At 52.1% G+C, this 103,579-nt stretch carries 99 protein-coding genes and 1 tRNA gene (1 of these 100 only partly in view); 67 read left to right on the forward strand and 33 right to left on the reverse strand.

Going from position 1 to position 103,579, the window contains the following annotated elements:
• Window positions 1-2,310, reverse strand: the 5' portion of a protein-coding gene (locus Hfont_RS14205; protein WP_241523149.1) for a UvrD-helicase domain-containing protein. It extends 1,017 nt beyond the left edge of the window; 2,310 of the gene's 3,327 nt are visible here — the first part of the coding sequence; the start codon lies at window positions 2,308-2,310; its stop codon lies beyond the left edge, outside the window.
• Window positions 2,311-2,315: 5 nt separating this feature from the next.
• Window positions 2,316-5,030 (reverse strand): PD-(D/E)XK nuclease family protein, encoded by a 2,715-nt coding sequence (locus Hfont_RS14210; RefSeq protein WP_112993075.1) that lies wholly within the window; start codon window positions 5,028-5,030, stop codon window positions 2,316-2,318.
• A gap of 293 nt (window positions 5,031-5,323) precedes the next feature.
• Between Hfont_RS14210 and trxA the strand changes: the two genes are divergently transcribed.
• Complete coding sequence (trxA, locus tag Hfont_RS14215) at window positions 5,324-5,650, forward strand: thioredoxin TrxA (RefSeq protein WP_112993076.1); 327 nt, start codon at window positions 5,324-5,326, stop codon at window positions 5,648-5,650.
• Window positions 5,651-5,778: 128 nt separating this feature from the next.
• The gene (gene rho / locus Hfont_RS14220; protein ID WP_112993077.1) at window positions 5,779-7,044 is read left to right on the forward strand and encodes a transcription termination factor Rho; all 1,266 of its coding nucleotides are present in this window, start codon (window positions 5,779-5,781) and stop codon (window positions 7,042-7,044) included.
• A gap of 126 nt (window positions 7,045-7,170) precedes the next feature.
• Here rho and Hfont_RS14225 read toward each other — a convergent pair whose 3' ends face one another.
• On the reverse strand, window positions 7,171-7,779 hold the full coding sequence (locus Hfont_RS14225) for a trimeric intracellular cation channel family protein (RefSeq protein WP_112993176.1): 609 nt from the start codon (window positions 7,777-7,779) through the stop codon (window positions 7,171-7,173).
• A 218-nt stretch (window positions 7,780-7,997) separates the two neighbouring features.
• Between Hfont_RS14225 and Hfont_RS14230 the strand changes: the two genes are divergently transcribed.
• The 3 genes from Hfont_RS14230 (at window position 7,998) to Hfont_RS14240 (ending at window position 10,344) form a co-directional block, all read left to right on the forward strand.
• Window positions 7,998-8,264: a type B 50S ribosomal protein L31 gene (locus Hfont_RS14230; RefSeq protein WP_112993078.1), complete on the forward strand. Its 267-nt coding sequence runs from the start codon at window positions 7,998-8,000 to the stop codon at window positions 8,262-8,264.
• Window positions 8,265-8,379: 115 nt separating this feature from the next.
• Window positions 8,380-10,116: an ArnT family glycosyltransferase gene (locus Hfont_RS14235; RefSeq protein ID WP_112993079.1), complete on the forward strand. Its 1,737-nt coding sequence runs from the start codon at window positions 8,380-8,382 to the stop codon at window positions 10,114-10,116.
• A gap of 143 nt (window positions 10,117-10,259) precedes the next feature.
• A tRNA-Leu gene (locus Hfont_RS14240) sits at window positions 10,260-10,344 on the forward strand.
• Window positions 10,345-10,469: 125 nt separating this feature from the next.
• On the opposite strand, the gene Hfont_RS14245 is transcribed toward Hfont_RS14240, so the two are convergent.
• The 4 genes from Hfont_RS14245 to Hfont_RS14260 all read right to left on the reverse strand — a co-directional run bounded on the left by Hfont_RS14245 (window position 10,470) and on the right by Hfont_RS14260 (window position 14,450).
• Complete coding sequence (locus Hfont_RS14245) at window positions 10,470-12,035, reverse strand: EAL domain-containing protein (protein WP_133467278.1); 1,566 nt, start codon at window positions 12,033-12,035, stop codon at window positions 10,470-10,472.
• A gap of 155 nt (window positions 12,036-12,190) precedes the next feature.
• Window positions 12,191-13,093: an alpha/beta hydrolase gene (locus tag Hfont_RS14250; RefSeq protein WP_112993081.1), complete on the reverse strand. Its 903-nt coding sequence runs from the start codon at window positions 13,091-13,093 to the stop codon at window positions 12,191-12,193.
• Window positions 13,094-13,167: 74 nt separating this feature from the next.
• Window positions 13,168-13,881, reverse strand: coding sequence for an anti-sigma factor (locus tag Hfont_RS14255; protein ID WP_112993082.1), 714 nt, complete (start codon window positions 13,879-13,881; stop codon window positions 13,168-13,170).
• Window positions 13,878-14,450: a sigma-70 family RNA polymerase sigma factor gene (locus Hfont_RS14260; protein ID WP_241523137.1), complete on the reverse strand. Its 573-nt coding sequence runs from the start codon at window positions 14,448-14,450 to the stop codon at window positions 13,878-13,880. Before Hfont_RS14260 ends, Hfont_RS14255 begins: the two co-directional genes overlap by 4 nt.
• Before the next feature lie 492 nt (window positions 14,451-14,942).
• Between Hfont_RS14260 and Hfont_RS14265 the strand changes: the two genes are divergently transcribed.
• The 14 genes from Hfont_RS14265 (at window position 14,943) to Hfont_RS14330 (ending at window position 30,870) form a co-directional block, all read left to right on the forward strand.
• Window positions 14,943-16,301 (forward strand): NAD(P)/FAD-dependent oxidoreductase, encoded by a 1,359-nt coding sequence (locus Hfont_RS14265; RefSeq protein ID WP_112993178.1) that lies wholly within the window; start codon window positions 14,943-14,945, stop codon window positions 16,299-16,301.
• A 20-nt stretch (window positions 16,302-16,321) separates the two neighbouring features.
• Complete coding sequence (locus Hfont_RS14270) at window positions 16,322-17,134, forward strand: DUF1365 domain-containing protein (RefSeq protein WP_112993083.1); 813 nt, start codon at window positions 16,322-16,324, stop codon at window positions 17,132-17,134.
• 50 nt (window positions 17,135-17,184) lie between these two features.
• Entirely contained in the window at window positions 17,185-18,393 is a 1,209-nt protein-coding gene (locus tag Hfont_RS14275) for a class I SAM-dependent methyltransferase (RefSeq protein ID WP_421801002.1), read from the forward strand.
• A 62-nt stretch (window positions 18,394-18,455) separates the two neighbouring features.
• Window positions 18,456-18,947 carry a DUF3833 domain-containing protein gene (locus tag Hfont_RS14280; RefSeq protein ID WP_241523139.1) on the forward strand — a complete coding sequence of 164 codons (492 nt, stop codon included), beginning with the start codon at window positions 18,456-18,458 and terminating at the stop codon, window positions 18,945-18,947.
• 46 nt (window positions 18,948-18,993) lie between these two features.
• Window positions 18,994-19,761 (forward strand): SDR family NAD(P)-dependent oxidoreductase, encoded by a 768-nt coding sequence (locus Hfont_RS14285; RefSeq protein ID WP_181666464.1) that lies wholly within the window; start codon window positions 18,994-18,996, stop codon window positions 19,759-19,761.
• Window positions 19,758-20,216 (forward strand): nuclear transport factor 2 family protein, encoded by a 459-nt coding sequence (locus tag Hfont_RS14290; protein WP_112993087.1) that lies wholly within the window; start codon window positions 19,758-19,760, stop codon window positions 20,214-20,216. Before Hfont_RS14285 ends, Hfont_RS14290 begins: the two co-directional genes overlap by 4 nt.
• Before the next feature lie 217 nt (window positions 20,217-20,433).
• Window positions 20,434-22,674 carry a TonB-dependent receptor gene (locus Hfont_RS14295; protein ID WP_206604482.1) on the forward strand — a complete coding sequence of 747 codons (2,241 nt, stop codon included), beginning with the start codon at window positions 20,434-20,436 and terminating at the stop codon, window positions 22,672-22,674.
• A complete protein-coding gene (locus tag Hfont_RS14300; protein WP_112993089.1) occupies window positions 22,674-23,807 on the forward strand; it encodes a PepSY-associated TM helix domain-containing protein in 1,134 nt (377 codons plus the stop codon). The genes Hfont_RS14295 and Hfont_RS14300 overlap by 1 nt, the downstream gene beginning before the upstream one ends.
• A gap of 16 nt (window positions 23,808-23,823) precedes the next feature.
• Window positions 23,824-24,333 (forward strand): sigma-70 family RNA polymerase sigma factor, encoded by a 510-nt coding sequence (locus Hfont_RS14305; protein ID WP_112993090.1) that lies wholly within the window; start codon window positions 23,824-23,826, stop codon window positions 24,331-24,333.
• A gap of 14 nt (window positions 24,334-24,347) precedes the next feature.
• Window positions 24,348-25,373, forward strand: a complete 1,026-nt coding sequence (locus tag Hfont_RS14310; protein WP_112993091.1) for a FecR domain-containing protein — start codon at window positions 24,348-24,350, stop codon at window positions 25,371-25,373.
• Window positions 25,374-25,509: 136 nt separating this feature from the next.
• The gene (locus Hfont_RS14315) at window positions 25,510-27,960 is read left to right on the forward strand and encodes a TonB-dependent receptor (RefSeq protein WP_241523141.1); all 2,451 of its coding nucleotides are present in this window, start codon (window positions 25,510-25,512) and stop codon (window positions 27,958-27,960) included.
• A gap of 171 nt (window positions 27,961-28,131) precedes the next feature.
• A complete protein-coding gene (locus Hfont_RS15230; protein WP_112993092.1) occupies window positions 28,132-28,326 on the forward strand; it encodes a hypothetical protein in 195 nt (64 codons plus the stop codon).
• Between the two features lie 320 nt (window positions 28,327-28,646).
• Complete coding sequence (locus Hfont_RS14325) at window positions 28,647-29,135, forward strand: chemotaxis protein CheW (protein WP_112993093.1); 489 nt, start codon at window positions 28,647-28,649, stop codon at window positions 29,133-29,135.
• Window positions 29,136-29,172: 37 nt separating this feature from the next.
• The gene (locus Hfont_RS14330) at window positions 29,173-30,870 is read left to right on the forward strand and encodes a methyl-accepting chemotaxis protein (RefSeq protein ID WP_112993094.1); all 1,698 of its coding nucleotides are present in this window, start codon (window positions 29,173-29,175) and stop codon (window positions 30,868-30,870) included.
• A 105-nt stretch (window positions 30,871-30,975) separates the two neighbouring features.
• On the opposite strand, the gene hmpA is transcribed toward Hfont_RS14330, so the two are convergent.
• Both hmpA and Hfont_RS14340 read right to left on the reverse strand, forming a co-directional pair.
• Window positions 30,976-32,175 carry an NO-inducible flavohemoprotein gene (hmpA, locus tag Hfont_RS14335; RefSeq protein WP_112993095.1) on the reverse strand — a complete coding sequence of 400 codons (1,200 nt, stop codon included), beginning with the start codon at window positions 32,173-32,175 and terminating at the stop codon, window positions 30,976-30,978.
• A gap of 81 nt (window positions 32,176-32,256) precedes the next feature.
• Complete coding sequence (locus tag Hfont_RS14340) at window positions 32,257-32,712, reverse strand: RrF2 family transcriptional regulator (RefSeq protein WP_112993096.1); 456 nt, start codon at window positions 32,710-32,712, stop codon at window positions 32,257-32,259.
• A gap of 220 nt (window positions 32,713-32,932) precedes the next feature.
• Here Hfont_RS14340 and Hfont_RS14345 point away from each other — a divergent pair, with 220 nt between their 5' ends.
• Window positions 32,933-33,190: a hypothetical protein gene (locus Hfont_RS14345; RefSeq protein ID WP_112993097.1), complete on the forward strand. Its 258-nt coding sequence runs from the start codon at window positions 32,933-32,935 to the stop codon at window positions 33,188-33,190.
• Window positions 33,191-33,266: 76 nt separating this feature from the next.
• Here the strand turns inward: Hfont_RS14345 and Hfont_RS14350 are convergent, their stop codons facing one another.
• On the reverse strand, window positions 33,267-33,647 hold the full coding sequence (locus Hfont_RS14350) for a YkvA family protein (RefSeq protein ID WP_112993098.1): 381 nt from the start codon (window positions 33,645-33,647) through the stop codon (window positions 33,267-33,269).
• 149 nt (window positions 33,648-33,796) lie between these two features.
• Between Hfont_RS14350 and Hfont_RS14355 the strand changes: the two genes are divergently transcribed.
• Window positions 33,797-34,729, forward strand: a complete 933-nt coding sequence (locus Hfont_RS14355; RefSeq protein ID WP_112993099.1) for a 5'-nucleotidase — start codon at window positions 33,797-33,799, stop codon at window positions 34,727-34,729.
• Between the two features lie 77 nt (window positions 34,730-34,806).
• On the opposite strand, the gene Hfont_RS14360 is transcribed toward Hfont_RS14355, so the two are convergent.
• The gene (locus tag Hfont_RS14360) at window positions 34,807-37,119 is read right to left on the reverse strand and encodes an NADP-dependent malic enzyme (protein WP_112993100.1); all 2,313 of its coding nucleotides are present in this window, start codon (window positions 37,117-37,119) and stop codon (window positions 34,807-34,809) included.
• Between the two features lies 1 nt (window position 37,120).
• Entirely contained in the window at window positions 37,121-37,582 is a 462-nt protein-coding gene (locus tag Hfont_RS15005) for a hypothetical protein (protein ID WP_133467277.1), read from the reverse strand.
• Between Hfont_RS15005 and Hfont_RS14370 the strand changes: the two genes are divergently transcribed.
• The 4 genes from Hfont_RS14370 to Hfont_RS14385 all read left to right on the forward strand — a co-directional run bounded on the left by Hfont_RS14370 (window position 37,563) and on the right by Hfont_RS14385 (window position 40,902).
• Window positions 37,563-38,753: an NAD(P)/FAD-dependent oxidoreductase gene (locus Hfont_RS14370; protein ID WP_112993102.1), complete on the forward strand. Its 1,191-nt coding sequence runs from the start codon at window positions 37,563-37,565 to the stop codon at window positions 38,751-38,753. The two genes, Hfont_RS15005 and Hfont_RS14370, sit on opposite strands and share 20 nt — an antisense overlap.
• Before the next feature lie 160 nt (window positions 38,754-38,913).
• Window positions 38,914-39,873 (forward strand): thiamine-phosphate kinase, encoded by a 960-nt coding sequence (gene thiL / locus Hfont_RS14375; protein WP_112993103.1) that lies wholly within the window; start codon window positions 38,914-38,916, stop codon window positions 39,871-39,873.
• Between the two features lies 1 nt (window position 39,874).
• On the forward strand, window positions 39,875-40,399 hold the full coding sequence (locus tag Hfont_RS14380; protein ID WP_112993104.1) for a phosphatidylglycerophosphatase A family protein: 525 nt from the start codon (window positions 39,875-39,877) through the stop codon (window positions 40,397-40,399).
• Window positions 40,400-40,401: 2 nt separating this feature from the next.
• Window positions 40,402-40,902, forward strand: a complete 501-nt coding sequence (locus Hfont_RS14385; protein ID WP_112993105.1) for a CinA family protein — start codon at window positions 40,402-40,404, stop codon at window positions 40,900-40,902.
• Between the two features lie 247 nt (window positions 40,903-41,149).
• Here the strand turns inward: Hfont_RS14385 and pyrF are convergent, their stop codons facing one another.
• Window positions 41,150-41,965 carry an orotidine-5'-phosphate decarboxylase gene (gene pyrF / locus Hfont_RS14390; protein ID WP_112993180.1) on the reverse strand — a complete coding sequence of 272 codons (816 nt, stop codon included), beginning with the start codon at window positions 41,963-41,965 and terminating at the stop codon, window positions 41,150-41,152.
• A gap of 118 nt (window positions 41,966-42,083) precedes the next feature.
• Between pyrF and Hfont_RS14395 the strand changes: the two genes are divergently transcribed.
• The 4 genes from Hfont_RS14395 (at window position 42,084) to Hfont_RS14410 (ending at window position 45,001) form a co-directional block, all read left to right on the forward strand.
• On the forward strand, window positions 42,084-42,974 hold the full coding sequence (locus Hfont_RS14395; RefSeq protein ID WP_112993106.1) for a DMT family transporter: 891 nt from the start codon (window positions 42,084-42,086) through the stop codon (window positions 42,972-42,974).
• A gap of 88 nt (window positions 42,975-43,062) precedes the next feature.
• Complete coding sequence (locus Hfont_RS14400) at window positions 43,063-43,656, forward strand: LemA family protein (protein ID WP_112993107.1); 594 nt, start codon at window positions 43,063-43,065, stop codon at window positions 43,654-43,656.
• A gap of 14 nt (window positions 43,657-43,670) precedes the next feature.
• A complete protein-coding gene (locus Hfont_RS14405; RefSeq protein ID WP_112993108.1) occupies window positions 43,671-44,489 on the forward strand; it encodes a TPM domain-containing protein in 819 nt (272 codons plus the stop codon).
• Window positions 44,489-45,001 (forward strand): TPM domain-containing protein, encoded by a 513-nt coding sequence (locus tag Hfont_RS14410; RefSeq protein ID WP_112993109.1) that lies wholly within the window; start codon window positions 44,489-44,491, stop codon window positions 44,999-45,001. The genes Hfont_RS14405 and Hfont_RS14410 overlap by 1 nt, the downstream gene beginning before the upstream one ends.
• A gap of 67 nt (window positions 45,002-45,068) precedes the next feature.
• On the opposite strand, the gene dacB is transcribed toward Hfont_RS14410, so the two are convergent.
• The gene (dacB, locus tag Hfont_RS14415) at window positions 45,069-46,505 is read right to left on the reverse strand and encodes a D-alanyl-D-alanine carboxypeptidase/D-alanyl-D-alanine endopeptidase (RefSeq protein WP_112993110.1); all 1,437 of its coding nucleotides are present in this window, start codon (window positions 46,503-46,505) and stop codon (window positions 45,069-45,071) included.
• 395 nt (window positions 46,506-46,900) lie between these two features.
• On the opposite strand from dacB, the gene Hfont_RS14425 reads away from it, so the two are divergent.
• Window positions 46,901-47,953, forward strand: a complete 1,053-nt coding sequence (locus tag Hfont_RS14425) for a HEAT repeat domain-containing protein (protein WP_241523143.1) — start codon at window positions 46,901-46,903, stop codon at window positions 47,951-47,953.
• Window positions 47,950-49,344: a glycosyltransferase family 2 protein gene (locus tag Hfont_RS14430; protein ID WP_112993112.1), complete on the forward strand. Its 1,395-nt coding sequence runs from the start codon at window positions 47,950-47,952 to the stop codon at window positions 49,342-49,344. The genes Hfont_RS14425 and Hfont_RS14430 overlap by 4 nt, the downstream gene beginning before the upstream one ends.
• 58 nt (window positions 49,345-49,402) lie before the next feature.
• On the opposite strand, the gene Hfont_RS14435 is transcribed toward Hfont_RS14430, so the two are convergent.
• From Hfont_RS14435 to rpsP, 7 genes are all read right to left on the reverse strand, one after another.
• Window positions 49,403-52,267 carry a bifunctional diguanylate cyclase/phosphodiesterase gene (locus Hfont_RS14435; RefSeq protein WP_112993113.1) on the reverse strand — a complete coding sequence of 955 codons (2,865 nt, stop codon included), beginning with the start codon at window positions 52,265-52,267 and terminating at the stop codon, window positions 49,403-49,405.
• Between the two features lie 285 nt (window positions 52,268-52,552).
• Window positions 52,553-53,509: a CobD/CbiB family protein gene (locus tag Hfont_RS14440; protein WP_112993114.1), complete on the reverse strand. Its 957-nt coding sequence runs from the start codon at window positions 53,507-53,509 to the stop codon at window positions 52,553-52,555.
• Window positions 53,510-53,611: 102 nt separating this feature from the next.
• The gene (locus Hfont_RS14445; protein WP_112993115.1) at window positions 53,612-54,277 is read right to left on the reverse strand and encodes a CoA pyrophosphatase; all 666 of its coding nucleotides are present in this window, start codon (window positions 54,275-54,277) and stop codon (window positions 53,612-53,614) included.
• A gap of 298 nt (window positions 54,278-54,575) precedes the next feature.
• Entirely contained in the window at window positions 54,576-54,962 is a 387-nt protein-coding gene (gene rplS / locus Hfont_RS14450; RefSeq protein WP_112993116.1) for a 50S ribosomal protein L19, read from the reverse strand.
• A gap of 133 nt (window positions 54,963-55,095) precedes the next feature.
• Window positions 55,096-55,842, reverse strand: a complete 747-nt coding sequence (gene trmD, locus Hfont_RS14455; protein WP_112993117.1) for a tRNA (guanosine(37)-N1)-methyltransferase TrmD — start codon at window positions 55,840-55,842, stop codon at window positions 55,096-55,098.
• A gap of 26 nt (window positions 55,843-55,868) precedes the next feature.
• A complete protein-coding gene (rimM, locus tag Hfont_RS14460; protein ID WP_181666466.1) occupies window positions 55,869-56,402 on the reverse strand; it encodes a ribosome maturation factor RimM in 534 nt (177 codons plus the stop codon).
• Between the two features lie 27 nt (window positions 56,403-56,429).
• Window positions 56,430-56,681, reverse strand: coding sequence for a 30S ribosomal protein S16 (gene rpsP / locus Hfont_RS14465; protein WP_112993119.1), 252 nt, complete (start codon window positions 56,679-56,681; stop codon window positions 56,430-56,432).
• 244 nt (window positions 56,682-56,925) lie between these two features.
• Between rpsP and Hfont_RS14470 the strand changes: the two genes are divergently transcribed.
• From Hfont_RS14470 to Hfont_RS14480, 3 genes are all read left to right on the forward strand, one after another.
• On the forward strand, window positions 56,926-57,345 hold the full coding sequence (locus Hfont_RS14470) for an NINE protein (RefSeq protein ID WP_112993120.1): 420 nt from the start codon (window positions 56,926-56,928) through the stop codon (window positions 57,343-57,345).
• Between the two features lie 227 nt (window positions 57,346-57,572).
• Entirely contained in the window at window positions 57,573-59,048 is a 1,476-nt protein-coding gene (locus tag Hfont_RS14475; protein WP_112993121.1) for an ammonium transporter, read from the forward strand.
• Window positions 59,045-59,422, forward strand: coding sequence for a hypothetical protein (locus tag Hfont_RS14480; RefSeq protein WP_112993122.1), 378 nt, complete (start codon window positions 59,045-59,047; stop codon window positions 59,420-59,422). The genes Hfont_RS14475 and Hfont_RS14480 overlap by 4 nt, the downstream gene beginning before the upstream one ends.
• Window positions 59,423-59,480: 58 nt before the next feature.
• On the opposite strand, the gene Hfont_RS14485 is transcribed toward Hfont_RS14480, so the two are convergent.
• The 6 genes from Hfont_RS14485 to ugpQ form a co-directional block, all read right to left on the reverse strand.
• Window positions 59,481-61,271 carry an acyl-CoA dehydrogenase gene (locus tag Hfont_RS14485; RefSeq protein WP_112993123.1) on the reverse strand — a complete coding sequence of 597 codons (1,791 nt, stop codon included), beginning with the start codon at window positions 61,269-61,271 and terminating at the stop codon, window positions 59,481-59,483.
• A 140-nt stretch (window positions 61,272-61,411) separates the two neighbouring features.
• Window positions 61,412-62,341 carry an electron transfer flavoprotein subunit alpha/FixB family protein gene (locus Hfont_RS14490; protein ID WP_112993124.1) on the reverse strand — a complete coding sequence of 310 codons (930 nt, stop codon included), beginning with the start codon at window positions 62,339-62,341 and terminating at the stop codon, window positions 61,412-61,414.
• 62 nt (window positions 62,342-62,403) lie between these two features.
• Window positions 62,404-63,153: an electron transfer flavoprotein subunit beta/FixA family protein gene (locus tag Hfont_RS14495; protein WP_112993125.1), complete on the reverse strand. Its 750-nt coding sequence runs from the start codon at window positions 63,151-63,153 to the stop codon at window positions 62,404-62,406.
• Window positions 63,154-63,402: 249 nt separating this feature from the next.
• On the reverse strand, window positions 63,403-63,630 hold the full coding sequence (locus Hfont_RS14500) for a sulfurtransferase TusA family protein (RefSeq protein ID WP_112993126.1): 228 nt from the start codon (window positions 63,628-63,630) through the stop codon (window positions 63,403-63,405).
• Window positions 63,631-63,814: 184 nt separating this feature from the next.
• On the reverse strand, window positions 63,815-66,478 hold the full coding sequence (alaS, locus tag Hfont_RS14505) for an alanine--tRNA ligase (protein ID WP_112993127.1): 2,664 nt from the start codon (window positions 66,476-66,478) through the stop codon (window positions 63,815-63,817).
• A gap of 194 nt (window positions 66,479-66,672) precedes the next feature.
• Complete coding sequence (gene ugpQ / locus Hfont_RS14510) at window positions 66,673-67,443, reverse strand: glycerophosphodiester phosphodiesterase (RefSeq protein ID WP_112993128.1); 771 nt, start codon at window positions 67,441-67,443, stop codon at window positions 66,673-66,675.
• Window positions 67,444-67,834: 391 nt separating this feature from the next.
• Between ugpQ and Hfont_RS14515 the strand changes: the two genes are divergently transcribed.
• The 6 genes from Hfont_RS14515 to Hfont_RS14540 all read left to right on the forward strand — a co-directional run bounded on the left by Hfont_RS14515 (window position 67,835) and on the right by Hfont_RS14540 (window position 74,843).
• Window positions 67,835-69,433 (forward strand): gamma-glutamyltransferase family protein, encoded by a 1,599-nt coding sequence (locus Hfont_RS14515; RefSeq protein ID WP_112993129.1) that lies wholly within the window; start codon window positions 67,835-67,837, stop codon window positions 69,431-69,433.
• Window positions 69,434-69,562: 129 nt separating this feature from the next.
• Window positions 69,563-70,099 carry a DUF2569 domain-containing protein gene (locus Hfont_RS14520; RefSeq protein ID WP_112993130.1) on the forward strand — a complete coding sequence of 179 codons (537 nt, stop codon included), beginning with the start codon at window positions 69,563-69,565 and terminating at the stop codon, window positions 70,097-70,099.
• 362 nt (window positions 70,100-70,461) lie between these two features.
• The gene (locus tag Hfont_RS14525; protein ID WP_112993131.1) at window positions 70,462-71,196 is read left to right on the forward strand and encodes a YoaK family protein; all 735 of its coding nucleotides are present in this window, start codon (window positions 70,462-70,464) and stop codon (window positions 71,194-71,196) included.
• A gap of 266 nt (window positions 71,197-71,462) precedes the next feature.
• Window positions 71,463-73,211, forward strand: coding sequence for a glutamine--tRNA ligase/YqeY domain fusion protein (locus Hfont_RS14530; RefSeq protein ID WP_112993132.1), 1,749 nt, complete (start codon window positions 71,463-71,465; stop codon window positions 73,209-73,211).
• 60 nt (window positions 73,212-73,271) lie between these two features.
• Window positions 73,272-74,216 (forward strand): hypothetical protein, encoded by a 945-nt coding sequence (locus Hfont_RS14535; RefSeq protein ID WP_112993133.1) that lies wholly within the window; start codon window positions 73,272-73,274, stop codon window positions 74,214-74,216.
• A 171-nt stretch (window positions 74,217-74,387) separates the two neighbouring features.
• Window positions 74,388-74,843 carry a DUF2214 family protein gene (locus Hfont_RS14540; protein WP_112993134.1) on the forward strand — a complete coding sequence of 152 codons (456 nt, stop codon included), beginning with the start codon at window positions 74,388-74,390 and terminating at the stop codon, window positions 74,841-74,843.
• Here the strand turns inward: Hfont_RS14540 and Hfont_RS14545 are convergent.
• Window positions 74,840-75,487, reverse strand: coding sequence for a phosphoribosyltransferase (locus tag Hfont_RS14545; protein ID WP_112993135.1), 648 nt, complete (start codon window positions 75,485-75,487; stop codon window positions 74,840-74,842). The genes Hfont_RS14540 and Hfont_RS14545 overlap by 4 nt on opposite strands.
• A 226-nt stretch (window positions 75,488-75,713) precedes the next feature.
• Between Hfont_RS14545 and Hfont_RS14550 the strand changes: the two genes are divergently transcribed.
• The 7 genes from Hfont_RS14550 (at window position 75,714) to Hfont_RS14580 (ending at window position 81,001) form a co-directional block, all read left to right on the forward strand.
• Window positions 75,714-76,094 (forward strand): VOC family protein, encoded by a 381-nt coding sequence (locus tag Hfont_RS14550; protein ID WP_112993136.1) that lies wholly within the window; start codon window positions 75,714-75,716, stop codon window positions 76,092-76,094.
• Window positions 76,095-76,261: 167 nt separating this feature from the next.
• The gene (gene msrA, locus Hfont_RS14555) at window positions 76,262-76,774 is read left to right on the forward strand and encodes a peptide-methionine (S)-S-oxide reductase MsrA (RefSeq protein ID WP_112993137.1); all 513 of its coding nucleotides are present in this window, start codon (window positions 76,262-76,264) and stop codon (window positions 76,772-76,774) included.
• Between the two features lie 230 nt (window positions 76,775-77,004).
• Window positions 77,005-77,520 (forward strand): GAF domain-containing protein, encoded by a 516-nt coding sequence (locus tag Hfont_RS14560; RefSeq protein ID WP_112993182.1) that lies wholly within the window; start codon window positions 77,005-77,007, stop codon window positions 77,518-77,520.
• The gene (locus tag Hfont_RS14565) at window positions 77,510-77,902 is read left to right on the forward strand and encodes a DNA-binding transcriptional response regulator (RefSeq protein ID WP_162845882.1); all 393 of its coding nucleotides are present in this window, start codon (window positions 77,510-77,512) and stop codon (window positions 77,900-77,902) included. The genes Hfont_RS14560 and Hfont_RS14565 overlap by 11 nt, the downstream gene beginning before the upstream one ends.
• A gap of 164 nt (window positions 77,903-78,066) precedes the next feature.
• The gene (locus Hfont_RS14570; RefSeq protein ID WP_112993139.1) at window positions 78,067-78,861 is read left to right on the forward strand and encodes a ParB N-terminal domain-containing protein; all 795 of its coding nucleotides are present in this window, start codon (window positions 78,067-78,069) and stop codon (window positions 78,859-78,861) included.
• 117 nt (window positions 78,862-78,978) lie between these two features.
• Window positions 78,979-79,401, forward strand: coding sequence for a DUF2784 domain-containing protein (locus tag Hfont_RS14575; protein WP_112993140.1), 423 nt, complete (start codon window positions 78,979-78,981; stop codon window positions 79,399-79,401).
• A 229-nt stretch (window positions 79,402-79,630) separates the two neighbouring features.
• Window positions 79,631-81,001, forward strand: a complete 1,371-nt coding sequence (locus Hfont_RS14580; protein WP_241523146.1) for a putative bifunctional diguanylate cyclase/phosphodiesterase — start codon at window positions 79,631-79,633, stop codon at window positions 80,999-81,001.
• 9 nt (window positions 81,002-81,010) lie between these two features.
• Here the strand turns inward: Hfont_RS14580 and Hfont_RS14585 are convergent, their stop codons facing one another.
• A complete protein-coding gene (locus tag Hfont_RS14585) occupies window positions 81,011-81,979 on the reverse strand; it encodes a LysR family transcriptional regulator (RefSeq protein WP_112993141.1) in 969 nt (322 codons plus the stop codon).
• A gap of 95 nt (window positions 81,980-82,074) precedes the next feature.
• Between Hfont_RS14585 and Hfont_RS14590 the strand changes: the two genes are divergently transcribed.
• The 10 genes from Hfont_RS14590 (at window position 82,075) to Hfont_RS14635 (ending at window position 90,353) form a co-directional block, all read left to right on the forward strand.
• Window positions 82,075-83,286, forward strand: a complete 1,212-nt coding sequence (locus tag Hfont_RS14590) for an MFS transporter (protein ID WP_112993142.1) — start codon at window positions 82,075-82,077, stop codon at window positions 83,284-83,286.
• A 169-nt stretch (window positions 83,287-83,455) separates the two neighbouring features.
• Window positions 83,456-83,845: a cupin domain-containing protein gene (locus tag Hfont_RS14595; RefSeq protein ID WP_112993143.1), complete on the forward strand. Its 390-nt coding sequence runs from the start codon at window positions 83,456-83,458 to the stop codon at window positions 83,843-83,845.
• A 43-nt stretch (window positions 83,846-83,888) separates the two neighbouring features.
• Window positions 83,889-84,788: a class A beta-lactamase gene (gene bla / locus Hfont_RS14600; RefSeq protein WP_112993144.1), complete on the forward strand. Its 900-nt coding sequence runs from the start codon at window positions 83,889-83,891 to the stop codon at window positions 84,786-84,788.
• Window positions 84,789-85,010: 222 nt separating this feature from the next.
• Entirely contained in the window at window positions 85,011-85,388 is a 378-nt protein-coding gene (locus Hfont_RS14605) for a Gfo/Idh/MocA family oxidoreductase (protein WP_112993145.1), read from the forward strand.
• 343 nt (window positions 85,389-85,731) lie between these two features.
• On the forward strand, window positions 85,732-87,279 hold the full coding sequence (locus Hfont_RS14610; RefSeq protein ID WP_112993146.1) for an HDOD domain-containing protein: 1,548 nt from the start codon (window positions 85,732-85,734) through the stop codon (window positions 87,277-87,279).
• 93 nt (window positions 87,280-87,372) lie between these two features.
• Window positions 87,373-88,134, forward strand: a complete 762-nt coding sequence (locus Hfont_RS14615; RefSeq protein ID WP_112993147.1) for a transporter — start codon at window positions 87,373-87,375, stop codon at window positions 88,132-88,134.
• Window positions 88,135-88,214: 80 nt separating this feature from the next.
• Window positions 88,215-88,460 carry a hypothetical protein gene (locus tag Hfont_RS14620; RefSeq protein ID WP_112993148.1) on the forward strand — a complete coding sequence of 82 codons (246 nt, stop codon included), beginning with the start codon at window positions 88,215-88,217 and terminating at the stop codon, window positions 88,458-88,460.
• Window positions 88,461-88,556: 96 nt separating this feature from the next.
• Window positions 88,557-89,201, forward strand: a complete 645-nt coding sequence (locus Hfont_RS14625; RefSeq protein WP_112993149.1) for a LysE family transporter — start codon at window positions 88,557-88,559, stop codon at window positions 89,199-89,201.
• A gap of 211 nt (window positions 89,202-89,412) precedes the next feature.
• Window positions 89,413-89,814: a DUF2721 domain-containing protein gene (locus Hfont_RS14630; RefSeq protein WP_112993150.1), complete on the forward strand. Its 402-nt coding sequence runs from the start codon at window positions 89,413-89,415 to the stop codon at window positions 89,812-89,814.
• 143 nt (window positions 89,815-89,957) lie between these two features.
• Window positions 89,958-90,353 (forward strand): DUF2237 family protein, encoded by a 396-nt coding sequence (locus tag Hfont_RS14635; protein WP_112993151.1) that lies wholly within the window; start codon window positions 89,958-89,960, stop codon window positions 90,351-90,353.
• Window positions 90,354-90,454: 101 nt separating this feature from the next.
• Here the strand turns inward: Hfont_RS14635 and Hfont_RS14640 are convergent, their stop codons facing one another.
• On the reverse strand, window positions 90,455-90,991 hold the full coding sequence (locus tag Hfont_RS14640; protein WP_112993152.1) for a DUF3617 domain-containing protein: 537 nt from the start codon (window positions 90,989-90,991) through the stop codon (window positions 90,455-90,457).
• Between the two features lie 212 nt (window positions 90,992-91,203).
• Between Hfont_RS14640 and Hfont_RS14645 the strand changes: the two genes are divergently transcribed.
• The 8 genes from Hfont_RS14645 to Hfont_RS14680 all read left to right on the forward strand — a co-directional run bounded on the left by Hfont_RS14645 (window position 91,204) and on the right by Hfont_RS14680 (window position 97,329).
• Window positions 91,204-92,346 (forward strand): GGDEF domain-containing protein, encoded by a 1,143-nt coding sequence (locus Hfont_RS14645; RefSeq protein ID WP_241523147.1) that lies wholly within the window; start codon window positions 91,204-91,206, stop codon window positions 92,344-92,346.
• A gap of 207 nt (window positions 92,347-92,553) precedes the next feature.
• Window positions 92,554-92,874 carry a hypothetical protein gene (locus tag Hfont_RS14650; RefSeq protein WP_112993153.1) on the forward strand — a complete coding sequence of 107 codons (321 nt, stop codon included), beginning with the start codon at window positions 92,554-92,556 and terminating at the stop codon, window positions 92,872-92,874.
• Window positions 92,871-93,743 (forward strand): HDOD domain-containing protein, encoded by an 873-nt coding sequence (locus Hfont_RS14655; protein WP_112993154.1) that lies wholly within the window; start codon window positions 92,871-92,873, stop codon window positions 93,741-93,743. The genes Hfont_RS14650 and Hfont_RS14655 overlap by 4 nt, the downstream gene beginning before the upstream one ends.
• Window positions 93,744-93,756: 13 nt before the next feature.
• Window positions 93,757-94,725: a GGDEF domain-containing protein gene (locus Hfont_RS14660; protein ID WP_112993155.1), complete on the forward strand. Its 969-nt coding sequence runs from the start codon at window positions 93,757-93,759 to the stop codon at window positions 94,723-94,725.
• A 76-nt stretch (window positions 94,726-94,801) separates the two neighbouring features.
• A complete protein-coding gene (sbcB, locus tag Hfont_RS14665; RefSeq protein WP_112993185.1) occupies window positions 94,802-96,235 on the forward strand; it encodes an exodeoxyribonuclease I in 1,434 nt (477 codons plus the stop codon).
• Window positions 96,236-96,325: 90 nt separating this feature from the next.
• A complete protein-coding gene (locus Hfont_RS14670; protein WP_112993156.1) occupies window positions 96,326-96,715 on the forward strand; it encodes an MAPEG family protein in 390 nt (129 codons plus the stop codon).
• A gap of 44 nt (window positions 96,716-96,759) precedes the next feature.
• The gene (locus Hfont_RS14675) at window positions 96,760-97,029 is read left to right on the forward strand and encodes a hypothetical protein (RefSeq protein ID WP_112993157.1); all 270 of its coding nucleotides are present in this window, start codon (window positions 96,760-96,762) and stop codon (window positions 97,027-97,029) included.
• A 78-nt stretch (window positions 97,030-97,107) separates the two neighbouring features.
• Window positions 97,108-97,329, forward strand: coding sequence for an RNA-binding S4 domain-containing protein (locus Hfont_RS14680; protein ID WP_112993158.1), 222 nt, complete (start codon window positions 97,108-97,110; stop codon window positions 97,327-97,329).
• A gap of 109 nt (window positions 97,330-97,438) precedes the next feature.
• On the opposite strand, the gene Hfont_RS15270 is transcribed toward Hfont_RS14680, so the two are convergent.
• Window positions 97,439-99,538, reverse strand: a complete 2,100-nt coding sequence (locus Hfont_RS15270; RefSeq protein WP_277740807.1) for a methyl-accepting chemotaxis protein — start codon at window positions 99,536-99,538, stop codon at window positions 97,439-97,441.
• A gap of 195 nt (window positions 99,539-99,733) precedes the next feature.
• Between Hfont_RS15270 and Hfont_RS14690 the strand changes: the two genes are divergently transcribed.
• Together Hfont_RS14690 and Hfont_RS14695 are read left to right on the forward strand one after the other, a co-directional pair.
• Window positions 99,734-100,321, forward strand: coding sequence for a 3'-5' exonuclease (locus Hfont_RS14690; protein ID WP_112993187.1), 588 nt, complete (start codon window positions 99,734-99,736; stop codon window positions 100,319-100,321).
• A gap of 106 nt (window positions 100,322-100,427) precedes the next feature.
• Window positions 100,428-101,072: a DsbA family protein gene (locus Hfont_RS14695; RefSeq protein ID WP_112993159.1), complete on the forward strand. Its 645-nt coding sequence runs from the start codon at window positions 100,428-100,430 to the stop codon at window positions 101,070-101,072.
• Between the two features lie 43 nt (window positions 101,073-101,115).
• On the opposite strand, the gene phbB is transcribed toward Hfont_RS14695, so the two are convergent.
• Complete coding sequence (phbB, locus tag Hfont_RS14700; protein WP_112993160.1) at window positions 101,116-101,856, reverse strand: acetoacetyl-CoA reductase; 741 nt, start codon at window positions 101,854-101,856, stop codon at window positions 101,116-101,118.
• Between the two features lie 73 nt (window positions 101,857-101,929).
• Window positions 101,930-103,105 carry an acetyl-CoA C-acetyltransferase gene (locus tag Hfont_RS14705; protein WP_112993161.1) on the reverse strand — a complete coding sequence of 392 codons (1,176 nt, stop codon included), beginning with the start codon at window positions 103,103-103,105 and terminating at the stop codon, window positions 101,930-101,932.
• Window positions 103,106-103,579: the final 474 nt, after the last annotated feature.

Consider the following 103,579-nt stretch of genomic DNA (forward strand, 5'->3'; position numbering starts at 1 on the left):
TGGCAAACTCGGATAACGCCCTGCATCCAGATTCAAAGCCAGTTCGGTGAATGCTTCTATATTGCCCAAGACCTGGCCACGCACTAGTGGCGATGCGGTTTGCGCATAACGTGCGATCACATCGCCGTCGTGCAAAATCCGATCGAGCAAATCATGCACTGGCAAACTTGGCGCCAACTGCAACCATTTATCCAGCAAGCGGACTGCGCGCTGCAATGCCGGCGAAATGTCAGTTGAAGTATCTGCCTGTGAGCTTTGATGCAGGCGCGACCACCACGTTCTTTCCGGCCGCAAAGCCAGCGCAATCAAATCTTCATCGCTGGCACCCATGATCGACGATTTGAGTACATGCGCCAGCGCCAGATTGTCATGCGGTGTGATCAGGAAAGTCAGCAAGGCAATCAGGTCGGCAACTTCCAGCGACTCCAGCAAACCGCCGCGCTTGTCCGATGCAAATGGAATACCGGCTTCCCGCAGCGCTGATTCGTAAGCGCGCAAATGCGTACGCTTCTTGACCAGCAACATCACATCCGACCAGCGCTCGCTTTTCAATTCAGTGCGTGCTTGCAGGATTGCCTGCGCCACTGCATGACCTTCTTCCAGTCTACGCGCGTCTTCTTCTTCCTCGCGTGGCGTAGTCAAGGGATCGCGCAATTGCGCGGGCGTCCACACGACTTTTTCAGTTTTCTCTTGCTGCACCAAGGGCAATTGCCAGACCGCGCCGCGTTCGTTTTCCAGCGTCGTTTGCGCCTGATAAATCGGGTTCGCTACAAAACTCGCGTTCATCACTTCAACGATTGCCAGCGCATTACGCCGCGTCTGATTGGTACGCAGGAAATCTGCACCTTGCACCATCAAGCTTTCTTTTGCGGCAGAAAATACGCGCGGTTCAGCGCGACGGAAGCGATAGATCGATTGCTTGGGATCGCCGACCACGAACATGCTCGGCTTGTCGGCATCGTCGCCATACGCGTTCAGCCACGCCTGCACGATGCTCCATTGCAGCGGATTGGTATCCTGAAATTCATCCAGCAAGACATGGCGGTAACGCGCATCGAGACGACTCTGCAAATACGCCGCATGCTCTTCATTTGTCAACAAGCGATACGCCTGCCACTCAAGATCGGCGAAATCGAATACGCGCTGCTCGGCCTTCACGCCCTGATAGCTTTCCAGATACGCCGCACCAACTGTAAACAAGGCGCGATTCAACGCAATGACTTGCGGTTCCATGCTGCGTCGCAAAACTGTTTTCAGCGCATCGCCTACGCTTTCAAACTCGACTTCGAATGCATATACGCCATCTTCGCCTAAATTTTCCAGCAAGGCCTTGGTCAAATCCTTGGTTGCGCGATTCTTGCGGAACTTGCCGCTGCCGTCGAAGAATTCATTTGTTAGTGCTGCGAAATTCTCCAGCGAAGCACCGTCGCTCAGCGCTTTCTCTATCGCAGTCGCACGCTCCTGATTGACGGCGGTTCCTTTACCTAGCAGCCACGCAATTTGCCCTATGCGAGCGACAAATTTCTTGTCGTTCCACAAAGACAGTCGCGCATCAAATTCGCCGTCTTCGCCACACAATTTTGTCAACCAATCGATAGGTTCGCCACCTTGCACTGACGCCCACCATTCGGCACGTTTCGCGATGAATGCATTCAACAGATTGCGCGTATTCCAGTCGCCAACTTGCGCATATAAGGTGATCAGCGCTTGTTTCACTTCGTGATTGTCGGCCTCATTCACCGCTTGCATGAAGCGACTGTAAGCATCGGACAGCAATTCGCCGGTCGCTTCGGTCAATGTATAACCATGTGGCACGCCGGAAGCCAGCGGTGCAATTTGAATCAGGCGCGCGAACCAGCTGTGAAAGGTATCGATGGATAAGGATTGAGGACTGCGCAAGACACGTTCGTACAGAGCACGTGCAACTGGCAGCATCGCAGCCAATTCATGTTCCGCCACGCCGCGTTCGCGCAATAGCTGCAGCACTTCCGCATCCGGTTTCAAGCTCAACTCATGCAGCAACTCCATCAAACGCTCGCGCATTTCCTGCGCAGCCTTGCGGGTAAATGTGATCGCCAAAATTGCTGCAGGCTCGGTGCCTGACAAGAGCAAACGTAATACGCGCGCTACCAGCAACCAGGTCTTGCCGCTACCGGCGCAGGCTTCGACAACAACAGAACGCGATGGATCGCAGGCAATGGCAACGAAACGTGCGGCATCAGCGTGCGCGCCATTGATTTCATAGGCACGCGGCGCCATTGTCGGGTTGGTTTCTGCGCTGTTGTTCATACTTGGTGTAGTTTCATCCATAGTCATTACCACGCGCCCTTGCGGCACAAACCACGTACGTCGCAATACTGGCAAACCGGTTCCGGCCCGGTCGCAGGCAAAGGCGCACCTTCTGCAATTGCCTGCATGTTATGCACGATTTGTTCAGCCAAGGTTTGCTGCCATGTTTCAAATTGTGGCGCTTCGACTTCCTTGATTTTGTCCTTGCTGGCTTCCAGTGGAATATACAAAGCAGCGCTCAAAGGTGTGTCGGATAACAAACCGTAAAACGGCAACTGATGATCTTCGCCATGTTTGAGCTTGTCGCGCAGCGCAAGTTGGTTCGTACTTTTGTAATCAAGGACTACGCGTTCGCCATTTTCGTTTTCATCCATGCGATCGACGCGACCATGCAGGATGACTTCACCATCAACCCAACATAAAACTTTTTCGAATTTTTCTTCACCGAGGACAAAGTGCCAGCCTTGACTCTCACGTTCGCTTATCCATTCCAGATAAGCCGGCATGGCTTTTTGCCAGCGCGCGTAATAGCCAAGTGCTGCAGCACTTTTATCGAGTTCATGCGCAAAGACTTGATCCGAAATTTTCTGCAACAACGCGGCTCGTTCGCTGGATGGTACTGAACCAGCCTGATGAAACTGCGCAAGGATTTGATGCAACCAATCGCCATAATCGCGCTTCTCCGGCATATCAGACAATTCATCGATGCCTGACAAACCGAGCATGCGCGTTGCGAAAAATTGATAGGGACAAGCAACCAGACTGTTGTAGCCGCTGGCCGATAATTTCTTCGGCAAGAGTTGAGCTGCGCTTGGAGCTGGCATGACTGCAGCTGAAGCTTGCAATGTCCGCGGCGCAATTTGCACATCGTGTCTGGCGATGGGTGCGGCACCCGCGCGTGCCAAACATAATTCCAAACGTTCTATCCACGGACTGACAGGATTCGGCTCACCATTTTTATGTGCCTGCCAGGACATCACCACGCAATCGTTGGACGACAATAATTCGGTGACATCACGCAATTGCTGCCGTTGTCGGCTTTCACGCGTAGCGAGCCCAAGCTCGCGGCGCACGACGTTGGCGAAGAACAGCGTTTCTGTTGGTTGCGATGGCAAATGCTCGGCATCCGCACCGACCATCAACACTGCATCGAAGGCGCGCAAACGTGCGCCATTCAAAGGCAGCATGACGACGCGTTTATCGAGATTGAGTTGCACGAAGGCTTTTGCTTCCAGTTGCAGATTCAGGAAAGCGCGCCATTCGGAAAACGAAAAGGTATGCCCGACCTGTACACAATCCTGCGAAATATCCTGCAATAGCTGTATCAGTTGTGAGCCGGCAGCATCGACCTGCAAAGCCGCACGCATGCCGATTGCATCCAGTGTTTGATTGGTCGCAGTGATCCAATTGCATAAAGTTTTGCGGCCGGCAAAACCACTGGCCTGTTGCGCCAGCAAATTGATCATTCTTTGCGCCTGCGGAATCGCGGTCAATGCGTTGGCAGCCGCGTCCCAGCCGCTCAATACATTGGCGCGGCGCAAGGCCACTTCGCTTTGCATCACCAGGTCAGCTTTGTCTTCCAGTGCGGCGAAGACAAATGGCGATTTCAAAAAATCCAGCAAGCCGACAGTTTCGGCACGCGCCGCAACCAGCTCCAGCCAGGCAGCGATGGCAGACGCCGCGCGCGTGGTGGATAACTTCCAGCCGGTTTCATCTGCCACCACAATTTGCGCACGCTCCAGCAATGCGCGTATGCGGCGTGCAACGACGCGATCCTGCGCGACGATGGCGAGATTGGTTTTGCCTTCTTGCAGCCAATCGATAATGGTTTGTGCACCAGCCTTGGCTTCGGCTTCCAGGTTTTGTGCTGCATATAGTTTCAATGCTGCTGGCGTCGCAACATTCAAGCTATCTGGCAAATCATCAAAAAACGGTTCTGGAATATCGTCAGCGATCAACATTTCCGGCCAGGCGGCGGCGTATGTACTATTAATAGTATCTGTGCGCCAATCCAGCTTGATGACAGCCAGCGATTGCCGTGCGCCGTAGGCATCCAGAAAAGCCTGCTCCATCGCATCCGGTTCCACCGGGCTGATCCAGAACAAGGGTAAATGCGCCTGCTGCGCGATGCGCATCATTTGTGCGTAACGCGTGACGATCGCATCGTTGGCATCGAGCTGACTCTTCCAGATCGTCCACACTAGTTGCGTTTCATCCGAAAGCAGATTGCGTGCGACTGGCGACAATTGCTCCAGCGCGGCCTGCCAGCGCGCATCGGCGGCAGCCGGCGACGCTTTCAACGATGGCAGCATCGCTTGCGTCAATTCATCGGACAGCGCGAGCAAAATTTCCGCCAGCGGCAGTAAATCGGTATTGCGCCGCGCACTGAATAATTTTTTCAGCCACGCATGCTGTCGCAAATCTGCATACAAGGACATCAAACGTTCACTTGCAGCAGTTGCGGAGACGCCCTCGACTGGTGGCAGCAGACGTATATATTCAGACAAACTCGTAATCGTCGGCGGGATGAAAGCACCGTCTATCTGGCGTGCCAGGGCCGACTTTAATAACTGTATGTGCGCAAAGGTCGATACCACTACACGCACGACCGACAGATCATTCGCGGCCAGATTACCGGCTTCTGCCATCTGCGCGCGCAGCTCGCTTTGCAACAATGCGCGCGCGGCATCATCCCAAAAGGTTGCGGAAGGCGGAATCAGGACGGTGGCGCTAGACGGCATCAGGGTGGTGGTGTGAGGTAACAAGACAGGGAAAACCTGTGTGCAGGGCTATCAGTTTTGCATTTTATGCGAGCCAGCGTGAAATTTTATGAGCAATGCCACACTTTTTATAAAATAGGTTATGATTTGGCCAGACCCCGCCTGATTACCTCTTGCCGCACCTTCAAAACTTGAATTAAATCGCAACGTCTCCATCTTCGTTTCAGTACCCGGAGGCGCTGCAGGAAAATACCGACAAGAACGGTTGTCACCAAGGCGCTGATTTATTCTATTCTCCTCAAACTGAGGCATACATGAGCGAAAACATCAAACATATTACCGACGCGTCTTTTGATACAGACGTATTGAAATCCGACACACCTGTTCTGGTCGACTTCTGGGCAGAGTGGTGCGGTCCGTGCAAAATGATTGCACCGATCCTGGAAGACGTCGCCAAGGAATACGCTGGCAAGATTCAGATCGCTAAAATGGACGTGGATGCGAATCAGGCTGTTCCAGCCAAATTCGGCATTCGTGGCATTCCTACGTTGATTCTGTTCAAGAACGGCGCACCTGCAGCGCAAAAAGTCGGCGCATTGGCAAAAGGTCAGTTGACCGCCTTCATCGACAGCAACATCTGATATAGAAAATTGCAGCGATGCGCCCGCATCGCTGCATTATGATTACAGCACCCACTTATTACAGCACGTACTCACCACGTAGTTCACTCCCCCACCTTTTATATCCCATCCCGGGACACTCAAATACTATGCATTTATCCGAATTAAAGGCGTTACACGTCTCAGCACTGCTAGAAATGGCAATCAGCCTGGACATCGACAACGCCGCGCGCTTGCGCAAACAAGAACTGATGTTCGCGATTCTGAAGAAACGCGCGAAATCAGGAGAACAAATTTTTGGCGATGGCGCCCTCGAAGTATTGCCTGACGGCTTTGGCTTCCTGCGCTCGCCCGATGCCAGCTACATGGCGTCCACCGACGACATCTATATTTCGCCTTCTCAAATTCGCCGCTTCAATCTGCACACCGGCGATTCGATCGAGGGCGAAGTTCGCACACCAAAAGATGGCGAACGCTACTTTGCACTGGTCAAGGTCGACAAGGTCAACGGCGAACCACCTGAAGCATCGAAACACCGCATTCTGTTTGAAAATCTGACGCCTCTGCATCCGAACAAGCCCTTGCTGCTTGAACGTGAAATGCGCGGCGAAGAAAACATCACCGGCCGTATCATCGATTTGATCGCACCTATCGGCAAAGGCCAACGTGGCCTGCTGGTCGCGTCGCCAAAATCCGGCAAGTCCGTCATTCTGCAACACATCGCACATGCGATCACCACCAATCATCCGGATGTCGTGATGATCGTGTTGCTGATCGACGAACGTCCTGAAGAAGTGACCGAGATGCAGCGTTCGGTACGTGGTGAAGTCGTCGCATCGACCTTCGATGAACCAGCTACACGTCACGTCCAAGTCGCTGAAATGGTGTTGGAAAAAGCCAAGCGTCTGGTCGAAATGAAAAAAGACGTCGTGATTCTGCTCGACTCGATCACGCGTCTGGCACGCGCCTACAACACCGTGATCCCGGCTTCCGGCAAAGTGTTGACCGGTGGTGTCGATGCCAACGCATTGCAACGTCCTAAACGCTTCTTCGGCGCAGCACGTAATATCGAAGAAGGCGGTTCACTGACCATCATCGCAACCGCACTGATCGAAACCGGCAGCCGTATGGATGACGTGATCTTTGAAGAATTCAAAGGTACCGGCAATATGGAAGTTCATCTCGAACGTCGTCTGGCCGAGAAACGCGTCTACCCTGCGATCAACCTGAACAAATCCGGCACACGTCGTGAAGAGTTGCTGATCAAGCCGGATCAACTTCAGAAGATCTGGGTCTTGCGCAAACTCTTGTACGGTATGGATGAGATCGAAGCGATGGAATTCATCCTCGACAAGATGAAGGCGACCAAAAACAACGCCGAATTCTTCGACATGATGCGTCGCGGTAACTCTTAATTTGCGTCCTTCTGTTTGAAGATTTTCAGCCGACCAGGCTGAAAGCAAAAAGCCCGTTTTCCTTGCATGCTCTGCAAATGAAAACGGGCTTTTTTTATTGCCATGTTCTTTTCAAGCCTGCATCGTTCAACCTGGCAGTTTCAAATCCAGTCGAACCGCTACCAAACGTATCGTCGATGTGACGATAATGCTGGCGATCAAAGCGACCGCTGACGATACCTCCAGCAATTCCAGCAACAGATAAACCCAGCAGCCGACGAAGGAGCAAGTTGCATAAAGCTGGCCGCGCCGGAATACCATGGGGATTTCATTACACAACACATCGCGCAACACACCACCGAAAATACCAGTCGTCACACCCATCATCGCGCAAATGAAAATCGGCATCTGCGCATCCAGTGCCAGCGATGCACCAACCGCACTGAACAATCCCAGACCGAGTGCATCAGCAACCACAATTGTCTTTTCGGCCACAGCCGACCGCAGATGCGAGAAAAACGGCCACGCCGCCAGCGCCAGAACAAATACCAGAATCGCATATTCCTGATGCTCGACCCAAAACAGGGGACGTCTATCCAGCAGCATGTCGCGCAAGGTGCCACCACCGAATGCGGTAATAAATGCCACGATGAACACACCAACCAGATCCATTTCCTTGCGCCGTGCTTCGATAAAGCCGGAACAGGCAAAGGCGATAATGCCGCAAACTTCCACCGCCTGCAGCAAGGTACTCATGCCATCCTGCAAACCAATTGCCACAGTGACTCCTTATGATGCCTCGATTGCAACAGTGGCAACGATATCAGCAAACTTGCCGCAAACCCATGATTTTATTGAATTTTCAATGTATAATCCTCGGCTCGTTCCAACCTCGGAAAGTGATAGGCAATCGGGTCAAGAAGCAGTGCGACCGACGAAGTGCCCATTGGCTACCAAACTATTTAAGGCAAATCATGAAAGCTGGCATTCACCCGGATTACCGCGAAGTCGTATTCCACGACGTTTCAATCGATTTCAAATTCATCACCCGTTCGACCGTTCAAACGCGTGAAAAAATTGAATTTGAAGGCGCAGAATACCCACTGGTAAAGATCGAGGTTTCTTCGGAATCCCACCCGTTCTACACCGGTAAACACAAAATCGTCGATACCGCAGGTCGCGTGGACAAGTTCCGCAAGAAGTTCGGTACCGTTGGTTCAAAAACATCCGTGGCCGAATAATTTCGTCTCCGCGTTTCAAAAAGGCAGCTGCGGCTGCCTTTTTTGTTTCCATCCCCACTAGTACAGATTTTTTCCGGCACAATAGCGCCGAACCGAATAAAAACAACTCTCCTTCATGAAGCCAGTCCGCCTTCCCGCCTCCGCAACGCACGCTCTCCCGCGCTGGGCGTTGTTCGCACTCTGCCTGTTATATATCCTGCCCGGCCTGATCGGTCGCGATCCGTGGAAACCGGATGATGCTGCAGGGTTCGGCATCATGTGGACTATGGCCAACGGCTCATTGGTCGATTGGTTGTCACCGCACATCGTCGGCTTGGCTATGCCGGATGAAGGACCGCTGGCATTCTGGCTGGGTGCCATCTGCATCAAATTATTCGGCTGGCTGCTCGGCGATCCACTCGCTGCCCGCATCGCTCCTATCTGCTTTTTCCTGCTCGGCTCGATGTCGGTCTGGTACACCACCTACCTGCTCGGCCGCAGGCCGGAAGCACAACCGCTGAAGTTGGCTTTCGGCGGCCAACCTGAACCACGCGACTTTGGACGCACACTGGCTGACGGCGCGCTGCTGATTTATCTAGGTTGCCTGGGCTTGCTGGTACACAGCCACGGCACCACGTCCGAAGCTTTGCAGGTTTCGCTGGTCGCATTCTCTCTCTACACCGCCACACGACTGTTTGAATCGCACTCCACCAGAAGTGCCATCGCGTTCGGCCTGGTACTGGGCTTGTTAGTACTGTCGCGCGGCTGGATCGTACCGCTTGCAATCTGGCTGGGCGTCGTTGCACTGGCTACTGCGCACGAACGTGCCGTATTACTGCGCTTGGTGCTGATCGTATTACCGCTGGCAGCATTGCCGGCAGGCTTGTGGGTATTCGTGAACCATCAGCTTCAACCGTTCGGCACTACGCCGACCGAAGCATGGATGGCATGGAATTATCGTCAGATCGGTGTGCCGACCTTGTCGACACTGCAGTATTTTTTCAAAAACGCGATCTGGTTTGCATGGCCCGCATGGCCGTTTGCAATCTGGGCCGTCTACGCATGGCGTCGTCAACATGAAGCGCTACACATTACCTTGCCGCTCACGTTTTTCGGCACACTGGTTCTGCTCGCATTCCTGAATCCGCGTGGTGAAGAAGCGATTTTGCTGCCACTGCTGCCTATGCTGGCCATTCTCGCTGCATTCGGCTTGCCAACGATGAAGCGTGGTGCCATCAATGCAGTCGACTGGTTCTCGGTCATGATGCTGAGCACCTGCGCGACCTTCATATGGCTAGGCTGGATCGCCAAGCAAACTGGCTGGCCGGCACAGATTGCAAAAAACGCATTCAAGATCGCACCTGGCTTCAAACCCGAATTCAGCCTGATCACTTTTTTGATTGCCGCCGCCGCATCGGCCGGATGGATCTGGATTGTGTACTGGCGCATCTCGCGCCGCCCATCTGTATTGTGGCGCGCAGTAGTTTTGTCATCCGGCGGCATCATCCTGTGCTGGTTGTTACTGATGACACTGTGGCTGCCATGGGGTAATTACATCAAGAGCTATGCAAGTGTTGCAAAACAAGTTGACGTCGTACTGCCGACAGTCAAACGTTGTGTCGCAACCAATTTAGGCCCATCGCAACGCGCGTCGTTTGCTTACTTCGGACAAATCCAGTTTTCGCAATTTGGCGACAAGAACTGCGATTACCTGTTATTGCAAGATAACCATCGCGGCAACGACAGCACACCTAACCTGACGCGCTACAACCAGCAATGGAAACTGATCTGGCAAGGCCGACGCCCTGCTGACAGGGAAGAACGCTTCCGCCTTTATCGACGCGTCTATTCAACGCAAACAGAGCAGGAATGACCTACTGCCATTAGTGATGGCAAGTCATGGCTGAAGTAGAAATAAGGCGGATGGTCTGACAATAATGCAGGCCCATTTCATCAACCAAGCAAGATGGGCCTTGCTCAAATCAGCAAAATCACGCATAATGCTCAGCTTGCGTTGCCGAGATGGCGGAACAGGTAGACGCACGGGACTCAAAATCCCGCGCCGCAAGGCGTGCCGGTTCGATTCCGGCTCTCGGCACCAGTCAGACATGCAGTAAGCTTCAAAACAGAAACCCGTATTTAGCCTAGCGCTGATACGGGTTTTTTGTTGTTTCAGACAAATTGAAACGTCTGAATTTCTTACCTTAAAACAGCGCTGTCGCTACTTCACGCTTTTTCTTGTATGAGAAACTGAGCCAACTCATTAATCGGCATAGCCTTGGCGAAGAGCCAGCCTTGTGCGTACTGAACGCCTCTTTCGCGCAAGAACTCTGCCTGCATTTCAGTTTCAACGCCTTCTGCAATCATTTTAATATCCAGCGATTTTGCCATTTCTATGATGTGCAATACGACGGTGCTGGTCGCTGCATCGGTGCCTATCGTGTCGACAAATGATTTATCGATCTTCAGATAATCAACCTCAAACGTCGTCAGATAAGAGAGGCTGGAGTAGCCCGTACCGAAATCATCGATAGCAACACAGATACCCATATCGCGGAAGTCGCGCGCCACATCATGTGCAAGTTCGGTATTGATAAAACCACGTTCAGTTGCCTCCACCATCAAATTCTTGGGCTTGATCCATGTGCGCTCCATCAGTTCTCGCAGACTGGAAACGATATTCACAGACTGCAGATCGGCCGCGGAAAGATTGATTGCCAGGTGAAAATCGGGATGGTCCTGTATCAGCGCAGGCATATCACGTTCTATCAATTGAAGGACACGGGCCGTAATACGCAAGATTAAATTACTTTCTTCGGCAATCGGAATGAAGAGGTCGGGCGCGACCAGTTTTCCGTTAGAACGCCGCCAGCGCATCAATGCTTCCGCACCTACGCAGCGGCCAGTCTGAAGATCGATTACCGGTTGATATTCAAGGAAAAATTCTTTTCGTTTGAGCGCCGTCCGCAAGATGGAAGGCCAGGAAGTCTGTTGCTTCGCCAAAAAATAAAATGCGATCGCCAATAAAATTCCCGCCACTATTCCGACAGGTACAAGAACCATGGATAATTTTTTTGACCTGATGTCTACATATTTGACGGGTACTGCAGCCACTGAGGTCCAGTCAAATTCCTTGGAACGTCGTATGGCGACGACGTAGTCACCGTCGAAAAAACTGGCGAACCCTTCTTTGGGAAGAGGTCGCAACCATTCTTTTTTAAACACTCCGCGCGTTAATAACAATCGTCCGGTACTCGTATTCACCGAGGCTAAAGATACATCACGCTGATCTTCGAAAACATCAAGAGGAAGTTCGCGGTGGATAATAGCGGCATAGCCATATTTCTCGATCATGATGAAGCGCATTCCCGGCGCAATCGAGAGCATTACCTGCATGCGGACTGAAGCACCTGTAGTGCTTATATAGTCAACGGGGCCTAGTTCTATTCCGCTCCCGTGATGTCCAAGCGAAGAACACATCCAACGCCCGTTCGCAACATGACCAACTGCCTGCAGATAACTTGCGCTGATGTCGATCTCTCGCATCAGCTGGATATTTTTTTCTGAACAAGGATCTGCCGGCTTGTCTTTTCTTAGCTCGACAAACGCCGCCTTGATTTGTGAATTGGTTTTATCAGTCCGACGTTGTAATTCATCAGCGAGTGACAAGGCACTGGCCGTTTCGATATCCAGACTTTGTTGATGTGAAATGTAAAGCGACGCCGCAATAGGTGCAGCAATGGCAAGTGTGCCGACAAACACAACCAAACCGATGGATACAATACGATTCACGTATACCCTCAAGAAGCACTCATTTAATGACGGCGAGAGAATCCATACTTACGTAGATTTCAATACCGGAACTAAGCTTCGAGAATAATATATGCATTTTAGCAACGTGAACATATGTGAATTCCACGTCGCTTATTTCATTGTTACGCACACCTTTACTTGACATTATCTGTGGTTGTGCGACCACCATCTGATTTGATGAATTGATCGACTTCATCAAGCACAGGTGCCAGATGCTGGAAGGGCCAGACCAGACTCGCGATCAAGGTTGCATGAGATGGCTTGGAAAAATAGAGTTCTTTTACCGAGACACCGGCAGCTTTTAACTTTGTCGCCATGCCGCCTGTATTGCGTTGCGGGTTGACGAGTTTGTCTTCACTGGCAGCAATCAGCAAGGCCGGTGGTGAACCGGCAAGCGCATATTTAATGGGCTGCGACTCTGGCGGGGAATAAGGAAAATGAAATACCGGTTTGACGTCGGGATTCTCGATAGGCAAAAAGTCATACGGGCCGGCCAATCCTATCCAGCCTCGCACGATGGTCGGTGACAAACCCGATTGCGCAAGCCAGCGTTTATCCAATGCGACCATAGCTGCGTTGTACGCACCCGAGCTGTGCCCCATCACAAAGATATGCTGCGCATCGCCACCGTAGCGGACAATCTGCTTATTGGTCCATGCGACTGCAGCAGCACTGTCCTCAATAAAACTCGGATAACGCACTTGCGGATACAGGCGATAGTCAGCGACAACGGTGACGATACCGCGCGATGCCAAAGCTGAACCGACGAATGCGTAATCAGCACGCTCACCCTTGTTCCATGAGCCACCATAAAAGAATACGACCACGGGTGCCGGGCTGCTGGCGGAGACAGGCGTGTAGACATCCAAACGTTGACGTGGATCGTCGCCGTAAGCGATATCAGCTGACTTTTTATAACTGCTCGCCGGTGTCACTGCATTCAATATGGTAAGCGGTGAGCAGGCACTGAGTCCCAGCACGATTGCAATGCCAGTCGAAACAATGACCCCCCTTTTCAATCGAGTCGACAGCGGCATGCAGAGTTCTCCAGTATGGTTGAACGGGCAGTCGGCACTTTCAATTGGCCGACCGACCGTTTAACAAGCTATTGCTAGATTTTTACCCATGCGCCTTTGTACAGTATCGGCCCGGTCGCTTTGTTCGGATCACCCGAACCGCCTTTTGGCTCCAGCGTAACGGCCAGGATAGGCGCCGCGTCTGGCGAGGTTGCATCACCCAGCACCACGGTATGGCTACCCTGCTCGTCAATCAAGCCGACCGAACGCACTTTGCCGTCTTTGGTAATCGCCCACAGCTCAAGACTCTTGTCTGCGGCGAGTGCCTGCGGTTGCACCACCTTGATGGTCATGCGGTTCTTGCTGGCGTCGCCGGTAGCCACAGCGATCAGTTGTGCGTTGTCATCGTTCAGCATCGCGACAAAGGAAGTGACCGGCACATCTGTCGTTGGGCGCATCATCAGCACCGACAGGAAGATCAACGCAGCGGTGGTCGATACCATGCCGAGGCCACGCCAGAAGCTGATGTCATCGCGCAGGTTCAGCCAGTAAGCCAACTTCCGTTTCGCAGGACTTTGCAGATCAAGTCGTTTGGAGATCGAAGCCCAAACAGAAGGCGATGGCTGCACGGCTGTTGAAAACTCCAGCATAGGCAGCAGATGATCTTGCCATTCGGCGACCGCGCGACGTAATGCTGCATCGGCCTTCATCCATGTTTCCAGACGGCGGCGCGCGCCACCAATCAAGGTACCGAGCACATACTCGGATGCCAGTTTGTCGCGCAGGGATTCGTTATGTTGGATATTCATGCTTGCTCCGCCGGGTTCAGGCAAATTTTCAGACGGGCAAGACCACGTCGCACCCAGGTTTTGATCGTGCCTATCGGCAGCTTCATTTGCTCGGCTACCTCGCTGTGCGACAGGTCATGGAAAAATGCCAGCGCAATCGCTTGTCTGTGCAAACTTTCCAGCCGCGCAAAGCAGCGTGCCAATGCCTTTGATTGATCCGATAACTGCAAGGCTTCTATCGGAGTGGGATCGCTACTTTCCAGCGCCGCCATCACGGCAGGGTCAAAACTGTCGTCATCGATCTCTACGATTTGATCGGTTTTACGCAAGGCATCGAAGGCCTTGTTACGCACGATGGTGCTCATCCACGTCATCGGAGCCGCCAAACTGGCTTGATACGTCCCCGCGTTATTCCAGATGCTGACAAAACTCTCTTGCAATACTTCTTCAGCCAGTTCGCGCTTGTGCAGTATGCGCAGCGCAAAACCGAAGAGCTTGGGTGAACTTGCGTCATACAGTGCGCGAAACGCTTCGGCATCTTTGCGCGCGACTTTAACGAGCCATGTTTTAAGTTGTTCCGGTTCAAGCATTGATAGGTCCCGATCAAAATATTGACGAAGTGGCATACGGCGTATGGTACGTGATTCACGCTGCATGGCCGGAAATAATCGTCGTCTAGTCTCTTGATCAGGTACTGCATAAATTACAGATCCTTTGATATTGCAGGTGGAATCAAATGCGCAGCATGGGAAGCGTGAATCCTGACGCGCCAAGGAATGTGCGCATGCTTCATTCTTGCCGGCTTGCATGACGATATACGGTGCTCGCTTGACTATGGATTCAAAAAATTCAAAAACTTCTGCCCCCTGCTCATTCCCGTCCAAAAAATTATTTTCAATTATTTGAAAATAATTGCATCCAATTGCCGCTCTGCTGCGTAGTACACATATACGGCGGCAATAACAGATCCAGTTCTTGTCCGTTTTGCCGCCACTCCTTTAGTTGGATGACTGCTTGTTGGCTATAGCCGCTCTCGTTAGCGCAGCCCTTGCAGCGCAAAGATGGAGCAATTAAAAATGGAAATGAAAATCGCTGTCGCAGGGTCAGGAATCGCTGGCTTGTCGTGCGCCTACCGGCTGGCAGAAGCCGGTTACGACGTGACCTTGTTTGAAGCCAACAATTATTTTGGCGGCCACACACACACCGTCGATGTCACGCTGGATGGCTATACGCATGGTGTCGATACCGGTTTTCTGGTTTTTAACAGAAAGACCTATCCGAACCTGATCGCGCTTTTTTCTGAACTGAAGGTGGAAACGGCCGCGACCGATATGTCCTTCTCGGTCAAGCTGCCGCTCGCCAATCGCACACTGGAATGGGCAGGTGGCAATCTGGATGCAGTATTTGCACAACGCCGCAATCTGGTCAGTCCACGCTTTCATCAAATGCTGCGTGACATTCTGCGCTTTAACCAGAACGCGACGAGGCTGGCGGTGAATGCTGATGCCAAATCCAGTCTGGAGCTGCAGGCAGAGGTAGATCAAGATATGACGCTAGGCAGATATCTGACCCAACACAACTACAGCAAGGAATTCCGCGATTGGTATTTGCTGCCGATGGCGGGCTGCATCTGGTCCTGCCCTACCGAGCAGATGCTTGCGTTCCCATTGACTTCCTTCCTGCACTTTTGCCACAACCACGGACTGCTGCAAATCAACGACAGACCGCAATGGCAAACCGTTAGAGGTGGCGCACGACGTTATGTCGACAAGATGCTGGCCACGATTCCGCACAAACATTTGAATACGACTATCGAATCGGTGACACGCGCAAGCACCAACAACGTCATCAAAATTACCGTGCAGACACGTCACGACGAACAAATCTGTGAACACGTTTTCGATCACATCGTACTTGCCAGCCATAGCGATCAGTCTTTGCGCATATTGCAAGATGCCAGCGCTGCTGAAAAATCACTTCTGTCTGCGATCACCTATCAAGCAAACAAGGCTGTGCTGCACACTGACACAAGGTGTCTGCCGAAGGAAAAGAAAACCTGGTCGGCGTGGAATTATCAAAGTGTGCAAGATGGCCGTGAGCCCCGGGTCTGCGTGCACTACCTGATAAACCAGTTGCAACCGCTGCCGTTCAAACAGTCAGTCATCGTTTCGCTGAATCCCATCGATGCACCTCACCCGGACAGCGTGCTCGGCAGCTACGACTATGCGCACCCGATATTCGATGCCAAGGCGATCGCCGCACAACGCAAGCTGTCATCTATTCAAGGCAAGCAAAATACCTGGTTCGCAGGAGCATGGACCGGCTATGGCTTTCATGAGGACGGGTTGAAGTCGGGCATCGCCGTGGCACAAGCCATCATGGCACTACCGGCTAAATCTGCCGACGCCACGCCACGAAAACTAGCTGTCGCTTACTGCTAGCAAGCTGACGAGACAGAATCATGAGCGCCATCAACCGACCACAACTATGTTTTGGTAGCGTCAGCCACCGTCGTTTGCGGCCTGTCGCGCATGCATTTAACTACGGCGTGTATTTCATGCGATTGCCCTTGCGTTCGATGGCCAATACCCATTTCGACATGAACCGTCTGTCTCGCTTGTTCTCGCATAACCGTTTCAATCTTTTGTCGTTCCACGATAAAGATCACGGTGACGATATGCAAACACCACTGGAATGGATAGACGGCTTGCTGGAGCGCGAAGGTATCAAGGATGCCGATGGCGAGATCTGGCTGCAGGCATTCCCGCGTGTCTTGGGTTATGTCTTCAATCCGGTGTCCTTCTGGTTCTGTCATCGCAGTGATGGTCAGCTGCGTGCCGTGTTATGCGAAGTGCGGAATACCTTTGGCGAGCGCCATCGTTATCTGCTCGATACCGGTGAGGCGATGCCGTATGGCATAGAGCTGACAGCACGCAAGATATTTCATGTCTCGCCTTTTTGCGAAATCAAAGGTGACTATCGTTTTCGCTTCATGCGCACAACACAAACATACGTGGACGATAGAGACGGCTTAGCTGAACACACTGTCGCGCGCATCAACTACGACGACGATGCGGGGCCGTTATTGTTGACCAGTCTGTCCGGCATATCACGCCCCTTGAGCAATGGCGTCGTTGCCCAAGCATTCTTTCGTTATCCATTGATGACCTTCGGCGTCGTTGTAAAAATCCATTGGCAGGCATTACGACTGTGGATCAAGCACGTGCCATTCTTCAGAAAACCGCAGCCACCTTCCCATGAGATGAGCCGATGACTACCAACTCACTAGAACAGCAATCGTTTGTTTACGATGCAACAACAGACATGCAAATCAGTTTGCACGTCGATTCGCTATCCACTTCCGACCTGCCGTCGCAAGTCAAATTCATTTTGCAACTTCTGGAACGAATGGAACACGGCGCCTTGCGTATGGAATTTCCGGATGGACACCTTGCACATTTCGGCAATGGAAATTCGCCAGTAACGCTAACTTTGGAAAACTGGGAAATCTGCAATGCCTCCTTAAAGTCTGGTGATATCGGTTTTGCCGAAACCTTTATCGATGGCAATTGGAGCACCGATAATCTGCCCGGCCTGATAGAAATTTTCATACGTAATCGCCGGCAAATCGAAGCTGTCATTTACGGCACCTGGTGGGGTCGTCTGCTGTATCGCGTACGACATCTGTTCAATCGCAACTCGCGCAATGGCAGCCGCAAGAACATACATGCGCATTACGATATTGGTAACGCCTTCTATCAGTTGTGGCTGGATCCATCGATGACCTACTCCAGCGCCATATTTGCAAATGCGGACGCGGACAATTTGCAGCAGGCGCAAGATGCAAAATATCAACGCATACTGGAACAATTGAACTTGTCGCAAGAAGCACGTGTGCTGGAAATCGGCTGCGGCTGGGGTGGTTTCGCAGAATTGGCAACAACCTCAGGCGCGCATGTCACTGGTCTGACGCTATCGACAGAACAACTTGAATTTGCAAATCAGCGCTTGGCTAAAGCCGGCTTGAACGATAGAGCCGAATTGTTATTGCAGGATTATCGTGATGCTGATGGTCAGTTCGATGCGATCGCATCCATCGAAATGTTTGAAGCAGTCGGTGAAGCATATTGGCCCAGCTACTTCGCCTGCATCGCGCGCAACCTCAAACCGCAAGGCCGTGCCTGCATTCAAACCATCGTGATTGATGATGCACTATTCGAGCGTTATCGCAAAGGTACGGATTTTATTCAGCAATACATTTTTCCGGGTGGCATGCTGCCCTCGCCTTCGGCATTCAAACGCCAAGCTGAACAACATGGGCTGCGCGTAGTGGATGAATTCAAGTTCGGCATCGATTATGCACGCACGCTTGAGCATTGGCGCGCTGCGTTCAAGGCCCGTTTGTCGCAAGTGCGTGAACAAGGTTTTGATGATCGCTTCTTGCGTACCTGGGAATTCTATCTGGCGTATTGCGAAGCAGGATTTCGCGCGGGCAGTATTGATGTCATGCAGTTCACCTTAGAGAAGAACTAAATCACACGAAGAGGAAGGTCATGCCCTATCTAAGATTAATACTGACCGCAATCGCGGCAACCATGCTCGTATCCTGCGCACCAATAGAACCATCACATTACGCTGCCGAAAAACCCGTGCTCGATATCAAGCAATACTTCAACGGTACGCTGGATGCATGGGGCATGTTTCAGGATAGATCAGGCAAAGTGGTGAAGCGCTTCACCGTCGTCATGCGCTGCAAATGGGATGGCGATGTCGGCACACTGGATGAAGACTTTACCTATTCAGATGGCACCAAGCAAAAACGTGTCTGGACCATCAAACAGGTCGCACCCGGCAGCTACATCGGTACTGCATCGGATGTCGTCGGCGAAGCTATCGGTACAGCATCAGGCAATGCCTTGAACTGGAAATATGTGCTGGCCTTACCTGTGGATGGCAAGGTTTACAACATGCACATGGATGACTGGATGATACTGATGGATGATCGCGTGATGTTGAACCGTACCGCGATGAGCAAGTTTGGTGTCAATCTCGGAGAAGTCACATTGTCGTTCACCAAACGCCCTTAACCATTAATCCAGTCACTGATAACCTCTCATTCACATAGAGCAAACAATGAATCCTCGCATTACAGATTGGCACAATAAACGCGTCTGGATTATTGGTGCGTCAACGGGCATAGGTGCAGAAACCGCAAGATTGCTGTTGGCCAAAGGCGCGCGCGTTGCGCTCTCTGCGCGACGCGCCGAGATTTTGACAGAGGTCGCGAATGGCAATCCGAATGCATTGGTAGCAGCGCTGGATGTCACCGATCACGCAGCCGTATTGGCCGCGCGCGACGTCATCTTGCAGCAATGGAATGGCTTCGATCTGGTATTGATGGTGGCAGGCAGTTATCAGGAAATGCGCGCAGACAGTTTTGATCTTGCGGCCGCAAATCAGATGATCGATCTCAACTTGCGCGGCGTCTTGCATAGTCTCGATGCCGTACTACCCACTTTGCTTGCACAAGGCAAAGGCGGAATCGGCATCGTTTCCTCTGTCGTCGGATTCAGCGGTTTGCCAAAAGCACTGATTTACGGCCCGACCAAAGCCGCATTAATCAATCTGTGCGAATCACTTTATTTTGATCTTCATCCGCGTGGCATCGGTGTGCATATGATTACTCCAGGCTTTGTCGACACACCGTTGACGCAACAGAATGACTTCCCCATGCCGGCCTTGATGTCAGGCCCGGATGCGGCGCAAGCATTGGTGCACGGACTGGAACGCGGACAATTTCATATACATTTTCCACGCCGTTTTTCAAATTTCCTGCGCCTGATGCGATTACTGCCCTACCGCATGTACTTCTGGTTGGTCCACAAAGGGACCGGGCTATGAGCAATTCTACAAACCAAACACCAGATCACCAGGCGGCACTCGAACGCGTCGTACAGTTTTTTGAAACGCTGACCGTGCAATCTGCGCAAACACAACTACCACTCATCTACGCAGCAGATGCCAGCTTTAAAGATCCATTCAATGAAGTACGTGGCTTGACTGCCATCACACCATTATTCACGCACATGTTCGTGCAGGTAGAGAATCCACGCTTCCTCATCACCACACACGTCTTGCAAGGCAATCAGGCTTTTATCACCTGGGATTTCTTATTCCATATGAAACGCTACGCGCGCGCAGAGCAATGCATATGCGGCGCAACACAACTGCGCTTCAACGATGCAGGCCTGGTCGAGATGCATAGGGATTTTTGGGATGCAGCAGAAGAACTCTACGAAAAATTGCCAGTATTAGGTAGTTTGATGCGCATCCTGAAAAGGATCGCGCGCAAATAAATTAGCGTTCTGCACTACCCTACATTTTCATTGCAATTCTCGCAATGAAAGCCACATCCATACCAACTACATTCCCGAATTTGCAACGCGCAATCCAGTCTTGTGTTGCGGGAGCCCTGTCGCACAATATATAATGAGAATAATTCGTATTTATATTTACTATTTGCGACTATTCCAAAATACGACATCCCCGCTTAGCAGCACACAAGGAAATTCCATGTCTTCCCGCACCTCATCCCCAATTTTTAAACAAACATTACTCGCATGCGCACTACAAGCTGCGCTGCCTATGCTGACCGGAACCGCTTTTGCACAAACTGCAGATCCAAGCAAAACCACTGAGCTGGCAGAAATTGTAGTGACTTCAAGTGCGGACGCTTCGGCGGAAGGTTTGTCGAAACCGTATGCCGGTGGTCAGGTTGCTCGCGGTGGACGCGCTGGCATTTTGGGTACGCAAGACAATATGGATACGCCATTTTCCATTACCAGTTACACAAATGAATTCATTCAAAATCAGCAGGCCCGTAGTGTTGCAGACGTTTTGCAAAATGATCCTACAGTGAGAGTGGCACGTGGATTCGGTAACTTCCAGGAGTCTTATTTTATTCGTGGATTTATCGTGAACTCGGATGACATTGCGTACAACGGTTTATACGGCCTTTTGCCGAGACAATATATTTCGTCTGAATTGTTTGAGCGTGTTGAAGTTCTGAAGGGTGCGAGTGGCTTCCTTACCGGCGCTACTCCAAGTGGTGGAGGCGTAGGCGGCAACATTAATTTATTGCCTAAACGCGCACCAAATGAGCTACTTAACAGAGCAAGCATAGGCACTGCTAGCGGATCGCAATTTTATGCTTCTGGTGATATCGCTCGACGCTTCGGTCCTAATCAAGAAACTGGCATTCGCATTAATGCAGCGCACAGAAGTGGCGGCACTGCGGTGGATCGTGAGCATGTTGAACTGAACGTCGCTTCTGTTGGACTGGATTGGCATAGCAGAGATGTCCGCCTGTCTGCCGATATTGGTCATCAAGAGCATTCGCTCAATGAATCACGGCCTAATGTCACACCAGCTGCGGTTTTAACGAGTATCCCTGTCGCACCCGATAACAAAACCAATTTTGCACAACCTTGGACATATTCTGACGAACGAGAGACATTTGGCTCGTTCCGAGGTGAATACGACATCAATGCAAAAACTACTGCATGGTTTGCTGCTGGAGCAAAAGAAAGTTACGAAGCAAACTCTCTTGCCGGAGTTAATTTAAGCAATGCAACGACTGGAGCAAGCACCGCTTCTCGATTCGACAATACTCGGAAAGATAGTGTAAAAACCGCAGAACTGGGTTTGCGCTCAAAAGTCTTGACTGGTTCCGTTGGCCACGAACTGGTAGCTGCATTCTCATACTTTGATTTTGAAAAGAAAAATGCATACGCCACCGGCCCTGCCTCAGCCACCAATATATACAACCCTGTTAGCTTTGCGCGACCAGCATTGACCGGATTTGGCAATGATTTGGCAAACCCCGCACTCAATGGGACTACAACACTAAAGAGTCTGGCCATTGGCGACACAATGTCTTTTTATGATGACAAAGTTCGTTTGATCTTGGGCGTACGCCATCAAAATCTGAAATCAACTTCCATTAGCTACCGCATTACGAACAGCCTTGGCGTTGTTACCGCGCCAGGCGGCGTAACAAGTGGGTATGAAAAAAGTCGCAATAGCCCAGTATTAGGTTTGGTTATCAAACCGACAGAAAACATATCTGTCTACGCAAACTACATTGAGAGCCTCGCGCAAGGTGATACCGCCCCGACAACTTCAGGGGGCGTAACCATTTCTAATCCAGGCACACAGTTCGCTCCTTACGTATCAAAACAAAAGGAAATCGGACTGAAATATGATGCCGGCCGATTCGGTGCAAATATTGCGGCATTCTCAACAGAGAAACCTCGCTCTGCCGTTATCGGAACTGTATTTACAGCAGAGGGAAAAGATCGTCATGAAGGTCTGGAGCTGTCGGTCTATGGTGAGGCAACCAAAGGTTTGCGCTTGCTCGGCGGTGTTACCTTCCTTGACGCAAAGCAGATTGCTACGGGCAATGCTAACGTCGATGGAAAACGAGTTATTGGCGTACCAAGTAGCCAAGCGAGCCTCGGCGCTGAATGGGATGTTCCAGGTCTCACTGGACTCACTTTAGATGTGCGTACGACCGCGACCAATGATGTCTATGCGAATGCAGCAAATACTCAAAAGGTTCCAGGTTGGACAAGACTCGATTTGGGCGCAAGATATCTGACAGAGATTCAAGGACGTTTAGTCACACTTCGCGCTCGCGTCGACAATGTGGCCGATCGTAACTACTGGTCATCCGTCGGTGGTTACCCGGGTAGTGGCTATATGGTTCTCAGCAATCCACGCACCTTCAGCCTAACTGCCTCCATCGACTTCTAATGAACACAGCAAGCCTGCGCCGCTGGGCATGGATCCATAAATGGTCCAGCCTGGTGTGCACCATATTCATGCTGCTACTCTGTTTAACAGGGCTGCCGCTGATCTTCCATCACGAGATCGGGCATCTGCTCGGGACCGAGGTCGAAGCGCCGGAGATGGCGGCTGATACTCCACGAGTCAGCTTGGATAAGGTTATGGAAGTGGCCATAGCGCGGCATCCTGATTTAGGAGGCATGTTCGTCTCCCAGGAAGCGGATGATGATCGGCTATGGTTTGTTACGCTCTCGCCTACACCCACTTCTGAATCCGGCTTTAAACAGGTTGCAGTCGATGCGCGCACTGGCGAAGTGTTGGCTGAACCCAAGCTGGATCAGGGCTTCATGTACATCATGTTTTCCTTGCACGTCGATCTGTTTGCAGGATTGGCAGGAAAATTATTCCTTGGCTTCATGGGTATTCTTCTCGTCATCGCGATTGTTTCCGGCGTCGTACTGTATGGCCCGTTCATGAAAAAACTGAAGTTCGGTACTGTGCGTGATCAGCGTTCATCACGCTTGAAATGGCTGGATCTGCACAATCTGCTGGGCATCGTCACGCTGTCGTGGGCACTTGTCGTCGGCGTAACTGGTGTCATCAATACCTGGGCCGACCTGCTGGTTAAATACTGGCAATACGATCAAATGTCTGAAATGGTTGCCCCTTACAAAGGTCAAGCGCCATTGACCGCATTAGGCTCACTGCAAAAAGCCGTCGATGCCGCAATCGCGCTAGAGCCCGACATGAAGATGGGTTTCATCGCCTTCCCGGGTACCGCATTCACCAGCCCGCATCACTACGGCATTTTCATGCGAGGCACTGAGCCATTGACATCGCGCCTGTTCAAACCGGTATTGGTCGATGCAAAGACCGGCGAAGTAACTGACAGCCGCGTACTACCGTGGTATCTCACCGCCCTGCTCGTTTCACAACCGCTGCATTTCGGTGATTACGGCGGCATGCCGATGAAGATCATTTGGACGCTGCTCGATTTAATGACCATCGTCGTGCTCGGCAGCGGACTCTATTTGTGGATCGTGCGACGCAAGACCAATGAAGCACGAATGGAGAAACTGATTCAGGCGCATCAAGCCTGATTAACTGTTGATAGTCATGTTGCTCACTCATACCCGATCACAAGAACTGGAAGCTATCTACAGCGATCATCACGGCTGGCTCGTCAATTTGCTGCGTCGAAAATTGGGAAATATCGACAACGCCAACGATCTGGCGCAGGATACTTTCGCTCGCATCTTGACTGGACGCGACAAGGATGTCATTCGCGAACCGCGCGCCTATCTCACCACGATTGCATCGCGTCTGACCGCACAATATTTTCGGCGACTCGCATTGGAGCGCGCCTATCTGGATGCATTGGCAGGCATGCCGGAAGAAACTGCGCCGTCGCCGGAAACACGCATACTGATAGTCGAGGCACTCACGGCAGTCAGCCGTGTACTCGATGCCTTGTCGCCACGTGTGCGTGATATTTTTTTGCTGTCGCAACTCGATGGATTAACTTACGCAGAAATCGCTTCTCAATTCGACATGTCGGTGAATGCAGTACAAAAATCGATGATTCGCGCATTTCAACATTGCTATGCGGCCGTCTACGCGCCGTAATTAATATCCATTCCATGCAACAGCACACTCTATTCGCACCTTTATCCGACGCTAGCGAGCACATTGATCAGGCCATCGTCAAACAGGCGATAGTCTGGCTGGTTACTTTGCAGTCGGGCGCAGTGCATGAAGCAGATCGACGCGCATGTGCAGCATGGCGCAAGGAGGATGCAAGACATGAGCAGGCCTGGCAACGGCTTAACAATATCGGACAGGATTTGCGCAGTGGTGGCAATCACGTAGCACCACCACTACTGCGTTCCGTATTGCGCAGCGCCGATGGCAATACGCGTCGCATGGTCTTGAGATCATTGTTAGGCCTTGGCGTCATCGGTGGCAGCGCAGTCGTCATACGCCAACAACCGGTATGGCAAACCGTAACAGCAGATCATCACACCGCCACCGGCGAACAACGCCACATTGTGCTGGCAGACGGCACACGCATCATGCTCAATACGGCAACTGCGATTGACGTGCGCTTCAATGACAGCCTGCGCCAGATTGTGTTGCATCGTGGCGAGATCATGGTCACGACAGCAAAAGACGCAGCCGGCAGACCGTTTGAAGTTGCGACCAGCAATGGCTGCATCCAGCCTATCGGTACGCGCTTTACGGTCAGACACAATCTTGTCGGCAGTCCATCCACAACCGCCGTCGCAGTAATGGAAGGTGCAGTCAACGTTGCGGCAAGCAGCGGCGATGCAGTGCGTGTCAACGCCGGCGAGCAAACCCGCTTTACTGCAATGTCTGTTCTGACGCCATTTGTTTTGGATGACAGCATCGCAGCATGGACCGACGGCGTGCTGGTGGTCGAGCGGATGCGACTGGCCGATTTTCTCAACGAAATTGACCGCTACCGCAAAGGAGTTTTACGTTGTGATCCGGCAGTTGCTGACTTGTTGGTAAGCGGCTCTTTTCCGCTGCATGACACCGACGCCGTGTTGGGATTATTGAGCGAAATATTGCCCTTGCAAGTCCGTCACCTAACGCGCTACTGGACCACAATCGAAGCCGGCAAGAAGACTGGAAGCACTGCGTAAATAAATGACGCAACCAGCAAGAAAAAATATTTTCAAATACGAAGGCAGGTTTCCCGAGTTCGTGCATCAACAGGAATAGAGGCGCTGCAAACAAAGGCAACGCCGCATTTCCAGCCCGATATGAAAAGGAACCAAGATGCCCGACCAGTTCAAGCGCGATGCAGGCATGCATCGTCACCCACCGATGATCATCACGCCAATCGCCCATGCCGCACGCCTCGCGCTGTGCAGCGCGCTGCTGGTCGGTATCGCAGTTTTCGTACCTGCGATCGCTCAAAGCACTCCGGATGCAGCTGCTCGGACAGAGGCTGCCCGTCAATACAACATTCCTGCAGGTTCACTGGATCAGGTGCTCGGTCGCTTTGGACGCGAAGCCGGTGCTCTCGTTGCGATCGATCCTGAACTGACGGCTGGCCTGCAAAGCGATGGGCTGCATGGCAGTTATTCAGTACGTACAGGACTGGATACAATTCTGGGCTCTCATCGTTTGGAAGCAATCTCCGGCACTAACGGCGGCTACCGTCTGCGCCGCATCGCTGCCGGCGTCAGCACGCTGCCTGCAGTAACCGTTTCTGCAGCATCTGCAACGGATTTGCAAGCAGCCTATGCTGGCGGACAAGTGGCACGTGGCGGCAGCTTGGGTTTGCTGGGCTCGCAGAACGCGATGGATGTGCCATTCAGCACAAGCAATTACACGTCTGAACTTCTGGAAAATCAGCAGGTCCGCACGCTGGCCGACGTTGTGGTGAATGACGCTTCAGTACGCATGAGTACCGGCGGCACCGGCTTTGATGAAACCTTCCAGATCCGTGGCTTTGCCGTCAGCGCCACCGACGTTGGTCTCAATGGACTATACGGCTTGATCTCGCAGAATCGCGTGCCGGCCCAACTGGTCGAACGCGTCGAGATCCTCAAGGGACCAGGCGCGTTAATCAACGGTATTGCACCAAGCGGCAGTGTCGGCGGTGGCATTAATATCGTCAGCAAACGTGCCGGCGATGATCCACTCACACGCGTGAGCGCTACGTATACCGGCAGCTCTAATTTTGGCTTGGGGCTCGATATGAGTCGCCGCTTCGGTGAAGACAAAGCATGGGGCGTGCGTTTCAACGGCTTGGTGCGCGATGGCGAGGCCACCATCGATGGTGGCAATCAGCAAACCGGCCTGGCCGCGCTAGGTATCGATTATCGCGGCAGCCACCTGCGCTGGTCGCTTGACGCCATAGCCCAACATGACGACACAGATAACTTCCGTCCACAAATCAGTCTGGACACAGGTCTCACCGCCATTCCCGCACCACCGGATGCCCGTTTGAACTTCTATCCCGGCACAACACTGGTACAAAAAGACTCGACCATTGCAACGCGTCTCGAATACGACATCACCGACTCGCTGACTGCTTACGCCGGTATCGGTTATCGCGATGGCACGAACGACCAGGTGTTTCCAAGGTCGACCACTCCCGTCAACACCGCCGGCAACTTCACTGCAAGCAACAATTACTACGACTCGTACACCAAGACGACAAGCGGCAACGCCGGTTTGCGCTGGCGCTTCGACACGGTGGGTATCGGGCATACGCTTACTGCTGCCGTGACGGGAATGCAGCAAGAGGCAGGCAGCGCCTACATTACCGGAAACACAAGGGCATCCAATATCTACAATCCAGCACCACTTCCTGCCATCACTGCAGCACGTACCTCACCCATCAAGACATCTGACACCACGCTCAGCAGCTTCGCGATCGCAGATACGCTGTCCTTCATGAATGACCGCCTGTTGATCACACTCGGCGCACGCAACCAGACCGTGGAAGTACAAAGCTTCGCCGCAACGGGCGCAAAAACAAGCAACTATGACGAGAGCGCGGTCTCGCCGATCGCAGGCATCGTATTCAAACCTATGGCGAATGTCTCGGTCTACGGTAACTACACCGAAGGACTAACCCGCGGCGCCTTCGTCTCTACGACGTCGGGTTATGCGAATCCGGGTGAAGCACTGGCTCCGTTCAAATCGGAACAGTACGAAGCTGGTGTAAAGGTGGACTGGGGCAGCATTACGACTACAGCAGCGATTTACCAAATTGCGCGCCCGAACGCTCAAGTCGACACTGCGACCAACATCTACGGCTACTTCGGCGAACAACGCAATCGTGGTCTTGAATTGTCGGCCTATGGCGAACTGCAACGCGGCCTGCGCGGCATGGCCAGCGTCGCATTCGTCGATCCTAAGCTGACTAAAACACCGAATGGTGTCAATCAGGGCAAGGACGCTGCTGGCGTCCCCGACACTACCGCGAGCGCTGGTCTCGATTGGGATACGCCTTGGCTTGCAGGCTTGTCCTTGAACGGCCGTGTAATCTACACCTCGGGTTCTTACCTGACAGCCAGCAACACTCAGAAATTCGACGGCTGGACGCGTTATGACCTCGGTGCCCGTTACCGTACAGCTGTGGCCGGCAAGGAAGTCGTCTTCCGCGCCAATATCGAGAATTTGTTCGACAAGAACTACTGGCTCACGACCGGCACTTACGTCACTGTTGGCTCACCGCGCACCGCAGTACTATCCGCGTCGATCGACTTCTAACGTTCTCCGCAATCGTCTGCAATCAAAGTTCTGAGTCCTTGCCTATTTTTCCGCAAGGACTCAGGTATGACAATCAACAAGGCAGTCCCTCCTGGCAGAGCGACCGCCTTGTTGTGATATGGATTATTGAAGGCCGCTACAATACACAATCGCTTCATTTGGAAACTGGCAATGACTAACAGCTCAACCCCACGCAGCAACTTCTGGTTTGTCTGGCGCGCGCCGATCATATTGGCAATATTGACGGTATTCGGTTTGCTCGCGGCGTTGTTGAAAACCGGCGCGTGGCATTGGGCGGCCTGGCTTGCGCTGGCGGTGCCGATTGTTGCAGGCCTGTGGTTCAGTTTCAAACGCTCTAAAAAATAGCTCGCATTCCATCTTTTGATGAAACGCATTTTCACACTTGCTCGAACCACATTCAATTTCTGCGCCTAGAAAGTAGGCCGGCGCTATCTATGTTTTAACAATTAGCAGCGCACCTCCTTCAAACTCATCCTCGCAGTACCGCTTTCTTCCTGTAGCACCCCTCCTCCGTTGTAAAAATCGCTGCAATTGTGAATCATTGTTAAATTTTTGCAATTTTAAAAAGTTGCAGTCTGAAATCCTTCATCGATTTTCGGAAGCCTCGCTATACTCGCATTTAGTTTCACTGAAGCAATATTATTCCCCTATTCAGATTGGAAAACATGTCTTCTTCCACGCAACCATCCGTCTCGACTTTTACATCCCTTGAATTTTTGGCCTTTACGCTCGGCAAGGAAGAATATGGAATCGACATCCAAAAAGTGCAAGAACTGCGTGGATACGATGCGGTTACGCGTATCGCCAATACTCCAGAGTTTATAAAGGGTGTCGTCAATCTGCGCGGCATCATCGTGCCGATCATCGATATGCGTATCAAGTTCAATCTGGGCACACCGGTCTACGACCAGTTTACTGTCGTGATTATTCTGAACATTGGGGGACGCGTCATGGGAATGGTGGTCGATAGTGTCTCTGACGTCATCACGCTCACACATGAACAACTGAAACCGGCACCGCAAATGGGCGCCATCGTCGAGGCCGATTATCTGCTCGGGCTTGGCACGATAGAAGAACGTATGTTGATACTGCTGGATATCGACAAATTGATGAGCTCGACAGACATGGGCTTGATCGAAAAAATTGCTGCCTAAATATTTCCATTAACGTCCACCACCACACGGAAAGATCATGTTGAACAATCTATCAATCAAGCTGCGTCTGATTCTGACCATGATGTTTATGGGAGTCATGCTCATCATAGGCGGGGCAATGGGCGTATTCGGTCTGCAAACCACCAACAACACCTTGCAAGAGGTTTACACCAACCAGATGCCCTCATCCAATGCGATCAACCTGATGATGACGCGTCTGTTGCAAGCACGCGCGGCACTTAACCGCGTTGCGATGCGCCCGGACGAGGCAAGTGCAGAAACAACCATCAAACGTGCAGAGAATTTCTATACACAATCCGACGACGAATGGAAAAAATACCTGGCACTCCCGGTTGAAAATGACGCTGAGAAAAAACTGGCAGAGGAAGTCACTGCCAAACGTCTCACCTACCTCGAAGTCGGCAATAAGAAATTAGGGACCGCGCTGCGTGAACATCGGATTGATGAAGCAGAAGCTATTCTTTTGAATAGAATGTCGCCCCTGTTCCAGGATTTGACAAAAAGCACGGATGCGCTGATTGCACTCCAGATGGAAAACGCAGCAGAAGGCTACGAAAAAAGTCAGTCGCTGTTTGCCAAATTCCGTATAGCTGCCATTGCTGGCGTTTTATTCGGCCTCGTAGCTGTTGCGATCTCCGCCTTCTTCCTGATACGCGCGATTAACCAACCTTTGCAAGAAATGATGGGCCATTTCGAGTCTATTGCAGCTGGCGATCTGACCAGCAATATCGAAGTCAAATCCAAAAATGAAATGGGCACCCTGATGCTCGGCCTGCAAAAAATGCAGGCTCGACTGACCGACACCGTGTCGCAAGTGCGTGAAGGCAGCACCGCCATCGGCGCAGCCACCACACAGATTGCAGCAGGCAATCTGGACTTATCCAGTCGCACCGAGCAACAAGCTGCATCACTGGAAGAAACCGCTTCGTCGATGGAAGAACTCACCTCCACCGTCAAGCAGAATGCTGATAATGCACGCCAGGCTAACCAGTTGGCAATGACGGCATCCACGGTTGCGGTCAAAGGCGGCACAGTCGTTTCCGATGTGGTCGATACGATGGATTCGATCAATACTTCAGCCAAGAAAATTGTCGACATCATCGGCGTCATCGATGGCATCGCATTCCAGACCAACATTCTTGCGCTGAACGCAGCAGTTGAAGCAGCACGTGCTGGCGAACAGGGTCGCGGCTTTGCGGTGGTAGCAAGCGAAGTCAGAAACCTGGCGCAACGCTCGGCAGCTGCCGCAAAAGAAATCAAAACCCTGATCGATGATTCGGTGAGCAAGGTGGATGCCGGTAGCAAGCTGGTGGCGCAAGCTGGCACCACAATGACCGAGGTCGTCAATAGCGTCAAACACGTGACCGACATCATGGCGGAAATTCTGGCAGCCAGCCAGGAACAAAGCGCAGGTATTGAACAGGTCAATACCGCAATTGTGCAGATGGATGAAGTCACACAACAAAATGCCGCGCTGGTTGAAGAAGCCGCCGCTGCTGCAGCATCGCTTAACGATCAGGCAGGCAATCTGTCAGCAGTCGTCAGCGTATTCAAGTTGCACGGCCATCAGACCAGCACTCAGAGTATCAGCCCGCAAGCACGCCCCAAGGCATTGGCAAGCCGCCCGGCTGCGACGCCAGCAAAACGCAGCATCCCGACACCGGCAAAGATCGCCAACAGTAAAGACTCCGACGGTGACTGGGAGCAGTTCTGATCAAATCCATAGACCATCATCTCTATCGATTTCTTTTTGACTAGCTCAAACGATAAAAAAGCTCCTGTTGAGAAACAGGAGCTTTTTTCATTCGAGCATCAAAATTTAAATCAGGTGATCCAGCATGTCCGGACCGAATACTTCACGGTGCAACTGATGCGCCGGCACACCTTGCTCGACAAGATCCGCCCACTGTGTCTGCATGAACGGCAATGGACCGCACATGTAAACCTTGGCTTTATCCACGTCCCATTGCGGCAATTTCTTTAATTGCATTCTGCCGGCCAGACAAGTAGCACCATCCTGATCCACCTTGTCATCTTCGTAGAAAGTCACGCTGTGCAGATTCGGCATCAGCGCCACGGCCTTTGCTATATCGGCGCGATGCGGATGGTGACTTGCATTGCGGGCGGCATGCGCAAAAATCACGCGTCGACCAGGTGACACTTTTGCGATGCGGTTGAGAGCAGAAATCATTGGTGTAATACCGACACCAGCGGACAACAATACGATAGGACCGTCGCCTTCGGTATCGGGAGTGAAATCACCGAACGGTTTGCTGGCAGGAATGACACTACCCACCACGACATTGTCGTGCAACCAGTTCGATACCATACCTGCTGGTGTTTCCTTGCCGGCGATTTCACGCTTGACGGAGATGCGCAGATGTTGATGATCCGGCGTATCCGACAAACTGTATTGCCGCAGTTGGCGCAAGCCATCAGGAAGATGTACTGCAACGCTGATGTACTGACCAGGTTTGAATGATGGCAGCTGTCCATCCACCGGCACCAGAGAAAAAGACCTGACCTGATCACTCTGTTGATCGACCGCGACGACGCGCATGTCAAACAGATCGCCCGGCTGCGTACCTGCCGCCTTGTACAATCTGTTTTCTTCATCGATCAATGCTTGAGCCAGCAAGCCATAGGCTTCTGCCCATGCTGCAATCAATTCCGGCGTTGCCGCATCACCCAGGACTTCCTTGATTGATGCCAGCAAATGATGACCGACGATAGGATAGTGTTCAGCCGTCACGCCCAGGGAAACATGCTTGTGAACGATGCGTGAAATCACCGGCGCCAATGCCGCCTGATTATCGATGTTTGCGGCATAGGCAAATACCGCCGAGGCAAGCGATTGCTGCTGCGAGCCATTGGCCTGGTTTCCAGCGTTGAATATATTGTGTAATTGAGGATGCGCTTCAAACAGCGCCTTGTAAAAAACCTTGGTAATGGCAAGACCATGCTCACGTAAAACAGGGACGCTCGCGTCGATATAGGGACGAGATTCAGCAGATAACATTTTTACTCCTATGTAGCATTTAAAATGCAACTTATAAGTTTTAAAAAAAGACCTTGCGGTCCGGTTACTTACAAAATCGCGTTAGATACTAACGCGATCCATCAAGAAAGCGCGATGCATATGAACAATCTGCTCGCCCACATTGCCGCCAACGATATCAGCCAAGGTGTATTGATTCATGGCTTCGTAAAACGCTTCTACACCCACTCGCAATGCATTGCGTAAAACACAATCGCCTGAAAGTCGGCAGCCAAGGCCTTCACAATCGACCAGTTCGGCATCGCCTTCGAGCACACGCAAGGCAACGCCTATGCGCAACTTCTCGGGCTCTATCGCAAGCCTAATACCGCCATTACGCCCGCGTACAGCGTCGATCCAGCCCATTTTCGCCAAAGCACCAACGACTTTGACCAAATGATTATGCGGCACGTCAAACTGCACTGCTACTTCAGCAACGGTAACCGCAGAGCTGCGTGTTTCCTTTGCCAAATACATCAGCACGCGCAATCCAATATCCGAGAATCGGGTTAGTTTCATCAGTGAATGCACTCCAGTGCAGCCATTCTATTAAACATGCATTTTAAAAGCAACATATAATTTCATTCCGTTTTTGACATTGAAATATCATGAGCAAGCAATGTGCCAAGCTGTGACTTCCACCGTGATTCTTGTCTTGATTTTTATCAGGCCAATTGAAAATTCCAGATGCTAGAATGCGCGTACTTCTGTCGCACTTTTGTACTAAGGAACAAATATCATGCTGATCGCTTTTATTGGGCTCTTCGTTGTCTATGCATTGTCGCACTACTGGATTACGTTGAACAAGCGCGACTTCTTCTCGACCGTACTGGTGATCATACTGCCATTTGTCGGCATGTATTATCTGGGCTGGAGAGCTTTGTTCTGCTGCCTGCTCGCGGCCTACCTTGGAACCAAATGGGGTTTGAAGAAGATGCAAAAGAAACAAGCGATACGTGTTTCTTTTTACGAAAATGACGACGAACCACAAAAATAAAAACTTGGGCAAGGCAGATGCCTTGCCCATCGTTATCACTGCTCACACGACGGCCGTGGACGCATCCCTGTAAAACTTAAATCCAGCGCCAGCAAAGGTAGCCTATCAGGCACCAGATTGCGACCACAATTGCGGCACCAATATAGCTTCTTGGCTTGACCCCACGCTGCCTCATCCAGTCATCTGCCTGCTGCCGACACAAAACAAGCACTTGCGGCGGCAGCAAACGCACCGCAAGCCAGATCATTGCGGGCAATAAAAGTGCGTCGTCTACATAACCAAGTATCGGAATAAAGTCCGGAACCAAATCAATCGGACTCAAAGCGTATAAAACTGCCACTACGCAGACGATTTTCGCCAACAACGGTGTATCCGGATGCTTGCGCGCGAACCAGAGCATCACTGCGTCGCGCTTGATGCCCTTGGCCCACAGGCTCACTATCTTCATTATTTTCATATTGGCTTATGTCTGAAAAGAGTACGCAAGACAGGAATGCTTATAATGATTCCAACCTTTCGTTGATCTGTATGTGAAATCGAGTTTACCTTCTTCCGTCTCGCGTACGACAAATCGATAGCAAAGAATCACTCAAGAGAAAATCAACCATGCCTGTTTCACTCGATCGTCTGCTGGTAGTCGGCATTTCGTCCCGTGCACTGTTCGACCTGGAAGTCGAAGAAGCCATTTTCCGTACCCAGGGTCTGGAAGCGTATCGCCAGCATCAACTCGACAATGAAAATGAAATCCTGAAACTGGGTGCAGGTTTTGCACTCGTGCGCGCTCTGCTCAAACTCAATGCCTTGACGCCGGATCAACGCTTTGTCGAAGTAGTCATCATGTCGCGCAATTCGACCGAAACCTCGATGCGCATATTCAATTCAATCAAGCATTACGATCTGGACATTACACGCGCGGTATTGTCTGGCGGCGCGTTATTGGCGCCGTATTTACATGCTTTCAACGTCAGCTTGTTCCTTTCCTTGCATGAAGACGATGTACAGGCTGCAGTTAATTCCAGCGTCGCCTCTGCATTGCTGTATCAAAAACCTGCGAATGCATTTGAAGAACTGGATCAGATCCGGATTGCATTCGATGGCGATGCAGTGATTTTCTCCGACGAATCGGAACGCATCTACCAAACCCAGGGCATAGAAGCATTTGAAAATCACGAACGCGAAAATGCCTTGAAGCCGCTGCCGGAAGGACCATTCGCCCGCTTGCTGAAAGCCTTGTCCTTCATCCAGAACAGCTTCAAGAATGTCGAAGGCCGCACTGCTGTTGCGCCCATCCGTACTGCGCTCGTCACTGCACGTTCATCACCTGCGCATGAGCGCGTCATCCGTACGCTACGCGCCTGGGATGTAATGATAGATGAAACCTTCTTTATGGGCGGCGTTGCCAAGTCCGATGTACTGGCGGCCTTCAAACCGCATATGTTTTTCGATGACCAGGCCGGCCATTGCGAACGCGCCTCACCCTTGGTTCAAACCGGCCGCGTACCACTGCGCGACGGCATCGCGATCGAGCAGAAAAGCTAAAGTGTAAACATTCAGCTCTGGACGAAAAAAAGCCGCTCTGTCATACGACCAGAGCGGCTTTTTTAATGCGTCAAAGTCTAGCGTTCTGCTACTGCATCCGCCACGCACAATGCCGTCATATTGACGATGCGTCGCACGGTTGCCGATGGCGTCAGGATATGAACAGGTTTCGCGCAACCGAGCAAAATCGGACCGATCGCCACGCCGTTACCGACCGTCGTTTTCAGCAAGTTGTAGGAAATATTAGCGGCATCGATGTTCGGGAATACCAACAGATTGGCATCGCCTTTCAAAGTCGAATCCGGCATCGCTATTTTCAAAGCTGCCGCACTCATCGCTATATCGCCATGCATCTCGCCATCGATCTCCAAATCCGGAGCGCGTTCTCTGACCAGTTGCAGGACCTTGCGCATCTTCTGCGCTGAGTCACTGTTGCTGGTACCGAAGTTCGAATGCGACAGCAAGGCAGCACGCGGCGGCAAACCGAAGCGACGCATTTCTTCCGCTGCCAATATCGTGATCTCGGCCAATTGCTCGGCGCTCGGATTTTCGTTGACGTGTGTATCAACCAGGAATAACTGGCGATCTGACAGAATCACGCAATTCATCGCCGCATACGCATTGACGCCGACACGCTTGCCCAGCACTTGTTCGACATACTTGAGATGCAGGTCTGTCGTGCCGAAAGTACCGCATATCATGCCGTCAGCGTATTTCTTGTGAATAGCCATTGCACCGATCAGGGTATGGCGCCTACGCATTTCCAGTTTGGCATACTGTTCGGTCACGCCTTTGCGCAAGGTCATTTCCAGATACGTTTGCCAGAAATCGCGATAGCGATCATCGTGTTCCGGATTGATGATTGTGAAATCAACATCCGGCTTGATGCGCAAACCAAAACGCTCTATGCGTTGCAGCAGCACAGCCGGACGACCAATCAAAATCGGTCTTGCAAGCTTCTCGTCAACCACGACTTGCACTGCGCGCAATACGCGCTCTTCTTCAGCTTCCGCATACACAATACGCTTCAGATCCGGCGGTGTTGCCTTCGCGATCTGGAAGATCGGCTTCATGAAGGTGCCGCTGCGATAAACGAATTGCTGCAGTTTATCTGCGTAGGCTTCCATGTCCTTGATAGGACGCGCCGCCACGCCGCACTCTTCCGCCGACTTGGCAACCGCCATCGCGATCTTGATCATCAGACGCGGATCGAAAGGCATAGGAATGATGTAATCCGGGCCGAAGCTCAGATTGTTGATACCGTAGGTTGTCGCCACGATGTCGGATTGCTCGGCTTGCGCCAGTTGCGCAATCGCATGCACCGCTGCGATTTCCATTTCACGTGTGATCGTGGTTGCACCGCAATCCAGCGCACCGCGGAAAATGTACGGGAAGCACAGAACGTTGTTAACCTGATTCGGGAAATCGGAACGGCCGGTTGCAATCACCGCATCATCACGCACTGCGCGGATTTCATCCGGCAAAATTTCCGGCGTCGGATTGGCCAATGCAAGAATCACGGGACGTTTTGCCATTGCGGCAACCATTGCAGGTTTCAACACACCGCCAGCCGACAGGCCAAGGAAAATATCGGCATCCGCAATAACGTCAGCCAAGGTACGAGCATCCGTTTTTTGCGCGAATTTTTCCTTGTCCGGATCCATCAACTCAACACGACCTTGATAAACCACGCCAGCCAGATCGGTCACAAAAATATTTTCGCGCGGGAAACCCAGGTCCACCATCAAGTCCAGACAAGCCAGCGCCGCAGCGCCAGCGCCAGACACAACCAGCTTGGCTTTCTTGATATCTTTATTGACGACTTTCAAGCCGTTCAAAATCGCCGCAGAAACAATGATCGCGGTGCCGTGCTGATCATCATGGAAGACTGGAATCTTCATGCGATCGCGCAAGGTGCGTTCGATGTAAAAGCATTCAGGCGCTTTGATGTCTTCCAGATTAATGCCACCGAAAGTCGGCTCCAGCGAGGCGATGATGTCGCACAATTTATCTGGATCGGTTTCATTGATTTCGATATCGAATACATCAATACCGGCAAATTTCTTGAACAAAACTGCCTTGCCTTCCATCACCGGCTTGGCGGCCAACGGACCGATATTCCCCAAACCCAACACGGCGGTACCGTTGGTAATCACTGCAACCAGGTTGCCGCGCGCCGTATAGCGATATGAATCTGCAGGATTAAGGGCGATTTCTTCACAGGCAACCGCAACACCAGGCGTGTATGCCAGTGCCAGGTCGCGCTGATTGGTAACTTGTTTGGTAGGAGTGACGCTGATTTTGCCGGGAGTCGGAAACTCGTGATATTCCAGTGCTGCCTGACGTAACTGAAGGCGAAGTTCTTCTTTCTTGTCGATGTTCGAATCCATACTAAGCAGCCATCCTTTTTAAGCGTAGGGAGCCTTTGATTTTAGCAGAGGCAATATTTTGATTATTGTATTTATACGTATTTTTACTGATATTTCTTCCCTCCATGCCCCGAAAGACGTAAAAAATAGGAAGAAAAGCTATCAGATATAAGACTTGCATCAATTTAATTGATAGTTCGTTCAAGTCGCGCTTGCTCAGTGTGTCCACAGCCATTGTGTTTTTCTTAATATTGGAAAACATTATGCGATCTGAATCCCAAGGAAAAACTTCTGAATGCATGCAAAAAGATACACTCAAATTTGCGGCATCTTGTAGTTGAAAACGGTAACATGGCGCCCGCGCCGCAAATTTCGATACGAGCATAGAAAATCGAAAAATCAGGCTGGCAGGATTACGACCTTGTCGATCAATTCGACGTGGCATTTTGACAATAAGGGAAACAATGAAACCGATCATCATCATCGGAGCAGGATTAGCCGGCTACACCGTCGCACGCGAATTTCGCAAACTGGACAAAACAAGTCCACTGATCATGATCACGGAAGACAGCGGCGGCTACTATTCAAAACCGATGCTGTCGAATGCCTTTGCACATGGCAAACAGGCAGAGCAACTAATTACACACAGCGCTACGCAAATGGCCGAGCAGTTAGCCATAACCTTGATGCCGCACACGCGCGTCAACGGTATCGATACTGCAGCCAAAACCGTAGACACCAGTTCCGGCAAGTATGAATTTGAAAAACTGGTACTCGCAGTCGGCGCGCAAGCAATACACCTCGGACTGAAAGGCGATGCCGCCAACCAGGTATTGTCGGTGAATCACATAGCCGATTACGCAGTCTTCCGCGCACGCATCAACTCACCGAAAAATGCCACGCCGGTACGTGTCGCGATTCTTGGTGCAGGTTTGATCGGCTGCGAATTTGCCGACGATCTAACTGGCGCAGGACATGCAGTTACCTTGATTGATCCAAGTAACAGACCACTGGCTGCATTAACTGCGCCTGCCCTGTCTGCCGGTTTGCAAGCCGCATTGCTTGCACGTGGTGTGCGCTTTCATTTTGGAACAGTCGCAGAAACCGTTACCCATGCAGCCACGGACTTGTGCGTAACACTGGCCGATGGCACTACCGTAGAAGCCGATGTCGTGTTGTCTGCAGTCGGCCTGCGTCCCGATCTGCGTCTGGCACATGCCGCACAACTCAAAACCGGGCGCGGCATCGTGATCGACACCTCAGGACAAACCAGCGCTGCGGACATTTACGCGTTAGGCGATTGTGCCGAATACACTTCTCTGGCCGATGGCAGCACTCGCACCCTGCCGTACATCATGCCTATCATGACGGCTGGCCGCGCCATTGCCCGTACTTTGAGCGGTGAACGCACGGAGATCGATCTGAAACCATCGCCTGTTCTGATTAAAACGCCTAGTTTTCCGCTGGCCTTGATCCCGCCTGCACCGCACATCGTTGCCACCGGGAGATGGCTGGATGAAACTACAGAGACTGGTCGCAGCATCAGCCGTTTTTATGATGCAAATGACGTACTGGAAGGCTTCGGCGTCTCGCCGCATGACAATGCGATTCGGCAAGAATTACTGGCTGGGCTGGGACAAAAAGCAAGTCAGTAATCTGCAATTTGCATCGGATAGCAATCCGATGCATCACGCTGACCGTCATTTCCTTACTAGCGGCATGACGGTTATTTTTTGTCTGTAGCCATCGTCGCTGGCAGCCGCGATAGCAATAAGGTCAGCATCATCTACACACATCATTCTGTACAATAAGCATATGTCCGAATTCGATTTGATTGCGCGCTATTTCGTGCGCCATGCTCACCCAAAAAACCGCGCCATGCTCGGTATCGGGGATGATTGCGCACTGCTGCTACAACAGGATGGAATGCAAACTGCGATTTCATCCGACATGCTGGTCGAAGGTCGCCATTTCTTTGCCGGCACAGATGCATACAAGCTGGGTCATAAATCCCTGGCCGTCAATTTGTCCGATCTGGCGGCAATGGGCGCAGAACCGGTCGCATTCACATTGGCGCTGTCATTGCCGAAGGCTGATGAACAATGGCTGGAGAAATTTTCTGCCGGCCTGTTTGCCCTGGCCGATGAACACAACTGCGAATTGATAGGCGGCGACACGACCAAAGGGCCGCTGAATATCTGCATCACGATTTTTGGCCAAACCCCAATCGGCACTGCCTTGCGGCGCGATACTGCGCAAATCGGCGACGACATCTGGGTATCCGGCACCTTGGGCGATGCGCGCCTGGCACTGGGTGCAATGCACAAAGAATATGAGTTGGATGCCAAAACACTGAATGCAGCAGCCGTATCTCTGCATACGCCACAACCGCGCGTCGCGCTCGGCCTCGCCTTGCGTGGCGTCGCCCATTCAGCACTCGACGTATCCGATGGCTTGATCGGCGATCTCGGTCACATCCTGAAAAAATCCGGTCTTGGCGCCACATTGAATGTCGATACCCTGCCTGCCGGTGCCATGCTGCAAAAACAATCCGTCGAGATGCGTCGTCGCTTCACATTGGCTGGTGGCGACGACTATGAACTTTGCTTTACCGCGCCGGCATCAAGGCGCGAAGAAGTGCTCGGTGCTGCGTTGGCAGCAAACACATCTGTAACACGCATAGGCAGCACAGAAGCCACCCCCGGCACACGCTTGCTCGATAGCGATGGCAAGATACTCGATCTTCAGCTCGCTTCATTCGACCACTTCGCCTGACATGAACTCAACTCCAGCAGCATCCACTGTCATCACCGTCAAACCCAATTCCGGCTTTATGCTGTCGCATCCTGCGCACATGATCGCGCAGGGTTTTGGTAGTGGTTTATCGAAAATCATGCCTGGTACTTTCGGCACACTGTTCGGCTGGTTGTCATTCAGTGTATTGACCTTGCGCTGGCCGGAAGTTTTTTCGCCACTGAACTGGTGGATCATCATCGTCGCCGGTTTCTTTGTCGGCGTCTGGGCCTGCGATAAAACCGGACGCGATCTCGGCGTTGCCGATCATGGCAGCATGGTGTGGGATGAAGTGATCGCGATCTGGCTGGTGATGTTGTTCATCACCCCTGCCGATCTGTGGACGCAGTTCTATGCCTTCCTGATCTTCCGTTTTTTTGACATGGTCAAACCGCCGCCTATCAATTATTTCGACAGACGCTTCAAGGGTGGCATGGGTGTGATGTTCGACGATATCGTCGCCGCATTTTTCACGCTGCTGGTGTTTGCAATATGGCGCACGATATAAGCATGCAAGTTGAAGACCACGACATATTCGAGCTTGCCACTTTGGTCGGGCAAGAGTTGAAGAGTCGCGGGTTGATATTGGCGACCGCCGAATCCTGCACAGGCGGCGGCGTTGCACAAGCCATTACGGAAATTGCCGGCTCGTCCACATGGTTCGATTGCGGCTTCGTCACCTATTCCAACGCATCAAAAGTAGCATTGTTGAACGTGCCAGCCGACGTGCTGGAACAGCATGGCGCTGTAAGCAATGAGACGGCGACGGCGATGTGTGCAGGCGCCTTGCGTAACAGTCAAGCGACGGTCGCACTGTCGACCACGGGCATTGCCGGTCCGGATGGCGGTGTCCCGGGCAAGCCGGTAGGCACGATTTATTTTGGCTGGGCTTGTGGGGATGTGATGCAGGTTGAACGCATGCTGTTCAGTGGAACCCGGCGTTCAGTCAGAGAACAGACCATCAAACATGCATTGCACGGCTTGCTGGAACTGCTGGCGCGAACCAAATAATTCGCACTATTTAACTCACACTACTCAAAAGCAGCTATGTCACTAAAACCTCGACATAGCTCGCATCAAGAATCGTCTAATCAGAACAAAAAGAACAAGGACGACACCGCTAATGCGATGGCGGCGACCATCGTTTTAGTAGGATGGTTTTCAATCAGATAAGTCATAACAGGCAGGTCGTAAAATTCAGATGCCGCAGTATAGCGGCCGACCTGACTGTTAATCCATCCCGTGAATATGGGAGAAATTATTTGCAATGCTGATTAATGGCGTCGCGCGTATCCAGTGCAACCTGGCGTGCAGCTTGCGCAAAATTCTGGTCTTTTCCTGCGTACAGAATCGCACGCGATGAATTGATCATCATGCCGGTGCCATTTTCCGTGCGCCCCGCCTCGACCGTGGCTTTGATATCGCCACCCTGCGCACCTATGCCGGGGATCAGCAAGGGCATGTCGCCGACTATCGCACGTACTTGCGCCAACTCGTTCGGGAAGGTTGCGCCGACCACCAGTGCACATTGACCGCTGGTATTCCACTTGTCCGCCACCAAATGTGCCACGTGTTGATACAGAGGTTTGCCGCCCACATCCAGAAATTGCAAATCGGAACCACCCGCATTGGAAGTGCGGCACAACACGATCACGCCTTTATCCTTGCGTTCGACATACGGCTGCACAGAATCGAAACCCATATACGGATTGACCGTCACTGCATCCGCACCGTAACGCTCGAAAGCTTCACGCGCATATTGCTCAGCCGTCGCACCGATATCGCCACGCTTGGCATCCAGCACAATAGGAATATGCGGATAACGTTCGCGCAAATATTTGCAGATATCTTCCAACTGATCTTCTGCACGCAAGGCTGCGAAATAAGCGATCTGCGGCTTGAACGCGCATGCAATATCCGCAGTCGCGTCGATGATCGCTTTACTGAAAGTCAGGACCGCATCCGGCTTGCCCTGCAAATGTGCAGGGAATTTGGCCAGATCGGGATCGAGGCCGATGCAGAGTTGCGAATTTTGCGTCTGCCAGGCAGCAGATAATTGTTCAATAAAGGTCACAGCGATATCTCTCTTGTTCGTGCAGACCGTATTGTAACTCGTCATGTTATCGTGCCGTACTAGATAGACCTGCGCAGCAACATCGACATTTTGACATCACGCCCATGACTTCTGCCCTATGACATCGTTTTCCCGCAAAGACTGGATACTGCTGGCTCTCCTGACGCTGTGCTGGGGCATCAACTGGCCCATCATGAAGATGGCGGTGCAAAACTTCCCGCCTATCGCCTTCCGCACGCTGTGCATCATAAGTGCGGTGCCGGTTTTATGGCTGGCAGCACGCTGGAGTCGTACCTCGCTCAAAGTGTCGCGGGACGATCTGGGAACCATTTTTACGCTAGCCATTCCTAACATGATCATCTGGAATACTTTCATGATTGTCGGCGTAAAAATGCTGTCATCCGGGCGTGCGGCCATCCTGGGTTATACGATGCCGATCTGGACTGTGCTTTCCGGCCTGATTTTTTTTCGGGATCGCATTAGTCGTCTCGGTTGGCTGGGAATAGCCTTCGCGCTCAGCGGCGCATTATTATTGTTGTCGAGTGAATTTGCCAATCTGCGCGGTCAACCCCTGGGTAGCGTGATGACGCTGGTTGCGGCAGCCGCCTGGGGTTATGGCACCGTATTGATCAAGCGCACCAAGATGGAAATCCCGACCATAGTGCTGACGTTCTGGATGCTGCTGATGGCAAGCGTATGCATGGGCATCACATCGGCATTGTTTGAATATCAGTTGTGGCGATTGCCAACTGCGAAGGAATCGGTAGCCGTTGCCTACAACGGGCTCATCATCTTTGGCTTTGCGCAAGTGATCTGGTTTTCACTCGCACGCAGATTGCCGCCAGTCGCATCCAGCCTGTCGGTGATGATGATACCGGTACTTGGAGTTTTTTCCGGCGCATGGTGGTTGAATGAAACGCCGCACTGGCAAGACTATGTTGCAATGTTATTGATTTTGATGGCAATGAGCACGGTACTATTGCAACCACGTAATAGCAGCATCAAATAAGCGGCACAAAGAACTGAATCTGGAATCAAATTCAAAATGGGATACAACACCGGATTCAGCAGAATTTTTATATTCACGGAGAAATGAAATGGCGAAATTACTGAAATGGCTGGCAATTGCCGCGTTTGCTTCGATGCTGAGCGCATGCGGCTATAACGACTTCCAGACGAAAGATGAAGCGACCAAAGCGGCATGGAGCGAAGTCGTCAATCAATACCAGCGCCGCGCCGATCTGATTCCGAATCTGGTGAATACAGTCAAAGGTTATGCGTCGCATGAACGTGAAACCCTGGAAGCCGTGACCAAGGCGCGCGCCGCCGCGACCAGCTTCCAGATCACGCCGGAAGTGTTGAACGATCCGCAAGCCTTCAGCAAATTCCAGCAAGTACAGGGCGAATTGTCCTCAGCCTTGTCGCGCTTGATGGCGATTTCGGAAAACTATCCGCAACTGAAAGCTGATACCAGCTTCCGCGATCTGCAGTCGCAACTGGAAGGTACGGAAAACCGCATCACCGTGGCACGTCAGCGTTACATCGCAGCCGTACAGGAATACAACGTGCTGGCGCGCAGTTTCCCGACCAATATCACGGCGAAAATTTTCGGCTATCCAGTGAAACCATCATTCACTGTGGAAAACGAAAAAGCGATTTCGGCGCCGCCTACTGTCAATTTCGGCAAGTAAGCTAAACGACGACCATGAAAATCCTGCGTCCTCTGCTGGCCTGCACACTCGCATTTTTTTGCGTGCTGACCAGCGCACAAAATCTGGTCGCTGTGCCGCCGCTTGCTGCGCGCGTCACCGACCAGATCGGCATGCTGAACGCAGGCCAACGGACTACGCTGGAAAACGTATTGGCGGATTATGAAACGCGCACCGGCAGCCAGATCGCCGTGCTGCTGGTCAACACCACCGAGCCGGAAACCATAGAGCAGTACAGCATACGCGTCGCCGATGCGTGGAAGCTGGGACGCAAAGGCTTGGATGATGGCGTGATTTTGTTGATTGCAAAAAACAATTCCAGCGCTTCCGGTCGCATGCGCATAGAAACCGGACGCGGCGTGCAAGGTGTATTGACCGATGCGCAATCCAAGCGCGTATTGCAGGACGTCATCGCACCGCATTTTCGCCAGAATGATTATTACGGTGGACTCGCCGCTGGTATCTCGGTCATTACCAGCCTGCTCGACAAGGAAGCTTTTCCCGAGCCGGCACAAGGCAACAAAGCCAAAAGCAATGATGGCTTCAGTTGGGCACCATTTATTTTCTTTGCCTTCCTGATCGCCATTACGCTGCTGCGCAGCCGTGGTGGCGGCAGACGCGCCCATAGCAGCGATGGCTGGGGTAATTCTGCCGGTGTGATTCTGGGTACCGCTATCGGCAATGAAATTGGTCGCCACTCATCCGGCGGAGGATTTGGCGGCTTTGGAGGTGGTGGTGGATTTGGCAGCGGAGGCGGCGGATTTTCTGGCGGCGGTGGCGGTTTTGATGGCGGTGGCGCCTCGGGGAACTGGTAATGAATAAATTTTCACGTGCCTGGCAGCATGCAAAAACTACGAAGACGCATGGCAAAAAAGCTTTTCCAAGCGCCACCTTGGCTGCCATTCAAGCCATCATCGCAGAAGGTGAAAACAAGCACCGCGCTGAAGTCAGACTGATCATTGAGCCATCGCTAGATCTGACTGCAGTCATGAACGGCATGACATCGCGCCAACGTGCCGGCGAATTATTTACCGACTATCGCATCTGGGATACGGAAGAAAACTGCGGCGTACTGATCTACATCAATCTCGCCGATCATCAGGTCGAGATCATTGCCGACCGCGGCATCGCTCGCCTCGTTTCAAATGATCATTGGCAAGCTGTGTGCAAAACCATGACGCATGGTTTTGCACAAGGGCTGTATCACGACAGCACGCTGAACGGCTTGCAGCAATTGAACGCAATCCTGAAAAAATATTTTCCGGAAAGTGAATCAACACAAGGCCCGCAGCCGAATCAATTGTCGAATCAGCCTATTCTGCTTTAATCCTGACTTAAATCATCTCTCGTCTTCGCTTGTGCGACATTGCATGCGTACAAGCGCGAGGATAAACTCAGCCGTTTTCATAAATCCACTGCAACAACGCATCATGCGCAGCCTGCCCGTTCGGTGCGTTGATGTGATTGATGATGCACACCACTGCATAGCGCTTGCCGGATGCAGCCAGCACATAACCGGCAACGGCACGTACGTCATTCAATGAGCCGGTTTTGATGTGTGCACGACCGGCAACTGTTTGCGTCAACAAACGCTTGCGCATCGTGCCGTCGAAGCCAACCAGCGGCAGCGCAGACATCAGCTCAGGCATGACAGGCGATTGAAAAGCCGCCACCAGCATGCGCCCCATCGCTTCGGCCGAAATACGTTCTGTGCGTGACAAACCCGAACCGTTCTCTATCACCAACTGGCCTGCATCTATCCCTTTTGCTGTCAGCCATGACTTGATGACACGCGCACCGCGTTCCGGCGATGCAGGCACCTTGAGTACATCAGATGCAAGGGTCAGTAATAATTGGCGCGCCATCACATTGTTGCTGTACTTGTTAATATCGCGTATCACTTCCGGCAGAGCTGGCGATTGCCATTCCGTTACAAGGCGCGCATTCGGCGGCAATACGTTATCAACGATGCTCCCTTTGAAAACACCACCAACATCTGTCCACAATTGCCGGAACACCAGGCCGAAATATTCGGCATGCGTCATCTGATAAGGATGGAGATACCAGGTTTTTTCACCGCAAGCAGCGGAGTATGCTCCGGCAAAATTGGTGCCGTTCCTATCCAGCGATGGCTGCAGCTTGGCTTGCCAATCCACGCAAGGTCCATCCGAGAAAATGGGGGCTGTGATCGGATATATGGCCAGCGGCGGATCTACACTGACATTAACGACGCGACGGCTGGCATCGGGCAAGAAATGAAAAGCGAGCGCCTTGTAATTCAACAACAAGGCATCTGGCCCCGCGTTGTATGGCTTTAAAGGATCACCATCAAAACGGGATGCATCATACGACGTATCTTCAAAAACACTGCGATCCAGAATCAGATTGCCACGAATTTCGCGTATGCCGGCTGCGCGGATTTGTCGCAAAAATTGCCAGAATTTTTCTGTCACCAGCTTGGGATCGCCACTGCCCTTGATCACCAAATCGCCGTTCAGCACATCACCGTTTTGCGTACCGGTTGCATAGACCTGGGTTTTCCAGGTGAAGGCCGGTCCCAGTATTTCCAGCCCAGCGTCGCTCGTCACCAGCTTCATCGTGGAGGCCGGATTGAAACCTACGCTGCTGTTAATCGCAATGCGCGGTACCGGACCGGATACTTCTTGCACATAGGTCGCCACTGCGTTCTGCGGAATCCCGCCACGCTTCAACGCATCGGCAACCGTTGTGGGCAAGCCCGCAGCATGAGCACAAGAAGATCCGACATTGATAGCAATTAACAGGGAGGCAACAGGCAAGAACAGTGTGGTGATTCTCGTAGTGATATGCATGGTATTGGACGTAATGAGATGGCTCAATTATTACATGCACGACAAAATGTTCGATAGCCGTTTGCCGGCCCAACAGCTTTCCATGGCCGCGTTCAGTCCAGCTGTTGTGCAAAAGAGTCGAATCCTCCGATCAGGCCAAAAACAGATTGAGGAATGAGGCGATATCACGATTCTGCCTACTATGCTGCAGGTAATCAGCATTACAATTAGATGCTGAAATGCATCATTCACACTCGCTTGCAAAACGACCACATTATGTTGCCGATCATTTGTTTGCCTCTGCTCTACCTTGAAACTGTCACCACATTCAATGCCTGCAAACTCAGCTGCATGAACGTGGGCACCAGTGCATCTGCAGACGCAAACCAAACCGCGCATTCAATAGAAGCCATCACATGACCAGCGCATCCCAAGACTCGCACTATGCCTGCATCGCCTGGATCGGTATCTGTGCCGTTGGGCTGACCTTATTACTGGTGTTGATGATGGTCTATCTGCGCATGTCGCTCAATCGCAGGGCGCAGGAAGAACGCGCGTTTCTATCTGTCTGGCGCCCTTTGCTGCTCAGCTCATTGCAGTCATCTATCTCTGCGGTTCTGCCTACGCTGGCGGCAAACGAACGCGTGTACTTTCTCAAACTCTGGAACAACCTGATGCGCACGGCGACTGGTGACGCAGCGGCCAACTTGATCAGCATTGCCTACTCGGTCGGTTGCGATTATTTCTCACGCCGCCTGCTCAGATATGGCGATCGCGTCGAATGTCTGTTGGCGACATTGGCGCTTGGTCACATGCGCGATCATCCATCGTGGGATTTGCTGGTCACCAAAACACTGGCCGCCGATAACGTCACGTCGATTAATGCATTCCAGTCTCTGGTACAGATAGATGCAGAAGCGACCGCGCAACAATTGATGCCTTTGCTGCTGGCGCGTGAAGATTGGCCAATTGCGCACGTGGCAGCGATATTGCAATCTGCGCAAGGCGCATTTTTGCAACCCTTGCTGGAAGCGACTGTTGAAATAAAATCCGTACATCTGGTGCGCACCTTGCGTCTGATCGAAGCACTGCATCTGGCAATTCCACAATCTATCGTATTGCGTCTGCTGGATGTCGCCAATGACACCGACACCATCATCGCCGCCTTGCGCATCGCTAACGATGCAGGCCTGTTGACGCAAGTACGCACTTATCTGAATCACGCCGACTGGCGCGTCAGAGTACAGGCAGCAAAGGTAATTGGGCGCATAGGTGAACACGCAGATATCAACCGCCTGATTCCATTGCTGGCCGATACGGAATGGTGGGTACGTTACCGGGCGGCGCGGGCACTCATAGCCATGCCGTTTTTCAGCATCGCCGAGATTGAACAGCTACGCGACAATCTTTCCGACCGCTTTGCGCGCGACATGCTGGGTCAGGTACTGGCAGAAAGAAAAACCGCATGACATTATCTTCACTAATCACCGCAGCGACCTGGTGCATACTCGGCTACTTCATCGTTTCCAAAATCAGTTATTTCCTGCTGAATGCATTGTCGATTTTTCGCATGCACAGAATGGAACAGGGGAAAATTCTGGCAGATTTGCCGCAAATCTATTCCGGTCTTGAACAACCCATCAGCCTGCTGCTACGCACGCACAATAGTGCAGCAACGATTGCCACTTCAGTACACGCACTATTAAAACTCGACTATTCGAATTTTGAAATCATCGTGATCAACGATGGCTCGCAGGATGCGACGCTGGATACGCTGCTTGACACCTTCGACCTGCATGCTTTCCCTGAGGCATATCGCATCCAGCTGGCAACGCAGGAAGTACATTGTATTTATCGTTCAACGCGCTATCCGAACCTGCGCGTCATCGATAAAAAACACGGCGGCAAGGCAGATGCTCTTAATGCCGGCATCAATGCATCGCGCTACCCTTTATTCTGTAGCGTTGATGATCACACGATTCTGCATCGCGACAGCCTGCGCCGCATGGCCGCGCCATTCCTGAATGACAACACGGTTATCGCTACTGCTGGAGCAGTAAGAGTTGCGAATGGTTGCGAAGTAGAAAATGGCTTGCTCAACAAAGTGGCCTTGCCCAAACGCTGGCTGCCAGTCTTTCAAATCGTTGAATACCTGCGCACATCCTTGTTTGCACCGCTAGGCTGGTCAACCATGAATGGCATGCTGATCGTTCCGGCTGCTGGTGTTGGTTTGTTCCAGAAAGAAGCGGTGATTGAAGTGGGTGGCTATCGCACGGATACGACGACTGGCAATATGGAGCTCATCGTGCGCATGCATCGCTTGATGCGAAAAAAACAGCAGGAGTATCAAATTACTTTTGTCGCCGATCCGGTTTGCTGGCAGCAAGTGCCGCAAGACTTGGCAGCATTAAGAAACCAGCGCATGCACTGGCAGCAAGGTTTGCTCGATAGCCTGAGCCAAAATATGGGCTTGCTGTTTTCGCGTAACGGTGGCGTGCCTGGACGCCTGGCATTTCCATTCTTCATTGTGTTTGAATGCGTGGGGCCGATTCTGGAATTGTTCGGTTACGCATTCATCCTGCTCGCCTACGCTTGCGGCCTGCTGTCGCTACAAGCCTGCATGGCATTCTTTTCTGTCGCGATAGGTTTGGGAATCTTGTTGTCGGCGTCCGGCTTGTTGCTGGAAGAAATGTCCTTCCATCTTTACCCCAAGGCAAGCGACATCGTGAAGCTGGCTATCGTCGCTATTCTTGGCAATCTTGGCTACCGTCAGTTGAATATAGCGTGGCGCTCGTACAGTACTGCTCGCTGGTTAATGGGTCAAAAATACCGCACGAGCAGCAAAGACATTGCTGGATAAACAGATACGTTGCCTGATCAATTGATCGCTGCAGATCAAGCTCGACAGAAAACCTGAATCAAAGCGTCAGAATCTCGATAGGCAAGCGCTTGCCTTCTTCCAGCATCGCGGTGAGAGCGGCGGCTGTCACTGGCCGACTAAAGAAATAGCCCTGGATTTGGTCACAGTCATGTTCACGCAAATAATTCAGTTGCGCTTCTGTTTCCACACCTTCCGCAATGACCTGCAGTCGCAAGCTATGCGCCAGCGAAACGATAGATGCAACGATAGCCGCATCATCCGGGTCGATGGTGATGTCGTTGACGAAGGATCTGTCGATTTTCAAGACATCAATCGGAAAGCGTTTCAAATACGACAGACTTGAATAGCCGGTGCCGAAATCATCAATCGACAATTGGACACCCAGCGCTTTCAATTCACGCAGAATACCGATCGCGCGATCAACGTCAGCCATAACCAGGCTTTCAGTCAGTTCGATTTCCAGATATTCAGGTGCCAGATCAGCTGCACGCAAACTGCTCGCAATCGACTCAACCAGATCTTCTTGTGCAAATTGGCGTGCAGACAAATTGACTGCCATACGCAAATGGCCGAGACCGGCCATTTGCCATTCCTTGTTCTGCAAGCATGCCGCACGGATGACCCATGCGCCAATAGGTACGATCAAACCGTTTTCTTCTGCCAGGCCAATGAAGCGCACCGGTGGCACCATGCCCAGCTCTGGATGTTGCCAGCGTATCAAGGCTTCAACACCAACGATTTCGCCGGTGCGCAGATCTACTTGCGGCTGATAATGCAAAGTGAACTCTTCACGCTCCAGCGCATTGCGTAAATCACCTTCGATATGCAGGCGCTCCAGCGCACGCTCATTCATTGCTGGTGTGTAGAATTGAAAATTATTTCGTCCGATTTCTTTCGCGCGATACATCGCAATATCGGCATGCTTGATCAATTCTTCCGGCGTATCGCCATCGGCCGGATAAACCGCAACACCTATACTGCAACTGACGAAGAATTCGTGCCCCTCGATTGTGAGCGGCTGTGCAATCGCTTCCATGATGCGCTGCACGATGTGCGTAGACAATCCTGAATCTGTGCGTTCCGGCAAAATCAAGACAAACTCATCGCCGCCCATGCGCGCTACCGTATCCGTATCACGTACCGCCGCCTGCAGGCGTGAAGAAACTGCTGTAAGCAGAATATCGCCGGCCTGATGTCCCAGCGTGTCGTTGACGAACTTGAAGCGATCCAGATCAACAAACAGTACCCAGATCGGGTGTCCGTAACGGTAGGCATATGACACCGCCTGGCTTAGGCGATCGCGTAACAGACTGCGGTTTGCAAGACCCGTCAGTGCATCGCGATTAGTTTGAAATTCCAGTTCTGACTCATAGCGTTTGGTCGCAGTAATATCATATTGCACTACGATGAAATGACTCACCACACCCTTATCGTCCTTGACCGGCGCGATATACCAATCACTCCAGAATAAGGTGCCATCCTTGCGGTAATTACGCAGGACTGCATGACCTTCTCTTTCCTCATTGGCCGTAGCACGAATTTCTTCAATTCCTGGCTGATCGGCATCGTCATTCCATAAGAAACACAGGTCCATTCCGATCGCTTCTTCGGCGGAATAACCAGTGATTCGCTCAAAGGCTGGATTAACGTATTCAATCAAATAGTGTGGTGCAACAGCACTGGTAATGATGATCGAATTTGCGCTCGCCTCGATCGCACGTTCGCGTAATTGCAATTCCTGCTCTGTACGCTTGCGTGCTGCGATATCTGCGCTCAAATCCTCATTGACGGAGCGTAGTTGCACGGTACGTTCATCGACCAGCAATTGGATACGTCTGGATCTATCGACCACCGTCTGCAAATACGCAGCCCCACCGATACTGAACAGCAAACCAGCGATAAATGCCCACAATGCGGTGCTGCCTTCATTCATGAACCACGCGGGAGGCGTAGACACCACCATGTGCCACGGCTGGCCCGCGACATTAAATAGATGCTGGTAAGGCTCAGGCTGGTTATAGAACAGCCATTTTGGAAGGCCCACACTCGACTCTATAAGCTGCAAGGGCGCACCTTGATGAAAGATCAGTGCATCGCCAAGCGTGTCATCGCTCGCATATACGCTGATGTTCAAAGCAAGCTTGGCATCGGATACCAGCATAAAGCTGTCGGCCGACAGTGATTTGGCAATCATATCGCCACCGCGGAATACCGCAGCGGTGTCACCAATAATCGCCAGCCGCCTGGCAGCAACATCCGTCAACGGCATACCCGGCCGATAAACCGGCATCAACACAATGAAGCCCTTTTGCGTACCGCGCTCCTGCGTCAATCGCAACAAACCAGTCGCTGATGGTTCGCCAGTATCAACTGATTTCTGCATTGCCGCGTCCTGGAATGGGTAGGAGTCGGCGTCTATGCCCAAGGCCGCCTTATTCCCTTCCATAGGCTCGATGTAATCAACGACACGATATTGCGCACGATGCGGAGCTGGAACGGGCGCGCCGTTCGAAATGTCACCAATCGTGAATCCAGGAAAGCGCGTGCGCATTGCCGCTTCGTACTGAGGGCGCTCTTGCGCAGAAATATAACGATGAAAATTAAGCGCCTGAATATACGGATTGCTCGCCAGGAGAGGCTCGGCAAACGATTGAAATTGTTCGCGGCTGACGGTTCCGAATGCGACAAATAATTGATTGACGTCCTTGAGCACATTTATCGAATTGTCGATCCCGTTCTGAATCGCTGCGACCCGGACTTTTGCCTGTTGCTGGAAATCGATATCCACCTTGTCATGCTCAAGCCGACGCACTGCTGTGAATAACAGTGCGCTAATGAGCACCCCGAGCACAAGCGCCAGCAACGCTGCAAGTGAGGGGGAAAAAGGTAATCGACTACGCATCAATAAATTTCCTGTGCGTTACTGTCTTAAAACTGAAGTAGTCTATCGATTGATTCAATACAAAAGCTCACACATGATCAAGGCATATTTATTGAAGCGTAACTTATTTATGCGATCTTGGTAAGAAGCAATTGTTAATTGCTGTCACAAACGACAAACTAATCATTTAACACAACGAAAAAGTCGACCTCATGCCCGCTGCGGCGCCTAGTTCGCTCATTGCATGAAATGGATTCTCAAGTAAAAAGCGCGCCATCAAAGCGCGCTTTTTACTAATGGACAAACTTAACCCAACCACTTTGCAATCGATAGCAGCAGCACCAGCAGCATCCACAACAGCAAGGCGCGCCACACTAGGCCGACCGTACTTTGCAATGCGCGTCCGGTCGCTTCCTCGCCAACCGGCACTTCAGTTTCCAGATTGATGGAGTCCACTGTCGTCGCATCAAGCGGAACCACATCGGCGGCATTTTCAGCGGGAGCGCCCAAACGTATACCCATCGCACCGCCACCTGCGGAAAGAATAATGCCGACCGCTTCATCCTGCCAACGCCCTGCAAAATTGCGCCATGCATAAATCGCATCTTCGAAATTACCGACCACCGCAAAAGCAGCCGCAGTCAAACGAACCGGTATCCAGTCTATCCAGTAGAAAGCTTGTGCCGCGAACCGACCAAATTCTTCACGTTCGGCAGTCTTCGGCTCATTCCACACACGCGCCAGATATTCAGCCACACGGTACATGATGGCACCGACCGGACCCAATGGCGTCAGCAACCAGAAGAACACACCGAACACATTTCTATGCGTGGTGATCAACGCCTTCTCAACTGCGAGGCGTGACACCTCACTGACATCCATACCTGCAGTATCGCGTTTGGTCCATTCGGCCAGCAAGGAACGGGCAGTCGCTTCGTCGCCGTTGTTCAATGCAATTTGAATCGAGGTAAAGAAATGACTGTAATGACGAAAGCCCATCGTCACATATACCACCGCGACATTCACAATCAAGGCAGCGAGGGGACCGATCTTGACGCTAATCCAGTAGAACAAGGCAGTTGGCACAGTGAACGCGAGAATCATCAAGAACCAGGCAATCCGTCCATGCTGGACTTGTCCTGCGTTAAATGAGCCTTCCAGTTTTGTAGCAAGCGCCCGTGCACCTGCATACACCGGATTATCGGCGCGCAAAGGTTTTAATTGTTCAATCAGTAGCGCAAAGAGAATGGAGAAAAATGTCATTAAGGCGCCTTATAAGTCAGACAAGCTATACGATAACGCAGCACTTGATCAGAATCAAATAAACAGGTGCAAAGCAAGGGCTGAGAATGCACACTCTCGCACCTATGCACGCAAGAAGTGGAAAAGATTACGCAGCATACCTGCGGTCGCACCCCAGATAAAGAAGCGTTCATACGGCATGACATAGAAAGTACGGTTACCGGTAATGAACTCTGCAGTACGACGCTGATGGTGCATGCCATTCATCAGGAAGGATAAAGGCACTTCGAAAATCTCTGCGACCTCGAACGGATCTGCACGCATCTCAAATGGTGGCTGCACAATTGCGACCACAGGAGTAACTCTGAAGCCGGTGCCGGTGTGATATTCAGGCAGCGTACCGATGACATCGATGTGCGACCGATCCAGACCGATTTCTTCTTCCGTTTCGCGCAAGGCTGTCGCTATCGGCGACGCATCGTATGCCTCCATCCGACCACCGGGAAAACTGATCTGCCCTGCGTGCGCAGTGAGATGAGCAGCGCGCTGCGTAAACAACAAGGTCGGACCATCATCACGCAGCACGATGGGCAGCAAGACCGCCGCATCCGTCAACGGTCCAGTCATTGGTCTGACCAAGCGCTCTACCGTGATTTCTGGCGACCATGCAGGTGGATTGGAAAAACGGGCGCGCAAGGCATCCGCTCTCAATTGTTCCAGGGTGATTGCATCCTCACCTCCCAATGAATCAATAGGGAGTAATTCCGGATCGAAATGCAGTGTGGCCAAGTCGCGTTCCTACATGCAAGGAATATCAATTGCTCAATCTGTCTCGCACTACACCGTACGACTCACAAGGAATCCCACTGCATGATGCGGAGGCGAATTGCGCACCGTAAAAAATCGCCGCACACTATGCATGCGGCCATCGCCATCATTTTGATTAATGTTAGTCGAAAATATTAACCCGGCGGCTATGCAAGCACCAGCATTTAACAATTGTGAATTGTGCCATCAAAACAAAAAAGACACCCGAGGGTGTCTTTTTTGTTGATACCGAATGACTGTCTGGACGAATCCAGTGCAATTATTCTGCCGCAGCTTTTGAAGCAACGCGACGATTCGGCAATTTTTCTTTGATACGTGCCGATTTGCCCGAACGTTCGCGCAAGTAGTACAACTTGGCACGACGTACGTCACCGCGACGTTTCACTTCGATCGAAGCGATCAGTGGCGAGTACAGTTGGAATGTACGTTCCACGCCTTCACCCGACGAGATCTTACGAACGATGAAGTTCGAGTTCAAGCCACGGTTACGACGGGAGATGACAACGCCTTCGTAAGCCTGGGCGCGCTTGCGCGTACCTTCGACTACGTTGACGTTAACGATCACTGTATCGCCAGGAGCGAAGTCAGGGATGTTCTTTGCCAGGCGAGCAATTTCTTCTTGCTCTAATGTTTGGATAAGATCCATTTTTATTACTCCAATAACCATCTTGCCGGCGCGAGGTGTTTCTAATATGCCCGGTAGAGGATGGGGTTACACATTGCAGGAACATGCTGCTTTCCCGCTCGATACTACAAACTACTGAACAACTTATTCGGTATTACATGCTGCTTAAAAACTTTTCATCGGCTCGCGTCAGCAAACCTGCTGCACGTGCCTTGATAATCATGTCGGGGCGTTTCTTCGCGGTTGCTTCCAGCGCGCGTTCACGTCGCCACTTTTCAATCTCGACATGATGGCCGCCCATCAATACTGCCGGCACTGCTGCACCTTCATATATTTCAGGTCGCGTGTAGTGCGGACAATCGAGCAAACCATTTACAAAACTGTCTTCAACTGCAGAAGCATCATCGTGCAAGACGCCGGGCAACTGCCGTATCACTGCATCCATCAAAGCCATCGCCGGCAACTCACCGCCTGACAGCACGAAATCGCCTAGGCTGATTTCTTCATCGACACATGCATCCAGAAAACGCTGATCGACTGCTTCGTAACGACCGCACAGCAAAACCAGACCTGGTTCAGCCGTCAACTGCATCACACGTTCGTGGGTCAATGCCTTGCCTTGCGGAGAAAGGTAAATCACACGAGGTGCAGGTAATTCTGCAGCGATCTGTCGTTTCTTTGCTTCCAGCACTGCTGCTTGCAGCGGCTTGACCATCATCACCATGCCGGGACCGCCACCATAAGGCCGGTCATCGACGGTGCGATGCTTGTCGCTGGTGAAATCACGCGGATTCCAAAGCGCCAATTCGCATTTCTTTTGTTCGAAAGCACGTCGCGTAATACCCGACTGCGTAATCGCGGTGAACATTTCCGGGAACAGCGTGACGACATCAAATTGCATCTCGCCCACTCCTCAAAACGAACTGACTAATAGTCGAGTCCCCAGTCCACCGTAATTTTTTTTGCTGTTCGATCAACCGTAATGACAAACTGCTCGACAAACGGGATCAGCAATTCTTGCGCTGCCTTAGGGTCAGGCTCTGCAACTTGAGGTACCGCGACACGCAAAATAGGATGCGCGCCATTGTCCATCATGTCGCTGACTTTACCCAGATGCACGCCCTGCAGATTCTCGACTTCCAGGCCGATCAGATCGACCCAGTAAAATTCGTTGTCGGACAGCGCCGGGAAATGACTGCGCGGGATTTGCACGGTTGCACCTTTCAGCGCCTCCGCAGCATCTCGCCCTGCCACACCCATCAACTGTGCGACCACATCGCCGGAATGAATCTTGGTTTGCATCATCGCCACGTCACGGAATTCTGGCTTATCCAGCCACCATGTCTTGGCATTCAACAACGCATCCGCATCGGCTGAATAGGGTCTGACCCGCACCCAGCCATTCAATCCATATGCACCGGAGATGTAACCAACCAGCACCAAATCCTCAGGAATTTTCATTCCCGATGCCGTTTGATTCGACAAAACTTAAGCTGCTGCTTTGCCGGCTTGAGCGACCAAACGAGCAACTGTCGGCGACAATTGTGCGCCTACGCCTTGCCAGTACGACAAACGGTCTTGAGCGATACGAATGCTTTCTTCAGCGCCGGATGCAACCGGGTTGTAGAAACCGATACGTTCGATGAAACGACCGTCGCGACGATTGCGCGAATCAGTAGCAACAATATTGTAAAAAGGGCGCTTTTTTGCACCACCACGAGCTAAACGAATGACGACCATAATATTTCCAAAAAGTGTCTGAACACGGAAAAAGCCGCAAATTATAGCCCAAGTAGCGAAGCAACCGCAACCTCATTCACACCATTTACGCGGTCGGCGTGGCGAATCAGGGAATATTCATTGCCGAACATCAGCAAACACGGACTGTGCGCAATGCATCTGCCTTTACAATGCCCGACGGAATGCAATCATTCCGGCCACTTTCGGCAAAATCATGTCTCTTTATCAGCGATCAAAATCATCCATGGCCATTAGCCACAAGAATAAGACACTCGGCACCCTGCTCGCAACCCTGTTTGGCGGCTTGGGCGCGCACCGGTTTTATCTTTACGGCAAGAAAGATTACTGGGGCTGGCTATCAGTACTGGCTTTCATATTGCTTTCTTTTGCAATCATCATTCGCTTGCCGCAGGCCCTTTTCATTACTTTTTTGATATTAGCTATCATCTCGTTTTTTGCCGGCTTGATAGGCGCGCTGGTAATCGGCCTTACCCCCGATGAAAAATGGGGCGCGCAATTCAATACCCATTCCGGCCGCAGCTCGGATTCCGGCTGGACCGTGATTTTGCTGGTTATTATCACTTTTGCACTTGGCTCAACGGCCTTGATCGCGACGATCGCACGCGGCTTCGATTTATACCTGACCGGTGGCGCGTTCGGCTAAAACCCTTACGCAGTATGGGATGCAAGCTGCAAGGCGTTCCCCATGCCAGTGCGAAATACTGCATTGATGCGCAACAGAAGTGCAATGAAGCAAGGTTTCCTGCGCGCAAAATCCTTCCGCTCTCTCCCAGTTGATTTGATTGTCTGCATGGCACGCATAGTGCTTTTACAGGACATATGCTCTTGACGTCGTCAGGGCGATCAATTCAAGTCTATGAGGGAGTTTCAATGGCCATACGCTCTACGTCTGCTTCGATGGCAATCGCTGTCCTGGCTTTAGGCTGGTGTCTGAATATCGCCTCTGCGCAACCGGCCCCACCGGAAACCGTGCTGCCTGCCGCTAGCAGTGAAGCTACCGCTCCGGATGCTCCAGCGCCCGCGCTCACCATGCCGGCGCCGATGATCGTCGAGCCAGCCTCTGCAAACACGACGGCAGCGCCGGAACCAGTAGTAGAAGCGCCACTGACCAAACCCACCCTGGTCGATGCCTCGAAAATCAATTCCGGCGACACCGCCTGGTTATTGGCATCCACTGCGCTGGTACTGTTCATGACAATTCCCGGCCTGGCCCTGTTTTACGCCGGCATGGTGCGCAAGAAAAACGTGCTGACAACGATGGCACACAGCTTTGCCGTGACCTGTCTGGTCACCATCATTTGGGTCGTCATAGGCTACAGCCTGGCGTTCACACCCAACTCCCCGTACATCGGCGGACTGGATCGCGTCCTGTTAAACGGCATGGACTTCTTCAAGGAAACCGGCAAGCTGACCGTCAGCGAAATTGCACCGACAATTCCGGAAAGCGTCTTCGTCATGTTCCAGATGACTTTCGCGATCATCACACCGGCGCTGATTACCGGCGCATTTGCCGAACGCATGAAATTTTCTGCACTGTTGATGTTCATCACACTGTGGTCCATTTTTGTTTATTCGCCCGTTGCGCATTGGGTATGGGAACCGAGCGGCTGGTTGGCAGCACGCGGCGTTCTGGATTTTGCCGGCGGTACGGTTGTGCATATCAATGCCGGCGTATCCGGTCTGGTGGCAGCCATCATCATCGGGCCGCGCCTGGGCTTCGGCAAAGAACCTATGCCACCGCATAATCTGGTGCTGACTGTGATTGGTGCATCGATGCTGTGGGTAGGCTGGTTCGGCTTTAACGCCGGCTCGGCAGTGGCGGCAGACGGCCGCGCTGGCATGGCGATGCTGGTTACGCAACTTGCAACTGCAGTCGGCGCATTGTCATGGATGTTCATTGAATGGGCGCGTCGCGGCAAACCTTCTGTCCTCGGCCTTGTTTCCGGCGCAGTTTCCGGCTTGGTTGCAATTACACCGGCATCCGGCTTTGTCGGCGTCACTGGCGCTTTGGTCATAGGTGCAGCCGCCGGCCTCGCCTGCTACTGGGGCGCAACTGCACTCAAATCCAGACTCGGCTATGACGACTCGCTCGACGTCTTTGGTGTTCATGCGATAGGCGGTATCGTCGGTGCTTTGTTGACCGGCGTGTTTGCAGTGAAGAGCATAGGCGGTGTGGAGAGCAGCTTCGGCAATCAGGCTTTCGGCGTGATCGTAACCGTCGTCTTCTCGGCTGTCATGACCGCGATCATTCTGGGCATCGTCAATGCCTTGGTCGGCTTGCGCGTCAGCGAAGAATCCGAACGTGAAGGCCTCGATCTTGAGCAACATGGTGAGCACGTACTATGAGTGATGAACACCACACGCGTGCAGCGCTGGAAAATCAGGCCTTTGCCCTGATGGGCCGGCTGCACGTCACCTTGCGCCGGCAAACAGGCCGGGTCACCGATATCGAGTACATGCGTATCGACCCGGCCTATTGTCGTTATTTATTGAAAATGGCGTCGCTGTCGCCGATAGAAGACTTGCAGGAATTAAGCATTAAGCTGCATGAAATCTTCTTTGGTGCCGAGGGCTTGTTCGTGGTTGCAGAACCCAAACCGCCTTTGATTGATCGCTTCAAGGAACACGCACCTGCACCGCCACCTCCGGCGGCTACACCCTCGGCATCGACCGATAACGGCGATCCGGTGGATCGCGGTTACATCGGTCGTTTGCGCTAACAGCATTCTTCACACGCAGTTTTGTCGGGCGGCTCGCAGGCGTCCGATAGCAAGTGCTTCAGAACTGATCTTCATCCAGCGCCAGTACGCCGCTGCTACCGTCCACAATCGCACTGCGATATCCGCCCGCCTGCGACAAATAATGATCGGCAAAAAATCGCGCAGTCGCTATCTTTGCTGAATAAAACTTAGTGTCACCGTCTTTCGCATCCAGCTTTTGTTGAGCAACCAATGCCGCGCGCGCCATTTGCCAGCCGCCGAGGACGATGCCGGCCAGTTTCAAATACGGCACACTGCCGGCAAACACACCTTTGATATCGGATTGAATATTCGCCACGACGTAGGCAATCACTTCATCGAGTGCAATAGCAGCGACTGCCAGATGTTTGCCTATCGCCTGCAAATCGGCAGATGAAGAAGCCGCCAGTTCGCTTGCCGTTTTACGTACGCGAGCGATGATGTCGCGCGCGACCGCACCGCCATCGCGTACTGTTTTGCGTCCGACCAGATCGTTGGCCTGAATCGCAGTCGTACCTTCATATATCGTCAGGATGCGGGCGTCGCGATAATATTGCGCCGCACCGGTTTCTTCTATGAAGCCCATGCCACCGTGTATCTGCAAACCGGTAGAGGCGACATCGATAGACATCTCGGTAGACCAGCCTTTGATGATAGGCACCAGGAATTCATAGAAAGCCTGATTGCTGCTGCGTACCTTTTCATCAGTGTGATGATGCGCAATATCAAAGGCTGCTGCGCCTACATACGCCAACGCACGCGCCGCTTCGATCTGCGCGCGCATGGACATCAGCATGCGCCGCACATCCGGTTGATGAATAATCGACACAGCGGTCGCTGAACCTTCCAGGTCTTTCGACTGCACGCGATCTTTTGCATACGCGACAGCTTTTTGATATGCGCGTTCTGCCACTGCGATACCTTGCATGCCAACCGCAAAGCGCGCCGCGTTCATCATGATGAACATGGTTTCCAGGCCACGATTTTCCTGGCCGATCAAGGTACCGATCGCGCCGCCGTGATCGCCGAACTGCAGCACAGCGGTTGGACTCGCCTTGATGCCCAGCTTGTGTTCTATCGATACGCAAAACGCATCATTGCGTTCGCCCAGCGAGCCATCTGCATTCACCAAAAATTTAGGCACAACAAATAGCGAAATCCCCTTCACACCTTCCGGTGCATCAGGCGTGCGTGCCAGCACGAGGTGGATGATGTTCTCCGCCATATCGTGTTCGCCGTAGGTAATGAAAATCTTGGTGCCGGATATTTTGTAGGTGCCATCGCCCTGCGGAATCGCACGCGAACGCACCATCGCCAGATCGGAGCCCGCTTGCGGCTCGGTCAGGTTCATCGTGCCTGTCCATTTTCCGGAAATAAAATTCGGCAGGAATTTTTCTTTTTGCTCGTCCGAGCCTGCCGTCATCAATGCTTCGATCGCGCCATCAGTCAGCAAGGGACACAGCGCGAAAGACAGATTGGCCGCATTCAGCATTTCCATGCACGGCGTTGCCACCAGTTTCGGCAAACCCTGGCCGCCAAAATTGACCGGATGTTGCACGCCCTGCCAGCCAGCATCGCCGTATGCCTTGAATGCTTCCTTGAAACCGGGAGTGGTCGTGACCTTGCCGTCTTTCCACGCGCTCGGATGTTGATCGCCCGCCTGGTTGAGCGGCGCGATGACTTCGCTGCAAAAGCGTGCATTTTCTTCCAGCACCGCTTCTACCGTTTCCGGCGTGGCATCTTCACAGCCAGGCAAGGCATTGACGGCCGCCAGATCGGCCAACTCGTTCATTACGAACAGCATGTCTTTTAACGGCGCAACGTAGCTCATGCAAAGCTCCTAAAGAAAATGGGCAGGACGTTCAGTAAATTGCAGTGTGCCAGAAAAAATCCCGAACACACCACAACCCGCTTTCACGTCCTGCCCACTTCTTGCCCAAACAGCTTACCGCCGTCTGGAGATGTTTCTTTTTAGCCCAGTTCAGCAACCAGCTTAGGCACTATCTCGAACAAATCGCCCACGATGCCGTAATCCGCCACCGAGAAAATCGGTGCTTCCGGATCCTTGTTGATCGCGACGATGACCTTGGAATCTTTCATGCCGGCCAGATGCTGGATCGCACCTGAGATGCCGACCGCGATATACAAATCGGGAGCAACGATCTTGCCGGTTTGACCGACTTGCCAATCGTTAGGAACGTAGCCCGCATCAACTGCTGCACGCGATGCGCCCATTGCGGCACCGAGTTTGTCGGCCAAAGGTTCGAGGATCTTGAAGCTTTCTTCCGAGCCCATACCGCGACCGCCGGAGATGATGATTTTCGCAGCCGTCAATTCAGGGCGTGCCGAGGTTGCCAGTTCGCGCGAGACGAAAGACGATTTGCCCGAATCTGCAACTGCAGTCACGTTTTCAACCGTAGCCGAACCGCCCTCTGCAGCCAAATCGAAAGTCGTTGTACGCACGGTGATGACTTTGATCGCATCCGACGATTGCACAGTCGCGATAGCGTTACCGGCGTAGAACGGACGTTCGAAAGTATCTGCGGAAATGACTTTGGTAATTTCCGAAATTTGCGCAACGTCGAGCTTGGCAGCCACGCGCGGCAAAATGTTTTTACCGTAAGCTGTGGCCGGTGCGAGGATGTGCGAATAGTTGCTGGCGAGAGCCAATGCTTGCGCCGCAATGTTTTCAGCCAGGCCGTCGGCAAATTGTGCGCCGTCGGCTACCAGTACCTTGGCAACACCTGCAATTTTTGCGGCAGCTTGTGCTGCAGCATCGGCTTGATGGCCGGCGATCAAAACGTGCACATCGCCACCGCATTGAATCGCGGCAGTGATCGTGTGCAAGGTGCTGCCTTTTAAGGAGGCGTTATCGTGTTCGGCAATGACAAGTGCGGTCATGAGATTTCCTGTAATTGTTCCAACCATGCGGCCGCATCTTCATGCGCAACCGCAGCAGATGATTAAATAACTTTGGCTTCGGTCTTCAGTTTGGCAACCAGCGTCGCCACGTCAGGCACGATAATGCCGGCAGAACGCTTGGCCGGCTCGGTGACTTTCAGCGTTTTCAAACGCGGTGTGACATCGACGCCCAGATCGGCCGGCTTGACGTTATCCAGCGTTTTCTTTTTCGCCTTCATGATGTTAGGCAGCGTCACATAACGTGGTTCGTTCAAACGCAGGTCGGTAGTGACAATCGCCGGCAAGGTCAGCGATACAACTTCCAGACCGCCATCGACTTCACGTGTGACCTTGACCTTGTCGCCATCGATTTCCACTTTTGACGCATAGGTCGCTTGTGGCCAGTCGAGCAAGGCTGCCAGCATTTGACCGGTCTGGTTGGCATCGTCATCGATAGCCTGTTTACCCAGAATGATCAGTTGCGGCTGTTCTTTATCGGCGATTGCTTTCAACAGTTTGGCGACGGCCAAAGGCTGCAACTCGACATCGGTTTCGACCAGAATCGCGCGATCTGCGCCAATTGCCATCGCGGTACGCAGGGTTTCCTGCGATTGCAATACGCCGCAAGAAACAGCAATGATCTCGGTGACCTTGCCGGCTTCTTTCAAGCGCGTCGCTTCTTCCACTGCGATTTCATCGAATGGGTTCATCGACATTTTGACGTTGGCGATATCGACACCGGTTTGATCCGATTTGACGCGGACCTTGACGTTGTAATCAACCACACGTTTGACTGGAACCAACACTTTCATAGCTCTGCCTTTGAAAAAAATCAGAATGACATAAATGCAAATTGGGAACGATTATAAACGGAAGTGGCAGCGGGATTCCCCACACACTTGGTACGGGTACCATTTCGCAATCGCAGAAAATGACTATCCAGAGGGATTTGAAGGGCAAATCAAAACTGATTCACCCCTTGAGTGCAGCAAGCGGAACCGGAGTCCAGCTTGTTTTTGACGCAGTAATTTGACTTGTTGCGAGAAACGTATTTTCTGCAATTACTTACGCTTCATGAAGAAGGTAAATACATCGTTCTCTTCACTTTGCTGCACCAGCTCGTTACCGGTCTGTTTGGCGAACGCCTGGAAGTCGCGCACGGAGCCAGGATCGGTTGCAGTTACGCGCAAGATCTGACCTGTCGTCATTTCCGCCAAAGCTTTTTTTGTCTTCAATATCGGTAACGGGCAATTCAAACCTCTTGCATCGAGGTCCTTGGTAAATTCCATGGATTTGCTCACTTCAGTACACAATTCAGTAAACCGGCGATTCTACTCTCAAACGCTATAACTTGATGCCGACGCATTCGGGAAATATCCTTATTTAACAATTAGATATATCGATGCGAATGCCAATAAAACAAGGCGGCAGGGAAATCGAATTTCCCTGCCGCCTTCTGGTCTGGAAGCAAGCTTAGGCGCGTTCGCCCACCCAGGCTGCAACACCCTGCAAGGCCGCGGCCAAACCGCTGGCATCGGTACCGCCGGCTTGCGCCATATCGGCACGGCCGCCGCCTTTTCCGCCGACTTGCTGCGCGACAAAGTTGACTAATTCACCAGCTTTGACTTTGCCAGTTGCATCAGCAGTAACACCGGCGATCAGGCTGACCTTGCCGTCGTTGACTGCAGCCAAAACGATGGCAGCGGTTTTCAGCTTGTCTTTCAGCGTATCCATCGTCGTGCGCAAGGTTCCTGCATCGGCGTTTTCCAGCTTGGCCGCCAGCACCTTGATGCCGTTGACATCGACTGCCTGCGACAACAGATCATCGCCTTGCGAAGAAGCCAGCTTGCCTTTCAGCGCATTGACTTCGCGTTCCAGCGTTTTCATTTGATCGAGCACTTGCATCAGACGCGGCTGCAATTCTGCAGGCGGCGATTTCAAAGTAGCCGCCGCGCTATGCACGGTCGCTTCCAGGTCTTGCAAATAGGTCAGCGCATTCGCACCGGTAATCGCTTCAATACGACGTACACCGGCAGCCACACCGCTTTCGCCAATGACCTTGAACAAGCCGATGTCGCCGGTGCGGGCCACGTGGGTACCACCGCACAATTCGCGGCTGGAACCGATGTCGAGCACGCGCACGGTTTCGCCGTACTTCTCGCCGAACAACATCATCGCGCCGGTTTTTTGTGCCGATTCAATATCCATCACGCGTGCTTGTGTATCCGAGTTCGCGAGAATTTCCGCGTTCACGCGTTTTTCGATTTCCAGAATCTGATCATGCGTAACAGCCGCATTGTGCGCAAAGTCGAAACGCGTTTTATCCGCGTCAACCAGCGAACCTTTTTGCTGCACGTGGCCGCCCAGCACTTCGCGCAAGGCCTTGTGCATGATGTGCGTGACTGAGTGATTACGCATCGTAGAAGCACGACGTGCACCGTCCACGGCTGCTTTCACTTTGTCGCCAACTTTCAAGCTGCCTTGTGATTGCGCACCGTGATGACCGTAGACATCCGCCTTGATTTTTTGCGTATCTTCGACGCCGAACTGCACGCCTTCTGCCGAAATACAACCTTGATCACCAACCTGGCCGCCGCTTTCCGCATAGAACGGTGTGTTGTCGAGCACGACGATGCCGGCCTGACCTTCTTTCAATTCATTGACAGCCGTACCTTCAAAATACAAACCGACCACGGTTGCGTCTTCTTCCAGATTTTCATAACCAGTGAATACGTTGCCTGCGCCTGTGTATTCAACTGCACGGTCCATCTTGAACTTGCCCGCTGCACGGGCTTTAGTTTTTTGCGCTTCCATCTGCACTTCATACATCTGCATATCAACACCAAGTCCATATTCACGACAAATATCTGCCGTTAAATCGACCGGAAAACCAAAGGTATCGTGAAGAGTAAAAGCAGTCTCTCCAGGGAATCGATGAACCTCGCTAGCAACTCCCGGTATCAGACCTTCAACATTGAAACCAGGACCATAGTGTTGCTGCTTCATCGTCGAAAATAAGATCTCCATTCCCTTTTCAAGGGTTACAAAGAAGCGTTCTTCTTCCGCCTTCAGCACTTCGGTGATGCGCTTGGCATCGGCCTGTAGTTTTGGATACGCCTCGCCCATTTGCTCGACCAGATCTTTTACCAGCTTGTGGAAGAAAGGTTTTTTCTGGCCCAGCTTGTAGCCGTGACGAATCGCGCGACGAATGATACGACGTTGTACATAACCGCGGCCTTCACTCGCAGGGATCACGCCGTCGGCCACCAGGAATGCAGTCGCACGAATGTGATCGGCGATCACGCGCAATGAATTGTTTTTCAGGTCGGTGACGTTGGTTTCACGTGCAGCCGCTTTGATCAACGCATCGAAGGTATCGATCTCGTAGTTGCTGTGCACACCTTGCAGAATTGCCGCCAGACGCTCCAGACCCATGCCAGTATCGACGCACGGTGCAGGCAAAGGTTTGACGGAACCGTCTTCTGCCATATCGAATTGCATGAACACGTTGTTCCAGATTTCGATGAAGCGATCACCGTCTTCATCCGGGCTGCCCGGAGGACCGCCTGCAATGTGCGGGCCGTGATCGTAGAAAATTTCCGAGCATGGGCCGCAAGGGCCGGTGTCGGCCATCATCCAGAAATTGTCCGACTTGTAGCGACCGCCCTTGTTGTCGCCGATGCGGATCACGCGCTCAGGCGGCAGGCCGATTTCCTTGGTCCAGATGTCGTAGGCTTCCTGATCTTCAATGTAGACCGTGGCCAGCAGCTTCTCGCCCGGCAGGCCATAGACCTTGGTCAGCAGTTCCCACGACCACATCAGCGCGTCGCGCTTGAAGTAATCGCCGAACGACCAGTTGCCCAGCATTTCGAAGAAAGTATGGTGACGCGCGGTATAGCCGACGTTTTCCAGATCGTTGTGTTTGCCGCCGGCGCGCAGGCAGGCTTGCACCGACGTCGCACGCACATACGGGCGCTTGTCTTCGCCCAGAAACACGTCCTTGAACTGGACCATGCCCGAGTTGGTGAACATCAGGGTCGGGTCGTTGCCTGGAACCAGCGGGCTGGACGGCACGATGGTGTGGCCTTTGGACTCAAAGAACTTCAGGAATTTTTCGCGGATTTCGGACGAGTTCATGTTGTGGCTAATGTAAGGAAATTGGCGTTGCAAAGCGGCGATTATACGGTATATGCGTCTGCGATAAGCGCATAACAAGCCCCGGCTTTGTGCTTGAAACAACAGTAAAACAGCAGCCGGGCCGCAGCAAAAGAGCAGGCAAATATCGCGCGCTACGCCGATTTTCGGATGGATTCAAATCCGGCAGGCGGGTTTCAGCGCAGCACCGTCGCTGCGCCGCTGAAGTTGGGGCCGATCACATCGATGCGATCGGTGCAAAAGCCATCCACGCCCCAGGACAGGATTTCCGTCGCGCGAGCCGCATGGTTGACGGTATAGCAAAACAGGCCGAAACCGGCATCCTTCACCGCGCGCGCCAGCAGCGGCGTCAGGTTCTTGTGGTTGGTCATCAAGGCCATCGCGCCCAGCGCCAGCAGGCGCTCGTGCCAGTCGGGCGGAATTTCATCGACCAGAAAGCCGCGTGGAATATCCGGTGCCGCCAGTTGCGCCGCCTGCAAAGCCTCAAACGAAAACGAAGACAGCAGCGGCAAGGTTGCGGACGACCGGTCCAGCACCGATTCAAACAAGCGCCGCGTCGTCTGCGCCACCACCCAGCCGGTCTGGTCCTCGAATCCGGGGACAGGCTTGATTTCGATATCCATCCAGATCGCGTTGTGCATGCAAAAAGCGGCGACCTGCTCGAAGGTCGGTACCGGCTCGCCGATGAACTCTTCGCCAAACCATGCGCCCGCATCGCGCGCCGCCAGCTCCTGCGCGGTGAAGTCGGCGACACAGCCCTCGCCTGCAATCGTGCGGCCAAAGTTCGGATCGTGCATCACCACCGGCACGCCATCCTTTGCCAGCATCACGTCAAATTCAACCGCATGGAAGCCATGATTGAGTCCGCAGCGCATCGCCGCAATCGTGTTTTCCGGCGCCAGCACACCGCCACCGCGATGCGCCACAATTTTTGGATAAGGCCACATACATCGTTCCCGTCATCAAGTCTGTCTTCAGTTTATAACAGCGTGCGCGACTCGCTATAGAATGTGCAAGCCTTGCGCAGCCGAACCTCGTGTTACCTGTTCCGTGTGTCTGCTTGCGGGTGTTGCATGATTTTGTTGCTTGAGCGCCGCGCATAGCAGTGACAGCGACAACAATCTCCGTCAGCCCGTACAGGACAGACACGCGCAAGCGGATTAAATTCATTCAGGTTGCCGTAAGCTTCCTGATAGTTAATACATGCTGACTACATCCGGACATTAAATATGTACTGACTTAAATACATGGCCGGCTTGATACTCCGCCGCACATAGAGAACAGCCGGTACGACACCGTGAGCAAGCTCACACAACCATCACAGATCAGGACCACACCATGCCGTCATTTGACTGGAGCAATCCCTACCCATCGATACGCCAACCTTTGTTCGCGCGTAATACCGTCGCGACTTCGCAGCCGCTGGCGGCACAAGCCGGCCTGCGCATGCTGCTCAAGGGCGGCAATGCCGTCGATGCCGCCATCGCGGCAGCAGCGGCGCTGACCATCGTTGAGCCGGTATCGTGCGGCTTGGGCAGCGATGCCTTTGCGCTGGTGTGGGACGGCAATCAGTTGCACGGCTTGAACGGTTCCGGCACGTCGCCCGCCGCATGGAACGTCGATTACTTCAAGCAAAAACACAATGGCGTATTCCCCGAACGCGGCTGGGATACGGTGACCGTTCCCGGTGCGATTGCCAGCTGGGTCGCGCTGTCGGATAAATTCGGCAAGCTGCCTTTCGCCGATCTGCTGGAACCGGCGATAGAACTGGCCGCGCGCGGGCACATGGTGTCGCCCGTGGTGCAAAAGAAATGGGGCAACGCCATCCCTATCCTGCAAAACCAGCCCGGCTTTGCGCAGGCGTTCATGCCGCACGGTCGCGCGCCGCACATCGGTGAAAACTTCGTCTTCGCCGATGCTGCAGAATCGCTGCGCAAGATTGCAGAAACCAAAGGCGAAGCCTTCTATCGCGGCGAACTGGCCCACGCCATCGTCAACTACGCGAAGGAACATGGTGGCGCCATGACGCTGGCCGACCTCGCCGGCTTCAAACCGGAATGGGTTACACCTATTCAGAAAAATTACGCCGGCCACACCGTGCACGAGATCCCGCCTAACGGCCAGGGCATCGCCGCATTGATCGCACTCGGCATACTCGACAAGCTCGACATCGCACGCTTCCCGGCCGATTCCGTCGAAGCGCAGCATCTGCAAATCGAAGCGATGAAACTCGCCTTCGCCGACACCTATAAATGGGTCGCCGATGAAAAATACATGACGCAAGTCAGCGTCAAGGATTTGCTCGACGATGCGTATCTGACCGAACGCGCGAAGATGATAGACCTGCAAAAAGCCAATCGTTTCAGCTACGGCACGCCACCAAAAGGCGGCACCATCTATTTAACTGCCGCGGATGAAAACGGCATGATGGTCAGCTTCATTCAATCCAATTACATGGGCTTCGGCTCCGGCGTCGTCGTGCCAGGTACCGGCATCAGTCTGCAAAATCGCGGCTACAGCTTCAATCTCAGCGCGACGCATCCCAACTGCGTCGCGCCGAACAAGCGCCCTTTCCACACCATCATCCCAGGCTTCCTGACCAAGGACGGCCAGGCACAAATGAGCTTCGGCGTCATGGGTGGCAACATGCAACCGCAAGGCCACGTGCAAACCCTGATCCGCATGCTGTCGTACAACCAGCAGCCGCAAGCAGCCTGCGATGCACCACGCTGGAAGGTCAACGTCGGCATGTCCGTCGATGTCGAAGAAGCGATGGCACCGGACGTGCGCGCTGCCTTGCTCGCACGCGGCCACAAGATAGAGAACATCGCCGACAGCTATATGGATTTCGGCTCAGGCCAGTTCATCTGGAAAACCGAAAACGGCTACATCGCCGCCAGCGATCCGCGTCGCGATGGGCAAGCAGTCGGCTATTAAAAAAACGACCGCTCTGCGCGTGATGCTGACTTGAATGTGGCATCGCGCGGCTGGATATCCCATGTTTATGGGGGTGTCTGTGGGGAAACTTTGGGTTCTAATGAAAGCTGATTTCGTTAAAGGATCTTTATGCCTGACGCCGCAACATCCCCAACATTTTCTGCAACTGAACCGTCCGGCATAGCAGGCTGGTTGCTGCTGCCAGCATTGGCAATGCTGATCAGCCCGTTCAAGATCGCATACGACTTTTATCAAAGTTTTTTCCCGATACTCAAACCATCTCTATGGTTCGCCTTGCTGAGTACAAAGTCGGCGCTTTACAACCCGGCTCTGGCCTTGCTGCTGTCGTGGGAAATCATCCTCAATATTGTCTGGTTAGGATTGACTATCTGGCTGGCATTCCTGTTCTTCAAAAAACAAAAACAGGTTCCAAAACTGTATGTCGCCTGGCTAGGTCTGAGCTGCATTCTTCAGATTGCCGATATAGTTTTCGGCTCCTTTGTACCCGGCGTAGTCGAACATCAAGACGGCAGCGTATACAAGGAACTGGCAAAATCCGCCCTCGCCACCGCAATATGGGCACCTTACTTCATCACATCCAAACGCGTGAAAAATACATTTGTGAACGACGCTAAAATCAAGCTACCGGAATCTGATTGGCCTTGACGCAATCCTTGTTTAAATCGCCGCTTGAGTAATCAGCAGGCGCGCAGTTATTGCTATCGCTGCATAAGCGACATTCATCAAATGAATCTCTAGTCGACAAACCATCGTCGGCTAGTTGCACGCAACCGACAGCGCGCTTTTTTTTTTCATTATCTTACTCATTAATATTCTCCGAATCTTCCCGAAATTCACGTTCTGGTAACAACGGTGTCATTGCTTTGTGAGAACATAAATTTCGATGTGACCCAAACACCGTGCGCACGAATCCTGCTTAGTCGTATTGCACAAGTTTGTTCGGGTCCTCGTCCATCAAGCAATGATGGTCATGCAGGGTTTTTCATGCATCAGATACTGGAGAATCAATGAAACGCAGTGAACTTCGTCACAAGATACAAAACAGCAGTCTCGGTTTTCTCGCGGGTTACGTAGATACCCTCGGTTTCGTTGCACTGTTTGGATTATTTACTGCACACGTAACGGGCAACTTCGTATTGATCGGCGCAGAAATGGCGCACCCGCAGGGCGGCCCGCTGCTGCTCAAAATTCTCGCTTTCCCTGCCTTTGTTTTCGGCGTCGTGTTTGCCAGGTTGATGATTGCCGCGCTGCTGAAATATCACTTCCATGCGCTGTGGTACGCCTACATTTTGCAACTCGTCTTCCTGATCGCCTTCATGGTCGCCGGCATCAAGGCCAGTCCTATCGGTGCCGAGCCAACCTTGATGGCAGAGATCGCCGGCATCATCGGTGCGATGGCGATGGGTACGCATAGCGCCTGCGGCCGCTTGCTGCTGTCGCATCTGGCACCGACCGCGATGATGACCGGTAACGTCACGCAACTTGTTATCGATGCGGTCGATGTCATACGTGGTGCAGCCGACCAAACGGTCAAGCAGCGCTGCATCAAGTTCCTGTGGCCAGTCCTCGCCTTTGCCGTTGGCGCGATAGGCGCGGCGTTCGCCTATCAGTTCGCCGGTTTCTACGCGCTGCTGTTGCCTATCTTTATCCTGATCTTCCTGATGTATATCGAGCGCGGCGCGATGCACAAGACGCAGAACATGCCCAAGGTCAAGATCGTCCCAAGCAGCAATTCAAAGTAATTCACAAAGTAGTTCAATAAGACATACGGCGGATGCAGTCCGCCGTATGTTCTTTCGCAGCGCCCTCCGCAGCACGCTCACTTTCCGCTGACCGCCTTTCAGCAGCACAGGCCTCGCCATCCTGTTCAGCCCTGCGTTCAACGGCAAACAAGCGCATTGGCACGCCATTTCCGGCCGGCCCTCATATAGTGCGCAAGCACAACGACCGCTACGGTAAAATGCCCCTTACTTCTTAATATTGCGCACCCAGCAAGGCACAAGCATCCATGAGCAACGATACAAAAAACGGCAGCACCAATCCAAACCCGGCCTCTTCCAACTTCCTGCGCGGCATCATCGAAGCCGATCTCGCCGCCGGCAAACATGAAAAGCGCGTAGGCAAAGACGGCCAGCCGCTGCCTACCGTCATCACCCGCTTCCCGCCGGAACCTAACGGTTACCTGCACATCGGCCACGCCAAATCGATCTGCCTCAACTTCGGCCTCGCGCGCGATTACGCCGGCCGCTGCAACCTGCGCTTCGACGACACCAATCCGACCAAGGAAGAACAGGAATACGTAGACACCATCATCGACAGCGTCAAATGGCTGGGCTTCGATTGGAAGGACGGCGACAAGGAACATCTGTACTTCGCCAGCGACTACTTCGACCAGTTGTATGCGATGGCCGAATACCTGATCACCGCTGGTCACGCCTACGTCGACAGCCAATCCGCTGACGACATGCAAAAGAATCGCGGCAACTTTGGCGAAGCCGGCAAGAACTCGCCATTCCGCGATCGCCCTGCGGCAGAATCGCTGGACATGTTCCGCCGCATGAAGGCTGGCGAATTCAAGGATGGCGAACACATCTTGCGTGCCAAGATCGACATGGCCTCGCCCAACATGAACATGCGCGACCCGGCGATCTACCGTATCCGTCACGCGCATCACCACCGCACTGGCGACAAATGGTGTGTCTACCCGATGTACGACTACGCGCATCCATTGGAAGACGCGATTGAAAACATCACGCACTCGATCTGCACGCTCGAATTCCAGGATCACCGTCCGTTCTACGACTGGATATTGGAGCGCACAGCCGAAGGCGGCTTCTTCAACAAGCCGCTGCCGCATCAATACGAATTCGCACGCCTCAACCTGACCTACGCCATCACCAGCAAACGCAAGCTGCTGCAACTGGTAGAAGAAAACATCGTCGACGGTTGGGACGATCCGCGCATGCCTACCATCGTCGGCATCCGCCGTCGCGGCTTTACGCCAGAATCGATTCAATTGTTTGCTGAACGCATAGGCGTCGCCAAGGTCGATAGCTGGATAGACATGAGCACGCTCGAAGGCGCGCTGCGCGATGACCTCGACGAAAAAGCACCACGCGCCATCGCCGTACTGCGTCCGCTCAAACTGATCATCGACAATTTCCCGGAAGGCGAAACCGTCGAATGCAGCGCACCTGTCCACCCGCATCATCCGGAACGCGGCAACCGCACATTCCCGATCAGCAAAGAACTATGGATAGAGCAAGAAGACTTTATGGAAGTGCCAAGCAAAGGCTACTTCCGCCTCTTCCCAGGCAACAAGGTACGCCTGCGTTACGGCTACGTGGTTGAATGCGTGGGCGCGGACAAAGATGCAGACGGCAACATCATCGCCGTGCATTGCACCTATTTCCCCGACAGCAAATCCGGCACCGAAGGCTCCGCCAATTACAAAGTCAAAGGCAATCTGCACTGGGTCAGCGCCGCCCACGCACTCGAAGCCGAAGTGCGCTTGTATGACCGCCTCTTCACCGATGCGCAGCCGGATGCTGGCGGAAAGGATTTCAAACTCGCGTTGAATCCAAACTCAAAAGAAATCGTAAAAGCGTTTGTAGAACCGGGCGTCTCGGCAGTACAGCCTGATGAGAAGCTGCAGTTTGAACGTCATGGTTATTTTGTTGCGGATCGCGTGGACAGCAAGGCTGGGAAGCCTGTGTTTAATCGGGTGGTGACGTTGAAGGATGGTTGGGGGAAATAATATCCTCCCGCAAAGTAAATCGATCGTGCATGCGAACCAAACGCATTGAGGAAAAAGCGTATGCGAGTCGTCGTTATAGGTGCAGGTGCAAGTTTGGAGGAAAGTCTTCGGCTTGGTTCGCCTGCAAACTTACGACCTCCGTTGATTCGAAACTTTGCAAAAATACTCTGGAGTGATACCAACCTTGCTCTTCCCCAAAGCCTATATGACTACATGCAGCGTTACTTAGTCTCATTAGGGCATATGCCAAGCAGTAATCCGCTTGAAACATTTATTGCATTAGAAGAACTAGGAACTGATGTACACATAGAACGTTTCTTTGAATACGCATGGATGCATCGACATAGCTTATATGATGGCGCATGGGGCGATTTAATGTACGGGGCAGTTGTAAATACGTTAATTTGCCTTTTTCCGCAAAATGGATTTCATGAGAACGGTAAGGGCTGGAAGCCATTTACCGCATATCAAGCACTAGCCAATAAGTTGAGCGCCGGAGATTTAGTAGTTAATCTCAACTATGAACCATTATTTGAAATGGGCGCTATACAAGCAGGCCGCCAAATTACGTACATTCCTAACAACCAAAAAAATGACAGCATTCTCGTTGCAAAACCACACGGCTCAATCAACCTAATTGTGGAAAGCAAGAAGTTCTGGTTCTCGGAGCCGGATATCATTGGAAGCATCATGTCTCAAGGTGAAGATATGACTGAATTTCGAGGAATTATTGCGCCACGCTATAACAAGTCTTATCAACAACATCCAATTGCAGCAAAAATATTTGATGCAATTCGAGACACATCACCAGATAGCGTAACTTTCTGGGGTGTTGGTTTTACCAATAGTGACGCGGATCTTAACGAACTTTATCTAGGTTGGTGTGGCAAGGCATCAAGAATAAGCATTATTCATCCATGTCCAGAAACAGAAATTTTGGACGCCGAAAAATTACTCCATACCAAGGTGGAACACTATAAGAGTCCAGAAGAATGGAATATATAACGGCAACTAGTTTGGGTTCACATGAAAAACAACGAGGTCATAATATTTTTTTGAACATCGATTAAAGAATGAAGTGTCATTGCACGAAGAAAGGGCAGAGTCACTTTCACCGTAGTGCTTCACTAGATGATGAGAATCAAATCCCCTAGCAGCGAAATAGGAGCCAGTTGAATGAATGCCTTCGTCGCCTTTCTCCATCATCTCGCCTTTCTAGCGATCATGCTCATGCTATCCATTGAGATGCTGACGCTTAAGCAACCGCTAACGCTAACCTCCGCGAGAAAAATCCAGATCTACGACGCCATCTACGGCGTCTCTGCCATCCTGATTCTGATCATCGGTGGTTTGCGCGTGATGTATTTTGAAAAAGGCGCGGACTACTACATGCACAGCGCGCCGTTCATCGCGAAAATGATTCTGTTCATCATCGTCGGCCTGATCTCCATCCAGCCGACCGTCACCTTCATCAAATGGGGCAAGTCACTCAAGCAAGGCATCGTCCCGACATTGACCGATGCGCAAAGCCGCAAGCTGCGCATGATCATTCATGCGGAAGTGACTTTGCTGGTGTTGATGATTCTTTGTGCGGTACTGATGGCCAAAGGCATAGGCTATCTGGGTGATTAGTCACCGTTGCTTGCGGCGAGTATCTGGCTGACCTCTTCATCGTCCACCTGGGCAAACAGCGCATAAAACTGGCTGATGACACCGAAGTGCCATGTCTCATGCAGGCACACCACCTTGTCGACCAGCGGTGTTATTTTTTCCAGGCTGTCTGACGCGGCGATCGGGATCGCGCATATCAGTTCGGCAGGTTGTTTGGCGCGCACAGCATGCAATGCGGCAATCATGGTCGCACCGGTCGCCAGGCCATCGTCCACCACGATCACAATCCGCCCTTGCGGATCGATCGGATGCATGAAGGGTGTGTAGCGAAGACGTCGCTGCTTCAACTCAGCCAACTGCCGCTCCTTGATTGTTTCAATCATGGCGATCGTGTCTTCGTCGTCTTCGGTGGTGTCCGGTAGATAAACCCAGCCAGTCTCATCGATGGCGCCAATCGCGAACTCTGGATTGAAGGGGCTGGCCAGCTTGTGTGCCAGCACGATATCCAGCTCCCCGTGCAAGCGCTCCGCAAGGATCTTCCCCATTGGCACGGCACCGCGTGGAATCACCAGTATCAAGGGATGGCGTCCCTGATATTCCTGCAAGCCTGCAGCCAACTGTTCTGCAGCGTCCGTGCGATCAATAAAGATGACTGACTCGCTCATGTGATACACCTGCCATATGTCGAATGGATCAGCGAAAACTGCTGCGCATGATCACTCCGTTGCTGACTTAATATGCTTCAAACGTTGGATTAATTTGCATGCTGCAAGTTCGATCTGGCAGAACATTTAAGAGTACAGTCCGCTACGAATAAGCGACAGGCATACGCAGATAGCGAAGGCAGAAAAGCCAAACTCAGATTTTGATGACTAGCTTTAAAATAAGCGCATGAAACTAGACCACGCCACTGTCGTCACGCCCGACCTCGAAACCGTAAAGCACTTCTTTTGCCACATCGTCGGCTTGACCGATGGTGAGCGCCCGCCTTTTCGCTTTGATGGTCACTGGCTGTATCAGGATGGCAAACCCGTCATCCATTTAGTCAAGACCAACTCGAATCATCCGCCGGCCAAAATTTCGTCGCGCATCGATCACATCGCGTTCAGGGTAGAGAACGAAGCCGAATGGAACAAGCTGATCATCAAACTGCAGGCCAGCAACATTGCGTATCAATCATCCGAAGTGCCAGCTACCGGCGAACGACAATTATTTGTCGCACCCGTACCTGGCGTGATGATTGAATTTGTGACGGCTGGGGTTGGAGCTTAGTTGGAACTTAGTTGCAGCTTAGGTAAAACTTAATCAGCATCAAACTAAGCAAGACTTTAAAAAAATGGTATCGCCCACATAATATCCAGACGGATATACATACAGCGCTGGCAACAGAGCGCAAGCGCCGCCACTACAAGCCGTCTACATAATGTGAAGGAAAGCAAATGAGCCAAACCACCGAACGTGCAATCTTTGCCGGAGGCTGCTTCTGGGGCATGCAGGATCTGTTGCGCCGACGCCCTGGCATTGTGTCATCGCATGTGGGTTATTCCGGCGGCGACGTAGCCAATGCGACCTACCGCAATCACGGCACCCACGCCGAAGCGATCGAGATCATCTATGACCCCAGCGTGACCAGTTACCGCGAGTTGCTGGAGTTCTTCTTCCAGATCCACGATCCAACGACGAAGAATCGCCAGGGCAACGATACCGGCACCAGCTACCGTTCCGCGATCTTTTATGTAAACGACGAGCAGAAGCAGATCGCAGAAGATACTGTGCTGGATGTCGAAGCATCAGGACTGTGGCCGGGAAAAGTGGTGACCGAGATCGCTGCTGCCGGACCATTCTGGGATGCCGAAGCGGAGCATCAGGATTATCTGCTGCATTACCCTAACGGCTATACCTGCCACTTCGTTCGCCCTGACTGGAAATTGCCGGTCAGATCGAAAGCCTGACGGAGCAAGCGTTCTATCACACAAGTTGATTGGACTCAGGCGAAGCTCTGCCCTGCAATCAAAGAATGATGCTGTTCTCGGCCCGTAGCAGCGGCCCAAGTCTTAATGCGTTAACCCTCAGCTTTGCGGCGGACAGAGAAAATCTCGGCAGCGACTTACTTGTTGACAATTTTCCCATTGCCGAAAGAGAATCAGGTAGATGAATGCCTGCCCTGGAGCGAGAAAAAATTATGATTGAAGCGCCTATCCCCGCGGATGAAGATGAGCGACTGCATGCATTACGCCAGTTGCTGATTCTTGATACGCCACCAGAAGAAAGATTCGATCGCATCGTCACGTTTGCTTCGCAAGAGTTCGACATGCCCATGGTACTGATTACTTTGGTGGATGCGGACCGGCAGTGGTTCAAGGCTAGCGTGGGCTTGAACGTATGCGAGACGGCGCGCGACGTCTCATTTTGCGGCCATGCGATCCTGTCGGATGAAACCATGGTGGTAAGCGATGCGACTAAAGATCAGCGGTTTTTTGACAATCCGCTTGTGATCGCCGAACCGCATGTGCGCTTCTATGTGGGCGCACCTTTGACACTGCCTTCAGGCCAGAACGTCGGCACGCTGTGCCTGATAGACAGCTCCCCGCGTGATATGGATGCAATAGGCTTGGCGATACTTTCATCCCTGCGCGATCTTGTGGTGGAAGAATTGATCAATCAAGAAACGTTATCGGATGAGAACCATGGCATCTGAATTACAAAATATTTTACTGGTTGAAAAAAACCATATGGTCGGCAGCGTCATTGCATCGACCGCCAGGCAACTGAACCTGGCAACCGTGAGAAAAGTAGCCAGCATCAGCAATGCTCAACAGTATTTGAGCAATGAAACATTCTCTGGCTTGATTGCGACCATAGAAGATGAAATCGCAGACCTGCAATTTTTATATGCCTTGCGAAATTCATCATTCAAGGGCGCACCCGATATGCCAGTGGTAGTTATTACGCCGGCATGCGACGAAGAATTTGCAGTCAAGCTCAAGACCTTGCAGGTCAGTCGAATCTTGATCAAGCCCTTCAAGGTTAGAGATGTGATTTCAGCAATCGAGTTGGTGACAACTCCTTTGAATGCCTGAAACTGAGCAAGCGAATCCCTACCGGGAAGCTATTTGAGACGGCGATATAAAACCTGGTTCTCTACGCTTTCTGCAGCTTCGTTTTCATCTTCCACATACTTTTTATTCAATGACATATCCGTGTCACTGTGTACACTGTCGCCTTACCATTTTTTGCCTGACCCATGACCATCACCATCAACGAAGATCTGCAAGCCTATATCGATCCACTGACTACTGACGAACACGCTGCGCTGGAACGCAGCCTTCTGGCCGAAGGTTGCCGCGATGCGCTGGTGCTGTGGGGTGATTTGCTGATCGATGGACATAATCGCTACGGCATCTGCCAGAAGCACGACATCGCTTTCAACACCGTGCAGAACGAGTCATTCAAATCGATAGATGACGTCCACTTGTGGATGATCGACAATCATCTGGGGCGACGCAGCGTGTCGGATTTCCAACGTGGCGTACTTGCACTGCGCAAGAAAGAAATCCTGAGCGCACGCACGGCACAAGCAGCTTCTGAATCATCAGACGCTGAAGCTGCAACACAAGCCTCTGAAGAAAAAGCCTTGACGCGTGACATCATCGCCAAGGCAGCGCGCGTGAGTCCTGTGACGCTAGGTCAAATCGAGAAAATTCAAAAAACGGCTGCGCCTGAACTGGTCAGCGCAGTGAAAGCTGGCATCGTCTCGATTAATGCCGCTGCGGCGATATCGTCCTTGCCAAGTGAAAAACAAATAGAAGCGGTAGCCGGCGGCAAAAAGGAATTGCGCCAGGTCGCACGTCAGGTCCGCGAAGCCAAACTGCCACCGAAGCCGGAGCCGGTTCCACCGCCTGCCGATGCGACGCCCGATCAAATCACTATTCACAAATTGAATCTTTTGATCACTGAACTCAATGAAGAACGTGATCAATTGAAAAAGAAAGTTCAGCATCTAACCATCGCGCTCGCGGAAGCTCGCGGCGCGCACTAAAAGGCGATATCTCTCATGCAAGCGGTATTGGTTTGATGTGAGCTGCGGCAACTATTTGGGTGTTAAAGCGCGAAGTGTTAAATTGGTTTTGCGCTGATAACCATTCAGGTAGGTGCAATGTCCAATTCACTACCATACGGATTCCTTGCCAATGTGGTGCTTGCACTGCACGCCTTGATCGTGCTCTTTGTGATCGGCGGCTTGCTTCTCGTAATCCTCGGCAATCTTCGTTCCTGGCAGTGGGTCAATACACTCTGGTTCAGGCTGCTGCACCTGGCCACTATCCTCATCGTTGTCGCGGAAGCTTGGCTCGGCCTTGTCTGTCCACTCACCACGCTGGAAATGTGGTTTAGGGCACAAGCTGGAACTATTCCGTATTCAGGTGATTTCATCGAACACTGGCTGCAAACCATCCTGTTCTGGGACGCACCCTCATGGGTGTTCATAACGACATATTCAATCTTCAGTCTGGCAGTCGCAGCAACGTGGTGGTACTTTCCACCCAAAACAAAGAGACATTGGCACAAGCCAAGTGCCTAATCCCTCTATCGAGCGAACGTGCCCCAAACATCTACTGTCAATTGGCGGGCCAACGGCTTTGGATCGAGAACAAGCCACCCATTAGACGGCACTGCTAGTCAGTAATTGTTAACTCGCACTTGGTATCTTCAGTTTTTCTTGCCGCAGATTAACTCGCGGCGTAGAATTTTTTTAACTCAGGGTAATTAAATTTGGTCGTTGGCGATGACTAAGGGTTTTATCAATGGAGATGACTGCAAACTTGAACAGCAAGCAATCGCTACGTATGCGGCGTGCCTTGCTGTTGAGTTCTCTGGTGCTCGGAGTCATTTCCTTGTTTTGGGGTGCTTACTTTGTGAGCAATGGCAATTGGACCATGTTCCCCATCAATCTGATTTCCGTCATCGTTGCGATAGGTGTGACCTGGATTACTCTGCGCGGACACATTCGCACCGCATCCATCATCATGTTTTGTTACGTCTATGCAGTACTGTGCGTATTTTGCGTGCTGCTGGACGTACCCACGCTGGAAGCACCACGCTCCAATCACAATTATTTTTTGGTCATCGCACTCTTCGCCTGGCTGGTTTTCAAGGGTGACAAACCCTGGCTGCGGCACGGCATGACCTTGGCCGGTCTGCTCGGTTTTATCTTGTTCTCGAGCACTACCTGGGGCCTGCATACAGCCTATGCATTAGGGAATGATGTGCGTGTGGCTGGCACATGGATACACAACATCATCGCAACGGGCTTGCTCTGGACGCTGCTATGGGTGATGCAAGCCAATCTGTCGGAACGCAGTGTGATGGAATCCGATCTGCGCAAAGCGATTCGAGAAAATCAACTGGTCCTTTACTACCAGCCGCAAACTGGCGATGACGGGCGAATTGTCGGTGCCGAGGCATTGCTGCGCTGGCAGCATCCGATCAAGGGCATGGTATCGCCAGCCGATTTCATCCCGCTGGCAGAACAAACCGGATTGATCATGCCCGTAGGACATTGGGTGTTGGGCACCGCCTGTGCGCAGTTGATGGCATGGGAGAAAAATCCAGCCACCGCGCACTTGAGCCTGGCGGTGAATGTCAGCGCACTGCAATTCAAGCAAACCGATTATGTCAGCCAGGTCATCTCGGTATTGGATCGTTCAAACATTAACCCTGCCCTGCTCACGCTGGAACTGACAGAAAGCATGTTGGTGAATGACGTGAACGACATCATATCTAAAATGAATGCGTTAAAAGCCAAGGGCGTACGCCTGTCGCTGGACGACTTTGGCACAGGTTATTCCTCGCTGAATTACCTGAAAAAGCTACCGCTGGACCAGCTCAAGATCGACCAGTCTTTTGTCCGCGATATGCTGAACGATACACACGACGTGACTATCGTACGGACGGTGATAGAACTGGCGCACGGCATGAAGTTGCATGTGATTGCCGAAGGTGTGGAGACGGAAGAACACCGGCAATTTTTGGCTGATCTTGGCTGCCACTCATTTCAAGGTTACTTGCTGAGCCGGCCCGTACCGATTGCCGACTTTGAAGTCGTGGTACTGCCGCATAACGCCAAGGTTGACGCTGCAGCAAAAACCGCTCGCAGCGCGCTACGTATTGCGAAACTTTAGAAGTACAAGTTAGCGCTTCTTTTTTCTAGTGAGTACTGCGAAAGTTTTTTCTTCTATCAGCGGCATCATGGATCGTATCGTTTCCACAAACAGTCGCAGGCGCGCCGGGTAATAGCGCGCATACGGATAGACCAGATAAACCGGCAACGGTGCGGCACGCCAGTCGGGTGCAAGATGTAGCAAACGTCCCTGCGCAATATCGTCAGCCACTATCCACGCCGACACAATACCCGCACCCAAACCCGCCAATGCAGCATTGCGTAGCGCATACAAACTGTCGGTACTCATGCGCGGCCTGATCGCAAAGCGATGCTCTTCACCATTAGATTGTTGTGTGAGCGTCACTTCATCGCGGTAAAAGGTACGCAATGCCAGCCACGGTATGTTGTGCAAATCTTCCACTTTCAATGGCAACGACTTGCCTGCCACATGCTGCGGCGCAGCCACCACAATACGCGGAATGTCGAACAGCTTGATGGCGATGACGGATGGATTGTCGACCGCACCAACCTGAATCGCACAATCTATGCCTTCCGCAATAAAGTCCGGACGCCGATCATGCAATAACCATTCGACAGACACACGCGGAAAGCGGCCAAGATAATTAGTCAGCGGCACAATCAATTGATCCTGTCCGAACGCATGCGGCACCAGCACGCGCAAAGTGCCTTCCGGCTCATCTTGCGTGCCACGCAGGTCGGCTTCCATCGCCTTCCAGTTATCCAGCAAATCCTTGGCATGCGCGAAGCAGCGTTCGCCATCTTCGGTCAGCTTCATCACGTGTGTGGAACGCTGCAACAGGCGCAAACCCAGAGCTCGCTCCAAGGTCTGCAAACGTCGACTGACCGTGGGCTGGCTGGTTTTTAGCTGCTCAGCGGCGGCCGACAAACTCCCCGCCTCGACGATGCGGACAAAGGTTTGCATGAGTTCTATTCGGTCTACGCCGGGATTGCCGGATTGCTTTTCTGCTTTCGTCATACGTTAAGCGTATAACAAATGTGCATTCAAGGCTACTACCAAGCCCGTATCACAGAGAGGAAAATGCAATCCATCGTCAATACGGGAATTTAATCATGTTGGTTATTCAATCTGCAAATACAAGCACCACTAAGCCTGCACTGTCGGCTTCCCTGATCCTGCTGTTAGCAACCGGAGCCGGCTTGAGCGTGGCCTCGCTCTATTACAGTCAACCTATGCTGGGCGTGCTGGGTGCGGATATTCATGCCAGCGATCGCATGATCGGGCTGGTGCCGACGCTGACGCAACTGGGTTATGCGCTGGGAATTATGTTGCTGGCACCTTTGGGCGATCGCTATGACAGACGCAACATCATCCTGGTGAAAGCCGCCTTGCTGGCATTGGCCTTATTGTTCAGCGGCCTGGCACCTAACGTCACATGGCTACTCGCCACCAGCCTGGTCATTGGACTGACCGCGACGATGGCACAAGACATCATCCCGGCTGCAGCAACAATGGCACCGGAAGCGCATCGCGGCAAAATTGTCGGTACTGTGATGACAGGTCTGTTGCTCGGCATCTTGTTGTCGCGCGTCATCAGCGGCTTTGGTGCAGAACAATTTGGCTGGCGTGCGGTGTATGTCGTGGCCGCAGTCAGCGTCGCACTGGTGGTGGTCGCCATCTGGCGTGGACTGCCGCGCTTTCATCCTACAACGCAGTTGGGATACGGCGCGCTGCTCGGCTCCATGCTGGATCTGTGGCGTCGTCATGGCAAGTTGCGTCAGGCTGCATATGCACAGGGTTTGCTGGCAGTTGGCTTCAGCGCATTCTGGTCGACACTGGCGGTGATGTTGCACGCCGCACCATTCCATCTTGGTAGCGCCGCAGCCGGGGCTTTTGGTCTGGCTGGTGCAGCCGGTGCACTTGCCGCACCGTTGGCTGGTCGTCTTGCTGACAAGCGCGGTCCGGAGCTGGTGACGCGTCTTGGTGCAGGCTTGGCCGCCGTGTCATTTGCAGTAATGTGGCTGGCGCCATTGTTGCCGCCACATGCGCAAATCGTATTGTTCATCATCAGTGCAATCGGCTTCGACTTCGGCGTACAAGCCACGCTGGTAGCCCATCAAACTGTTGTGTTCGGCATAGATCCAGCATCACGCAGTCGCTTGAATGCGCTGCTGTTCACCGGCATGTTTGTCGGCATGGCAAGTGGTGCAGCATTGGGCAGCCTGATACTGGCGCAATGGGGCTGGGCCGGCGTGGTAACGATGGCAACCGTTTCATCATTGGCTGCATTGGCGGTGCGCATGCTAGGCAAAAAGAATGCTTGAGCCTGCTTCTCGCACGCAATCATTGTTGAGTGAAGTTGATGTGACTATGCGTTAGGATATCGCCTGAATCTTTACAGTCGATATCGCTCTTTACCGAATGTCTGCTATTGAAGAAGATAGCGAGCATTCGGTTTTTTGCATGCGGCCTTCCCTCTCATTATGAAATGCCATGACCACATTTAAAAACATCGTCCTCTATACCGACACTGACGGCCTCGCAAAATTTCGCGAAGAAGAAATCGCCTTACCGGGCGGTTCGCCCAAGGCCTTGCTGTCCGAGCTAGTTCCATCAAATGGATTCCAGGTGCGACAAAGCCCGCCGGGCGTGAGCAGCGACTTCCATTGCACGACGACTGCGCAATGGCTGGTGGTATTAAGTGGAGAAATGGAAATCGGTTTGCGCGATGGCACTGCGCGCATCTTCAAGGCCGGCGATCATTTTTTCTCGAACGATCTATTGCCTGAGGGCGCAGAATTTGACAGTACCTTGCACGGCCATCGCAGCCGCGTGGTTGGTGACACGCCGCTGGAAACCTTGTTTGTCAGAACAGGTAACTGAGTCGCTGGCAATAACTGAGCTCTAACTAATCACAGAAAATTCCATGTCCCATTTCGCACGCAGACGCTCACTTGTACTCGCTGCCATCGCCACTCCTTTTACTATGCCAACTTTCGCCAGCAATCAAAAGATCAGCGCAGCAAACAATGAGCTGGAAAAACTGGAAGCGTCTGCAAACGGGCGGCTCGGTGTCGCTGCAATCAATACCGGCAATGGCATGCGCGTGCAATATCGCGCGGATGAACGCTTCCCTTTTTGCAGTACGTTCAAGACCATTGTCGCCGCAGCCATCTTGCAGAAAAGCGCGACGGATAAAGGCTTGCTGGCAAAACGCATCCACTACAACAAAGACGAGCTTGTGAAATCGGGTTACGCACCGATCACGCAAAAGTACATTGCCGACGGCATGACGATTGCCGAGCTGTGCGCAGCCACTTTGCAGTACAGCGACAACGCGGCTGCAAATTTCTTGATGAAGGAATTGGGCGGACCGGCAGCGGTGACCGCCTATGCACGCTCTATAGGTGACGACACCTTCCGTCTTGATCGCTGGGAGCCGGAATTGAATTCGGCGATACCGTGCGACGAGCGCGACACGACGACATCGGCAGCAATGGAAAAGAGCCTGCAACAGTTGATGCTTGGCGACGCATTAGCCGTGTCGCAACGGGTGCAGTTAGTCGCTTGGTTGAAAGGAAATACAACTGGCGGCAAGCGCATGCTGGCAGGCGTACCAAAAGACTGGATCGTCGGCGACAAAACCGGCACCGGTTCTTACGGCACGACCAACGATGCCGGCGTACTGTGGCCAGTGAATGGAGCACCCATCGTTGCGGTTGTCTACTTCACACAAAATGACAAAACCGCTGCCCCACGCGATGACGTGATCGCTGCGGCGACGCGCATCGTGATTGCTGCGTTCAACTCAGTCGCTTCGACTTGAGTTCTTCGACATTGTTACTTCTGCAAGGGCCGCAATTTCGCTGCCGCTTTCCGTCCACTTTTTCCTCTTATCCAAAATCTGCAACACATCAAGAATAAATCTCTTGCCCGCTGTAATTTGGTAGAACATTTTGGCTTATAGTCAGGTGCACCAGAGCTGTCGAACTCGAAAACTGACAGCCCTGGATAAAAAAAGAAATTACATAAAGACTGCGGAGAAGACATGAGTAAACAAACAATTGCAATCGTCGGCCTGGGTAGAGTTGGTTCGGTTTTTCTGGCGGAATTGCTGCGCCGCCCCAACAAGGATATTGAACTAATCGCCGTAGCAGAAAACACTGAAACCAGTGGCAAGATCCTGGCCAAGTCACAGGGCATTGCGGTTCTCGATACCGATGCCTTGATTGCGATGGGCGAGAAAATCGATATTCTTTTCGACCTGACCGGCATGCCTGCAGTACGCAGAGAGCTGCGCGAAAAATTGTCGGACACGAATAATCGCCACACCATCATTGCGACCGAAACGATAGCCAAATTGATTTGGTCGCTGATTGCCAGTGATGTTGTATTGCCAAATGTGCATGGGCAAACAGGTTACTGACTCTGCAGATCAGCAAGGCTGATTGCCAGAAGGTAGAAGATTGTCGATATATCTCTCATCAAGAAAGGCAGAAAAAATTGTCACTCAACTTCTTCTGCCTTTTTATTCTTGAGCGCCATATCAATCGATTCCTGGACCATGCATCAAGAACAAGATAAAGAGTTATATGCGCAAGCAATAATCAGTTTTCATCCTCCATATTTGCGCACGCCCCCAACAACAGATATCGTTTTGATGCATGCAACGACACAAGATTTAACAATGAATCGCGACAACATCTGCGCGGGTTATTGATGTCGCGTGGTATGTTGCATTCAAGACTCAAATAATCGTTTATACAAAAATGCCAATATCCTTTTCTCCTGTATCCACGATCAATGCACGTGATGTTTTTTTGCAAAAAATCGATAAAGAACTCGATTTGCCCGCGATTGGAAATGCCGTAGCACGCGTAGTGCAAATGACGTCTTCCGATGAGGATGCGGTAGCAGATCTGACCTACTTCATTCTGTCCGACGTCGCGCTCACGCAAAAAATTCTTCGCCTCTCCAATACCGTCCGTTATCGCACGGTATCCGGCATACAGGTCACCACCATCTCCCGCGCGATTTACCTATTGGGTTTCAACACAGTCAGGGACTGTGCCTTGGCGATGCTGCTGGTCGAACGTTTATCCAGTGCCAAACACAGCCATGCAGTGCGGGCAGAACTGGTGAAGGCGCTGTACGCGAGCGTAATCGGCCGCGAAATGGCGCGCAGCAGCAAACGTTCAGGTGCCGAAGAGGCGGCGATTGCGGCCCTCTTTGCCAACATCGGGCAAGTCCTGGTCGCCGCGTATGATTATCCAAGCTACGCAGAGATTGCCAGCCTGGTCGAAAATGAAAAGATTGCGCAAGACGCGGCCGGCGTGAAAGTCATGGGTTGCAGCTTCAGCCTGATCGGACAATCTGTTTTGCGGGAATGGAATATCCCGGAAGCGATCGTGCAGGCAATGACACCTGCGCCCGGCGGCGCGCTGAAGCCGTCTCAAAAAACTCAGGAAAGAATGCAGCAAATCGCATCCTTCAGTGTGGAAACGAGTGGTGTGTTTTCCCTGAAAAGCGAACTGGCAAAAATCACGGCAAAGAATGCCTTGATAGCCAGGTTTGGCTCGGCCCTGAATATTACGAGCGATCAGCTCGCCGATTTGATCGAGTCTGCCGAAACCGAAACACGCATGCTGGCAGAAATCATGGGCTTGTCGGATACCGATCTGACAGAAGATAGTGCCAGCGCGCAGTCCGAGACTGCCGGCATCCCTAACGAACTGTTGATGAATCCGACGCCAGTCGCCAGCGAAGAAGGCGAAGAGCGACATCCGAGTGGCAAGCCCGTCAAGGCAAGGGACAGGTTACTGGCAGGCGTTCAGGAAATCATGCAAATGACCAGCGCTGGCCATGCACAGGCCAACGACGTCATGCTGCATATGCTTGAAACGCTGTACAACAGCATGGGCTTTCGTTTTGCCACGATCTGCCTGAAAGATGCAAAAACCGGCGAGTACCGTTCACGCATCGCGCTCGGTGAAGATGCAGCACGGCGCAGGGCTGGTCTGATTTTTACCCTTGGCAAGCAACGGGATTTATTCAGGCTATCGATGGAGAGCGATGCCGACCTGATGATTTCTGACGCCAGCGACACCAAGATCAGCGAGCTGCTTCCTGCCTGGCACCGCGAACTTTTCCACGACGCTCGCAGCTTTATTGTGTTGCCTATCATCGTGCAAAAAAATCCCCTTGGATTTTTTTATGCAGATCGTTCCCAGCCTGCGCCTGAAGGTGTGCCTTCAGATGAAACGGCGCTGATTAAAATTCTCAAGAGCCAGGTATTGGCGGCACTTGGGCATAAATAGACGAACCTGCAATCTTGAGCTAATTATTTTTTTGTAGCATGATGCGATCGCTCTCTCATTCGATTAAAACGCGTTAAAAAAGAAAGCCGCGCCATGCCCTTGAGAAAAATCATCGCGATTCTAAGTATCGCAAGCTGCAGTTTGCCGGCCATCGCCGATGACGGCCCACCTGTAACCCCGTATCGACCTTCCGTATCGTCCCCCGCCCAATTGCCTGCGCCCGGCCAGCTTGAACTGGAACTGGGTGGACTGTCGATGAAAACGAATGAAGAGCGACGCGACAGCGTGCCATATCAATTCAAACTCGCCTTCTCTGAAAACTGGGGCATCCTGCTCGGCGGTGATGCCTACGTTTGGCAGCGCGATCCTGATAATCGCATCAGCGGTTTCGGCGATACCAGCATCACCTTGAAGCGCGCATTCCTGATCGATGACAGCACGGCATTCGGCCTGGAATTCACCAGCAGAATGCCCAGCAGCAAAGACAAGCTAGGAAGCGCCAAGGCCGATTACACACTGAACGGTATTTTCAGCAAAGACATAGGCGACTTTCATCTGGACATGAACCTCAACACCACGCGCATAGGCGCACCGGATGCAGAAACAGGCCGTTCGCTGACCGGCATATCGTCATCACTATCGACATCCCTGTCAGAAAAATGGGGCGTGGTCGGCGAACTGTCAGGCACACACCAAAGCGGCACACCGAACAACGCACTATTCCTGACGGCATTAACCTACAGCCCGAGCAAACGCATGACGATCGACTTCGGCCTGGCAAAAGGGCTGAACAAGGATTCGCCGGACTGGGCAGTGTTCACAGGGATAGTGGTGCCGATTGCAAATTTTTGGTGAGCGGGCTCTAGTGATGCTGCTGTCATTTCAGCAATCGATGCTCGTCGCAAACCCGATATAGACCCAGGGAATCCACACAGATGAACAATGCTCCAGCATTGGCGGCTATGGGCTTCACAATACCAACTCCCGCCTATCTGTTTGGCGCGATATTGTTCAGTGTCATCGGTTACGCCGCTTATCGCTACGGTAAAAAAATAGAATTGATGCATCCCAAGTGGATAGGCGTTGCATTGATGCTGTTTCCTTATGCGATATCACGGACGTGGATGCTGTATCTGATAGGTGCCGGCTTGTGCGCGGCTTTGTATATCTTCCGCGCGTGATTGTTTGTCGTTTCATCAATACCACTGGATGCAGCTAAAAATGCGAGGTGACGAAACACGATAAACTTCAGCATTACGCTTTTACTGCAATCCATCATGACCCTCGCCCACTGGCTTACCTTCCTCGTCGCCTCCATCCTGATTGCAGTTTCTCCCGGCTCCGGTGCAGTGTTATCCATGTCGCACGGCTTGTCTTATGGCGTACGCAAAACGACAGGCACTATTTTTGGCTTGCAGTTGGGATTGTTATTGCTGTTGATTGTCGCAGGCGCAGGCGTTGGCTCTTTGCTGATGGCATCTGAAATCGCATTCAATCTCGTCAAGACGGTTGGCGCGCTTTATCTGATTTATCTCGGTTTTAGTCAGTGGCGTGCGAAAGTGGTGATGGCACCAGAGCTGCAGGCAAACCTCGGACAGACAAATGCACCGAGCTTGCGCAAGCGCTTTTTGCTGGGCTTTTTTACCAATGCTACCAACCCGAAAGGCGTGGTCTTCATGGTGGCCGTGCTGCCGCAATTCATCGTCAAGGATGCAGCGTTATTGCCGCAGTTGGCGATTCTGGCGGTGACGATGTGTACCATTGATGTGATCGTGATGCACGGTTACGCATTTGCCGCTGCGGCGATGCAAGGCTTCTTCCGCGATGCACATGCGGTAAAAAAGCAGAATCGCTTCTTCGGCGGTTTATTGATGGTGGTAGGCGCAGGTTTGTTTTTTGTCAAACGCAGCCCCGCAACGTAATCCTGTTGTCAGCCTTGGTCTTTACAATCAGGCCGTGGCAATATTGAGCGCCACAGTTTGAATCGACTCATCAAGCCGACGACTGTTCACACAAGCTGTGTGTTCGCCCTCCTGACGGGCGCACTTCTTGCGTTAAGGTCTTGTCTTACCAACATGCCTCGCCACAAGCGCAGACATGTATTTTCTAGACTAACCCTCACTAGATGAAATTATGGATCTGACTACGCCTGCTTTACTCTTCCCCGCCATCTCATTGTTGTTGCTCGCTTATACCAATCGCTTTCTCGTGATCGCGCAATTGATACGTCAACTACACGTCAAATATCAGGATGGTGCACGTGACGAGGTCACGCGACAAATATCCAATCTGCGCCAGCGCGTGCTGCTGATGCGGCGCATGCAGGCGATGGGCGTGCTGTCATTTTTGCTGTGTGCGCTCTCGATGTTGCTGGTTTTTATTCAACTGATTCCTATCGCAAAAGTGATTTTCGGCCTGAGCATTTTCATGCTGGTGTTGTCCTTGCTGGTTTCCCTGCATGAAATCACCATCAGCACCAAGGCCATCGAGATCGAGATCGAAGATATGGAACAAAGCCTGCGTAACCACGATTAAGTTTGTGCAAATATACGCACGGAAATGATGTCTGTTTGCAAGCGCAAGTCGGTGTCATTTCCATCTGCCTTCCACTCCGATTTGGGCGTATAGTTGCATCCTCAGACGCAACGTTTTAACGCCTTTTTCAGTCCAAATATCTTATGCCGCAAGTGACTCTTCCCATCGCCAAAAACGTGTTCGGCGAACCTCTGGTCCCGTGTTCATTCAAACCCGTGACCGGATATTTCCGCGACGGTTGCTGCAAGACCAATGAGGATGATGTTGGTACGCACATAGTCTGCACGGTGATGACGGCGACCTTCCTTGAGTTCAGTCGTGGTTGCGGCAATGATTTATCGACACCACGTCCGGAATGGAATTTCCCGGGTTTGAAACCAGGCGATCAATGGTGTTTGTGCGCCAATCGCTGGGTCGAAGCCTGGCGTGCCGGTGTGGCACCCAAGGTAGTACTTGAAAGTACCAACCAAAAGATACTGGAAATTGTCCGCCTGGAAGATCTGCGTGAGCACGCTTACGCAATCCCGGAAGAAGAGTAAGACTTTTGCTGCGTACGCGCACTGTACTCTTGGCTGGTTCTTGCATCACGATTCAGTCAGCGTCGCAAAATTTCCTATAGTTAGATACGTCAACAGCGGGATTACTTGCCCGGCATCGCATCCCGAATCGGCTTGACCGAACCGCAATTTGCACTCAGCCATTTGCCGCTGCTATCGGTACGATCGCTGAACGGCATTCCCTGCATCGTTCCCTTGAATTCAGAAGTCGTGCTGAAACTCTGATCGCTGGCGAATACGGTTTTGCTGATTCCCTTGCCTTTCATCTGCGCCCCGTCACAAATCATATCCATCGTGTAGCCATCGCTGGTGCGCTTTTGATTCTTCATCTCACAGCCTGATTCCTTGTGATTCATTTGCGGCAGGTTTTCACGCTCGGCCATGTCCTTCGTAATGCAAATCTTGTTAACGATGGCACCGCTTTGCAGTTGCGCCATGTCGACACCCATTTTGCGCATTTGCTCAATCTGCTCCGGTGAGATTTTCGGCATGTTTTTCATCGAACTGGATTGCAGCGTCACTTCCCACAAGCCCGGCTTTATGGTGCTACCGGCAAAGGCAGGAATTGACCACAACAGCGTAAGCACGGCAGCAACGGAACAAGCAAAGAATTTGGACATGATGGACTCCGTATGGGATGACCTTTACATCGTACATCCGGTTTTTGCGCATCACAATATGCGGTTTTCATGCTTGGCAGCACTAAATTCACCGAATAATGCTAGGTCACAGAAGTTAACAATATTTCCAAAAAGAATCGGCTAAACTTCTATCAGGACAATAAATACTCGGCACCAACACTGATAGGGCCACGTCCCGCATTGGATTCACTATGGATTCGCTAACTGCCGGCATCATCTTAATTCTGTTGCAAATGTGTATTGCGCTGGTGATGGCGGGCGTCTTTTTTGCAGCACCTACCGAAAAAAGCACACGTTACTGGGCGCTCGCCGGCAGCTATATCGCTTTAGGCGTACTGATCGCCATCCTGAATAATCGCCACCCGCGCGCCCTTGTATTGATGACCGGTGCCGGTCTGATCATGGTGGGTCTGATCTATCAATGGCACGGCATTATTGCCTTTTATAAAAAACAACCTCCCAAATGGACCTGGTTGATCTGCGTGATCTTCCTTGTTTTGCTGGGGCTAGCACTGCAGTTGAACGCAGCCAAACCGCAGATATCCATCCTGTTTACTGTCACCACCCTACTCCTGCACATATTGAGTTTCCATACAGTTTGGCAAGGACAGGGCGGACCGCCGCAAACATTTGTTCAACGCTTGGTACAAGGCGCGCTCATCCTGTTGATAGTGGGAAATGTCCTGAAGCTGTGGATCGCTGGCGTACAAATTTACGGGGGAGTAGTACCCGTTACCCGCAGCACTTTCGATGTTGTCGCAACCTATGTGATACCTGCCGCCGGCACCGTACTATTCTCTATCGGTTTGCTGCTGCTGTATTTTGAACGGACGATAGAAGAAAACCGCCATCTGGCTACCCACGACGAGCTAAGCAAGTTATTTAATCGCCGGGCCATCGTGGCGGCCGGTGAGCGCGAACTGGATTTGTCTATCCGTCTGCAACGCTCGTTGACGCTGGCATTCATCGATATTGATCTGTTCAAGCATTTCAACGATGAATTCGGCCATGTCGCCGGCGATACCGTACTCGCTGAAGTAGCCGCGATTCTGCAAAAAACCTGTCGCTCTATCGATATGGTCGGGCGTTATGGCGGCGAAGAATTCCTGGTCGTGTTGCCAGGTGTGGACCTCAGCGGTGCGGCGCTGATCGGCCAACGCCTGATTAATGCAGTGCGCGACTATCGCTTCCTCGGCGAACATCCTGTGACGATCAGCGCCGGCTTGGCTACTCTGCCGCTAGATGGCAATTGTTCATGGGATCAATTAATACGCCGCGCCGATGCCGCGCTGTACGAAGCCAAGGATATGGGACGCAATCGCTTCTGCGTATAAGGCAGCAATCCAGGGTTTTTCATCTTTTGCACATTGAACTATTGTTTTTCGAACCTTGCATTGCCATCCATTTTTCCATTCGTCTTCACTCTGTCTTGATCGTTCTTTCACAAGACGCTTGCATATACAACATCCAGCTATTTCTCGATAGATACATCGTGCGCCCGGTGGTAAGCTAAGCCAAAGAGAAAACAAGAGAGACACCATATGACCGCAATCAGCGCGCAATTTGCATTGAACGACGTCAAGCCGGACATGGTTCTGTCAGATGATCTGCTCGATCAGCAGGGACAAGTCCTGCTGCCCAAAGGCGCCACGCTGACGGAACATATAATCGAATCGCTGCACAGACATGATGTCGTTTCCGTCAGAATTGCGATGGGCGAACTGACGCCAGAGGAAGACGCGATACAGCGCGCACATTTTCAGGTTCGACTGGAACGACTATTCCGCAAATCGGATGACGAGCATGCAAACGGATTGCTGCATCGCTACATTCGCACTTTCCGGCTGGGAGAAGAAGCATGACGCATGCGCTGCCTGAGCCCAACGTTACGAAGGTATATTTCGATCAAGTCCTTGAACAAATCCGCGATTTGCCTGCGCTACCGGCCATCGTGCAAGACTTGATCGCCAGCGTCGGACCCGATGACATCGATATCAACGTCGTTACGCGCAAAGTCATGCTCGACCAGACGCTGGCAGCTAAAACTCTGCGCTTTGCGAACTCATCCTTTTACGGGACGCAAACCAAGGTCACCACCATTCAACAGGCGATTACGCTGATCGGTGTGAATTCGGTGCGGCATGTGGTGACAGCCACCGCACTGACCGGCTATTTCCCGGAAAATAGTTGTGCCGGACTGGATTTCATTTCATTGTGGCGCCATGCAATTGCAACTGCGGTATGCGCACGTGTACTGGCTCGTCATCTGCATGTGAATCAGGATTACGCTTTTACTGCCGGGCTGTTGCACGACATAGGACGTCTGGTCCTGGCAACCTATTTCCGCCGTGAATATGAAGCGGTGGTGGTCTATCGCAAGCTGCACGATTGCCAATGGCTGGAAGCAGAACGGGAAGTGATGGGCGTAGACCATACGATGGCAGGCGAGGCGCTGGCTGCACATTGGAATTTCTCCGATACGATTCGATTTGCGATTGCTGGCCATCACGAACCTGAAGGCCAAAAAGTACATTCGCTTGCATCCATCGTGCATATTGCGAACGCGATCACCCATGCGCTGGACATGTCGGGCGTGGAAGACGATCTGGTGCCGCCAGTTTCACCTGCGTCGTGGCAGGGGCTGGGATTAAGCGAAGAAATTTATCAACAAGTCTTCCTCGAAACAGAACTCCAATTCGATGAAGTAAGCCGCGTCCTGCTGGCAGAATAATAGAAAGAAGAAGTTGGAAGAAATTACGACCTTCGGAAAATCCGGACATACGATAGGCAAGCTGCATTTATTTGACGGCGTCACCGATCCCGACGTCGAGGCGATGCTCGCTCCATGCACTGTGCTACGCATTGCCGCTGACGAAGAACTGCCGAATATGCATGGCACAGAAGCGTGCGTCTATGTTGTCTTGCGTGGCGCGCTGATTAATTTTCTGGTCGTCGATAATACCCAACAGCGTCGCACCGATAAAATTTTGCCGGGCGAAAGCATAGGCGAATTGTCGGTACTGGACGAAGCAGTTCCCTCCAACACCATGACAGCGTTGGAAGAAACTGACTTGCTGATCATCCCGTCGCGCCTGATGTGGAAGCTGATCGATGAAGTCGATGGTGTGGCGCGCAATCTCTTGCGTCAATTGTCCTTCCGCTTGCGTGCGGCCAACGCTCAATTGCGGAGGCGTGAAAAAGTCGGCGAATTTTATCGCCAGCTATCAATGATCGATGGCCTTACCAGTTTATATAATCGTGCATGGATGAATGACAGGCTGCCGGCTATGGTCGAAGACGCGCATATCGCTGCTCGCCCACTGTCACTGATCATGATCGATCTGGATTATTTCAAGAAATTCAACGATGAGTACGGACATGTGGGGGGGGATAATGCACTACGCATCGCAGCCGGCGTCTTGAGCGCAGCATTGCGCCCCAGCGATTTCGCCATACGCTACGGCGGCGAAGAGTTGACTGTGATTCTGCCGGACAGTGATGAGATAGCCGGCAAGATGGTGGCGCAACGACTGTGCGAGCGCATGCGCAAAGCCATTGTCTTTGAAGATATGCATAAACCTTTGCCTCACATCACCGCATCGTTCGGTGTCGCCACACTGGATGCTCAACATGGTGCGGAAGATCTGATCACCCGGGCCGACGCTGCCTTGTATCGCGCCAAGGAAGCAGGACGTAACCAGGTTTCGTTCTAGCTTATCGATTTTAATTCCCGCGCTGTTTTAGCAAGAACTGCTCACTCAGCGCGTCATCACTTCACAGATTTTCATGATGTCCAAGCATACTTTTCTCTGGCACGACTACGAAACCTTCGGTATCAATACACGTCGCGATCGTCCGGCACAATTCGCTGCGATCCGTACCGATGCCGAACTCAATGAAATCGGCGAGCCGGTCATGCTGTACTGCAAACCTGCCAATGATTTTTTACCTGATCCGCAATCCTGCCTGATCACCGGCATCACGCCGCAAGTTTGTCTGGAACGCGGCATCCCCGAATATCAATTCGCAGCAGCGATTGAAACACTATTGTCGGAAACCGGCACCATAGGCGTCGGCTACAACACCATACGCTTCGATGATGAAGTGACGCGTTTCATGTTCTGGCGCAACCTGATCGATCCGTACGCGCGCGAATGGCAAAACAGTTGTGGCCGCTGGGATATCCTCGATGTAGTACGTACTGCATACGCTTTACGCCCGGAGGGTATCAACTGGCCACGCCATCCTGACGGCCGCCCAAGCTTTCGGCTGGAACAATTGACCGCCGAGAACGGTATCGCGCATGAAGCAGCACATGACGCCTTGTCTGACGTGCGTGCGACGATTGCGATGGCACGCCTGATACGCGATCGCCAACCGAAGCTGTTCGATTTCTGCTTTGCACTTCACAAAAAAGACAAGGTCGCAGCCGAAATTGGCCTGCCCTTGCGACGACCCTTCCTGCACATCACCGGCATGTTCCCCGCCGAACGTGGTTGCATCGGTATCGTCTGGCCGCTAACCGTGCATCCGACCAACAAGAACGAAGTCATTGTGTGGGATCTGGCAGCCGACCCGACCGAACTCGCATCGCTGGATGCGGAGACGATACGCACGCGCATGTTCACTCGCTCAGATGCCTTGCCGGAAGGCGTCAGTCGCCTGCCGATCAAATCCATCCATTTGAACAAGTCGCCGGTCGTTATCAATAATCTGAAAACTCTGTCGCCGGAAATGACTGCGCAGTGGGGCCTCGATGTCGTGACCGCATTGCGTCATGCAGAAATAGCCGCGCAAACACCGGACATGTCTGCCATCTGGCAAGATGTCTTTTACAGACCGCAGGAAGCTACGCCGGATGTGGATGAAGATTTGTACGGCGGTTTTGTCGGCAATAACGATAGGCGCTTGCTGCAAGAGTTGCGCGCCTTGTCACCGGAAGCAATGGCCAAGGCTAATCCGAGTTTTAGCGATGTGCGTCTGGAAGAAATTTTCTGGCGCTATCGTGCACGCAATTTCCCGCACACGCTTTCTGCAGAAGAAATACAACGCTGGGAAGAACATCGCGCAGCACGACTATTCGATGGCGAAGGCGGTGCACGATCGATAGAACAGCTGTTTTCTGAAATCGACCGTTTATCCGAAACAGCCGATGAGCGTGGCGAAGAAATACTCGGTGCCCTGTACGACTATGCGGAATCGATTGCGCCTGTGCGTGAATGAGGCATCACCATTTCAAGACAGTATAATTGTCGCGCACGCGAATTTATCTGCTGACAATTTAATGATGCCGCACTGTTACAGGAGATCACAATGAATCTTTCTTATTGGTGCGTGTTGGCGGCTGGCATCATGCCAGTGGCTACTATTGGAATTGCCAAATGGGGTGGCCGGCGTGATTACGACAACTCTGAGCCGCGGCGCTGGCTGGAAAAGCAAAGTGGTGTACGACGCCGTGCTGATTCCGCTCATCGCAATCATTTTGAGGCGTTCCCATTTTTTGCCGCCGGTGTTCTGGTTGCTCAGCAACTGCATGCACCGCAGGATTCAATTGATATGCTGGCGATCGCGTTTATTGCATCACGCATCGTGTACACCGGGTTTTATCTGACGGATCGCGCAACGCTACGCTCAGTATCATGGTTCATCGGCTATCTGATCGTGATTGGATTGTTTTTAATCGCCGCGTTTCAAGGAAGTTGATAGCTGAAACGCAGTATCTTTTTTTATTTCATTTTTAATTCCTTATGTCACAAGATCAAACATTTCAAATCCTGCACGATTCACTGAACGCGGTGCGCGAAAACAAACTGGGCATCACCGAGTTTTGCCAACTCTGGCGCTCGCAATCAGCATTATTGAGTTCACTGCCATCGCGCTATAACGAAGTCATGGAAGATTTGTTAAGCCGCCTGGAGGCAGGAAGTTTATTTACGGAAGAAAGTTGCTCATTCAGTCAGATCGACCTGTTGGCAACGCTCGATGTCTGGCTGGAAACAGCGCGCCAATCACAGTAAGTGTTGGCCATACCATTTGCACAGCAAGCACATCTATAACAATTGCACTCTCATCCAACTTTTAACAAGCAGAACACCATGCAACAACTTGAATTTGAATTGAATGACGAATACGTCGAATTGAACCAGCTGCTGAAACTGGTCGGCGTCTGCGATAGTGGCGGCGCCGGAAAAATGATCGTTGCCAGTGGCAAGGTCAAAGTGGATGGTCAAACCGAATTGCGCAAAACCTGCAAGATCCGTTCGGGGCAAGTCGTTGCGCTGGGCGATGTGCGCATCAAGGTGCTGGCGCCGACGTAAATCGCCATACAAGTACTGCCCTCAGTATTAAGGCAGTACCTGATAATTCGCCTGCTACAACATCAATGTGCCATCCTCTATAGCGCTACTCACGCTTGCGACACAACATTTACCGACGTCCGTTCGCGACTGCCAGCACCTTCTCCTGACGCTGTTCAGGAAAATTCGCTCTCATCTCTTCATGCGTCACGTTCAGCGTGCGCTTAGGTAGTGGCATGACGTTGTTATGCGTAATGTGAATCTCGTTAATCGCAACATCACTCCGGTCATCACTCGCCAATTTGAAGACGGCAACTGTCTCCGATAGTTTGAGAGTTTGCTCGCGCATGCTTTCTGCAGCGGCAGCAGCTTCCTCAACCAATGCTGCATTCTGCTGTGTGATGTCGTCCATCTGCCCGAGTGCTTGATTGATATGCTCAATACCGGTCTGCTGCTCGGAACTGGCTGCTGTAATTTCTTCCATGATGATGGTGACGCGACTGATGGAATCCACAATTTCATTCATCGTTTTACCAGCACTATCTGCCTGCTTGCTGCCGATCTCTACTTTCTCGACAGAACCGGCAATCAATGCCTTGATTTCCTTCGCCGCCATCGCGCTACGCTGCGCCAGATTGCGCACCTCCGCTGCGACCACCGCAAAACCTTTGCCCTGTTCGCCGGCACGGGCTGCTTCCACGGCTGCGTTCAACGCAAGAATATTGGTTTGAAATGCAATGCTATCGACCACGCCGATAATGTCACTGATCTCTCGTGATGATTGCTGAATCGCTTGCATGGTGTTCACCACTTGCGATACCACATCGCCGCCCTGCTCCGCGATACTTGAAGCCGTCTTGGCCAGCTTGTTTGCATGCTGTGCATGCGCAGCATTCTGTCTGACGGTAGTGGTCAACTCCTCCATCGCAGCCGAGGTTTGTTCGAGTGAACTGGCTTGCTCTTCGGTACGCGTAGACAGGTTGAAATTACCTGTTGCGATCTCGCTCGAAGCCAATGCAATCGTGTCGCTACCCAGTCGCACTTGCGAAACCAGATGCGTCAAACCATCGCTCATGCCGCCAAAGGCATTCAGCAATTGCGCGATTTCATCTTTACCGTGCGAGCTGGTTTTCTTGCTCAGATCACCAGATGCCGCGCGTTTAACGGCAGCTCCCAGACGTTGTACTTCTGTCGAGAATGACACATAGAATCCGAGCAGGAAGTACGCGGCGATGAGTAATACAGAGAAAATTGCCAGCATGATCATATTTCGATTGAACGTATCTTTTTCCAATCGCTGCTCCAGCAATTGCGTCAGCAAATTTGCCGAAGTATCCGCCGCTCCATACAAACCGTCTATGCTGGCATGGCCTGCTTCGGCAAATGCATTACCTGAAGTTTGATCCACCGTATTCAGTACTTCATTCCTGGCGCGATCCAGATAACTAATGGCGACAGGAATGGCGGCCTGTGCGGATGCCACTTGTTGTGCAAGCTGCGGACCTTCGCGCAGCAACATGTCGATGTTGCCAGGAATGCTGGCCAGATCGCGACGTGCCAGCAATATCGTCGAACCGAGCAATACTTCTTCATTCGCTTCCATCAAACCACTGTCTATGTAAGCGGCACCACGTCCAGCCACTTCCGACAAGCCTTCTGTAAGGCGCGGGAAATCCTTGCTGAACAATTCGGCCAGATAGTAAGTCGTTCCTTCCGGATCGTGCGTGAGCTTGCTGCGGTCGGCAATCAAGCTATTGAATCGATAAAGCTGCGCGATCAATGCGGTGTGTTCATCATAGATTTTTCTATCTTTTGCACCTGCAAATTTTCCTTGCAAGGTCGTCCAGGCAGTTTGGATTTCTTTCCATGCATCGCCTTCATACAAAGCTGGCTCTGCAATACGCATGACATCAAAGGCACTGATTTCCTGGTTGATTGCTTTTTCCGTTTGCTGCGCCTGCTGCTCTGCACCTGCATTACCCATGATGAACATGTGCTGGAATGCGCGATGTTTTTGCGTCAGCTGAATGATTTGCTGGACCTTGCGTACGTGACTGACACCGAGACGTTCCTGCTGCGTAAATGCGATGGATTTATCCAATTCACTCAATAGGAAAAAGGTCGCCAGCAATAAAGGGGTGACAAAAATAAACGTCAGTACTACAAATTTCGGCAACAAACGCAGACGCTGCATTAGTTTGATGGCGGGTGCCAGCAAGACATTTTTCATTTTGCACTTTCAGATGGGGATGCGAGAGCTTGATTTACCGAGTTCGATCCTGAAGAACAAGGATGGAAGGACCGTGCATGATTTCTTTGGTGTAATTTTGAAGTCGAAATATGACAAGCTGATGAATTGTCTTTTTACTCAGATGTGCTTGCGATCGAGTGCAGCAAAACGCTCCACCATGGGACAATGACGGCTATGAAGCCTTATGAAAAATTGATATTCGTCGATCTGGAAACCACAGGTGCAAACCTGGCCAATGATCGCATTACCGAAATCGGTATCGTTGCCGTACATCTGGATGGCGAAGTCGAGCGCTGGTCGAGTTTCGTCAATCCAGGCCAGCCGATACCGTCCTTTATTCAAGGTCTGACCGGCATCAGCGACGATATGGTGGAGACAGCACCTTCCTTCGAATCGATAGCCGACGTCGTGCACGAACGTTTGGCGGACGGCCTGTTTATCGCGCATAACGCACGCTTCGATTACGGCTTTTTGCATCATGCATTTGCACGCACCGGCCATGCCTTGCAGTCGGAAATGCTATGTACGGTCAAACTCTCGCGCGCGCTATTCCCGGAAGAAAAACGGCACAATCTGGATACCCTAATAGAGCGACACGGCTTGATACCCGAGGCACGCCATCGTGCCTTGGCTGACGCTGATTTGCTGTGGCAGTTTTGGGGGAAGTTAGTACGCGAGATGCCGCAAGAGACGCTGACAAATGCAGTCAAAAAACTACGGCAACGGCCGAATTTTCTTGTGCCATCGGACATTCCGCACTAGGCATCGAATTAGCAATCATCGCTGACCTGATGCTATGCTTTGAAGAATAAATTTGCGATCAAATCCAACCAACAATTAGAAGAAGCCGAGAAAGAGACCCAGACCAATGACAAAACTCATCTACATTGCCGATCCTATGTGTTCGTGGTGCTACGGCTTCGGACCTGAGCTGAAAACACTACGTGATGGCATCCCGGAACTACGTTTTGAAGTCATCGGCGGCGGCTTGCGTGCTTACAACAAGGAGTTGATGGATGAGGCGTTGAAGACAACGCTGTTGTCGCATTGGGGAAAAGTGGAAGAGACGACTGGCTTGCCGTTTTCCCAGGAAGCCTTGTCGCACAAGAATTTTATTTACGACACCGAGCCGGCTTGTCGTGCCGTCGTTACCGCTCGCATGTTGGCACCGGAAATTTCGCTCGATGTATTTCATGCGATTCAACATGGCTTCTATGCGGAAGCGCTGGATGTGACCAAGGGCGATGTGCTGGCAAAAATCAGCACCGAGGTGTTGAACAAGGCGGGGATCAATATAAGTGAGCAGGATTTTCTTGCGACTTGGTCATCGGAAGAAGCAATCACGACAACGAACAATGATTTTCAACAGACGCAACGCTGGGGAGTCACTGGCTTCCCTACGCTGGTATTGGAGCATGCTGGCGAACTGTATCTGGTGACGTCTGGTTTTGCACGAACCGAAGTATTGATTAAGCGCTTGCAGGCATTAGTCGATCAAACATCCGACTCATGATCAACAGGTTAGCCCGATGTAGATTCGGACTAACCGTTAAAATTCAATACATGTGTTGTCCGCCATTGATGGCGATATTCGCGCCGGTCAAAAATGCGGCTTCATCCGATGCAAGGTAAGCAACCAAACCAGCAATTTCTTCCGGCTTGCCCAAGCGCCCCATAGGAATTTGCGGCAGGATCTTTGTATCCAGCACATCTTGCGGAATCGCCGTCACCATCTTTGTTCCGATATAGCCAGGTGAAATCGTATTGACGGTGACTGCCTTGCGCGCGACTTCAAGCGCGAGTGCTTTGGTAAAACCGTGCATACCGGCTTTTGCAGCCGAATAATTGGTTTGCCCGAACGCGCCCTTCTGGGCATTTACGGAAGAGATGTTAATAATACGACCCCATCCGCGTTCGACCATGCCGTCGCATACCGGTTTGGTCATATTGAAAATGGAATCCAGATTGGTAGCCATGACTTCGTCCCAATCCAGTTTTTCCATCTTCCTGAAAGTCACGTCGCGCGTGATGCCGGCGTTGTTGACCAGAACATCAATCGGCCCTATCTCTTTTTCGATGAGGGCAACGCATTGTTGCGCAGAGTCGTAGTCGGATACATCGCATGGGTAAGCGCGGAAATTAAAACCGTTTTCCTTCATGCTGGCCAACCATTCTGCCGCCTTCTTGTTACCCGGCGAATAGGTTGTCACAACGGTATATCCGAGAGCGGCAAGCTTGATACAAATCGCTTCCCCCAAACCACCCATACCACCAGTTACCAACGCAAGACGTGTCATTTTGTGTCTCCTTGTCTCATCTATGTATTCGCCTATTTTTTGCTTATGTTTTATGCTTCTCCCTAAACAAATTTCATCGTTCTACAGCAAGCGCCACTCCCATTCCACCGCCTATGCATAAGCTGGCCAAACCACGCTTTGCATCACGTCGTATCATTTCATGGATGAGCGTCACCAAAATACGGCAACCGGAAGCACCGATAGGATGACCGATCGCGATCGCACCGCCATTCACGTTAATCTTGTTGGTATCCCAACCCATTTCGCGATTCACGGCAATCGCTTGCGCGGCGAAAGCTTCATTGATCTCCATCAGATCGAGATCTTGATGCGTCCATCCAGCTTTTTTCAAGCATAACTGCGCAGCCGGGACCGGCCCCATACCCATCATTGCAGGATCCACACCTGCCGACGAATAAGCTTTGATTTTAACTAATGGCTTGAGTCCGAGTTCGGCTGCTTTCTTAGCGGTCATCATGATGACCGCGGCAGCACCATCGTTAATACCCGATGCATTGCCTGCCGTGACTGTGCCGTCTTTTGAAAATGCTGGCCGTAACGCCGCGAGCGAATCTAGTGTTGTTCCATGCTTGATGTATTCGTCAGAGTCGACGATGACAGAGGCTTTTTTTCCAGCGATCTCATACGGAATGATTTCATCCTTGAACTTGCCAGCCTTTTGCGCGGCTTCTGCCTTGTTCTGCGATGCAAGTGCAAATTCGTCCTGCTCTACGCGCGAGATACTGAATTTTTTTGCGATGTTTTCCGCTGTCGTGCCCATGTGGTACTGGTTGTATACGTCCCACAAACCATCGACGATCATGGTGTCGACTAATTTGGCATCGCCCATACGAAATCCATCGCGCGAACCATTCAACACGTGCGGCGAGGCACTCATGTTTTCCTGGCCGCCAGCGATAATGATTTGCGCGTCGCCACATCTGATAGCTTGCGTAGCAAGATGCGTCGCCTTCAAACCGCTTCCGCATACTTTATTGATCGTGAAGGCCGGCACCATATCCGGCAAGCCGCCACGTATCGATGCCTGCCGCGCAGGATTCTGTCCGCAACCAGCTGTCAGCACCTGGCCAAGTATGACTTCGCTAATCGCGTCGGCACTTACGCCACTACGCAACAGTAAATCCTTGATGACATGCGCACCCAGATCCGCAGCCGGAATCTTTGCAAACGCCCCACCGAATTTTCCGACTGCAGTACGTCCTGCAGCAACAATAACGACATCCTCCATTTAATCCTCCATAAGGGATTGAAAAAACGAGCGTTGCAGTAAGCCTGGAACATGCAAAAAATCAGATAAGCATTAACTGGAATAGCGGCTTGTTCAACTATTCAGCAGATATCTATCAAGCTATCCAATATTTATCAAAAATGCAATACCTTGTTAAAAAATTATTGAAATATCTTTGAGAAGTTGAAGCTTGTAGGGTTCGATACATGTCCGCGTATTACGCAAGGAGATTATATGCAGATGCGTCGTATGCGAATAAAAATAGAGAAGAGAAAATCAAAGATTGGAATGGCTAGTTTGTGAGGAAGAGATGTTCATCCTCACGTGCCCATGCTGAACTGGCTAATAGAACATTAGAAGTCGGCAGCGTACAGTAAAGTAAGCACAGCGAAGTGGCGTGAGCGCACGCCATCTGCTGCCACACAGCTCCATGCAAAGCGATTTTCCAAAAGCAAAAACCCCCGACCAGATCAC

Origin of the sequence: Herminiimonas fonticola, from assembly GCF_003293745.1 — a bacterium.
Classification (GTDB): domain Bacteria; phylum Pseudomonadota; class Gammaproteobacteria; order Burkholderiales; family Burkholderiaceae_D; genus Oxalicibacterium; species Oxalicibacterium fonticola.

What these genes read in the sequence shown, in the direction of transcription:
- Hfont_RS14485 (WP_112993123.1), bottom strand. Translation starts at nt 61,271, where the DNA reads ATGAGCTACGTTGCGCCGTTAAAAGACATGCTGTTCGTAATGAACGAG.
- Hfont_RS14350 (WP_112993098.1), bottom strand. Translation starts at nt 33,647, where the DNA reads ATGAAAATAATGAAGATAGTGAGCCTGTGGGCCAAGGGCATCAAGCGC.
- Hfont_RS14640 (WP_112993152.1), bottom strand. Translation starts at nt 90,991, where the DNA reads ATGTCCAAATTCTTTGCTTGTTCCGTTGCTGCCGTGCTTACGCTGTTG.
- Hfont_RS14635 (WP_112993151.1), top strand. Translation starts at nt 89,958, where the DNA reads ATGCCGCAAGTGACTCTTCCCATCGCCAAAAACGTGTTCGGCGAACCT.
- Hfont_RS14360 (WP_112993100.1), bottom strand. Translation starts at nt 37,119, where the DNA reads ATGGATTCGAACATCGACAAGAAAGAAGAACTTCGCCTTCAGTTACGT.
- Hfont_RS14545 (WP_112993135.1), bottom strand. Translation starts at nt 75,487, where the DNA reads ATGAGCGAGTCAGTCATCTTTATTGATCGCACGGACGCTGCAGAACAG.
- Hfont_RS14260 (WP_241523137.1), bottom strand. Translation starts at nt 14,450, where the DNA reads ATGCTTGAACCGGAACAACTTAAAACATGGCTCGTTAAAGTCGCGCGC.
- Hfont_RS14425 (WP_241523143.1), top strand. Translation starts at nt 46,901, where the DNA reads ATGACCAGCGCATCCCAAGACTCGCACTATGCCTGCATCGCCTGGATC.
- Hfont_RS14250 (WP_112993081.1), bottom strand. Translation starts at nt 13,093, where the DNA reads ATGCCGCTGTCGACTCGATTGAAAAGGGGGGTCATTGTTTCGACTGGC.
- Hfont_RS14435 (WP_112993113.1), bottom strand. Translation starts at nt 52,267, where the DNA reads ATGCGTAGTCGATTACCTTTTTCCCCCTCACTTGCAGCGTTGCTGGCG.
- Hfont_RS14285 (WP_181666464.1), top strand. Translation starts at nt 18,994, where the DNA reads ATGAATCCTCGCATTACAGATTGGCACAATAAACGCGTCTGGATTATT.
- Hfont_RS14430 (WP_112993112.1), top strand. Translation starts at nt 47,950, where the DNA reads ATGACATTATCTTCACTAATCACCGCAGCGACCTGGTGCATACTCGGC.
- sbcB (WP_112993185.1), top strand. Translation starts at nt 94,802, where the DNA reads ATGTCCAAGCATACTTTTCTCTGGCACGACTACGAAACCTTCGGTATC.
- Hfont_RS14225 (WP_112993176.1), bottom strand. Translation starts at nt 7,779, where the DNA reads ATGAGTACCTTGCTGCAGGCGGTGGAAGTTTGCGGCATTATCGCCTTT.
- Hfont_RS14490 (WP_112993124.1), bottom strand. Translation starts at nt 62,341, where the DNA reads ATGACCGCACTTGTCATTGCCGAACACGATAACGCCTCCTTAAAAGGC.
- ugpQ (WP_112993128.1), bottom strand. Translation starts at nt 67,443, where the DNA reads ATGTGGCCTTATCCAAAAATTGTGGCGCATCGCGGTGGCGGTGTGCTG.
- Hfont_RS15230 (WP_112993092.1), top strand. Translation starts at nt 28,132, where the DNA reads ATGACTAACAGCTCAACCCCACGCAGCAACTTCTGGTTTGTCTGGCGC.
- Hfont_RS14615 (WP_112993147.1), top strand. Translation starts at nt 87,373, where the DNA reads ATGCCCTTGAGAAAAATCATCGCGATTCTAAGTATCGCAAGCTGCAGT.
- Hfont_RS14585 (WP_112993141.1), bottom strand. Translation starts at nt 81,979, where the DNA reads ATGACGAAAGCAGAAAAGCAATCCGGCAATCCCGGCGTAGACCGAATA.
- Hfont_RS14255 (WP_112993082.1), bottom strand. Translation starts at nt 13,881, where the DNA reads ATGAATATCCAACATAACGAATCCCTGCGCGACAAACTGGCATCCGAG.
- Hfont_RS14690 (WP_112993187.1), top strand. Translation starts at nt 99,734, where the DNA reads ATGAAGCCTTATGAAAAATTGATATTCGTCGATCTGGAAACCACAGGT.
- Hfont_RS14630 (WP_112993150.1), top strand. Translation starts at nt 89,413, where the DNA reads ATGGATCTGACTACGCCTGCTTTACTCTTCCCCGCCATCTCATTGTTG.
- Hfont_RS14540 (WP_112993134.1), top strand. Translation starts at nt 74,388, where the DNA reads ATGAATGCCTTCGTCGCCTTTCTCCATCATCTCGCCTTTCTAGCGATC.
- trxA (WP_112993076.1), top strand. Translation starts at nt 5,324, where the DNA reads ATGAGCGAAAACATCAAACATATTACCGACGCGTCTTTTGATACAGAC.
- Hfont_RS14575 (WP_112993140.1), top strand. Translation starts at nt 78,979, where the DNA reads ATGTCCAATTCACTACCATACGGATTCCTTGCCAATGTGGTGCTTGCA.
- Hfont_RS14265 (WP_112993178.1), top strand. Translation starts at nt 14,943, where the DNA reads ATGAAAATCGCTGTCGCAGGGTCAGGAATCGCTGGCTTGTCGTGCGCC.
- rho (WP_112993077.1), top strand. Translation starts at nt 5,779, where the DNA reads ATGCATTTATCCGAATTAAAGGCGTTACACGTCTCAGCACTGCTAGAA.
- Hfont_RS14410 (WP_112993109.1), top strand. Translation starts at nt 44,489, where the DNA reads ATGAATAAATTTTCACGTGCCTGGCAGCATGCAAAAACTACGAAGACG.
- Hfont_RS14280 (WP_241523139.1), top strand. Translation starts at nt 18,456, where the DNA reads ATGCTCGTATCCTGCGCACCAATAGAACCATCACATTACGCTGCCGAA.
- rimM (WP_181666466.1), bottom strand. Translation starts at nt 56,402, where the DNA reads ATGAAAATTCCTGAGGATTTGGTGCTGGTTGGTTACATCTCCGGTGCA.
- rplS (WP_112993116.1), bottom strand. Translation starts at nt 54,962, where the DNA reads ATGGATCTTATCCAAACATTAGAGCAAGAAGAAATTGCTCGCCTGGCA.
- Hfont_RS14570 (WP_112993139.1), top strand. Translation starts at nt 78,067, where the DNA reads ATGACCATCACCATCAACGAAGATCTGCAAGCCTATATCGATCCACTG.
- Hfont_RS14520 (WP_112993130.1), top strand. Translation starts at nt 69,563, where the DNA reads ATGCCTGACGCCGCAACATCCCCAACATTTTCTGCAACTGAACCGTCC.
- Hfont_RS14500 (WP_112993126.1), bottom strand. Translation starts at nt 63,630, where the DNA reads ATGGAATTTACCAAGGACCTCGATGCAAGAGGTTTGAATTGCCCGTTA.
- bla (WP_112993144.1), top strand. Translation starts at nt 83,889, where the DNA reads ATGTCCCATTTCGCACGCAGACGCTCACTTGTACTCGCTGCCATCGCC.
- Hfont_RS14495 (WP_112993125.1), bottom strand. Translation starts at nt 63,153, where the DNA reads ATGAAAGTGTTGGTTCCAGTCAAACGTGTGGTTGATTACAACGTCAAG.
- rpsP (WP_112993119.1), bottom strand. Translation starts at nt 56,681, where the DNA reads ATGGTCGTCATTCGTTTAGCTCGTGGTGGTGCAAAAAAGCGCCCTTTT.
- Hfont_RS14595 (WP_112993143.1), top strand. Translation starts at nt 83,456, where the DNA reads ATGACCACATTTAAAAACATCGTCCTCTATACCGACACTGACGGCCTC.
- Hfont_RS14395 (WP_112993106.1), top strand. Translation starts at nt 42,084, where the DNA reads ATGACATCGTTTTCCCGCAAAGACTGGATACTGCTGGCTCTCCTGACG.
- thiL (WP_112993103.1), top strand. Translation starts at nt 38,914, where the DNA reads ATGTCCGAATTCGATTTGATTGCGCGCTATTTCGTGCGCCATGCTCAC.
- Hfont_RS14620 (WP_112993148.1), top strand. Translation starts at nt 88,215, where the DNA reads ATGAACAATGCTCCAGCATTGGCGGCTATGGGCTTCACAATACCAACT.
- phbB (WP_112993160.1), bottom strand. Translation starts at nt 101,856, where the DNA reads ATGACACGTCTTGCGTTGGTAACTGGTGGTATGGGTGGTTTGGGGGAA.
- Hfont_RS14400 (WP_112993107.1), top strand. Translation starts at nt 43,063, where the DNA reads ATGGCGAAATTACTGAAATGGCTGGCAATTGCCGCGTTTGCTTCGATG.
- hmpA (WP_112993095.1), bottom strand. Translation starts at nt 32,175, where the DNA reads ATGTTATCTGCTGAATCTCGTCCCTATATCGACGCGAGCGTCCCTGTT.
- Hfont_RS14440 (WP_112993114.1), bottom strand. Translation starts at nt 53,509, where the DNA reads ATGACATTTTTCTCCATTCTCTTTGCGCTACTGATTGAACAATTAAAA.
- alaS (WP_112993127.1), bottom strand. Translation starts at nt 66,478, where the DNA reads ATGAACTCGTCCGAAATCCGCGAAAAATTCCTGAAGTTCTTTGAGTCC.
- msrA (WP_112993137.1), top strand. Translation starts at nt 76,262, where the DNA reads ATGAGCCAAACCACCGAACGTGCAATCTTTGCCGGAGGCTGCTTCTGG.
- Hfont_RS14210 (WP_112993075.1), bottom strand. Translation starts at nt 5,030, where the DNA reads ATGCCGTCTAGCGCCACCGTCCTGATTCCGCCTTCCGCAACCTTTTGG.
- Hfont_RS14315 (WP_241523141.1), top strand. Translation starts at nt 25,510, where the DNA reads ATGCCCGACCAGTTCAAGCGCGATGCAGGCATGCATCGTCACCCACCG.
- Hfont_RS15005 (WP_133467277.1), bottom strand. Translation starts at nt 37,582, where the DNA reads ATGATGATGATCGGTTTCATTGTTTCCCTTATTGTCAAAATGCCACGT.
- Hfont_RS14535 (WP_112993133.1), top strand. Translation starts at nt 73,272, where the DNA reads ATGCGAGTCGTCGTTATAGGTGCAGGTGCAAGTTTGGAGGAAAGTCTT.
- Hfont_RS14385 (WP_112993105.1), top strand. Translation starts at nt 40,402, where the DNA reads ATGCAAGTTGAAGACCACGACATATTCGAGCTTGCCACTTTGGTCGGG.
- Hfont_RS14475 (WP_112993121.1), top strand. Translation starts at nt 57,573, where the DNA reads ATGGCCATACGCTCTACGTCTGCTTCGATGGCAATCGCTGTCCTGGCT.
- Hfont_RS14480 (WP_112993122.1), top strand. Translation starts at nt 59,045, where the DNA reads ATGAGTGATGAACACCACACGCGTGCAGCGCTGGAAAATCAGGCCTTT.
- Hfont_RS14565 (WP_162845882.1), top strand. Translation starts at nt 77,510, where the DNA reads ATGGCATCTGAATTACAAAATATTTTACTGGTTGAAAAAAACCATATG.
- Hfont_RS14530 (WP_112993132.1), top strand. Translation starts at nt 71,463, where the DNA reads ATGAGCAACGATACAAAAAACGGCAGCACCAATCCAAACCCGGCCTCT.
- Hfont_RS14405 (WP_112993108.1), top strand. Translation starts at nt 43,671, where the DNA reads ATGAAAATCCTGCGTCCTCTGCTGGCCTGCACACTCGCATTTTTTTGC.
- Hfont_RS14670 (WP_112993156.1), top strand. Translation starts at nt 96,326, where the DNA reads ATGAATCTTTCTTATTGGTGCGTGTTGGCGGCTGGCATCATGCCAGTG.
- Hfont_RS14235 (WP_112993079.1), top strand. Translation starts at nt 8,380, where the DNA reads ATGAAGCCAGTCCGCCTTCCCGCCTCCGCAACGCACGCTCTCCCGCGC.
- trmD (WP_112993117.1), bottom strand. Translation starts at nt 55,842, where the DNA reads ATGCAATTTGATGTCGTCACGCTGTTCCCGGAAATGTTCACCGCGATT.
- Hfont_RS14330 (WP_112993094.1), top strand. Translation starts at nt 29,173, where the DNA reads ATGTTGAACAATCTATCAATCAAGCTGCGTCTGATTCTGACCATGATG.
- Hfont_RS14560 (WP_112993182.1), top strand. Translation starts at nt 77,005, where the DNA reads ATGATTGAAGCGCCTATCCCCGCGGATGAAGATGAGCGACTGCATGCA.
- Hfont_RS14345 (WP_112993097.1), top strand. Translation starts at nt 32,933, where the DNA reads ATGCTGATCGCTTTTATTGGGCTCTTCGTTGTCTATGCATTGTCGCAC.
- Hfont_RS14355 (WP_112993099.1), top strand. Translation starts at nt 33,797, where the DNA reads ATGCCTGTTTCACTCGATCGTCTGCTGGTAGTCGGCATTTCGTCCCGT.
- Hfont_RS14675 (WP_112993157.1), top strand. Translation starts at nt 96,760, where the DNA reads ATGTCACAAGATCAAACATTTCAAATCCTGCACGATTCACTGAACGCG.
- Hfont_RS14610 (WP_112993146.1), top strand. Translation starts at nt 85,732, where the DNA reads ATGCCAATATCCTTTTCTCCTGTATCCACGATCAATGCACGTGATGTT.
- Hfont_RS14525 (WP_112993131.1), top strand. Translation starts at nt 70,462, where the DNA reads ATGAAACGCAGTGAACTTCGTCACAAGATACAAAACAGCAGTCTCGGT.
- Hfont_RS14705 (WP_112993161.1), bottom strand. Translation starts at nt 103,105, where the DNA reads ATGGAGGATGTCGTTATTGTTGCTGCAGGACGTACTGCAGTCGGAAAA.
- Hfont_RS14230 (WP_112993078.1), top strand. Translation starts at nt 7,998, where the DNA reads ATGAAAGCTGGCATTCACCCGGATTACCGCGAAGTCGTATTCCACGAC.
- Hfont_RS14650 (WP_112993153.1), top strand. Translation starts at nt 92,554, where the DNA reads ATGACCGCAATCAGCGCGCAATTTGCATTGAACGACGTCAAGCCGGAC.
- Hfont_RS14340 (WP_112993096.1), bottom strand. Translation starts at nt 32,712, where the DNA reads ATGAAACTAACCCGATTCTCGGATATTGGATTGCGCGTGCTGATGTAT.
- Hfont_RS14295 (WP_206604482.1), top strand. Translation starts at nt 20,434, where the DNA reads ATGTCTTCCCGCACCTCATCCCCAATTTTTAAACAAACATTACTCGCA.
- Hfont_RS14275 (WP_421801002.1), top strand. Translation starts at nt 17,185, where the DNA reads ATGCAAATCAGTTTGCACGTCGATTCGCTATCCACTTCCGACCTGCCG.
- Hfont_RS14695 (WP_112993159.1), top strand. Translation starts at nt 100,428, where the DNA reads ATGACAAAACTCATCTACATTGCCGATCCTATGTGTTCGTGGTGCTAC.
- Hfont_RS15270 (WP_277740807.1), bottom strand. Translation starts at nt 99,538, where the DNA reads ATGAAAAATGTCTTGCTGGCACCCGCCATCAAACTAATGCAGCGTCTG.
- Hfont_RS14625 (WP_112993149.1), top strand. Translation starts at nt 88,557, where the DNA reads ATGACCCTCGCCCACTGGCTTACCTTCCTCGTCGCCTCCATCCTGATT.
- Hfont_RS14290 (WP_112993087.1), top strand. Translation starts at nt 19,758, where the DNA reads ATGAGCAATTCTACAAACCAAACACCAGATCACCAGGCGGCACTCGAA.
- Hfont_RS14515 (WP_112993129.1), top strand. Translation starts at nt 67,835, where the DNA reads ATGCCGTCATTTGACTGGAGCAATCCCTACCCATCGATACGCCAACCT.
- Hfont_RS14550 (WP_112993136.1), top strand. Translation starts at nt 75,714, where the DNA reads ATGAAACTAGACCACGCCACTGTCGTCACGCCCGACCTCGAAACCGTA.
- Hfont_RS14305 (WP_112993090.1), top strand. Translation starts at nt 23,824, where the DNA reads ATGTTGCTCACTCATACCCGATCACAAGAACTGGAAGCTATCTACAGC.
- Hfont_RS14325 (WP_112993093.1), top strand. Translation starts at nt 28,647, where the DNA reads ATGTCTTCTTCCACGCAACCATCCGTCTCGACTTTTACATCCCTTGAA.
- Hfont_RS14590 (WP_112993142.1), top strand. Translation starts at nt 82,075, where the DNA reads ATGTTGGTTATTCAATCTGCAAATACAAGCACCACTAAGCCTGCACTG.
- Hfont_RS14310 (WP_112993091.1), top strand. Translation starts at nt 24,348, where the DNA reads ATGCAACAGCACACTCTATTCGCACCTTTATCCGACGCTAGCGAGCAC.
- Hfont_RS14645 (WP_241523147.1), top strand. Translation starts at nt 91,204, where the DNA reads ATGGATTCGCTAACTGCCGGCATCATCTTAATTCTGTTGCAAATGTGT.
- Hfont_RS14300 (WP_112993089.1), top strand. Translation starts at nt 22,674, where the DNA reads ATGAACACAGCAAGCCTGCGCCGCTGGGCATGGATCCATAAATGGTCC.
- Hfont_RS14580 (WP_241523146.1), top strand. Translation starts at nt 79,631, where the DNA reads ATGACTGCAAACTTGAACAGCAAGCAATCGCTACGTATGCGGCGTGCC.
- Hfont_RS14380 (WP_112993104.1), top strand. Translation starts at nt 39,875, where the DNA reads ATGAACTCAACTCCAGCAGCATCCACTGTCATCACCGTCAAACCCAAT.
- Hfont_RS14370 (WP_112993102.1), top strand. Translation starts at nt 37,563, where the DNA reads ATGAAACCGATCATCATCATCGGAGCAGGATTAGCCGGCTACACCGTC.
- Hfont_RS14470 (WP_112993120.1), top strand. Translation starts at nt 56,926, where the DNA reads ATGGCCATTAGCCACAAGAATAAGACACTCGGCACCCTGCTCGCAACC.
- dacB (WP_112993110.1), bottom strand. Translation starts at nt 46,505, where the DNA reads ATGCATATCACTACGAGAATCACCACACTGTTCTTGCCTGTTGCCTCC.
- Hfont_RS14655 (WP_112993154.1), top strand. Translation starts at nt 92,871, where the DNA reads ATGACGCATGCGCTGCCTGAGCCCAACGTTACGAAGGTATATTTCGAT.
- Hfont_RS14270 (WP_112993083.1), top strand. Translation starts at nt 16,322, where the DNA reads ATGAGCGCCATCAACCGACCACAACTATGTTTTGGTAGCGTCAGCCAC.
- Hfont_RS14605 (WP_112993145.1), top strand. Translation starts at nt 85,011, where the DNA reads ATGAGTAAACAAACAATTGCAATCGTCGGCCTGGGTAGAGTTGGTTCG.
- Hfont_RS14680 (WP_112993158.1), top strand. Translation starts at nt 97,108, where the DNA reads ATGCAACAACTTGAATTTGAATTGAATGACGAATACGTCGAATTGAAC.